Source organism: Pseudomonas sp. IT-P176 (assembly GCF_949767245.1).
GTDB lineage: Bacteria > Pseudomonadota > Gammaproteobacteria > Pseudomonadales > Pseudomonadaceae > Aquipseudomonas.
On record NZ_CATKPN010000123.1, the window covers coordinates 53,962 to 168,415 of the forward strand.

Here is a 114,454-nt window from a genome sequence, read left to right on the forward strand (position 1 = left end):
CCCGACTATCCACCATTCGACCTGACAATCCGGGGCCAGGACTATGAAGGATTCACCGCAGATTACGCGGGTATCATCGGCAACACCCTGGGCCTGCCTATCCAGATCCGGCGCTACCCTTCCCGAGAAGCCGCCATCCAGGCACTGGAAAACGGCGATGTAGACCTGCTGGGCACGGCCAACGGCTATGAAGCCAGGAAATCGAACATCGCGCTGTCGATCCCCTACGCCATAGACCAACCGGTCCTGGTCACCCGGGAGACCGAAACCCGCTCGCTGACCGAGGGCCTGGCCGGCATGCGCTTGAGCATGGTCTACCACTACCTGCCTCTGGAAGAGGTAACGGCCCTGTACCCCAACGCCATCATTACACCCTACCCGTCCTTTCAGAATGCGATCAATGCCGTGGCCTTCGATCAGGCTGACGTGTTTCTGGGCGATACAATTTCCACTCACTTCACGATCAACAAGGGCTATCTGAAAAACGTCAGGATGGCCAACTTCGGTAAACACGAGGCCTATGGTTTCAGCTTTGCCGTCAAGCAGGACAACCAGGAGTTGTTGAACCTCATCAACACGGTCCTGGCAAGGGTGCCGGCCCGTGAGCGAGAAGACATCGCCAAACGCTGGAGCGCCGGCAGTGACATCCTGCTGACTGACCGCAAACTGCAGTTGAGCAATCGTGAAGAACGCTGGCTGGCGCAACATCCAGTGGTGCGAGTGGCCGTCAACGATGGTTTTGCACCGCTGACCTTCTTTGATTCCGATGGCAACCTGCGGGGGATCACCGCCGACCTGCTGGAGCTCATCAGGTTGCGCACCGGATTGCGTTTCGAGCTTCATCGCAGCCCAAGCGAACGCGCCATGCTCAACCTGATTGAGGAGGACCGCGTCGACCTGATTGCCGCCATTGCCCCCAGTGTCGAGCGCGAGACACGCCTGAGCTTCACCCGCCCCTACCTGGAAAGCTCCTATGTACTGCTGAGCAGCAAGAGCCCCGGCAGCCCGACGGATCTCGAGCAACTGCGTGGCAAGAGCCTGGCAATCACCGAAAACAATCCATTGCGTGATTACCTGCAACGCAAACACCCGGGTATCCACCTGGTGCAAACGCAGGACGCCTTCAGCGCCGTGGAGTTGCTTGCCAAGGGCCAGGTCCAGGGCGCGGTTGAATCCCTGATCATCGCCAACTACTTCATCGCCGCGCAGTTGTTCGAGGACCAACTACAGATCAGCGCAACGGTCGGCACACAGCAAGCCGCAGTTTCCCTGGCCACCGCCCGTGGTGCGATTGAGTTGAGTACTATCCTCGACAAGGCCCTGCTGAGTATCGCCCCGGACGAACTGGGGATCATCAACAGCCGCTGGCGTGGCTACATGGGTCCGGCCAGTGGCACCTGGCGCAACTACCAGCGCCAGCTATACCAACTGGTGATCGGCAGCAGCCTGGTACTGCTCATGCTCCTGGCCTGGAACGCCCACATGCGTCGCCAGATCAAACAGCGGCAAAAGGTTGAGCGCGCCCTCAATGACCAGCTCGAGTTCATGCACACGCTGGTCAATGGCACGCCCCACCCCATCTACGTGCGCGACCGCCAGGGGGTGCTGAAAAGTTGCAATGACAGCTATCTGGAAACCTTCTGCGCCAAACGCGAGGAGGTGATCGGCAAAACCGTCATGCAAGGCTCCATGAGCAACGCCTTTGAAGCCGGGGAATACCAGGCGGACTATCAGCGAGTGATGGCCGAGGGCGTGCCGATGCTGCTCGATCGCACCCTGCACATCGGCAGCACAAAACTGACGATCTATCACTGGATCCTGCCCTATCGGGATTCCACGGGAGAGGTCCAGGGAATTATCGGCGGCTGGATCGACATCAGCGACAGACGCCAGCTGTTTGATGATCTCAGGTCCGCCAAAGAGCGCGCCGATGAAGCAAACCGCGCCAAGAGCACCTTCCTGGCCACCATGAGCCATGAAATCCGTACGCCGATGAACGCCGTGATCGGTATGCTCGAACTGACCCTCGAACGCGATGAACATAGCCTGCAGGATCGTCCCGCCATTGAAGTGGCCTATAACTCGGCCAAGGACCTGCTGGAGCTCATCGGTGACATTCTCGACATTGCCCGAATCGAATCCGGCCGCCTGAGCCTGGCGCCCGAACGGGTCAATCTCGGCGTCACCCTGGAAGCGGTGATACGGGTCTTTGACGGACTCGCGCGGCAGAAGAAACTGACGCTGAGCCTCGACTTTCCCGACGCAGCAGCGCAGCCGGATGTGCTGACCGACCCTCTGCGCCTGAAACAGATTCTGTCCAACCTGATCAGCAATGCCATCAAGTTTACTGAGCAGGGAAAAGTCACCATCAAGGTCCGGTTGTTGACGGTCGAGGGCGCCGACCAGCAGCAGATGGTCATGCACATCATCGATACGGGGGTCGGCATCAGTGCAGACGACCAACGCCAGTTGTTCGAGCCCTTCGCCCAGGCGCAGAACACCGGCCAAATGGCCAGGAGCGGAGCCGGCCTGGGTCTGGTGATCTGCCGCAGCCTGTGCGAAATGATGGGCGGCGACCTGCAACTGAGCAGCCAACCGGGAGTCGGCACCGAGGTCCGGGTTGACCTGCCCATGACGCCGTTGCCAGGCACCACCGTGCAGGAGCCACTGCCGGCGCTGGTCGCACCTGGCCAGACCTGCTTGAACGTGCTGGTGGTCGACGATCATCCGGCAAATCGGCTGCTGATGAGCCAGCAACTGGGGTTCCTGGGGCATCGTTGGGTCACGGCGAACGACGGTGCGCAAGGATTGGCGGCCTGGCAAGAGGGTCATTTCGACCTGGTGATCGCCGACTGCAACATGCCGGTGATGAATGGCTACGAACTGGCGCGGGCCATCCGCAGGATCGAACACGATGAACAACGCCCACCGTGTACGGTGCTCGGCTTTACTGCCAACGCCCAGCCAGAGGAAAAACCTCGATGTCGCCAGGCGGGAATGAACGATTGCCTGTTCAAGCCCATCAGCCTGGCGACACTCAGCCAATGCCTGGAGACCCTGCGTCCTCTCACCGAGGAACCGGCCTTCAGCCTGCAGAGCCTGCAAGCACTGACCGGTGGCGACCCCTTACTGGTGCAGCGCCTGCTCACCGAGTTGCTCAACAGCAACCGCCTCGATCACCAAGAACTGCTCGACTTGTCGCCGGCCAGCGGGCGCGAGGGATTCATCGATATCGCCCACAAAATCAAAGGCGCGGCCCGCATCGTCCAGGCCACCAGACTGATGGACAGCTGTGAGGCACTTGAGCGGATGTGCCACGAAGCGTTCACCGAGGCCAGGCTGGCGACCTGCACCGAGGCGATACAGCAGGCCATGCTGGAACTGGAGCAGGCACTGCAACGAGAGATTGCTCAATCTTCGACCTGACATCTCCCGGGCCACAGTTTGAACCCTGCTGGCCCTGGCGCTCGGACAGCCTCAAGGATTCACAGCAGACCGTTGTGCCATTAACTATGCTTGTTGGCTGAGCCGTGCGTATCGACTATGGAGAGCCTGCAATGCCCAGCCCACCGCGCCCGGACAAACGCCGATTGCCGCTGCACGTGCATATCAGCGTGATGTTCACCCTGTTGCTGCTGTTCACGGGCGTTGTGCTGGGTATTTTCAATTATCGACAAACCACCGAGATCATCCTCTCCAGCAGTGAGAAGCTGTTCGAACGCATAGACCAGGACGTGCGCAGGGACCTGCAATCCACCTACCAGCCCATTCGACGATTGCTCAGCCTGTTGGCAGAAAGCGCCGCGATCCAGGGAACGGACCTGGCGCACCGGCTGCCCCTGCTCAAACCCTTCAGCCAATCCCTGAGGGACAATAACGAGCTGGCATCGCTGTACGTCGGTTATGCCGATGGCGATTTTTTCATGGTCCGCCCATTACGCAGCGATGCCCTGAAAAAAACCCTGCAGGCGCCTGATGCAGCCGCCTTTCAGGTCTGGAGCATCGATCGTGACATCCTCACCGGGCAAACCCGCTCACAATCACTGTTCTATGACGCGACACTGAACCAGATCGGGCGCCTGGATAATCCGCAGGAGGCCTATGACCCTCGCACCCGGGCCTGGTTCGACCGGGCCAACAGCAGCGAAGAACAGATCACCACTGAACCCTACATCTTCTTTTCGACCCACAACATCGGCACGACGCTCGCCCGCCACAGCGGCCCCAATGCCGTGGTGGGCGCCGACCTGACCCTGGCCCAGCTGTCCGCCACCCTGGCCAAGCACCAGGTAACACCCGGCACCGAAGTCGTGCTGTTCGATGGCGACGGCAATGCCGTCGCCTACCCCGACAGCCGCAAGCTGATCATCGATGATCAAAAGGCCCACCTGGCCAAGGTCAAGGACTTGAGCCCGGCCCTGGCAGCCCTGTTTATGCACCCGGCCAGTGGCAATCGCCTGGAGGTCGGCAACCGCCAATGGATCTTTGCTCGCAGCAGCATCCAGGAAGGTGGCCCGCGGGGACTGAACCTGGCAGTGATGGTTCCCGAAGAGGAGTTGCTGGTCGATGCCTATCGAATGCGCTGGCAGGGCGCCCTACTGACCCTGGCCATCTTGTTACTGTGTGTGCCACTGGGCTGGCTGACCTCCCGTATCCTGGTCAAGCCATTACGGGCTCTGGTGCAGGAAGCCGACGCGATTCGCAGTTTTGATTTCAACTACCCGGTTGCACGCCGCTCGCCGGTGCTGGAAGTCGACCAACTCAGCGTCTCCATGGCGCGCATGAAAGCGACCCTGGCCAGCTTCTTTGAAATCACCGACAGCCTATCGGCGGAAACCCGCTTCGAGCCGCTGCTGCTTCGAGTCCTGGCGGAAACCGTGAAGATAGGCCAGGCCCAGGCGGGACTGATATACCTGCGGGAAAATGAAGGCAACCGCCTCCAGCCCCATGGCTTGTTCATCGAGGGTGAATCACGCGACCTTTCGGCATTCAACGTCAAGAGTCATGATCCTGACGACACGCAGGCCCCTGCCTGGCTGCACCCACTGGCGAGCCAGAACGCCCTGGTGACGACTCTGGGATTCGAGCAGGCAGGCGATCTGCAAAGTGTAATGCTGGCGCTGCAGTGCCCCAGCGTGCACCTGATCGGCATTCGCCTGCACAATCGCCATAACGAAACCGTCGGCGTGCTGATCCTGTTGCTGGCCGACAGCGGTGCGCAAGCGGACCTCGAAAAGCTGCGCCCTGACCGGATCGCCTTTATCCAGGCGGTCTCCGGCGCTGCGGCCGTGAGCATCGAAAGCCAGCGCCTGCAGCACAAGCAAAAACAGCTGCTGGACGCCTTCATTCAGTTGTTGGCAGGAGCGATCGATGCCAAGAGCCCCTATACCGGCGGCCACTGCCAACGGGTACCCGCCCTGACCCTGATGCTCGCCCAGGCCGCCGCCGCCAGCCGGGCCCCGGAATTCGAACGCTACAACCCCACCGACGATGAATGGGAAGCGCTGCACATTGCCGCCTGGTTGCACGACTGTGGAAAAGTCACCACACCTGAATACGTGGTCGACAAAGCCACCAAGCTTGAGACCCTCACCGACCGCCTGCATGAAATCCGCACCCGCTTCGAAGTACTCAAGCGCGATGCCTGGATCGACTACTGGCAAGGGCTCGCCCAAGGTGGCGACGGGCAGACACTGGCTGTAACGCGCGACGCCAGCCTCGCCGCCCTCGACGACGACTTTGCCTTTGTCGCCCGCAGTAACCTGGGGGGCGAGGCCATGGTCGAAGGCGACCTGCAACGGCTGCACAACATTGCCCAACGCACCTGGACCCGCACGCTGGATGACCGGCTGGGGCTGTCCTGGGAGGAGAACCGCCGCCAGGCTCGCACCCCGACTCCCGTGCTGCCGGTCAGCGAGCCGCTGCTGGCGGATAAGCCCGAACACCTGTTCGAACGCAACAGTGCCGAGCTAATGCCCGCGGACAATCCCTGGGGCTTCAAACTCGACGTTCCGCCGCACAAATACAACCGTGGCGAGCTGTACAACCTGAGCATCACCCGCGGCACGCTGACCTGCGAGGAGCGCTACATCATCAACCATCACATGGTGCAGACGATCCTGATGCTCAGCCACCTGCCCTTCCCCGGGCACTTAAGCAACGTCATGGAAATTGCCGCCGGGCATCACGAAAAAATGGACGGCACCGGCTATCCGAGACGACTCACACGGGAACAGATGAGCCTGCCGGCGCGGATGATGGCGATTGCCGATATTTTCGAAGCGCTGACTGCCGCAGACCGCCCCTACAAGAAGGCCAAGACCCTCAGTGAGGCTCTCGGCATCATGGCGTTCATGTGCCGTGATGCCCATATCGACCCGCAGCTGTTTGCCCTGTTTATCGAGGAACAGATCTATCAGCAGTACGCCGACAGATACCTCGACCCGGTACAAATCGATGCCGTGGACCGACAAAGCCTGCTCGCCAAAGCAGGCCTGGTTAGCTGATCAGCAGTCGGTCAGGCGCAGGAAGATCGCGGCCAGTTGCTCGATACCGGCCTGGTCAGCGACGCTGAAGCGCGCCAGTGACGGGCTATCCAGGTCCAGCACGCCGATCAGTCGACCGTCCTTGACCAGTGGCACCACCAACTCACTGTTCGAAGCGCTGTCACAGGCAATATGCCCGGCGAACGCATGCACATCCTCCACGCGCTGGGTGGTCAGCGTGGCCGCTGCAGCGCCACAAACACCGCGACCAAAGGGGATCCGCACGCAGGCTATCTGGCCCTGGAACGGCCCGAGCACCAACTCTTCATTGCGATTCAGGTAGAAGCCGGCCCAGTTCAGGTCATCGAGTTGATTGAACAGGAACGCCGAGAACTGCGCGGCATTGGCAATAAAATCTCGCTCATCGGCCAGCAACGACTCCAGCTGTGCGCACAGCAGGCCATAACCCTCCAGGCCTGCGCCGCTGTTTTGCAAATCAATCATGCCTGCTGCTCCAACAGTTTGAGCCCGACCCAATAGCGGGCGAACTGATAGGCGCATCGCCCGTTGCGGTTACCACGGCCAGTAGCCCAGCGCACCGCGAGGATTTCCAGCTCTTCATCCCGTTGCCAGGCCAGGCCGGCCTTGGTGGCCAACTCGCCGACCCAGTGTTCGACCACGTTGAGGAAGTGCTCCTGGGTAAACGGGTAGAACGACAGCCACAGGCCAAAACGATCCGACAGCGCGATCTTGTCCTCCACCGCCTCACTGGGGTGCAGCTCACCGTCGACCCTTTTCCAGTTCTCGTTATCGCTCTCCTTTTCCGGCACCAGGTGACGCCGGTTGGAGGTGGCATACAACAGGACATTGTCCGGGGCCTGCTCCAGCGAGCCGTCGAGCACACTCTTGAGTACTCGGTAATCGCCCTCGCCCGCCTCGAAGGACAGGTCGTCACAAAACAGCACGAAGCGTTGCGGCAGCTTGGCAACCTGCTCGACCACCCGCGGCAGGTCCGCCAGGTGATCTCGCTCGATCTCGATCAAGCGCAGCCCGCCCTTGGCATGCTCGGCCAACAGCGCGCGCACCAGCGAAGACTTGCCCGTCCCTCGCGAGCCCCAGAGCAGGGCATGGTTGGCAGGCATGCCATCGAGGAACTGGCGCGTATTGCGGCCCAACTGTTCCAATTGCTTGTCGACCCCGATCAGGTCGCTCAGGCGCATATCCAGGCTGACCTCAAGTGGCAGCAGAAAACCGCTGCGTCCCTCACGCTGCCAGCGGGCAGCCAGGCATTGTGTCCAGTCGATGGCACTGCGTGGCGCTGGCAGCAGCGGCTCGATACGAGCCAGAACCGCATCAGCGCGTTCAAGAAAGGCATTCAATCGAGAGTCCACGTCTTCTCCTCAAGGCAGTTCACAGTAATGATGGGCAGACCAACCCGTTCCTGGCGCCAGACACCGTCCCGGGTCGCGAGCCAGAGCGCTGCACGCGTCGGCAAAACCCGGTAACGATCAGCTATGCTTGGCCCAGAAGGGAAACGAAAGTGGCTGCGCACCCAATGGATATCAAGTTCACCAACCGCCTGTCCTACAAGCAAGCCAAGCTCACCGTGCTGGTCGGTTTTGTCCTGGGTATGCTGCTGAGTCTGCTGCAGATAGGCATCGATTATGCCAGCGAAGATGCTTCCATCAACCGGGAAATATTGTCGCTGCTGGAAATCAGCCACAGTCCCGCCTCCCGGATCGCCTACAACATCGACGCCGAACTGGCCCAGGAGTTGACGCTTGGCCTGTTGCGCTCACCTGCGGTGATAGGCGCGCAACTGACCGACAATAACAATACCGTGCTGGCCAATGTCAAACGCGCCCCTTCGGCCAGTACCTACCGAGTGATCAGCGACTTCCTGTTTGGTGCCGATCGCCAGTTCAAGGAGCGGTTGTTCCTCGAACACCTGCCCGATGAATCCCTCGGCACACTGGCACTGGAAGTCGATACCTACGCCTTCGGCAGCCGTTTCTTGCGTCGGGCCGAAGTCACCCTGCTCAACGGTTTCGCCCGCAGCCTGATCCTCAGCGGCATTCTCCTGGCATTATTTTATGTGATGCTGACCAAGCCGCTGGTACGGGTCATTCGCGAGCTGAGCGAGCGTGACCCGCGCATCGCCGAGCAACCACCGTTGGAATGCCCGGTGCACCATCAGAACGATGAAATCGGGGTGCTGGTCAGGGTGGCCAACCAGCAGTTCGAAAGCATGACCACGGAAATCCAGCAGCGGCGCGCCGCCGAAAATCGCCTGACTGACTACCTCGGGCAGCTGGAGTCCATCGTTTCGTCGCGCACCGCCGAGCTGAAAGCGATCAATCGGCGCCTGACGGCCTCCAACGAGGAACTGCAGATCGCGCGCCAGACAGCCTTGGACATGGCGCAGGCGCGCTCGGTGTTCCTGGCCAACATGAGCCATGAAATCCGCACGCCCCTCAACGGCCTGCTGGGCATGATCGCCTTGTCCCTCGACAGCCCGTTGAATGCCGAGCAGCGCCAGCAACTGGCGATTGCCCACGACTCCGGCAAAGTGCTGGTAGAACTGCTCAACGATATTCTCGACCTGTCGAAATTCGATGCCGGCCAACTGGAACTCGAACACATTCCCTTCGACCTCGGCTCATTGATCGAAGACACTGCCAACCTGCTCTCGCAGAACGCTGCACCCAGCGTCGAGCTGACCTGCCTGATCGATCCGCAGTTTCCCGCCCAGGTGATTGGCGACCCGACACGGGTTCGGCAAATCGTCAGTAACCTGCTATCCAACGCCCTCAAATTCACTCGTTTCGGCCGGGTCGATGTGCGCCTCTGTACACGGGAGGATGGCGTCAGGATCGAAGTCTGCGACACCGGTATCGGCATCGCCCAGGATGCCCAGGTCAAGATCTTCCAACCCTTTACCCAGGCTGGCGCCGGCATTACCCGTCAGTTCGGCGGCACCGGGCTGGGGCTGGCCCTGACCTTCAACCTGTGCAACGCCATGCAGGGCCGACTGAGCATCAGTTCGGAGTCGGGTTTTGGCAGCCAGTTCTGCGCCGACCTGCCACTGCCAGCGCACACTCGCGCCACACCGCCGGCTCGCCTGCACGGCAAGGTCGTGGCCATCACGTCGGCCAGCAGTGGCCTGGCCGAGCTGTTGCGCAGCCTGTTGCCCGGATGGGGCCTGGATTACCAACAGCGCAGCCTCGATGACTCACTGCACGACCTGGACCCCGATGTACTGATTACTGACTGCCCACCCTGCCTGTTCGAATTGCGCTCGAGGTTCGCCGCACCGATCTTGCTGGTGACCGCCTACGGCAACTTCATGCCCAGCGAAGAAAGCGCCGCCCTTGCTCCTCTGCAGCAACAGGCCCGTCCACTGGCGCGCAATGCGCTGTACCAGACCTTGCGTCGCGCCTTGAACATGGAAAACGTTGGGGATAGCCCAACGCCCGATCACTCGCCGTCACCTCCACGCCGGGGGCGAATCCTGTTGGTGGAAGACAACCCGGTCAATCAGCTGGTGGCCAAAGGCATGCTGAGCAAACTGGGCAGCGACGTGATTGTGGTGTCCCACGGCGCCGAGGCGCTCGACCAACTGGAACTCGGCCACTTTGACCTGGTGCTGATGGACTGCAACATGCCGGTCATGGACGGTTATGAAGCCAGCCGGCACATCCGGCGCAGCGGTCGTTGGCCGGACCTGCCGATCGTCGCCTTGACCGCCAATGCCATGCCCGAGGAACGGGAGCGCTGTCGCGCGGCCGGGATGAACGATTACCTGGCCAAGCCCTTTCGCCGCGAAGAACTGGCCGCGCTGCTGGACCTGTGGATACCGCTCAGGAAAGCCCCTTGATCTGCTCCAGCAACTGATCGAGGCCCGCGCGCAATTGCGTCAGTTGCTGCAGGTCGAAGCCGCTGTCGCACAATAATCTGGACTTCAGCGGCCCCACCTGTTCACGCAGGGCAACACCGGCTGGCGACAAGCTCAGGTGCACTTCGCGCTCGTCCCGGGCCGAGCGCTGGCGCTGGACGAACTGCATCTGCTGCAGGCGCTTGAGCAAGGGCGTCAGGGTTCCGGAATCCAGCGCCAGGCGTTCGCCCAAGGCCTTGACCGTGGGTTGCTCGGGCGGCTGCTGCTGCCACTCCCATAACACCAGCATCACCAGGTACTGCGGATAGGTCAGGCCCAGGGGCTCGAGCAAGGGCTTGTAGCCCCGGATCACCGCCCTGGAGGCCGCGTACAGCTTGAAACAGAGCTGGTCATCCAGTGCCAGAGAATCAACGGACAGATCATTCATTTGAGCAGTGCTTCAATCTCGCGCGTCAGGTCTTGCGGCTTGGTCGCGGGGGCAAAACGCTTGACCAGCTTGCCGTCCTGACCGATCAGGAATTTGGTGAAGTTCCATTTGATGCCCTGGGACCCCAACACGCCGGGGGCGCGCTTCTTCAACTGGACAAACAGCGGATGGGCGTCGCTGCCATTGACGTCGATCTTTTTGAACAGCGGAAAGCTGACACCGAAATTCAATTCGCAGAACTCAGAGATTGCCCCCTCGTTGCCCGGCTCCTGCTTGCCGAACTGATTGCAGGGAAAACCGAGCACCACCAAGCCTTGATCCTTGTAGGTCTGCCACAACGCTTCCAGTCCCTTGTACTGCGGGGTAAAGCCACATTTGCTGGCTGTGTTGACCACCAGCACCGCCTTGCCGGCGTAATCGGCAAGGGTCTTTTGTTCCCCTTTGATCGTGGTACACGGGATGTCGAGCAGGTTGTCGGTCATGGGACGGGCTCCGAATAATAGGTAGATACAATAAACATAGCGAGCAATTGAATTGTGCGCAACTTAATTGGCCGAAAAACCGACCGGGAGCACCGGCTGGCTAACGGGATTGGCTGCCTGCACCAGACCTTCGCCAGCCAGCCAGCACCTGCCTCAGTCGCGCGGCACCAGGTCCAGGCACACGGAGTTGATGCAGTAACGCAGGCCGGTAGGCGGCGGACCATCCGGGAACACATGCCCCAGGTGCGCCTCACATTTGGCGCAGACCACTTCGGTGCGGATCATGCCGTGGCTGACATCGCGGATCTCAACCATGGCGCTCGCGCCGATCGGCTCGTAGAAACTTGGCCAGCCGCAGCCGGAATCGAACTTTGCCCGGGAGTCGAACAGCGGCTCGTTGCAGCAGATGCAATGATAGACACCCGCGGTCTTCGTCGCGTTGTACTTGCCCGAGAACGGTCGCTCGGTGCCCTTGAGACGGCACACGTTGTACTGCTCTGGATCGAGCATGGCCCGCCATTCTTCCAGGGTTTTCTGGATCTTTTCCATTGTCCTACCTCAGCAACTGAAAAAGCCCGATCTGTACCTTTTCCACGGATCGGGCGGCACGTATGATTGCGCCTCGTCAAACGCCAGTCTGGCAGCCGCGTTACACGCATTCAAACGGATTTTGGTGCACCGCTCCGAGGCGCCGGGCTCGTGTGAGAACGCAGGATTCCCAGTACGGTAGTTCATACAACGTCTGGATCGTTCATTTTCGGGAACACATCGCCATGCAGGTCAGCAAATCGAACAAGCTCGCCAACGTCTGTTATGACATTCGCGGCCCGGTGCTCAAGCACGCCAAACGCCTGGAAGAGGAAGGCCATCGCATCCTCAAGCTGAACATCGGCAACCCGGCGCCCTTTGGTTTCGAAGCGCCTGATGAAATCCTCCAGGACGTCATCCGCAACCTGCCGACCGCCCAGGGCTACAGCGACTCCAAAGGCCTGTTCAGCGCACGCAAGGCCGTCATGCAGTACTACCAGCAGAAGCAGGTCGAAGGTGTCGGTATCGAGGACATCTACCTGGGCAACGGCGTTTCCGAGCTGATCGTGATGTCGATGCAGGCCTTGCTCAACAACGGCGACGAAGTGCTGGTGCCGGCGCCCGATTACCCGCTGTGGACGGCTGCGGTAAGCCTGGCCGGCGGCAACCCGGTGCATTACCTGTGCGACGAACAAGCCGACTGGTTCCCTGACCTGGCAGACATCAAGGCCAAGATCACCCCCAACACCAAAGCCCTGGTGATCATCAACCCGAACAACCCGACCGGCGCGGTGTACTCGCGCGAAGTCCTGCTGGGCATGCTCGAACTGGCGCGCCAGCACAACCTGGTGGTGTTCTCCGACGAGATCTACGACAAGATCCTCTACGACGATGCTGTGCATATCTGCACCGCCTCACTGGCCCCGGACCTGCTGTGCCTGACCTTCAACGGTCTGTCCAAGTCCTACCGGGTGGCGGGTTTCCGTTCCGGCTGGATCGCCATCTCCGGGCCCAAGCAACACGCCCAGAGCTACATCGAAGGCATCGACATGCTGGCCAACATGCGCCTGTGTGCCAACGTGCCGAGCCAGCATGCTATCCAGACGGCACTGGGTGGCTACCAGAGCATCAACGACCTGGTGCTGCCACAGGGCCGGTTGCTGGAACAACGCAACCGCACCTGGGAACTGCTCAATGACATTCCCGGAGTCAGTTGCGTGAAGCCGATGGGCGCGCTGTACGCCTTCCCGCGGATCGATCCGAAAATCTGCCCGATCCACAATGACGAAAAATTCGTGCTCGACCTGTTGCTCTCGGAAAAACTGCTGGTGGTGCAAGGCACGGCATTCAACTGGCCGTGGCCCGACCATTTCCGTGTCGTGACCCTGCCCCGCCTCGACGACCTGGACATGGCCATCGGCCGGATCGGTAACTTCCTGAAATCCTATCGCCAGTAAATGACCTGTCGCCGAGGCGGGTAGCAACCCGTCCTCGGTGATTGATTCAGCAACATATCCCCCCGCCTTTCGACTACTCTCTGCCCCTTGTGTGCTGGCGCTCGCTCGCTTGTGGCTGCAAGCCAACAATCACGGGCATTGCGCAGGAAAAAACTGGCCCAATATTGCTTGAAGCAATACCAGAAATGTCCTGCAACCTAGTGGAATCTGGCTGTAGGACACAGTTTGAAATAGTCACCCGGTTGAATAGCCCGGTGCAGCACCTTATATACCCCGCAGTAAGCTACATCTTTAGCATGAGGAGATTTCTACAACCATGATGCGCATCCTGCTGTTTTTGGCCACTAACCTGGCGGTCGTGCTGATTGCCAGCATCACCCTGAGCCTTTTCGGCTTCAACGGGTTCATGGCGGCCAACGGGGTTGATCTCAACCTCAATCAGCTGCTGATTTTCTGTGCGGTCTTTGGTTTCGCCGGTTCCCTGTTCTCGCTGTTCATCTCCAAGTGGATGGCGAAGATGAGCACCAGCACCCAAATCATCAGCCAGCCGCGCACTCGCCATGAACAATGGTTGCTGCAAACCGTTGAGCAACTGTCCCGCGAAGCCGGGATCAAGATGCCCGAAGTCGGTATTTTCCCGGCTTACGAGGCCAACGCGTTTGCCACCGGTTGGAACAAGAACGATGCACTGGTCGCAGTCAGCCAGGGCTTGCTCGAACGTTTCTCGCCGGACGAAGTAAAAGCGGTCCTGGCCCACGAGATCGGCCACGTGGCCAACGGTGACATGGTCACTCTGGCGCTGGTCCAGGGCGTGGTGAACACCTTCGTGATGTTCTTTGCGCGGATCATCGGCAACTTTGTCGACAAGGTGATCTTCAAGAACGAAGAAGGCCAAGGCATCGCCTACTACATCGCGACCATCTTCGCTGAATTGGTCCTGGGCTTCCTGGCCAGCTCGATCGTCATGTGGTTCTCGCGCAAACGTGAGTTCCGTGCGGACGAAGCCGGTGCCCGCCTGGCCGGTACCAGTGCCATGATCGGCGCCCTGCAGCGCCTGCGCTCGGAGCAAGGCCTGCCGGTGCACATGCCGGACACCCTGAATGCCTTCGGCATCAACGGTGGCCTCAAGCAAGGGTTCGCTCGCATGTTCATGAGCCACCCGCCGCTGGAAGAGCGTATCGACGCACTGCGTCGTCGCGGTTGATCCGTCTGGCGTAACAACAAAAAAGGCCCGCAGCGATGCGGGCCTTTTTTGTTTGTCTTGAGTGGGGAGTTGCTGCCTACGCGCGATGAGACAGGCATAGGCAACTGCGGACTAACGGGGGGAAATCCGGTACACCCGCTCCACAAGCCGTGTCACCCCGGCCCGCAGGAACTTCCAGCTCTCACCCAGCACATCCTGCTCCTGCAGCATGTGCAGGCGCCAGAAGCATCCCCAAGACCGCCGCACCTCATCATCCTCCACAGCAAACGGTGGTCCTGGCAACTGCGCCTGATCGTAATCCAGAGTAATCAGCAACCCCCGCAACTCGGCCGGCAAGATCTGCTGCAGATGCGCGCCATAACGCTCGCGCATTGGTGGCGGCAAGGCGATCAGTGCCGCGCGATCGTACAGCGCAGCACAATCAGCCACATCGCGTGCCGTCAGCGAAAAAAAATCACCGCACCACAGCTCAATGGCCCCGGCACGATAGACCTTGAACGCGCCCGCATCACTTACCTCTGGCGCTAACTGCTGCTCGCTGAAAAAGTCTTCGACAGCCGTTTGCGAAAGTTCGATCCCGAGCACCTGGTGCCCCTGCCCCGCCAGCCACAGCAGGTCCAGGCTCTTGCCACACAACGGGACTAGCACACGTGCCCGCGCAGGGATCGCCAGCTCCGGCCAGTGCCGCTGCAAATACGGATTGACTTGCGGCAGGTGAAAACCGATCTGGTTCGAAGCCCACTTCTTGTGCCAAAACTCCGGCTGCATAAATCACCCTGAAAATTCGATCAATAAGCTCTAAAACTTATATTAGATTTAGATCAATGATCTGACTGAAGATGCAGTCATCTTACCGCTCAGGACCTCCTCCATGTTCCCCAGCCTGTTTATCTCCCACGGCTCACCGATGCTGGCACTGGAACCAGGCGCCAGCGGGCCGGCACTGGCGCGCCTGGCCAGCGAGCTGCCAACCCCCAAGGCCATCGTGATTGTCTCCGCGCACTGGGAAAGTCGGGACCTGCGGGTCAGTAGCGGCACCCAGCCAGAAACCTGGCACGACTTTGGTGGCTTTCCTGCCGCCCTCTTCGCCGTGCAATACCCCGCACCCGGCCAGCCAGAGTTGGCGGCACAGGTCGCCGAACTGCTCAAGACTGACGGCCTGCCGGCACAACTGGACGGGCAACGCCCGTTCGATCATGGGGTCTGGGTGCCGTTGTCGCTGATGTATCCGCAGGCCGACATCCCCGTGGTGCAGGTGTCACTGCCAAGCCACGCCGGCCCGGCACTGCAGACCCGGATCGGCCATGCGCTGGCCAGCCTGCGCCAACAAGGCGTGCTGTTGATCGGCTCCGGCAGCATCACCCACAACCTGCGAGAGTTGGACTGGCATGCCGGCCCGGAGAGCATCGAACCCTGGGCCCGCGAGTTCCGTGACTGGATGATCGACAAGCTGGCGGCCGACGATGAAGCGGCGCTGCATGATTACCGCCAACAGGCGCCCAACGCGGTGCGCAGTCACCCGAGTGACGAGCACTTGTTGCCGCTGTATTTTGCCCGCGGTGCCGGCGGCGAGTTCAGCGTGGCGCACACAGGTTTTACCCTGGGCGCGCTGGGCATGGACATCTATCGTTTTGGCTGACCACTGAACCTGGAAAGCAAACAGCAGGCAAAAAAAATCCCCGAACCAGTCGGGGATTTTTTATCGTAGATCAATCAGCCCAAGGGCGGATCAATCTTCGCGGTAGCGACGCAGTTTCAGCTGCTTACCGGCAACACGAGTATCCTTCAGCTTGGTCAGCAGTTTCTCCAGACCATCTTCCGGCAGCTCTACCAGCGAGAAGCTGTCACGCACCTGGATGCGACCGATTGCTTCGCGAGCCAGGCCACCCTCGTTAAGGATGGCGCCCAACAGGTTCTTGGCAGCGATACCGTCACGCGCACCCAGCGCGGTACGGCAACGAGCACGACCTTCGGCCAGCGGGATCGGTGCACGACGCTCACGATCACCACGGTCCGGACGATCACCAGTACGCTCTGGACGGTCGCCACGTGGTGCATTGTTCGGCACCAGTGGACGCTCCTTCTCGATCGCGGCCAGGGTCAGCGCTTGACCGTTGGTGGCCTTGCGCAGCAGGGCTGCGGCCAGGGCACGTGGGCTGCAACCGATATCGGCGGTCAGGCGATCAAGCAGATCACCGTGGGTCGATTCGGCATCGGCAACCAGCGGCGCCAGGCTGTTGGTCAGTTTCTTGATGCGCGCATCGAGAACTGCCTGGGCGTCCGGCAGGCGAACTTCAGCAACTTTCTGCCCGGTTACACGCTCGATCACTTGCAGCATGCGGCGCTCACGAGGAGTCACCAGCAGCAGTGCACGACCTTCGCGACCCGCACGGCCGGTACGGCCGATACGGTGAACGTAGGATTCCGGATCGTACGGCATGTCAACGTTGAACACGTGAGTGATGCGCGGAACGTCCAGGCCACGAGCAGCAACGTCGGTCGCCACAACGATGTCCAGACGGCCATCCTTGAGGGAGTCGATCACGCGCTCACGTTGGTTCTGGGCAATGTCGCCGTTCAGCGCAGCGGCTTTGTAGCCTTTGGCTTCCAGGGCGCTGGCCAGGTCCAGGGTCGCTTGCTTGGTGCGCACGAACATGATCAGGGCGTCGAAATCTTCCACTTCCAGCAGGCTCAATACAGCCGAGGTCTTCTGGTCAGCGTGAACCAACAGGTGAGCCTGTTCGATCGCGGTAACGGTCTGGGTCTTGGTCTGGATCTTCACGTGTTGCGGATCGCGCAGGTGGCGTTCGGCAATGGCACGGATCGACTGCGGCAAGGTAGCCGAGAACAATACGGTCTGACGGGTAGCTGGCAATGCCTTGAAGATAACTTCCAGGTCATCCATGAAGCCCAGCTTGAGCATTTCGTCAGCTTCGTCGAGAACCAGGTGGTTCACGGTCGACAGGACTTTCTCGTCGCGACGCAGGTGGTCGCACAGACGGCCCGGGGTGGCGACAACAATCTGTGCGCCATTACGGATTGCTTTCAATTGTGGGCCCATCGGCGCGCCGCCGTAGACAGCCACAACAGTTACGCCTGGCATTTGCTTGGCGTAGGTTTCAAAAGCAGTTGCAACTTGCAGCGCCAACTCTCGGGTTGGCGCCAGGATCAGGGCTTGCGGCTCGCGCTTGGCAGGATCGATGCAGTGCAGGATAGGCAGGGCGAACGCGGCGGTTTTACCGGTACCGGTTTGCGCCTGGCCAATCATGTCTTGGCCGGCCATGATGATCGGGATCGATTGCTGCTGAATAGCCGAAGGCTCTTCGTAGCCGGTCGCGATGACGGCTGCCAGAATATTCGGATTAAGATTAAAAGCGGCGAAGCCGCCGGTTTCCTGGGTCATGGGTCTGCCTCTAAGTGCATCCGCAAAGACCCATGCTCCAAAGCTGCGCGTGCCGTGTTGAGACTCAAGAGTCGCCCTGGCAGCTTTGTCGGCGGGGATTTGCGAAAACGAATGAATGAAAAGAATCGTCAAGGAAGAGTCCGCAGTGCGGACGTGCAGCCGAAGCTGACTTCGGGGAATTGCTCTACCTAAACGCGGCCCGGCTAAAGGCCGGCGCGCACTATACCGGAATTAGCTGAAAAAGGGAGCTTTTTTTATCGAAAAAAGCCTGTGAACGCAGGACTGTCACAGCTTTTGCGGATATTCGCGCGACAGTCTATTTTTCAAAGGCCCGGCCCTGCTGGTCATGGCGCTTAAACGGTTCATCTTGCGGGCCGGGACCTTTGGTCCGATGCCTCCTTTCCCTCCGAGGATTTACTCCATGAATCAACCGGATAAGAGTCGTGTCAGCCGAGAACGACAGGGGCATGTGCTGTTGATCGGGCTGGATCGGGTCGCCAAGCGCAACGCATTCGACCTCGATCTGCTGAACGCCTTGAGCCTGGCCTATGGCGAGTTCGAGGCCGACTCAGAGGCCCGGGTTGCCGTGGTGTTTGCCCATGGCGAGCACTTTACCGCCGGCCTCGATCTGGTGAGTGCCAGCGGCGCACTGGCCAAGGGTTGGCAGGTTCCGACTGGCGGCTGCGATCCGTGGGGAGTATTCGTCGGACCCAGGGTCAGCAAGCCGGTGATTGTAGCCGCCCACGGGTATTGCCTGACCATCGGTATCGAGTTGATGCTGGCGGCGGACATCAACCTGTGCGCCAGCAACACCCGCTTTGCACAGATGGAGGTCCAGCGCGGGATCTTTCCCTTCGGCGGCGCCACCTTGCGCCTGCCTCGACTGTCGGGCTGGGGCAATGCCATGCGCTGGTTGTTGACCGGTGACGAGTTCGACGCCCACGAAGCGTTGCGCCTGGGACTGGTGCAGGAGGTCATGGCCAGCGAGGACCTGTTGCCACGCGCCATTGAACTGGCTGAACGCATCGCCCGGCAGGCACCGCTGGGGGTTCAGGCGACATTACAGTCGGCGCGCCAGGCCCACCTCGAGGGTGAAGCCGCCGCGGCAGCGAGTTTGCCGGCGTTGGCCAAGGAGCTGTTGAACAGCGAGGACGCCAAGGAAGGCGTGAGGTCGCTGATCGAGAAACGCCCGGCCATATTCAAAGGATGTTAACCCCCTGGCGCTCCATCAGGTGGCTGGGCGAATGGCCTTGATCAGGTTCTGCAACGAGTAACCCAGGCGCGGGGCCAGGGCTTCGGCGCGGGCGCTCAACCCGTGCATGTCCAGCTCCTGGTCGAGCTCTGCCGGCACGATCAGGATCACATTGCCCTCCTTCACCGGCAGCTCCCAGTAGTGGCGGTGATAAAGCCCGCGCAGCAGCGCCGCCCCCAATGGCTTGCCATCATCGGTCGCCCATTGGTTGATCACCAGCCAACCGCCCGGATTCAGGCGTTTCTGGCAGTTCTCCAGGAAATTCCACGCCAGATGCCCGACACCTGGTCCGACATCGGTGTAGAGGTCGACGAAGATCAAATCCGCAGGCTCGGCGGTTTCCAGCAGATCGAGCGCATCGCCGATACGGATGTACAGACGCGGGTCATCGTCCAGGCCCAGGTACTCGATGGCCAGGCGCGGTACGTCCGGGCGCAGTTCAATGGCTTCTACGTCTTCCAGCGGCAGGAACTTCAGGCAGGCCTGGGTCAAGGTACCGGCACCCAGCCCAAGGAACAGCGCGCTGTCCGGCTGCTCGTGGCACAGCGCGCCAATCAGCATGGCGCGAGTGTAGTCATACTCCAGCCAGCTCGGGTCGGCGGTGAACACGCAGCTCTGCTCGATGGCGTCGCCAAATTCGAGGAAGCGGTAATCCGCCACTTCCAGCACCCGGATCATGCCGAACTCATCGTGCACTTCGGCGAGCAGATGCTCGACGCGCTCCTCAGTCATTTCGTCTCCTGGTCGTTGCCCGGCCAGTCCCCGGACAACGTTATCATTCGTTCCGCGTTAGGCGGCAAAGGCGCGATTGTCGGCCAAGCATCGCCAGCAGGTCACGTACTAATTGCTGATAACATGAGGTCCCGTGCGTAAACACTAGAGACCGTGATGAGCCAACCCTGGAGCCCTGACAGCTGGCGCGCCTTGCCGATCCAGCAACAACCCCACTACCCGGACGCGGCGCACCTGCATGCCGTCGAGCAAAGCCTGGCCAGTTATCCGCCCCTGGTGTTTGCCGGTGAGGCCCGGGAGTTGCGCCGTCAGTTTGCCGAGGTCACCGAAGGGCGTGCGTTTCTGCTGCAAGGCGGCGATTGCGCGGAGAGCTTTGCCGAGTTTTCGGCGGCGAAGATTCGCGACACCTTCAAAGTGCTGCTGCAAATGGCCATCGTCATGACCTTTGCCGCCGGCTGCCCAGTGGTCAAGGTCGGCCGGATGGCAGGGCAGTTCGCCAAGCCGCGCTCGGCCAACGACGAAACCATCGATGGCGTGACCCTGCCGGCCTATCGGGGTGACATCGTCAACGGCATCGGCTTCGACGAAAAAAGCCGGGTGCCGGACCCGGACCGCCTGCTGCAGTCCTACCATCAGTCCACAGCCACCCTGAACCTGTTGCGCGCCTTCGCCCAGGGCGGTTTTGCCGACCTGCACCAAGTGCACAAGTGGAACCTGGACTTCATCGCCAACTCGGCGCTGGCGGAAAAGTACAGCCACCTGGCCAACCGTATCGATGAAACCCTGGCCTTCATGCGCGCCTGCGGTATGGACTCGTCACCGCAATTGCGCGAGACCAGCTTCTTCACCGCCCACGAAGCCCTGCTGCTCAATTACGAAGAAGCTTTCGTGCGGCGCGACAGCCTGACCAACGACTATTACGACTGCTCCGCCCACATGTTGTGGATCGGCGACCGCACTCGCCAGCTCGACGGCGCTCACGTCGAGTTCCTGCGCGGGGTCAACAACCCGATCGGGGTCAAGGTCGGCCCGACCATGAACACCGATGAGCTGATTCGTCTGATCGACGTGCTCAACCCGAACAACGACCCAGGCCGCCTGAACCTGATTGCCCGCATGGGCGCGAACAAGGTCGGCGATCACCTGCCGCAGCTGATTCGTGCCGTGGAACGTGAAGGCAAAAAGGTGCTCTGGAGCAGCGACCCGATGCACGGCAATACCATCAAGGCCAGCAGCGGCTACAAGACCCGGGATTTCGCGCAGATCCTCGGTGAGGTGAAGCAGTTCTTCCAGGTTCACCAGGCCGAAGGCACTTACGCTGGCGGTATTCACATCGAGATGACCGGTCAGAACGTCACCGAGTGCATTGGCGGCGCACGTCCGATCACCGAGGACGGCTTGTCGGACCGCTACCATACCCACTGCGATCCACGGATGAATGCCGATCAGTCGCTGGAGCTGGCGTTCCTGATCGCTGAAACCCTGAAGCAGGTTCGCCGCTAAGGCGGGCTACCCCCCGGCCAACGCCACCCGCAACCGCGCCGCACTGGCGCGGGGGCAATTGAGTTGAATCTGCGCCAGGCCCAACCAGTTGGCCATCTTGCGCAAATTGTCCGCCAACGCCTGCATGCCCGCCTCATCGAGACCCGGTTGCTCTTCGTGCACCGCGTGCACCGCCAGCCGCCCCAACGCCCGCTCAGCCCGCAGATCGACCCGCGCAGCGATCCGCTCGTGGTGCAGAAACGGCAACACGTAATAGCCATACACCCGCTTGGCGGGTGGCGTATAGATTTCCAGGCGGTATCGGAAGTCGAACAGGCGCTCGGTCCGGCCGCGTTCCCAGATCAACGAATCAAAGGGCGAGAGCAAGGCACTGGCACTGACCCGGCGTGGGACTTTCGGCTCGGGCAAACAGTACGCCCGTTGCTTCCAGCCCTGCACTTCGCAGGCCTGCAACGCGCCATCCTCCACCAGTTCCGCCAACGCGCTGCGACACTGCGCCAGCTCCAGGCGAAAATAGTCGCGCAAGTCCGTCTCAGTCGCCACACCCAGTGCAGCGGCGGCGTGCAGGAGCAGTCCTCGTTGCGCATCTGCCTCGCTTGGCAGAGCAACACTGAGCACGGACGCGGGAATCACCCGTTCCGGCAGATCGTAGAGCCGCTCAAAACCGCGCCGCCCCGCCACCGTGACCTCTCCGGCAGCGAACAACCACTCCAACGCGTGTTTTTCCGCACTCCAGTCCCACCAGGGCCCTGCTCGCTCCTGGCGTGTCGACAAACTCCCAGCCCCCAACGCACCGAGCTCCTCGACCGAGGCCAGGACCCGGCGGATGGTGTCCTGCTGTTCCCGCCCGAAACGCGCCAATTGCTGATAGATGCCCTCGCCTTGCGCGGCCCGTTGCATCCGCCAGCGCAGCAACGGATACATCGACAACGGCAACAATGAGGCCTCATGCCCCCAGTATTCGAACAAGGTGCGCCGCCGCCCTTGAGCCCAGGCGGCCTGATCAAGTAGCCCGGAGGAGTAGTCTCCAAGGCGCGAGAACAAGGGCAGATAATGCGAGCGCACCAGCGCGTTGACCGAATCGATCTGCAGCACACCCAGACGCTCGATCAACCGATTGAGCTGGCTCGACTTGACCGGTGCTGGCGACTGACGCCCAGAGAAACCTTGGGCCGTCAGTGCCAGGCGCCTGGCTTGCTTGAGGGAAAAACACAGGGAGCCGGTCATGCAACCATCCTTGGTGAAGGTTTCCGCCACCTTAATACCAGGCTCACCAAACGCCAATGGCAGGCTCAACGCTTCAGCGGATCATCCCAGAACGGGCGCGATGACTCCCTGACCACATCCGCCCGACTCAGGCCGATGTCCCGCAACCGGTCATCGCTCATCCGTGCCAGCTCGGCACGGTCCCTACTCAACTGGCGCCAACGCCCCAACTGAGCGAGCGCCCGGTACAGATGCTGGACCGACCTGTCCAGCGTTGCTTCCATGGCGCCGCGCCCTACCCTCACTACCGTGTGCCGTCGTTCCATGACAGTGCTCCCAAAAAGTGAGGTCGAAGTCTGCTACCGGTTCGGTAAACCAACCAGTGAATGTCGGTGACCACCTGTTTCCAGCTCGATACAGCCCCATGGCCCGGGCGTTTGCACCGGACCACGGGGGAGTGACAGAAGATTTCAATCGACCTGGCCGCTTACTTGCCCTTGCCCATGGGGTCTTCCCAGAAATGCCGCTGCGTTTCCTGCTGGATGTCGGCCCGACTCAGACCAATGTCTTTCAGCGCGTCATCGCTGAGGCTGGCCAGCACTGAGCGCTCACGATGCAACTGAAACCAGCGCACGAGTTTTTCCAGTAGATGATGGGAGAAGCCATGGAGTGAGAAATGGTTTAACTGCACATAACCTTTTTGACCTTTCATCGTCTTGCCCTCCGTTGTGGATGGCTCAAGTCTCGCGCCAGGACTAAGATCAATCCAACGAATGTTTCTTATGCAACACATCTCGGAGATTGATGAGTTGAGCGCCTACCCCAGCATTGATACCGAAGTCCTGCGCACGTTCGTCGCCATTGCCGACCAGGGCGGTTTCACCCGCGCTGGCGAGTTGGTCAACCGCACGCAATCGGCGGTTAGCATGCAGATGAAGCGTCTAGAAGAGGACGTGCTGCAACGCCAACTGTTCCAGCGCGACGGCCGCCAGGTGAAGCTGACTGCCGAGGGTCAGGTGTTGCTGGGTTACGCCCGGCGGATCCTCAAGCTGCACAGTGAAGTGTTCAACACCCTGCGAGAACCGCACATGGTCGGCATGGTCAAGATCGGCACGCCCGACGACTATGTCATGCGCTTCCTGCCGGGCATCCTGTCGCGCTTCGCCCAGGCCTATCCGTTGATCCAGATCGAAGTGCATTGCGACTCCTCCGAGCAGTTGCTGCAACGCCAGGACCTGGACCTGTCGATCGTCACCCGCGAACCTGGCAACGAGATCGGCCAACTGCTGCGCAAGGAACGTTTTGTCTGGGCCCAGGCGCTGTGCTTCAACCCCAACGAGCAAGTGCCGCTGCCGCTGGCAATGTTCAACAGTGACTGTTTTTGCCGGCGCTGGGCCTGTAACGCGCTGGACGCCAGCGAACGCGAGTACCGCATCGCCTATAACAGCTCAAGTCTGTCGGCGATCATGGCGGTGGTCAGTGCCGGGCTGGCCGTAACCGCCCAACTGGAAAGCCTGATCACCCAGGACATGCGCATCCTCGGCGAGGCGGAAGGTCTGCCGCAGTTGCCCGAGGCCAGCATCATGCTGCTGCGCAACCTGCATAACCCCTCGCCCATCACCGAGTGTCTGGCCGAGCACATTGTCGAAGGCTTCAAACTTTAAAGGCGAGCATCACCGCACACAGCACCAGGAAGGCGCAGAACAACCCGCGCAGCAAGCGCTCCGGCATGGCGTGGGCGATCTTCACTCCCCAACTGATGCTCAACAGCCCGCCCGCCGCCATGGGCAGCGCAATGCTCCAGTTCACCTGCTGATGCAGCGCATAGGTAACCAGGGTCACGCCGGTGCTGGGCAAGGCCAGCGCCAGCGACAGGCCCTGGGCCACCACTTGAGTGGTGCCGAACAGACTGGTGAGCACCGGCGTCGCCACCACGGCCCCGCCCACACCGAACAACCCGCCCATGGCCCCCGAGGCTGCTCCCAGGACGCCTAGCCAGGGCCATGGATAGCGCATCTGCACGCTGGGCTTGGCGGTTGCCATGAACATACGCAGCAGGTTGTAGCTCGACAGCGCCACCAGAAAGCCCACAAAACCGATGCGCATGACCTGGGCATCAATCCCCACCGCCCAGATCGAGCCAAGCCAGGCGAAACAGAACCCCATCGACGCAAGCGGCAGGGCGTGCCGCAATTCGATGCGATTGCGCTGGTGGTAACGCCACAGCGCCAGCATCACATTGGGCACCACCATCACCAGCGCCGTGCCCTGGGCAATCTGCTGATCCAGGCCGAACAATACGCCCAGCACCGGGATCGCGATCAATCCGCCGCCGATTCCGAACAATCCACCGACAGTCCCCAGGGCAGCGCCCAGTACCAGATACATCGCCAACTCAATCACAATTCATTTCTCCGCACACCAGGCTGTGCATCCTACGCAGTAGCTTCTAGCGGGGAAACGCACAGCAACGCACAATGGCTGTGCCAAATCCGCATAGGCTGATCCTGATGAATCCCAACGCGCTCACCGACCAACTGGGGTTATTCCTCGACGTAGTGGAAACCGGCAGTTTTTCCGCGGCCGCCCGCCGCCATCCACTGACCCCCTCGGCCGTCGCCAGGCGTATCGACAGCCTGGAGCATGCCTTGGGCAGCCAGCTGTTCGTGCGCACCACCCATGCCGTTCGCGCCACGCCCGCGGGGTTGGCGTTTGCCGAACGAGCCCGACGGATAGTCAGTGAATTACGCCTGGCCCGGGCCGAAGCCGCTTCCCTGAGCAACGCGCCGGAGGGCCTGATTCGGGTCGATGCGCCTGCGGCCTTCGGTCGACGCCATCTGGCACCGGTGATTGCCGACTTTCTACAGGTCTATCCGGGGCTCGACGTGCAATTGCATTTGATCGACAGCTTCGTCGACATGCAGGGCTTGAACCTGGGCAAGGTCGACCTGGTGCTGCGCGCCGGGCAAATGGCCGACACCCGCATGGTGGCCACACCCCTGGCGAGCATGGTGCGCATTGCCTGCGCCAGCCCCGCGTACCTCAAGCGGCGCGGCGTACCCCAGCGGCCCGAGGAGTTGAGCACTCATGACGGCCTCGATTGGGATGGCCTGGCGCCGCCCTTCGCCTGGCGCTTCGAGCACAACGGCCAACAGCACTTGCATCGCCCGCAACGCATCCGCCTGAGCGCCAACAATGCCGAAGCGCTGCTCTACGGCGCCCTCGCCGGCCTGGGTATCGCGCACCTGCCGACCTGGTTGTGCAGCGAATACCTGCTGCGCGGCGAGTTGCTACCGTTGTTTTGCGACGCGGGCTTGCCCAAGCCGGAGAACACCGGCATCTATGCCCTGCGCCTGGAGCAGCAGGCCAGTTCCCGCACACGGCTGTTGCTGGAATACCTCAAGAGCCGCTTCAGCCCAATCCCGCCATGGGACCTGGCCCTGCAGCGCGACTTCAGCCGGCTCTAACGGAGAATTATCTGGCGCATCAAGCACTCGCCCGCCGCGCATCTGGTTTGCCCTTACGCCAATGCCACCCGTGGCAATGCCGATGTACGCTTGCACGTCACCGTCTGAGTGCCCGGCACTTTCCAGGCGCGCAAAAAAAACCCGACACAAGGTCGGGTTTTTTGCCTACAAGGACTGCGCTTATTTAGCACGGCCTTTGTAAGAACCGCCTTCGCGGGTATCGATCTCGATCATGTCGCCGATTTCGATGAAGTCAGCAACCGACAGCTCGGTACCGTTCTTCAGTTTGGCAGGCTTCATCACCTTGCCGGAAGTGTCACCGCGAGCGGAACCTTCGGTGTAGTCAACCTGACGCACGATAGTGGTCGGCAGCTCTACGGATACCAGACGGTCTTCGAAGAACACGGCTTCGCAGACGTCGGTCATGCCTTCTTCAACGAATGGCAGAACGCTTTCGATGTCTTCGGCGTTCAGCTCGTACATGGTGTAGTCAGTGGTGTCCATGAACGTGTAGGTGTCGCCGCTGATGAAGGACAGGGTCGCTTCTTTGCGGTCGAGGATCACGTCGTCCAGTTTGTCGTCGGCGCTGTAAACGATCTCGGTCTTGTAACCGGTCAGCAGGTTTTTCAGCTTGGTCTTCATGATCGCGCTGTTACGACCGGACTTGGTGAATTCAGCTTTCTGAACCAGCCAAGGGTCGTTTTCGAGACGGATCACCGTACCGGGTTTCAGTTCTTTACCAGTTTTCATTGCGAATATCCGAATTTGGATGGGATTTACAAAAATCTAGGCCGCGTATCATATCCAATTTAGGTAAAACTGCACCAGCGCTGAGGCAAGATCGGCCTGCAACGACTGTTCCAGACACCATGAGCGGGCGTGATTTTGCAGCTCCGGCCAGTGCGCCTCGGCGCTGATCCAGGCCGGGGCCATGCCCTCGCCGTTATTCCAGGCCCGCCACAACCCCTCTAGCGCCGCGCGTGCAGCCGGCGACAGGGCTTTGGTGTAGAGGCTCAAAAAGGCTTCGAGCTTATCCAGGTGGGCCTCTTCCTCCTGCTGGTAGATATGCCACAGCATCGGACGAGCGGCCCATTGCGCACGGACGAACGAGTCCTCGCCACGCACCGCGTTGAAATCGCAGCACCACAGCAGCAGGTCGTACTGGTCCTGGCGCACAAACGGCAACACCTGCACGGTCAGGGCTCCCCGTTGCTGCACGGCGCCGACTGCCAGTCCCGGTTGCCCCAGCCAGCGTGCCACATCCCCGAGGACTCGCCCCTGCGGCACCAGCAGATGGGTGGCCTGTGCAGCGTTCGCCATCACGTCCAGCCAATCGGCCAGCCCGGCATTCTCGTAGGCAAACAGGGATATCAGGCGCGCTCCCGCGGCGCGCTCTACCCCCAGGCCTTGCAGGAACTCACGCTGCGCAACCGGGTTGGCTTGAAACTGCTCGCGCCGTGCCAGCAACTCGCGTTCGCGCAGCAGACCGCCCGTGCCCGGCTGGAACCCGGGGAAAAAAAAGTATTTCTGCACATGCTGGAACTTCACCGAGGGCAGGCCGTGGCAGCCAACGATCCAGTCTTCGGCACTCAAATAGTCGAGGTTCAGCCACAGCGGAGTGTGCTCGCGGGCTGCCATCGCCTCCATGTAGGCATGCGGCAACTGACAGGCGAAGGCCGCAACCACCACATCGGCAGCGTCCGTCGCTTGCCAGTCCGCCGACCAGTGACGCACGTCCACGCCCTGCTGCCATTGCTGGCGCGCATTGACATCAAGCTCCGGACACAGGCGCTCGAATGCCCGCAGGTCGTCGACCCACAAGCGCACCGCGCAGGGATGCTCAGCCACCAGTTGGCGGGCCAGGCGCCAGGTCACGCCGATGTCGCCGTAGTTGTCGACGACCGTACAGAAAATATCCCAGTCGACTTTCATGCCGGGCTCCGTGGGGCAAAGACTTTGATTGTCCGCATAAATCGTTGCGCGCAGAAGGGCCGACGGCGATTAATCTTCATGCGACAATCCACGCTTGCCCATTTCCCCCGCCAGGAGGCAACGATGCCGTACCGTCCATCCGCTCGCCGCACAGTGTCGATCACTCTCAACCCGCTGCAATTGATCGGCTGCATCGCCCTGGGCCTGTGGCTGGGGTTCGTCGCCATTGCCCTGACCGCCTGGCTGCTGTCCAGGCTTTTGCCTGCTACACAGTTGGCGCCGCTGGCGGACGTGGTGCGCCCGGCCACCCAAGCCGCGCCGGTGGCGGCACAACCAGCAGCGGACAACCAGATGTTTGAGCAGTACAAGTCCATCCTCAACCAACAGGCGCGGCAGGAAGTCCTGGAGCAAGCGCGCAATGACCCGCGCAATCAGACCAACCCCACCTGCCAGTTCTGGTTGCAACAAGACCGCACTATCCCCAGCGACAAAAGCCGCAGCAACGTGCTGCAGTTCTGCAATTGATCATGAATAAACAGAACGTACACCAGTTGCTTCTGGAAAAGCTGGCGGTCGATTTCGACGTCGCCCAGCGAGCGGCGCAAACCGCCTACGAAACCGCAACCCACGAAGAAAACATCGCCGAGAACAAGTACGACACCCTGGGGCTCGAAGCCTCTTACCTGGCGGCCGGCCAGGCCAAGCGCGTCGAGGAAATTCGCCAGGCGCTGACGCGGTGCCAGAACATGCCCGTGGCTGCGTATGACGCGCAGCGGGGCATCCAGATCGGCAGCCTGCTGGGCCTGGAAGACGACCAGGGGCGCCAGCAATGGCTGTTCCTGGCGCCGGATGCGGCGGGATTGAAGGTCTATCTGGTGGGACAGTTGATTACCGTCATCACCCCGCGCTCGCCACTGGGCAACAGCCTCTTGGGCAAATTGGAGGGCGATGAGGTGGAGATCGTGGTGGCGGGCACTCGGCAACAGTTCACTGTCACCGAGGTCGTCTGAGGGACTCAGTGAACCGGTAGTTCAACGCCGTCGAACAGTTCTTCGAGTTCCTGCTTGTTGTGGCACTGGATGGCCTTGGCCATGACTTCGCGGGTCAGGTGTGGAGCGAACTTCTCGATGAAGTCGCACATGAAGCCACGCAGGAAAGTACCGCGACGGAAACCGATCTTGGTCACGCTGGACTCGAACAGCTCGCTGGCATCGAGTACTACCAGGTCATTATCGAGCTTGGTATCGACCGCCATCTTGGCTACGATCCCGACGCCCAGGCCGAGGCGCACATAGGTCTTGATCACGTCGGCGTCAGCGGCGGTGAACACCACTTTCGGCGTCAAGCCGCGGTGGCTGAAGGCTTCGTCGAGCTTCGAACGGCCGGTAAAACCGAAGACGTAGGTCACGATCGGGTATTCGGCCAGGGCTTCGAGGGTCAGCTTCGGCAGCTTGGTCAGCGGGTGACCCTGGGGTACTACCACACAACGGTTCCAGCGGTAGCACGGCATCATTACCAGGTCGCCGAACAACTCCAGGGCCTCGGTGGCAATCGCGAAATCCACGGTACCATCGGCGGCCATTTCGGCGATCTGCATCGGCGACCCCTGATGCATGTGCAGGGCAACGTCGGGGTATTGCTTGATAAAATTGCTGATCACCGGCGGCAATGCATAACGTGCCTGGGTGTGTGTGGTGGCAATCGACAGGGTGCCTTTCTTCTCGTTGGAGAACTCCTGGGCGATCTGCTTGATGCTCTCGACCTTGCGCAGGATTTCGCCGGCGGTGGTGATGATGCGCTCACCGGCCGGAGTGACGCGGGTCAGGTGTTTGCCGCTGCGTGCAAAAACCTCGACGCCCAACTCGTCCTCCAGCAGGCGGATCTGCTTGCTGATGCCCGGCTGCGAGGTGTACAGGCTTTGGGCAGTAGCCGAAACGTTGAGGTCGTGGTGCGCCACTTCCCAGATGTAGCGCAATTGTTGAAGCTTCATATGAATCCCTCAAAGCAGATAGACGCCACGGGCATCAGCGACGGTATATAACTATATTAATGGTTTGAAGAATAAATCTAGAACTTTTTCATCAAAAGGCCAGCATTCTCGCCTCAAATATCCCCGTGCCGCCGGCGCTGTGACAGGGGCACCAGGTAAACCGGCACTTGCGACAACTGCAACACCCGTGCGGCTGTGCGCCCCAAAGGGGTTTCCCCACCGCTGCCATGGCTGTGACTCCCTAGGATCAACAAATCCACCGAGAGTTTCTGAGCCTGTTCGAGAATCACCTGCGACGGATCGCCCTGGAACACCCTGACCGACTGAATCAGCTCCAGGTCCTGCTGCCCCTCCCCCAACTCCTCGCGAAAACTGTCGAGCACCCGCTGTTCGATATTGGCCATTACCGTACTCAGGCCCTGGCTGTGAAACTCGTTCAGCGCCTGTTCGTCGAGGTAGCTCTGCAACACCGATTCAGCGAACAACCCCATCGGTTCAACCGCGTGCACTACATACAACTCGGCCTTGAACGTTCGGGCCAATGCCAGTGCGTGTTGCATCACAAAAGGAGCGTAAAGGCCGAGGTCAGTGGCATACAGCATCGAACGAATCATGTGACCTCCTCGAGTGCCTGAATGGCGGAGATTGCTTCAGCTTAGCAGTGCTGCGCGCAGTTCGACGTGCTGTGCATGGCGCTGAACGGGCGACCTAAACCTTCAGTTCGTTGCTGATGCCGTGGGGCACATGCCCGGTGGCCACGACCTCGCGAGCCAGTTCGCAGTGGCCGGCCTGGTCGTCGAAAAACACATCGGCGGCAAACGCCTCAAGAAATGCCGACTTGGTCAGCCCCCCGAGAAACAGTGATTCGTCGAGGCGGATATCCCACTCGCGCAGCGTGCGAATCACCCGCTCATGGGCCGGCGCCGAACGTGCCGTGACCAAGGCGGTGCGGATCGGGCATTGGTCTTCAGGGAACTCGCGCTGCAAGGCATTGAGTGCGGCCAGGAAGCCCTTGAACGGACCGCCGCGCAGCGGCTCACGCGCGGCCTGCCGCTCACTGGTCTGGAACGCTTCAAGACCGCCGGCCTGATAGACCCGCTCCGACTCATCGGAAAACAGCACCGCATCGCCATCGAAGGCGATGCGCAACTCTTCGCTGGCTGCACGGCTGGCACCTCCCGACAGAATGGTCGCGGCGGCAAAGCCGGCGTCCAGTGCGCTGCGCACATCTTCAGCGTGAGTGGAGAGAAACAGGTCGCAGCCAAATGCCTTGAGGTACGGATAGGGACTGCGGCCACCGACAAACGCCGCCCGGGAAATTGCCAGGCCGTAATGGTGGATCGAGTTGAACACCCGTAACCCGGTGTCAGCGCTGTTGCGCGATACCAGCACCACTTCGACCCGAGCCTTGCCCAGGTGCGCATTGAGGTTCAACAGTTTCTGCACCAGGGGGAAGGCATCGCCCGGCTCGAGGATCTCGTCTTCATGTTCGATCTGGTACTGCCGGTACGCCTCGACGCCACTGGCCAGGTACACCTTATGGCTGTCGCTGAGGTCGAACAGCGCTCGCGAGGAAATCGCCAGGACCAGTTTGTCGTCGATGCCTTTTGCCATGTGTCCCCCCGGACTGAAACTTCAGCGATTACGCCCATCAATAAAACACAGGGCCTGATACAGGGCTTCGATCTTCGGCATCGGGCAACCCGCTGCCCGGGCCGAAGCCAAGGGCTGGGCGTAGATCGCAGCCAACTCCAGCGGCCGCTGCTGCAGGAAGTCGTGATACATGCTCGGCCAGTAATCGGGCATTTTTTCGGTGACCTTGAACAGATGCTCGGCATAACCCGCTGGCATGCTGTGCCCACAGGCTTGTGCGCCCTGCACCACTTCCGCCATCAGCGCCTGGATCAGTTCGCGACTGTATTGATCGGCCATCAAGGGGCTGGTACTCGCCCCGAGCAGCACCGACAAACCGTTGTAAGGAACATTCCAGACCAGTTTTTGCCAACGCGCCTGCTGAAGATTGGCCATGGCCTGGGAATCGAGACCAGCGGTACGAAACAGCCCAGCGCCTTGCTCGACGATCTGCTGGCGTGCCGCCGCATCGGCCATCACCGGGCCACTGTGATAACCCACATGCACGGCGCCCAGCGCCTGGTGTTCGATGATGCCTGGGCCTGCGCGGTGCACACAGATGAAACACAGGCCACCGAGCAGGTGCAGCGAGTCGGGCAACAGCTCGCGCAAGCTGTCCTCGACATCCAGGCCGTTCTGCAGCAGCAGGACCTTGGCGCCCGCCGCCGCAGCCTGGAGGATCGCCGGCGCCAGCTCGCTGTTGCTGGTGGTCTTGGCACCCACCAGCAGCCAATCGCAAGGGGGCATGTCTTCAGCGGTGTTGTAGGCCTGGACCGGGTTCAAGGTCAGGGCGCCGAACGGCGCGCTGTGCACTTGCAGGCCACGCTCGGCCACCGCGCAAAATTCGCTGCGCAATAGAAAATGCACGTCAAATCCGGCCCGCGCCAACATCACGCCGTAAAATCCACCAATCGCCCCGGTGCCGATAATGCCGATTCTCGGCGATTGTCCTGCTGTTGCTGTCATGGCAATTCCTCTGGTTCCCGACTCAGCGCCAGCCCCACCGCCGCGTTCAGTTCAGTGCGGGTGAGGCGCGCCTGGACTGCGCCAAAAAACTCACCGTCGCGCACCACAAACAGCGCCGGCAAATGAAAGACCTGATAACGCGCCACGGCTCCGCCGTTGTTGCCGGCGTCGATCCAGCACAGCCGATCGACCGCGAGGCCGAGGGCGGGTAACTGGACTCGCGCCCAACGGCAACTGGAGCAGCCGACACTGGTGAAAATCACCAGCGAGACACCACTCATCGCCAACAGCCGTTGGTCGGCGTCGAAATCGGTCAGCTCGCATTCGACCACTATACTGGGGGAAACACTGTCGAATGACCGACACTTGGAGTCCGCGTTCATGGGGCGTTTTATTCCTCATCCTGACGATGTGCCCGTCGAGTTAACGTTGCGCAAGCACCAGTGTATTTCTCGGCAAGAGCTGCACACTATCAGTCTCGGCGGCGTGGCTTGCAATTACCACCGCGCCTGGCGCAAGGGTACGGCACTGGAAGTACGCATGCCGACCCTCAGCGAACATGTCTGCTACCTGGGCTACGTGGCCTGGTGCCTTCGGCGCAAGCGTGGTTACCTGGTGGGCATCGCCTTCATCGACGAACAGACCCTGTTCAAGGCGCGAATGGGCGAGCAGGTCTGCCAGATCGAACGTTATTGCCGCCAGCAAGACCAGCAGCGCGAACCACAAGGCGTCCAGGCACTGGCCCTGCAATGGGTCGATCAACATGCCGGCGAGTACTCCCACGAAACCGTTCGCCAGGCTTTTGCCACGCCAGCGCTGGATTAAACCCGCGTCTGCCCATTGTCGAGCCACCGCCTAACGCGCTAAGGTTCGGCTCCCCGCTGCGCTTAAATCATGCTGTGCTCCGCCGCGCGGGGATCGCTGGCGGCCGGCACCCGTGACCTGACGAGTAACACGATGGCTGATTTACCGATCAATGACCTAAACGTCGCCTCCAACGAGACGCTGATCACTCCTGACCAGCTCAAGCGTGATATCCCCCTGAGCGCCGCTGCCCTGCAGACCGTGACCAAGGGCCGCGAAGTGATTCGCAATATCCTGGATGGCACCGACCACCGCCTGTTCGTCGTAATCGGGCCCTGCTCGATCCACGACCTCAAGGCCGCACACGAATACGCCGAGCGCCTCAAGGTCCTCGCCGCAGAAGTGTCCGACACCCTGTATCTGGTCATGCGGGTCTATTTCGAGAAGCCACGTACCACCGTCGGCTGGAAAGGCCTGATCAACGATCCGTACCTGGACGACTCCTTCAAGATCCAGGATGGCCTGCACATTGGTCGCCAGTTGCTGCTGGACCTGGCCGAGATGGGCCTGCCGACCGCGACCGAAGCACTTGACCCGATCTCCCCGCAGTACCTGCAGGACCTGATCAGTTGGTCGGCAATCGGCGCGCGCACCACCGAATCCCAGACCCACCGGGAAATGGCCTCCGGCCTGTCCTCGGCGGTTGGCTTCAAGAATGGCACCGACGGCGGCCTGACCGTTGCCATCAACGCCCTGCAGTCGGTTTCCAGCCCACACCGTTTCCTGGGGATCAACCAGGAAGGTGGCGTATCGATCGTCACCACCAAGGGCAATGCCTACGGTCACGTGGTCCTGCGCGGTGGCAACGGCAAGCCGAACTACGATTCGGTCAGTGTGGCGTTGTGCGAGCAGGCGCTGAACAAGGCCAAAATCAAGCCAAACATCATGGTCGACTGCAGCCACGCCAACTCCAACAAGGATCCGGCCCTGCAACCGCTGGTGATGGAGAACGTCGCCAACCAGATTCTGGAAGGCAACCAGTCGATCATCGGCCTGATGGTCGAAAGCCATTTGAACTGGGGTTGCCAGGCGATTCCCAAAGACCTGGCCGACCTGCAATACGGAGTGTCGATCACCGACGCCTGCATCGACTGGTCTGCGACCGAAACCACCTTGCGCAGCATGCATGCCAAGCTCAAGGATGTGCTGCCTAAACGCGAGCGCACCTGACCCACATTCAGCGCACACAAAAACGCCGGGCTTAGCCCGGCGTTTTTATTGGTAACCCTGATCAGAGCTTGGCGGCATGCCGCTGATGACGTTCCATGTAGCGCTCCACGTAGGAGCACGAGGGGATGACGGTGTAACCCATCTGCTCCGCGTACTCGAGCGCCTGCTCGGTCAACGCGGCGGCAATACCACGGCCACGCAGCGCGTTGGGTACGAACGTGCGATAGATATCCAGGGTCTGCTTACCCAGGTCCATATAGGTCAGGTAGGCACGATGACCGTCCACATTGGTCTCGAATTGATGACCAGCCTGGTCATGGTGGATGGACAACGCCTCGCTCATCACTACTCCTCGCGGGTCTTTGACTGACCCCTACCTTACCGATGTTTTTCCGGCGAAGGAACCTCTACGCCACCCCGTGCCTGTCGGACACCGAGAAAAACCCGTCCTGATCCCACGCAACCTGGCACGTATCAAATAGTAGGCACCAAAGGCACAAATGCTCAAGGCGCGCTCGTCTCGATGTCGCGGGCGTGGGTTCGGCACGGGTCACGTCGAGGCGGTTCGACCGACGCTCTGGAGCGGCCGATCACCTGAACATTGCCGGATATTGAGACTTAAGACGTGCGCCAGTAGTTAAAGTCACTGCCTACATGCAAAAGTGACGTGAAACGACGCACAATTCCTCAACATAAGTGTAGACGAATCTATATAAAGGGACTTTAGGCGATACTGCGAAACAGCCATCAGGGTGCCACTGGCTTTCAAGCAGCGCGCTCAGGACGGGCTTCGCGGTTGCATACTTTTTATACAGTGCGATTAAAAGTTGCTCGAAAAAGAATCAGCGCCTACAATTTTTTTTGCTTCTTGCTCTACGTCAGTTTACTTACTAAAAGTAATGGGTAGTATGTACGCCGGCTGTTTCCTCACTCTGGGGTGACAGCTAATTAATAGAAAGTCCTTGAAGGGGAACACGATGAACAACGTTCTGAAATTCTCTGCTCTGGCTCTGGCCGCAGTTCTGGCTACCGGTTGCAGCAGCGTATCGAAAGAAACCGAAGCACGTCTGACTGCTACTGAAGACGCAGCAGCTCGCTCCCAAGCTCGTGCAGACGAAGCTTACCGTAAAGCTGATGAAGCTCTGGCTGCTGCTCAAAAAGCACAACAGACTGCTGACGAAGCTAACGAGCGTGCTCTGCGCATGCTGGAAAAAGCTAGCCGCAAGTAATAGTCCTTCGGGATTGTTATCAAGCCGACCCATTTTTTGGGTCGGCTTTTTTATTGCCCGCAGTTTCTGCCGGCCATAAAAAACCCGCCGGGGCTGACGTCCCGGCGGGTCTTGTGGAGCGCTTACTGCAGTTCTAGCGGCGTGCTCGACACCAGCGGGGTACCCGTGCCCGGCACGGCGATTTCCACCGGCAGGCCATCTTCGGCCGCGACCACGTCACGCACCACGTCCCAGTTCATGCGCATGTTGCTGGTGATGTCCTCACGCTTGAGCATGGCGTTGATCACTGCGGTGTGCTTGTCGACCACCGACGGGTTGCCCTTGTCATCGATTGGCGTATGCGCCTCCAGATAGACCTTGCCCCCGCTCATGCCGAACTTGTACGGGTCGTTGAGGATGCGCACCGAGGTACCCACCGGCACCATGCTGGCCATTTCCAGCACGTTGTTGTTGAACATGCGGAAGCAGCCGTGGCTGGTGCGCATGCCGATGCCGAACTTCTTGTTCGAACCATGGATCAGGTAACCCGGCGTGCCCAGGGTGAACTTGAAAGGTCCCAGCGGGTTGTCCGGACCGGCCGGCACGACATTCGGCAACGGGTCGCCATCGGCGGCGTGCTCAGCCTTGATCGACGCGGGAGGGGTCCAGGTCGGGTTGGGGGTCTTGGCGACGATGCTGGTGTGGGCAATCGGCGAACCCCAGCCTTCCCGACCGATCCCCAGGGGGAAGGTGTAGACCACGTTGCGGCCTTTAGGGAAGTAGTACAGGCGGTACTCGGCCAGGTTGATCACGATGCCTTCACGCGGGCCCGGGGGCAGGATGAATCGCGTTGGCAGGATGATCTCGGTGCCCGCGCCCGGCAGCCAGGGATCGACACCCGGGTTGGCCGCGACCATTTCCGAATAACCCAGGTCATAGGTGGTGCCCAGGTCGGCGAAGGTATCTTCGTACTTGGCCTTGATCACTTGCACCTGGCCGACGATATCTTCGCCCGGCGGCGGCAAGGGCAGCTCCAACGCTGCAACGGGACCGGCCACGCACAGGGCGGCAAGAGACAGGCAGCGGGCGACGGCAGGAAAGCGCGACAACATCCGGAAAATCCTTTGCATGATCGACAGAGGGGGTAAAACCGCGATTGTACACCGCAGTCTGCGGATTCGGGGAACCGGGCGACGGTCGCCGCGCCGCAGGTTACAACTCGAAACGCAACTCCGGCCAGATCGGCGAAGTACCGCGCTTCTGCGACTCCAGGATTGCTCGGCACAACGAGCACAGACGCTGGTCCTGGAATACCCGGCGATCGACGCTGGACCAGCGCGGTTGCGCCGGCAGCAACGTACCGCACAGGGTACGGTCGGCCGAGCCGCCCAACTCCAGTTGACGCGTCACCAGATGCACCCGGACTTCCTGGCAGGCGAACAGATCCAACTGCTCGTCAGGCTCGATCAGTTGGTAGGCAAACAGGGACCAGGCAGGACGCGGCATCGGGGGCTCCAGATCAGGGGGGCGCCACATTAGCCGAAAGCCTGCCGCTAGAAAAGCATCAAAGCAGGGGTTTTAGCGTTGGCCAGACATTTTCCAGCAACTTGCCCTGTGCCGCGCCGGCCGGGTGAATGCCATCGGCCTGCATCAGCTCGGGCTTGCCGCCAATTCCCTCGAGAAAAAACGGCACCAGCGCGACCTTTTTTTCCGTCGCCAGATTGCTGTAGACCTGGGCAAAGGCCTGGGTATAGCGCACCCCATAATTAGGCGGCAACTGCATGCCCAGCAACAGCACCTTGGCGCCACTGCCCCGGGACTGGTCGATCATCGAGGCAAGATTTTGTTGCAATTGCGTGGGCAGCTGTCCGCGCAGGCCGTCATTGCCCCCCAGCTCCAGCACCACCAGCGCCGGCTTATGGGCTGCAAGCAGCGCTGGCAGCCGCGCCTGGCCACCTGCACTGGTGTCGCCACTGATGGACGCGTTGACCACCGTAGCGGTGAAACCTTCGTCCTTGAGCCGCTGCTCCAGCAGCGATACCCACCCCTGCCGGGTATCCAGGCCGAAAGCCGCGCTGATACTATCGCCAACGATCAGGACAGTACCCGCCGCTGCGTTCTGGGCCATGCACATCAAGGCCAGGCCAGCACTCAAAAACCACACACGCATCGGACTCTCCATGGGCGCAAACATTCTCACTGCGCGGAACCTTAGCAAAGTGGTTCCCAGCGCGGAAGGTGAACTGACCATCCTGCACCAACTCAGCCTGGAACTGAACAAGGGCGACAGCCTGGCCATCGTCGGCAGTTCCGGTTCCGGCAAGTCCACCCTGCTCGGCCTGCTCGCCGGCCTCGACCTGCCCAGCAGCGGCGAAGTCACCCTGGCCGGCCAGGCCTTGAGCCAACTGGATGAAGACCAGCGTGCACGCGTCCGCGCCGAGCATGTGGGGTTCGTGTTCCAGTCGTTCCAATTGCTGGACAGCCTCAACGCCCTGGAAAACGTGATGCTGCCGCTGGAACTCGATGGTCGCAAGGATGCCCGCGAACGCGCCACCGAACTGCTGCGCCGAGTCGGCCTGGGCAAGCGCCTGAGTCATTCGCCGCGCCAGCTTTCCGGTGGCGAGCAGCAGCGCGTGGCGATCGCCCGGGCATTTGCCGCCGAACCCGATGTGCTGTTTGCCGATGAACCCACCGGCAACCTCGATACTCATACCGGCGAGCACATCAGCGACCTGCTGTTCGAACTGAACAAGGAAAGCGGCACCACCCTGGTGCTGGTCACCCACGATGAGCGCCTGGCCCATCGCTGTCACCGCCTGATCCGCCTTGAAGCCGGCCTGTTGGTCGCCCCCCTGGAGCCTTGATGGCACGTTTGCCGCTGTTGCGCCTGTTCAGCCTGGCCATTCGTCAATTGCTGCGCGATGCCCGCGCCGGCGAACTGCGGGTGCTGTTCTTCGCCTTGCTGGTGGCCGTGGCCGCCAGCACCGCCATCGGCTATTTCGGCGCGCGCCTGAATGGCGCAATGCTGTTGCGCGCCACCGAATTCCTCGGTGCCGACCTGCTGCTCGAAGGCAGCTCGCCCGCCCGTCCCGAGCAGATCCAGAGCGGCAAGGACCTGGGCCTGCAACACGCCCAGGTGGTGGAGTTTTCCAGTGTCATCGCCACCGACCAGGGCATCCAGCTGTCGAGCATCAAGGCCGCCGACGGGGTCTACCCGCTGCGCGGCCAGCTGAAAAGCGCGCCCGCGCCGTTTGCCCCGGAAGAAGCCGGCGGCAGCCCGCAACCGGGTGAAGCCTGGGTCGAGGCACGGCTGCTGACCGCGCTGGACCTGAAGATCGGCGACAACATCGACGTCGGCATGAAGACCCTGCGCCTGAGCCGCGTCCTGACCTATGAGCCGGACCGCGCCGGCAACTTCTACAGCCTCACGCCGCGGGTGATGATCAACCTCGCCGACCTGACGGCCACCGGCGTGGTGCAGCCCGGCAGCCGGGTCAGCTACCGCGAACTCTGGCGCGGCGACGCCACCGCCCTGGCCACCTACCGCGAGCAACTCCAGCCCGGCCTGGCGGCGAACCAGCGCCTGCAGGATGCCCGCGACGGCAATCGACAGATCGGTGGCGCGCTGGGCAAGGCCGAACGCTACCTGAACATGGCGAGCCTGGTGGCGGTGCTGCTGTCCGGGGTCGCGGTGGCGCTGTCGGCAACCCGCTTTGCCACCCGCCGTTTCGACGCCAGTGCCTTGTTGCGCTGCCTGGGGTTGTCCCGTCGGGAAACCCTGGTGCTGTTCAGCCTGCAACTGACTGTGCTGGGGTTGCTCGCCAGCGCCAGCGGCGCCCTCATCGGCTGGTTCGCCCAACTGGGGTTGTTCGCCCTGCTCGGCGACTTGCTGCCCACCGACGTACCGCCCGGCGGCCTGCTACCGGCCATTGCCGGGATCGGCACCGGGCTGGTAGCGCTGGCCGGCTTTGCCCTGCCACCGCTCGCCGCCCTCGGCCGAGTGCCACCCCTGCGGGTGTTGCGACGCGACATGCTGCCCATCCCGTCAAGCACCTGGTTGGTCTATGGCGCCGCCCTGGGCGCGCTTGGCCTGATCATGTGGCGCCTGAGCCTGGACCTGGTGCTGACCTTCGCCCTGCTCGGTGGTGGCGTACTGGCCGCGCTGGTGCTCGGCGGCTTGTTGCTGCTGGTGCTCAAGAGCCTGCGCCGCCTGCTGGCCCGGGCATCCCTGCCCTGGCGCCTGGGCCTGGGGCAATTGCTGCGTCATCCACTGGCGGCAGCCGGGCAGTCCCTGGCTTTTGGCCTGATCCTGTTGTCGATGGCGTTGATCGCCCTGCTGCGTGGCGAGTTGCTCGACACCTGGCAGAACCAGCTACCCAAAAATGCGCCAAACTATTTCGCCCTGAACATCCTGCCGGCCGACAAACAGGCATTTACCGATCGCCTGATCGAACTCTCCGCCCAATCCGCGCCGCTGTACCCGGTGGTGCCAGGACGCCTGATAAGCATCAATGGTGAGCCGGTGCAGGCGATTGTCAGCAAGGACTCCCAGGGTGATCGGGCGATCCAGCGCGACCTCAGCCTGACCTGGGCGGCGCAACTACCGGCGGGCAACAGCATTACCGCCGGCAATTGGTGGTCAGCCCAGCCGTCCGACGACATCCCCGGGGTCTCGGTCGAGGGTAAGGTTGCCGAGAGCCTGAAGCTCAAGCTCGGTGACCACATGGTGTTCACCGTTGGCGGGGTCAACCGCGAAGCCCGGGTCACCAGCCTGCGCGACATCAACTGGGACAACTTCCAGCCAAACTTCTTCATGATCTTCCAGCCCGGCACCCTGCAGGATCTGCCCGCGACCTACCTGACCAGTTTCTACCTGGCCGCCGGTCACGACCAACAGATCATCGACCTGTCGCGCGCCTTTCCGGCGGTGACCATCTTGCAAGTCGAGGCCCTGTTGGCACAGCTACGCAGCATCCTGGGCCAGGTCACCCTGGCGGTCGAGTACGTGCTGTTGTTCGTCCTGGCGGCGGGTATGGCCGTGCTGTTTTCCGGATTGCAGGCGACCCTCGATGAACGCATTCGCCAAGGCGCCTTGCTGCGTGCGCTGGGGGCCGAACGGCAACTGCTGGTCAAGGCCCGGCGGATCGAGTTCGGCTTGCTGGGTGCGGTCAGCGGCCTGCTGGCGGCCATTGGTTGCGAACTGGTGAGCCTGGTGTTGTACCGCTACGCCTTCGACCTGGCTTGGCATCCCCACCCGTGGCTGCTGTTGCTGCCGGTGATCGGTGCATTGCTGGTGGGCGGTGCCGGGGTCTTTGGTACGCGCCGGGCATTGAACGCCAGCCCACTGACAGTCCTGCGCGAGGGTTGATAGACTCGATGCTTTCCCAGCACAAGACATTGTCATGAGCCGCTATCGCCCTCCCCGTCCTGCCGGCACCGCCCTCATCACTCCCGAGGGCGAAGCGCGGATGCGTGCCGAGTTCCACGAACTCTGGCACGTGCGCCGCCCCCAGGTGACCCAGTCCGTCAGCGAAGCCGCCGCCCAGGGCGACCGCTCGGAAAACGCCGAGTACACCTATGGCAAAAAAATGCTGCGCGAGATCGACAGCCGGGTAAGGTTTCTCACCAAGCGCCTGGAGGCGCTCAAGGTGGTCAGCGAAAAGCCCAGCGACCCGAACAAGGTCTACTTCGGCGCCTGGGTGACCATCGAGGATGAACAGGGCAAAACGTCGCGCTACCGCATCGTCGGCCCGGATGAACTGGACCTCAAGCAAGGCCTGATCAGCATCGACTCACCGCTGGCGCGGGCCTTGATCGGTAAAGCGCTGGATGCCGAGGTACGGGTACAAACCCCGGACGGCGAGCAGTTCGTGTACATCACGGCCATCGACTACCCCTGAAGGCTAGCGTCGGGCGATCAGCCCCTGGCGGGCGACACGGGTCAGTTGCCTGATCATTTCACCCGCTTCTTCGGCGCTGGGGGACTGGATAACGGCCAGATCAAAGCTGTCACTGGCAAAACGCGCCAACGACTCACCGTCTTCGACAAACTGGATCAGGAACGCTGCCGGGCCACCGTTGCGACGCGGCCAGCCATCCAGATAACGCAGCAGCGTCGGCTGGTGATTACCGCCCAGGAGGATTTTCGGGTTGCGTTGGGTCAGGTGAGCCGTGATCGGCGCGGGGCGTACAGAGGGGTGCAGTGCATTCATCTTGTCGTGTCTCAGCCTCAAAAATCTGCATGGCAGGTGAGAGGCAACACCGAACCAGCGCTTTAGCGGTACTTCAAAGCCTGGTCCAGGCTTCTATCGGCAACTGAATGAGTCACCTGGCGCCCCGCAAGTAGCTGTTTAAATCGGCGCATGGCAGCATCCTAGAGAAGCTGACGGGACAGTGTCAAGAATCCGCAGCAACAAAAAGGCCCGCGTATGCGGGCCTTAGTCGTGAGCCAGAGCACTCAACCGGCGATGGCGCGATCCACCGACAGCTTGCCGGCACCTTCGAACAAGACCGCGATGCTACCGCCGAGCAATGCCAGGGCAAATTCGTAGCCGTTGTTGGCCATGAACAGGCCGTTGCTGATGTGCACCGAAAAAATCGCTACCAGCGAGAGGAAGGTCAGGCCCAGGGCGGCCGGACGCACCAGCAAGCCGATGATCAGCGCCAGGCCGCCGAAGAACTCGGTACCGCCAGCCAGGATCGCCATCAACTGCCCCGGTGCCAGGCCCAGGCTTTCCATGTACTGCGCGGTCCCCGCAAGGCCATAGCCGCCAAACATGCCGAACAGTTTCTGCGCACCGTGGGCGGCGAAGATCACGCCGACGCAGATCCGCAAGACCGTCAGGCCGTAGCCGGCGCGGGTGAAAAGTACCTTGTTGATGAGTGTGCTCATGCTCTGTCATCCATAGTGAGTGTGTGTTGGTTGGCCGCTATATTAATCGGCAAACCTCATGTTAAAAGCGCAAAAAACGCGGTTTAACAATCAGTTTAGTCGATCATTTGCGACTGACAACTTTTTGCCCCGGGGCCTCCAGCGCCTCCCGCTCCCGGTCATAGGCCAAGTAGTACTTGTTCACACTGTTAACATAGCTGACAGGACCCATCCCTACCTGCTCCATGGCAATGCGCTCGACCTGGAAGAACCACTGGTTAGGGTTCAGCCCACGGCGCCGCGCCTCGGCACGCATGCCCTGGACCCGCTCCGGGCCGATGTTGTAGGCGGCGAGAATGAACGCCATGCGCTCGCGCTCATTGAGCTTGGGGCTGGCGAAAAACTTGCGCCGGATCAGCGCCAGGTATCGCGCACCGGCCTGCACATTGCTGTCCAGGGACTGAATGTTATTGACCCCGACCCGCTGCGCCGCCGAGGGCGTGATCTGCATCAATCCGGTCGGCCCGCTGCCGCTTCGAGCGCTAGGCTCCAGCGACGACTCCTTGAACGCCAGGGCCGCCAGGTTCAGCCAGTCCAGGCCTTGTTCGCTGGCATGTTTCTGCAGCACGGTGCGCACTTTCTCCAGACGTTGCCGGTCGTTGCGGGCCAGCGGGTTGCGTACCTGGTACAGGCGCCGATAAATCCGCAGGAACGCCACATCCTGGTCGGAGGGGGCTTTGTAGGTGGTGAGAAAACGGTCAATGCTGGCCCGCAGCATCGAGGCATCACGATGCACGAACCAGAACTCTTCGCCCGGCTCGCTGATCAGCACCTGCCGGTCGAAACGCAATTTGGGCAGGATCTTGCCCCAGCGCTCGGCAATGGGTTGCTCGACAATGGTCAGGTGAAAAATCCCGCCCTGGACCATTTCCAGCACATCCTCCACGGCGAGGCTGGGGTCTACCCATTCGATCTTCACCGGCGGCAACTTGTGCAGCGCGAGTTTCTGGTTGATCTGGTTGATCGCCTCCCCGGCGGCACTGCCGGTGGGCAGCGCCAGGGTTTTGCCCGACAGCTGTTCAAGCCGGGTGTAGCGCCGCTCACCCTTGATCCCTACCAGCAATAACGGCACGTTGCTGACAATCGGCTCGCTGGCGCTGACCGCCCGCACTGCCTGGGCGTCAAGCAGCTCGCCTGGGGCCACCAGGTCGCCTTCGCCGCGTTGCAGCGCACCGAGTAATTGGTCCTTGGCCTTGGGAATGATCTTCAGGGAAATTTCCTGGCCATCGCGGGCATGGCCATTGAGGTATTGCTCGAAAGCACGCAGGCGATGGTATTCCATGCCGATGTTCTGGCCCTGGACTTGCGCGGAGCTGTTGCGGCTCTGATTGACCAGGACCCGCAGCACCCGACTGCTGCGGATTTGCGCCAGGTCGCGGACCTTGCCCGTCTGCACGGCCTCCACGGGCCCGGCCAAGCGCGCCAGTGCCGGCAAAGGCACGAGCAACGACAGGCACAGCAGGAATAAAACCGGGAGTCGCGTCATCCGTTCTCCGGAAAGAATACTGTCCCGCCGCACAACAAGAGGCGCAGCAGGTCGACAGAAACAGAGCGCCTGGAGCGCTGGCAACGAGCGAAAGAGCGGGCTGCGAGCCTGATAAAATCAGTCGAAGTGCTCCTTCGGCATCAAAAGACAGCGTTAACTCATTGTAGTTCTTGGCTTTTCTTATAAATCTTGAGCTCTGGTATGCTTTCCGGCCGCATCCCCAGGGTAGCACCATGCAACTCATCGATATCGGCGTCAACCTGACCAACCCCAGTTTCGCCGACAAACACCAGGCGGTGCTGGACCGCGCCTATGCCGCAGGAGTCTGCCAACTGGTGCTGACCGGCACTAGCGTGGAGGGCAGCGAACAGGCCCTGGAACTGTGCCAGCAACTGGATGAAAGCGGCGAGCGCCTGTTCTGTACCGCCGGTATTCACCCACACTCGGCCAGCGACTGGAATGCCGACAGCGCGCGGCGCCTGCACAGTTTGCTGAAAGAGCCGAACGTGCGGGCAGTCGGCGAATGCGGGCTGGATTTCAATCGCGACTTCTCACCGCGCCCACAGCAGGAAAAGGTCCTGGAAGAACACCTGGCCCTGGCGGTCGAGTTGCAGTTGCCAGTGTTCCTCCATGAGCGGGACGCCAGCCAGCGCCTGCTGGAGATCCTGCGCGACTTCCGCGACCAGTTGCCGGCCGCCGTGGTGCACTGCTTCACCGGGGAAAAAAAGGCGCTGTTCAGTTACCTCGACCTGGACTTGCACATTGGCATTACCGGCTGGATCTGTGACGAGCGCCGCGGTACCCATCTGCACCCGCTGGTGCGCGAGATTGCCCGCGGCCGCCTGATGCTCGAGAGCGATGCGCCCTATCTGCTGCCTCGCAGCCTGCGGCCAAAACCGAAAAACGGGCGCAACGAACCGGCCTACTTGCCCGAAGTACTACGCGAAGTGGCCCTGCATCGGGGCGAGAGCCTGGAAGACCTGGCGGCCCACAGCACTGCCTGTGCCCGGGCGTTTTTCGGCTTGCCGAGCGTCGCATTTACCGCCAATCCGTAGGAGCAAGGCCGGCCAGCGATAGCATCTGAAGAGCCCTGCCCCACTACGACTTGACCCACATCAACACCGGACCTCCTCGATAGCGGCACAATGATGGCACCTTGCCAATGCTGTTTCCGCTATCAGAGAAGACCTCCATGGGTGCCTGGCTTAGCAATATCTCGCTGAAATACAAGTTCTGGGCGGTCAATGCCGTCGCCTTCGTGACCACCCTGCTGCTGGTGCTGTATGCCGTGCAACTGGAACAACAGGCGCGCAGCGAGGCTGCCCGGCAGGCGGCTGGCGCTCAAGCGCAATTGCTCCGAGCCTGGCCCGCTGCCCAGCCGTTGCCCGCCAACGACGTGCTGCTGAGCTTCAGGCCAGGGCAAACGCCCACGCTCGACGAGCGGCCGTTACCGCAATTGAACAACGCCAACGGCTGGGTCTCGATCAATGCCATGCCGTTGTTCGGCAACCACCTGCTGATCGGTGCCGAGGTCCTGTCCCGGGCCGATGGCGAACGCACTGCCGTCCTGGCCTATGGCCCGAGCCTGACCCAGGTATTTGCCGAGCGCTTCGTCAACTACGCAGCGGCGGTGTTGATCCTGATGCTGGCGATGCTCGGCGCCTCGCAATTGTTGATCCGCTTTCTGCTCAGCCAGCTCAACACCCTCAAGGATGTGATGCTGCATGTCGAGAAAACCGGTGACCTATCGGCCCGTGTGCCGCTGTCCTGCGCCGATGAAGTGGGCCAGATGGCCAGTGCGTTCAATGCCATGCAGGCCGGCTACCAACGCGTGGTCAATACCGTGGCCCATACCGCGCAGCAACTGGATGTCGGTGCGGCGCGCCTGGCCAACAGCATGAGCGACGTGCGCCAGGGCATGCTCGGCCAGCAAAGTGAAACCGATCAGGCGGCCACCGCGATCAATCAGATGTCCGCCACGGTCTACCACATCGCCCAGCATGCCGGCGCAACGCGGGACCTGTCGCAAACCGCCGACGACCTGGCAGGCAGCGGCCAGGAGGTGGTCAGTCGCGTGCAACACTCCATCGCCGGGCTGTCCACCGGTGTGCAGCAGACCGCCGGGATGATCCAGCGCCTGGCCGAAGACAGCCAGAAGATCAACGGCGTGGTCGGGGTGATCCACAGCATCGCCGAGCAAACCAACCTGCTCGCCCTCAATGCCGCCATCGAAGCGGCCCGCGCCGGTGAGATGGGCCGAGGGTTTGCCGTGGTCGCCGACGAAGTGCGCAACCTGGCCAAGCGGGTCCAGGCCTCGACCGATGAAATCACGCGCATGGTCTCGGCCCTGCAAGCGGGCACTCGCGATGCCGTGGACTTCATGCAGGAGAGCTCCTTCAAGGCCGACGACTGCGTGCAGCAGGCGCAGGAGGCGGGCAGTGCCCTGGCCAAAATCACCAGCGCCGTGGCGCAGATGCGTGAAAGCAACACGCAGATAGCCGTCGCCGCCCAGCAGCAAAGCCAGGTGGCAGAAGAGATGAATCGAGCGGTGGTGAGCATCCGCGACGTCACCGAGAACACTGTGGCACAGACCCTGGACTCGGCCACCACCAGCGATGAGCTGGCAAAACTGGCCGGCGAACTGAACCAGGCCATCGGCCAACTCAAGCTTTAGGCACTATCACGCAGCGGCTATCACCTCGATAGCCAACCTTGATTCGCCGCATGCCAGGACCCGACCTATTCTTCAATCATGTGTTGTACACGGATCGAGGAGTACCTTCATGGGCAAACGTCACCCCAACCTTCCCGCCTGGCAATGGCGGGCGTACCCGAATAATCACCAGCACCCGACCAACCTGGTGCTGCACCTGATTGCCGTGCCGCTGTTCATCCTGGGCTTTTTGCTGATTGTCTCCGGAGTGTTCAGCCTGAGCCTGGCCAATATCGCCATTGGCATCATCGGCTTGCTGGCCGCGTTGGGCTTGCAGCGCCACGGTCACAGCCTGGAAGCCCAAGCGGCCGAACCCTTTACTGATCGCAAGGATGCCGTCTCGCGGCTGCTGGTCGAGCAGTTCCTGACCTTCCCACGTTATGTCTTGAGCGGCGGCTGGTGGCGCGCCTGGCGCGAACGTCACCGCCACTGAGGTCAGGCGAAGATCGTCACCGTCTGGCGGCTCAGGGCAATCAATTGGCCTTCGGGGCTCCACAAGGCGGCAGCGGCATGGCCGTAGCCGTCACGGGCGTGTTCGATCTGCACATGGTACTTGCACCAGTCCAGGGTGCTCAGGGCCAGCAATGGTTGGACGAACTCGATGGTCCAGGTCAGGGTACTGCCGGCCGCCGGCTTGTTCAGGTGCGGCAGCAAGGCCGGGGGCCAGGCATCCACCAGCGCCAGGATGTGCGCTTCGCTCACCGTCTCGGCATTGGCTTCGTCGCGCAAACGCACCCAGCCGCCCATGTCACGTGACTTGTTACCGGTGAAGGGCAAGCCGCCGATGCTCCAACGCATCGCCAGGTGACGCATGAACTCTGGCGTCACGCCCTTGATATAAGGCAGCTCCTGGCACTCGTCCCAATGTTTCATCGTTGGCGCTGGCGCGGCCAGCACCTCGACCTCGGAAGCCCGCGAGGCGCCGAAGCTGCCCTGGACCAGTGTCACCACCTGACCGTTCTGCACCGCTCGACCGAGTACCTGGCTGACCGCCTTGCCTTCGCGCAGCACCTCGACCTCGAAACGGATCGGCACACCGGGCTCGGCCGGGCCGACAAAGGTGATCGCCAGCGAGCGCACCGGGCGCTCTGCCGGGACCCTGGCGCGCATGGCTTCGTACTGCAAGGCGGCGACCAGCCCACCAAAACTGGCGCGACCCTGCGCCCATTGCGCCGGAATGACCAGCTCATCAGGGGAACGGCGCACGGCGTCGAGTAATTCGCTAAAGCGCATGGCAACCTCAAGACAGGGAAAAGGACAGCAGGATCTTAACCAGCCCAAGCGCTCTATACAGCACCTATTCCGGCCAAAGTGCCGGACAGATAGGCCGCCCATCAACGGCCGCAGGACGTTCATTCGAGTTGACAATACCGCAGGGGGGCGCGGCGCAACCCAACGCAGCCTGCGCCAGCGGCTACAAAAACACCGGCGCTGGATTCAGGACTTGAAGCAGGCGGCGCTGAGTTTGTCGAGCACTTGATCGGCACGCGCCTCAGCCTTGCTCATGGTCTGTTGCCAGACCGCTACGCAGGGCAACAGATCGGATTCGTGCTCGGCCCTGGCCAGCCATTGCCAGCAATCGTGCCAGTCGCCCAGCGCAGCCTGCGCTGCCTTGAGCCGTGGCATGGCGGCCTTGGGTAAACGATCCAGTTCCGGGTAGGCTTCGATGGCGTAGCGCACGCGCTTGATCAACAAGCGCAGGCGGTGACGGTCATGGGCCGGATCGTGCAGGGTCGTGTCCAGGCTATGCCACTGCTTGGCCAGGCGCTTCTCGATGCGTGCACGCAGGCGCTTGAGCAGCCCTTGGCGCTGGGAGGCGCGCAAGAACCGTGGAAAGGCATCGAGGACCATCAATAACTGCGCCAACTGGGGACTGTCGGCCACCGCCGGGTAGGCTTGGGCCATCTGCCGCATGCGTCGCTCGGCCGCAGTGGCTTGCCCGTGGTCGAGTAGATAGGCCGCCAACACTTCGCGGTCACGCAACGGAGTGGTCAAGGTGCCTACGCCCGCCGCAGACGCTTCCAGTTGCTCGACGCCGGGTAAGCCACGCAAGGGCCGCAACAGGCTGCGTAACCGGCGCACGGTCGTGCGCAAGTCATGCAATGCCTCCGGGTCGGTGTTGGCACTCAAGCGTGCCTGGCAAGCCAGCAAACGCACATGCAGGCCCAATACTTGAGCCACCAAACGATCCACCAACGCAGACATCCCGTTCTCCCCAGTCAACCCAGTCATCCTCACCAGTCTACGCTAGGCGCAATAGCGGCTGCCGGTATTGCGCCAGGTCATGGATGGCTTATCGACCGGCGCGGGATTCACGGATATAGAAGCGCGCCTTCTCGGCCTTGTTGGCGCAGCCTTCGAAGGCTTCGAACTGTTGCTGGGTCTTGGCCCCAGTCAACAGCGACAGGGCCTTGGAGTAACTCACGGTGCCGGCAAATCCTTCGGCCTTGGCCAGGTCCAGTTCTTTCCATGCGGAATCCAGTTGGCTAGCGCAGCTATCGCGGTACGCCGTCTTGCCCGCGCAACCGGCCAGGACCAACGCAATCAATGGCAGACAGATCCATGCTTTCATCAATGACACCTCAAGGTAGAAATACAATCGTGCAGGGTAAGACGGTCAACGCGGGTAAAAGTGCCTTGGCCCATCGCTGGAAACTATAGCGTCGGCGAGAATACCCATGCGCCGTCATCCAGTGTCGAAAAAACGACTGCTTGTGTCTGTGTGATTGAAGCACGCCCCTGAAAGGGTGCATTGTTAAAACCTGTTTGGCGAAGGATCAAGTACATGAAGAAGCGTGTCGCGCTGGTGCTCGGCTCCGGTGGCGCCCGGGGCTATGCCCATATCGGGGTCATCGAGGAAATTGAACGACGAGGCTACGACATCTCCTGCATCGCCGGTTGCTCCATGGGAGCAGTGGTGGGTGGTATCTACGCCGCGGGCAAACTCAACGAATACCGTGACTGGATCGAAAGCCTGGATTACCTCGATGTGTTGCGCCTGGTAGACGTGAGTTTTCGCCTGGGGGCCATACGCGGCGAAAAAGTCTTCGGGCAGATCCGCAAGATCGTCGGTGAGATCAATATCGAAGAGCTGCGCATTCCCTACACGGCCGTGGCTACCGACCTGACCAACCAGCAGGAAATCTGGTTTCAGGAAGGTTGTCTGCACCAGGCCATGCGTGCCTCGGCGGCCATTCCGAGCCTGTTCACCCCGGTGATGCAGGGCAATCGCATGCTGGTGGACGGTGGCTTGCTCAACCCGCTGCCGATCGTCCCCGTGGTCTCCAGCCACTGCGACCTGATCATCGCGGTCAACCTCAACTCCACCAACCAGAAGCACTATCAGTTGCCGGTGATCCAACGCCCCGCCGCGTTCAAAAGCCGCTTCGACAGCCTGATCAACTCCCTCGGCTCGCACCTGCCGTTCCGCCGCAAGCAGGCAGAACAATTGCTCCTGCTGGAGCAGGAAGCGTTGCGCAGCGAAGCCGCCGAGATCAACCCCTGGCTCGAAGGTGCCGAACCCGAAGCGCAGCAGCCCGCAGCCGCCCCCGAAACCGAAGGGGCACCCAAGTCGGCAACCGGCTCGTTCATCATCGACAACGTCGGCCCTGCCTCCCTGCTCGACCTGATCAACCAGAGTTTCGAGGTCATGCAAACCTCCCTGGCGCAGTACAAGATTGCCGGTTATCCACCGGACATCCTGATCAACGTGCCAAAGCGCGTCTGCCGCTTCTTCGAGTTCTACAAGGCCCCGGAACTGATCGCCCTGGGCCGCGAGATTGCCCGCGACACCCTGGACCGCTACGAGAGTGAGCGCGATTGAGTATCCGCTGACCGGACACGGTTCAAGCGTCGCTCAACAACCGATACCCCACACCCGCCTCGGTCAGGATGAACCGTGGTCGGGTCGGGTCGTCCGCCAGTTTCTGGCGCAAGTGCCCCACCACGATCCGCAGGTAGTGACTGTCCTCGACATGGGTCGGGCCCCAGATGTCCTTGAGCAGTTGCTGCTGGGTGATGACCCGCCCGGCGTGGCGTGCCAGTTGCGCCAGCACCGCGTACTCCTTGCGGGTCAGCGCCACTTCGGCACCGTCGAGCAGGACCCGGCGGTACGCCAGGTCCACCGTCAGCGGGCCAATGCTCAGCGCTGCTTCCGGCGCCTGGCCGGCGGGCGCCTGGCGCAACAGGGCTCGGATACGGGCGAGGAATTCCTGGATACCGAACGGCTTGGTCACGTAATCATTGGCGCCACCGTCCAGGGCCTCGACTTTCTGCCCCTCGCTGGCGCGCACCGACAACACCAGCACCGGCACCTTCGACCACTCGCGAAATTCGCGCAGGACCTGCTGGCCATCCATGTCCGGCAGACCGAGGTCGAGCACCAGCAAGTCCGGTTTGTTCAGCGCAGCCTGGGCCAGGCCTTCGGTGCCCGTGCCGGCTTCGAGCACTTTGTAGCCCTGGGAGACCAGGCTGATGCGCAGGAACTTGCGGATCTGCGGCTCATCGTCGATGACCAGGATGGTCGTGGTCTGGCTCATGGTTTCCATTCAACATAAAGAACTGGCGACAGAGTAGCGCAGCCCGCCTCAGGCTTCACTTTCCAACCCCGGTTGTGCCTGCAACGGCAGGTGCAGGGTGATGCAGGTGCCACGGCCGTCGAGACCATCAGCGACGCTGATGCGCCCGCCGTGGGCACCAACCATGCCCTGACAGATCGCCAGGCCCAGTCCCGTGCCCTGCCCGCCCCGATCCCCACGGGCAGCGGTATAGAACATGTCGAAGATCTTCGCCCGCTCCTCTTCGGGGATACCCGGGCCCTCGTCACTCACCGAGAAATACAGCTCGCTGTCCGTCGCCCCCGCACTCAGTTGCAGGTGGCCTTGGGCCGGGGAAAATCGTGCGGCGTTTTCCAGCACATTGACCAGCGCCTGCTCGATCAGCGCCGCGTGCACGAACAGCAGTGGCAGCTCGGCCGGCACCTCGACGCTGACCTGCAACGGCGCCAGCACCGCGCGCAAGCGATTGAGCGCGCTGCCAACGATATCGGCGGGCGACACCCAGTCGCGCGCGAGCTTCAGCGCGCCATGGCCAAGCCGGGTCATGTCCAGTAGATTCTGGATGTAGCGGTCCAACCGCTCGGCTTCATCACGCGTGCCTTCCAGCAGTTCGCGACGATCCTCCAACGGGATCGCCTCGCCCAGCGCCAGCAAGCTGTCGATGCTGCCGCGCATGGACGTCAGTGGCGTGCGCAGGTCGTGGGACACCGACGCCAGCAAGGCGCTGCGCAGTTGTTCGGTTTCACCGTGCAGGCGCGCCGCCTCCAGGTCTTCGGCCAATTGGGCGCGGGCCAGGGCTTGGGCCAGGGGCTGGCTCAGCGCCATCAGCAAGCGCCGCCGTTGCCCACTGAGTGGCTCGCCTTCGCGCGGGCACACGCCGAGCAGGCCCAGCGGACCGTCGTCGACCGACAACGGCCACCACCACCAACGACCGAACGGCAGGGTTCCGGTGCCCTTCCCCGCCGGCTGGTCATGCTGCCAGGCCCACTCGGCAGCCGCACGCTCGGCTTCAGAAAACTGCAACGGCCCGCCGGTTTCCACCTTCCAGCCACCCTGGCCGTCACGATTGAGCAGGCACAACTGCAGATCATTCCAACCCACCAGGTGTTGCGCCGCCGCACTGACCACGGCCTGACGGTCGGTGGCGGCCGTAAGCTTGCGCGACAGGTCGAGGAGCTCGCTCGTCTCTTCCTGGGTATCACGCAGGGCCTGCAATTGCCGACGCTGACGCGCGGCGAGGTTGCCGGTGAGCGCCGCCATGAGCAGGAAAAACAGCAAGGTCAGCACGTCCTCTTCGCGCTGAATGGCAAACGAGAAGTTGGGCGGGATAAACAGGAAATCGTAGGTCAGGAACGACAGCGCGGCGCACACCAGCGCCGGCCCCAGGCTACTGCGCACTGCCACCAGCAGCACCGCGGCGAGAAATACCAAGGAGATGTTCGGCAGTGGCAGCAGGCTCGATACTGCCCACGCCAGGCCGCTGGCCAACAGCGTGGCCAGCGGTGCCAGGGCGTAGTCGAACCAGACCAGAGCCTGGGGCGAACGCTGGCGCGGCAGGTGCTGTTGCTCATCGCTGTCCAGCACGTTGATTTCCAGGCCTCGGGCATTACGCAACAGGCGCGAAGCCAGGCCACCGCCGAACAGCCGCCGGCGCCAACGCGCACGGGACTGGCCGACCAGCACCAGGCTGGCGCGCCGCTCGGCTGCGTGCTGGATCAAGGTCTTGGCCACCTCGCCGGCACGCAGCAACACCACTTCGCCGCCCAAGCGCTCGGCCAGTTGCTGGGCGCTTTGCAGGCGCAAGCGCGACTGCTCATCGCCGACGCTGCCGTTGTCCACATGCACCAGGCTCCAGGGCAGATGCCGGCGCTGGGCAACTCGACTGGCGTGGCGCACCAGGCGTTCGGCCTGGGCATCGCCGTCGACCCCCACCAACAAGCGTCCCCGCACGGCCGGTGCGGCCTGGCCCAACTGCCGGTAGCCACGGCTGAGGTCGTCGTCGACCTGGGCCGCGGCGGTTTGCATCGCCAACTCGCGCAATGCGGTGAGGTTGGTCTGGGTGAAGAACGCATCGATCGCCGCCCGCGCCTGCTCGGGCACATAGACCTTGCCGTCACGCAGGCGCTCAAGCAGCTCACGGGGCGGCAAGTCGATCAGCAACAGCTCGTAGGCTTCCTGCAGCACCCAGTCGGGCAGGGTCTCGCGCACCTGTACGCCGGTGATACCGCGCACCTGGTCATTGAGGCTTTCCAGGTGCTGGACGTTGACCGTGGTGTAGACATCGATACCGGCCGCCAGCAGCTCCTGGATGTCCTGCCAGCGTTTGGCGTGTCGACTGCCGGGGGCATTGCTGTGGGCCAGTTCGTCCACCAGCACCAGTTTTGGCCGGGCCTTGAGCAGGCCGTCGAGGTCCATTTCCTCGAGCATCACCCCACGGTATTCCGAGCGCAGCAACGGCTGTTGCACCAACCCACCGAGCAAGGCCTCGGTCTCCGCGCGGCCGTGGGTTTCCACCACCCCGGCCATGACCTTCACCCCCTGGCGCAACTGGCTGTGAGCGGCCTGCAGCATGGCGTAGGTCTTGCCGACGCCGGGCGCCGCGCCGAGAAAGACCTTGAGCCGGCCACGGCCATCGTGGGGCAGATCGGCTAGCAGTGCATCGGCGCGGCCGGAGTCGCTCATGGGAGGCTCTTCATTCAGGTGGTTGGGTGGTGTCGCTCGGGTCCGCCAGCGCCTACAACGGCAACTGTTCCAGCGCCCGGTTCAATTGCAGCACATTGACCACCGGCGGACCTACCAGCGGCTGTTCGATATGCGCGTTGAGCAATTGGCGCAACGTCGCCACCGGCACATTTCGCGCCGCAGCAACCCGCGCCAGTTGATAGGCAATCGCGGCCGGAGGCAAGTGCGGATCGAGGCCGCTGCCGGAAGTGGTCAACAGCGCCAATGGCACCGGGCCTTGGCCTGGGACCAACAGTTTGTTGGCCTCATCGATGACCCGCGTGGCCAGCGCCGGATTGCTCGGCGCCAGGTTGCTGGCGCTGCTGGAAACGGTGGCAAAGGCCCCCGCCGAAGGCCGTGGATGGAACCAGGCATCACCGACGAAATCCTGGGCAATCAACGACGAGCCGCGCACCTTGCCATCGGCATCACGCACCAGGCTGCCATTGGCCTGGGCCGGGAAGGCGACCTGGGCCACGCCGGTCACGAGCAGTGGATAAGCGACGCCGGTAATCAGGGTCATCAGAACTAGCAGGCTCAAGGCCGGGCGAATCATTGTGGACATGTCACACCCCTCAATTCAGTTAAAACGCCACGCCCCAGGCGTGGCGCAGCTCCGTTACACCAGATGCAAGGCAGTCAGCAGCAGGTCGATCAACTTGATGCCCGCAAACGGCACCACCAGCCCGCCCACGCCGTAGATCAGCAGGTTGCGGCGCAGCAGGTGGGCGGCGCTCGCGGCCTGTACCCGCACGCCACGCAACGCCAACGGAATCAGCGCGACGATGATCAGGGCGTTGAACACAATGGCCGAGAGGATCGCGCTCTGCGGGCTGCTCAGGTGCATGATGTTGAGCACCCCAAGCTGTGGATAAATCGCCGCGAACAGTGCCGGCAGGATGGCGAAATACTTGGCCACGTCGTTGGCGATGGAAAAAGTGGTCAGCGCCCCACGTGTCACCAGCAACTCCTTGCCGATCTGCACCACATCCAGCAGCTTGGTCGGGTCGCTGTCGAGGTCGACCATGTTCGCCGCTTCACGTGCGGCCTGGGTGCCGTCGTTCATGGCCATGCCGACGTCCGCCTGGGCCAGCGCCGGGGCGTCGTTGGCGCCGTCACCACACATGGCCACCAGGCGGCCGTCGTTCTGCTCCTGACGGATGCGCGCCAGCTTTTTCTCGGGCGTAGCTTCGGCCAGCACATCATCGACGCCTGCCTCCGCAGCAATCGCCGCCGCGGTCAGCGGGTTATCGCCGGTCACCATGACAGTGCGGATCCCCAGCTTGCGCAGCTCGGCAAAACGCTCGCGGATCCCCGGCTTGACCACGTCCTTGAGGTGGATCGCGCCCAGCAACCGACCCTCGGCGCACACCAGCAACGGCGTGCCGCCGCTCTGGGCGATCTTGTCGATTTCCCGCGCCATCGGCGGCAGCAGGTCGGCACGGCTCTGACCGACAAAGGCCAGCAGTGAATCAACCGCGCCCTTGCGATAGACGCGTCCTTGATAATCGACCCCGGACAACCGGGTTTCGGCGCTGAATGGCACGCCGGTCACTGCTTCGGCGGCGGGTTCAGGCTGTGGATAAAGTCCGCGCAGGTACTCGACGATCGATTTGCCTTCGGCCGTGTCGTCCGCCAACGAGGCGAACAACGCGCCTTCGGCCAGTTCCTTGGCGCTGATCCCGGGTGCCGCATAGATGGCCGCGCAACGCCGGTTGCCGAAGGTGATGGTGCCGGTCTTGTCCAGCAACAGCACGTGCACGTCACCCGCCGCTTCCACGGCACGGCCGGACTTGGCGATCACGTTGAGCCGCACCAGGCGGTCCATCCCGGCAATCCCGATGGCCGACAGCAAGCCACCGATGGTGGTGGGAATCAGCGTCACCAGCAGCGCCACCAGGAACACCAGCGGCAGGTTGCCATTGGCGAAGTGGGCGAAGGGCTGCAAGGTCACGACCACCACCAGGAAAATCATGGTCAGGCCGATCAGCAGGATATCCAGCGCCACTTCGTTCGGGGTTTTCTGGCGCTTGGCACCTTCGACCAGGGCGATCATCCGGTCCAGGGTCGACTCACCCGGGTTGGCGGTGATGCGCACCAGCAGCCAGTCTGACACCAGCCGGGTGTTGCCGGTGACCGCCGAGCGATCCCCCCCGGATTCACGGATCACCGGGGCGGACTCGCCGGTAATCGCCGCCTCGTTGACCGCGGCGATGCCTTCGATCACCTCACCGTCCCCCGGGATCATTTCCCCGGCTTCGACACGCACCACATCGCCTTTGCGCAGGCTGGCGGCGGGCACTACCTGAAAGCTGCCATCGGCCTTCTTGCGACGCGCGCTCAGGCCTTCACTGCCGGCCTTGAGGCTGTCGGCGCGGGCCTTGCCCCGACCTTCGGCCAGGGCTTCGGCAAAGTTGGCGAACAGCACGGTGAACCACAGCCACAGGGCAATTTGCGCGGCGACAAAGGTCGGCACCGCGGTGTCCGGGATGAAGCACAAGACGGTGGTGAGGATCGCCGTGAGTTCGACCACCAGCATCACCGGCGAGCGCTTGAGCTGGCGCGGGTCGAGCTTGACGAAGGCTTGCACCAGCGCCGGCCGCCACAGGGCCGAGATCGCGGTTTTCGGTTGCTCCGGGGCCTTGGCGGCCACGGGTTTGGTTGCGGGCATATTCATCATCCAGCTCCTATAAAGTGGCTCAGAAGCCCAGGCTCAAGTGTTCAGCAATAGGGCCCAGCGCCAGGCTCGGCAGGAACGTCAGGCCACCCACCAGCAATATGGTTACGGTCAACAGGGTGACGAACAGCGGACCATGGGTCGGGAAGCTGTTCTGGCCGACAGGCGCACTTTTCTTCATCGCCAGGCTGCCAGCCAGAGCCAGTACCGGAAGGATGTAACCGAAGCGACCGATCAACATGCCCAGGCCCAGCATCAGGTTATGGAATGGCGTGTTGGCGCCCAGACCTGCAAAGGCCGAACCGTTGTTGGCGCTGGCCGAGGTGTAGGCGTAGAGCAACTGGCTGAAACCGTGGGGGCCGGGATTGCTGATGGTGGCCGCAGGGCCTGACAGACTCGTCGCAAGAGCACCGAGCACCAGTACGCCAACCGGCATTACCAGCAAGGTCACCACCAGCAACTGGACTTCCTTGGCTTGCAGCTTTTTGCCCAGGTACTCCGGGGTGCGCCCGATCATCAGCCCGGCGAGGAACACCGCGATCAGCACGTTGAGCAACATGCCGTAGAGGCCGGCACCGACGCCGCCGAAGATCACCTCGCCGACCATCATGTTGATCATTGCAATCATGCCGCTCAATGGGTTGAGGCTGTCGTGCATACCGTTGACCGACCCGTTGGAGGCTGCGGTGGTGGTCACTGACCACAGTACGGTCGCGGTGGTGCCAAAGCGTGCTTCTTTACCTTCCAGCGGCGCGGTTTGTTCTACGGCGGCGTTGTTCAGGGTTGGGTTCGGTTGGTTCTCAGCCCACAGCGACACCGCACCACCGATCAGGAACAGCGCGAGCATGCAGGCGATGATCGCCCGGCTCTGACGCAGGTCCTTGACGTAATGGCCGAAGGTGAACACCAGGGCCACCGGGATCAGAATGATGGAGCTGACTTCAAACAGGTTGCTCCAGGCCGTCGGGTTCTCGAACGGATGCGCCGAGTTGACGCCGAAGAAGCCACCGCCGTTGGTGCCCAATTGCTTGATCGCGATCTGGCTGGCGGCCGGCCCCAGTGGGATGACCTGGTCTACCCCTTGCAGGGTCAGCGCGTTCACATACTGCGCGAAGCTTTGCGGCACGCCCTGCCAGACCAGAAACAGCGCCAGCAGCAAGCACAGCGGCAGCAAGCCGTAGAGCGTGGCGCGGGTCATGTCGACCCAGAAGTTGCCCAGGGTTTGCGCCGATTTGCGGCTGATACCACGGCACAGCGCAACCAGCACAGCCAGGCCGGTGGCGGCGCTGACAAAGTTCTGCACGGTCAGGCCGATCATCTGGCTCAGGTAACTGAGGGTCGCTTCACCACTGTAGGACTGCCAGTTGGTGTTGGTCATGAAGCTAACGGCGGTATTGAATGCCTGGGTCCATTCCTGCCCCGGCAGATTCTGCGGATTGAGCGGCAGGTAGTTCTGCAACAGCAGGATCGCGAACAACAGCAAAAAGCCCGCGAGGTTGAACGCCAGCAAGGCCAGGGTGTACTTCTGCCAGCTCTGCTCGCTGTGCGGATCAACCCCGGCTACGCGATAACAGCCCCGCTCCACTGGCCCGAGGATCGGCGACAACCAGGTACGCCGACCTTCCATGACCTTGTAGTAGAAGCGTCCCAGGAACGGTGCGGGAATCAGCACCAGGGCGAAAAAGGCCAGGATCAGCCAATAGTCATAACTGTGCATAGCCGCTCCTAGCTCCGGTCCGCGCGCAACAACGCGACCAATAGATAAATGAACAGTCCCACCGCCAGCAGCAGGGACACCCCGTCCAGAATGTTCATTGAATTTCTCCGAGTTACGGCGTGTTGCCGCGTGTGCAGTGATTGTCGGCAAGGAGGGCGTAAAGGAACGAGATCAGGGGGGTTGGCGGGACGTAAAAAAACCGTAAAGAGTGCGCTTGAGCCGGGGTCTGGCCGCAATTGGTGGGCCCTCAGGCTTCCTTATCGCGAGTCAAGCGAGGGACCTTGCGCATTTGCCCTCGCACATGACCGCGACTTCGGGCAAGAATGTCGACCATCGCCGTTTATTGCTGGAGAACATGATGAATGTAGTCAACACCGATCTGCCGGGTGTTCTGATTATCGAACCGAAGGTCTTCGGTGACGAACGTGGGTTCTTTTACGAGAGCTTCAACGCGAAGGCTTTTGCCCAGGCGACAGGCCTGGACACCCAGTTCGTTCAAGACAACCACTCACGCTCGCAAAAAGGCGTGTTGCGCGGCCTGCATTACCAACTGGAAAACACCCAGGGCAAGCTGGTGCGTGTAACGGCGGGTGAGGTACTGGACGTTGCCGTGGATATTCGCCGCAGCTCGCCACACTTCGGCAAATGGGTCGCGGTACGCTTGTCCGCCGAGAACCATCGCCAACTGTGGGTGCCGGAAGGTTTCGCCCACGGTTTTGTGGTGCTGAGTGAGTTCGCCGAGTTTCTCTACAAGACCACCGACTACTACACCCCTGCGGCCGAGCGCAGTATTCGTTGGGACGACCCGGACCTGGCGATCGACTGGCAACTACATGAAGCGCCGCAACTCTCCGCCAAGGATCAGGCAGGTGCTTGGTTCAAGGACGCCCAGGTATTCGATTGAAACCCGCTCGCTGCGCTGAACCGATGTTGGTCAGGTGATCCTGGCGCAACAGGCCTAGAATGGAACCACGGAGAATCGTTGTGACTCAAAGTGGATATGCACGACATTGTCGCGAAACCGTTCGCCTCGATGCCTGCCCTTAAGGAGAGCCCTATGCCCTGGTATGCCTGGTTGATTCTGGTGGTTGCGATCGGATCGATCGTCGGTGGTCTGATGATGTTGCGCGACACCGCGAACAAGGTCGAGTTGACCGATGAGCAACGTAAACGCGTGGCTGAACGTAACGCGGAAATGGACGCCAAGGACGCTCAGGATCGTTGACCCTGGCGCCGGCCGGGATGTTGCCATTGTGCATCCCGGCCAGCCCCGCCCTACTCCTGCCAGTCGGCCTTGGCGATCTGCAGCCCGTGCAAGCCTTTGTACGCCGCCCGTTCAGGCTGACTCCAGCCTTGCAGCAAGTCATCGTCCAGCCGGTAGATTTCCACCCCCAGTGGCCGGCAAACACTCAACGGGTCCTGGGCATCCGGCCCCCACATCGCCAGCGACAAATCCCCGCCCGGGCACGTCGACAACGCGCACAACAGATCGATCTCGGCAAAAAATTCCAGGTAGTCGCCTTTGCGAGCCGGACAGGCTTTCATGAAATACAGGTCATCGTGGTTCAGGCCTGTGCACTGGAAGATGTTCAGCACGTCATGCACGTCGAACTCGGTCAAACCATGGGGCAGCACCGCACGGGTCAGGTTGGAATGACAGTGATGGTGAAAGTCTTCGCCGGTGAGCATTTTGTTCACGTAGGGATCGCAGCGCGTGCCCAGCAAGTCATGCAGGCGGCCGCCGTGTTCGTCGATCCCATAGTCGGCAAGGCTATCGTCGGTGATGGTCACCAGAGGCCTGAGAAACGGCAGGTTTGACCAGAGCCGGTCATGGGTGCTGACATGGGCGCCCTGCAACTGCCGAGTCCGGGCCGCCCATAAGCGCTCGCGCGGATCGTTGGCATTCCACACGTTAAAATCCCCCACCTGCGGTCCCACCGGCGTGGTTACCCGAAACACATGACCGGCGGGAACATGCCAGGCGCGACCGGTACGAATAGGCACCTCGAACTGCTCGATTAGCGTGCGGCCATCCGGGGTGTCGCGAATTCGCTGATAAAACGCGGTATCGACCTGCAATGCCGAACCCTTACTGACCTGGTAGGCCGCGGGATAGTCTTTGTACATGGCGTGATTCCTCGATCAGTGGCGCTAGCCAGGGTTGAATATCTCGAGCAGTTGCTGCTCGGAGTCGTCCAGGTAAGAGTTCAGGGCTTCGATGGCGGCCGGACGGTCGTTCTCGATCAGGTGCTGGTAAATCAGTCGATCACGCGTCAGCCACGGTGCCTGGAACCTGGATTCATCAGGCGCCGCGCTGAACACCAGGCGCAATTGCGCGACGACGTTGGTGAAGAACTCGTCGAGCAACGGGCTGCCCAGCAACCCGACAATCAGTTGGTGAAAATGCAGGCTGTGGGTACCGACGGCTCGCCAGTCCTCCCGATCACGGGCCAACTGCGCGGCCTCGATGGCCTCGTGCATGGAGTTCGATTGCTGCTCGCGCAGCGGACGGCTGGCGGCGATCCCCTGCAACTCAAGGGTACGTCGCACCTGGAACAGGTCGCGCACCTGATCGGCGCCGGGCTGGCGGACCATCACCCCTTTGTGCCGTACGTAGCGCGTCAGGCCTTCCTGCCCCAGGCGGTGCAGGGCTTCGCGAATAGTGTTGCGCGAGGCGTTGTAAGCCAGCACCAGGTCCGCCTCGATCAACGCCTTGCCCGGCAGCAAGCGCCCGCCAATGATATCGGCGCGCAGCTCCAATGTGATGTGGTCAGCCAGGGACAGTCCATCACTCATACTCATCACCTGCGGATTGTTGAACAATCTTCTGGGAATGAGTAATCACTATTCGTGCCAGCTACTTATCGTCAGTAAGGCGAATCTGGACGCATCTGCATGCTTTTTCGAAATAGAAGTACAGTCACCATTCCATTTAGCTTGGTTAATATGGCGCATTGCCGTGGAGATTAACGATGCGCTACTCGCAGGACCATAAAGCCCAGACTCATCAGCGCATCATCAAGGAAGCAGCTGCACGCTTTCGCCGCGACGGAATCGCTGCCACTGGCCTGCAACCCCTGATGAAGGCCCTGGGCCTGACCCATGGCGGTTTCTACTCACACTTCAAATCCAAGGACGAACTGGTTGAAAAGGCCCTGCAAGCCGCGGGGGAAGAAGTCAGTGAGCGTTGTGCAGCGCTGTTTGCGCAAGAGCGCCCCCTCCAGGCCTTTATCGACACCTACTTGTCCGAATGGCACAAGACCTCTCCCCATGAGGGCTGCCCACTGCCCACCATGTCGTCTGAACTGGGATTGCGCGGTCAAGCCAGCCCCACCAGCGATATCGTGCTCAATGCACGCCTGCAGCAGGTTGAGCACGCCCTGGGCAGCGAGGATGCGGCCGACCAGAGCCTGATCGTCATGTCGACCCTGGTCGGGGCACTCCTGCTGTCGCGCAGCGTCGAAAGCCCGGAGTTGGCCCAGCGAATTCTCGATGTCACGCGCGAGCATCTGAACAAGCTGGCGGAGTAAACCTGCCCTACTTGTAACGTGCGGCGGCGACGTTTCTCGACAGGTTCGGCGCCAATGCGTGACGCGCGGTAACAAACCCATCCCAGTCTGCGGCATCAGGTAGCGAAGGAATGCAGATCAATTCCCCTTGGTCGAAACCCGACAAGGCAGCGTCAACCATCTCCCCTGCTTCCATGACCATCTCTGCCGGAATGGCACTACCGTCGATTCCGGAGCGTTCCCAGATTTCGGTACGCGTCACCCCGGGCAACACGGCCTGGACCTGCACCCCGCTACCACTGAGCTCGGCGTTGAGCGATTGGCTCAGGCTCAGCACGTAGGCCTTGCTTGCACTGTAGGTAGCGTTGAAGCGCTCGGGGATCAGCGCGACCACCGATGCCAGGTTGATAATCGCCCCGCGACCCGCCGCCGAGAAGCTCGCGGCGGCCGCCGAGGCTAAACGCGTCACGGCCACTACATTGAGTTGAATCATGCGCTCCAGTTGATCCAGGTCGGCACCCGCCAAAGGTCCCTCCGCCGCCACCCCGGCGTTGTTCAGGAGCAGGCTGATGCTGGGATCGGAGCGCAGGCGCTGCTCGACAGCGACCAGGTCTGCCTTGAGTGTCAGATCGGCCTTAAGCACTTCAACGTCAATGCCATGCTCAGCCCGTAATCGGGTTGCCGCGCTTTGCAAGCGTGCTTCATCACGAGCCACCAGCAATAAGTCGAACCCCCTCGCCGCCAAACGCTCGGCATAGATCGCACCAATACCGGAAGACGCCCCCGTGACGAGCGCCTTGCCTTTGGACTGAACAGAACTCATGGCTGTACTCCTGGTAGATCCCGCAGGAAATTGGTCGCCAGACTCACGACTGCTGAGAGCGGCGGCAGATCAATTATAGTCATAATCCAATCACAATATTACCATCGTAATTTTTTGTTTCCGACCAAGGGTAAACTCAATCCTTTACCTGCCAGTATTCAATTACGCAGACAAAAAAGGCCGGTCAATGACCGGCCCCAACACGGGCACTCGGGTATCAGTTCACTTCCAGCCGGTCGCGATTCTTGTCCAGGAGCATCTTGCCGATGCCCTTGACCTCCAACAATTCATCCACCGAGGTGAACGAACCATTGCTGTCACGGTACGCAACAATAGCTTTGGCTTTGGCCTCGCCGATTCCGGAGAGGTCGCGCTGCAAAGTAGCCACATCGGCTTTGTTCAGATCGACCTTGGCCGCCATCTCAGAAGACGCCACTGGCATCGTTGCAGGCGCTGGAACCGTTTCGGCTTTAGTGGAGGGAGCAGCTATTGCTGCAACTGAGACACTGGTCAACAGGGCGAAAACCAGAGAGTGGAAGTAGCCTGTACGCATAAGTGACGCTCCATGACTTCGTTGAGAGAGAAGCAGCTTTTCCAAAGCTGCTTCCCAAACCTAGGTCATGGTGGGCGTCTGTCAAAAATGTGTGCGTTGCAGAGTATGTAGCATCAGGGCTCAAGGCGGCGTTGCTGGTAGATCCAATCGACGATTTCCCCGTCCGGGGTATAGCCGCTGACGGTTTCGCGCAGCAACTGGCGAACTCGGGCGTAATCATCCTGTTCAACGGCCCGCAACAGTTTAGCCAGGCGCACCTTCAGATCATCCCAAGGCAGGTGATCCTCGTTTGCACTCATGATCATCGGGTGCTGAGTGGCCGCCACGTTGTCACCTATCAGCAACTCTTCGTAAAGCTTTTCACCCGGACGCAGGCCCGTGAACTCAATGGCAATGTCACCCTGCGGGTTCCTCTCCGAACGAATGCTCAAACCAGACAGATGGATCATCTTCTCTGCCAGTTCGACGATCTTCACCGGTTCACCCATATCGAGTACAAACACATCCCCGCCTTGCCCCATGGACCCCGCCTGGATGACCAGTTGCGCCGCCTCGGGAATGGTCATGAAGTAACGCGTGATCTTGGGGTGCGTCACTGTCAGCGGACCACCCGACTTGATCTGGCTGTGGAACAGCGGGATCACAGAACCGGATGACCCCAGCACGTTGCCGAAACGAACCATCGTGAACCGGGTTTTATTGACCCGCGATACATTGCCTTTGTCGCCAAACAGCACCGGAGCGATTTCACGACTCAGGGCCTGCAGTGTCAGTTCGGCCAAGCGCTTGGTACTGCCCATCACATTGGTCGGGCGAACAGCCTTGTCAGTGGAGATCAGCACAAAACTGGCAACCCCCGCTTGCAAGGCCGCCTGAGCGGTATTCAGCGTACCAATCACGTTGTTGAGCACGCCTTCGGCAATATTGTGCTCGACCATCGGCACGTGTTTGTATGCAGCTGCGTGGTAAACGGTATCCACCCGCCAGGTCTTCATCACATCCAACAACTTGTCCTGATGGCGGATCGATCCCAGAATCGGCAGCAAACGCACGGACAAGGACTCACAACTTGCTCGCTGCTCGAGCTCGGACAAAATGCTGTAGAGATTGAACTCACTGTGTTCGAACAACAGCAGCGTGGTGGGCGCGAGGGAAAAAATCTGTCGGCACAGTTCGGCGCCAATGGAACCTCCTGCACCGGTCACCATCACCGTCTTGCCCTTGATACAACGTTCCAGCAAATCGGATTGTGCCGGCACCGAATCCCGGCCAAGCAAGTCGGCGATATCTACTTCCTGAATATCTTCGACTTTGACCCGGCCACTGGCCAGGTCAGTGAAATTCGGCACACTGCGGATATGTAATGGAAATCCCTCAAGGACATTGAGAATTTCCCTACGCCGCGCACGGGTCGAAGACGGCAGCGCCAACAGAATTTCCTGCGCCCCCGTTACGTCGATCATTTGCTGAATGCGCTTGGGATTGTAGACCAGTAGTCCGGAAATAGACCGGTCGGCAATACTCGGGTCGTCGTCAATGAAGGCCACCGGACGCATCACGCGCCCCATGCGAAGCGCTGCGACGAGCTGATTCCCCGCGACACCCGCGCCATAGATAGCCACTTTGGTCAAACCATCATCGCGATTGGTGAACGGCACGTGTTGAGCCGCCGTGAACCAATCGCCCATGAAGTAGTGGCGCATGCAGAGGCGAAGACCGCCAATGATCACCAGGCTCAACCACCAGTAGTTGAAAATGATGGAACGCGGCACCACAGCCTGATGATTGCTGTACCAATAGACAACAACCGCCAGGATCAACGAAGACAGACTGACGGCCTTGATGATAGCGATGAGAGCGTCATTGCCAAAATAGCGCATGACCGCGCGGTACATGCCGAAACGGATGAAGAGCGGAATGGCAACAATTGGAGCGCAGACAAAAAGCCAGAAGTGGACCTTGATCGGATTGAGCACATCATCGATACCAAGACGCACTATAAATGCCATCCATAGCGCCCCCCAGACCAGCAACATGTCAGTAATGACCTGAATGAGTCTTTTTTTACGTCTGGGTAGTCCAAGTAAAAACGTTCTAACTTTATCCATAAGCCCCTCAAACACTGCAACTATCTCCCTCGTTTTGCCCCAATTCCTGAAGCCTTAGACATAAACTCAGGAGGATCGATGAGTCCTTAAGGTGGACGTTCCAGTTCGCCTGCGCGAAACCACCATGCCAACACTAGCAATGGACTATAGGCCAGCAGCACGCCAATCGCACCGTCCAGGCTATAAAGAGTAACGCAAAGGGCTATCGGCAGCAGCCAACACAGATTGATCAGTCCGACTGCGAGCGTCACTGGAAGGTGCTTGCCAAATCGACGCGAGGCAAACTGATAGGCGTGGCTGCGATGGGCTTCATAAATCCTGTCCCCGCGTATCAGTCGACGTAGCAGGGTAAACGTCGCATCAACGATAAACACCCCCATCAGGATGAGCCATCCCCAAAGCAGTTGCGCTGAAATCCAGCCAGCCTGAAGGGACATCACCCCGAGCATTATGCCAAGAAAACCACTACCGGCATCGCCCATGAATATCTTGGCGGGGGGGAAATTCCAGCAGAGAAAACCAGCGACGCAAGCGCCCAGCAACAAGGGAGCCCAGATCGAGCCGCTTTGCCCTGACATCCCGTATAGAAGGCAGGCTCCAAAGCAGGCACAAACGGCTTCTACGCCAGCGATACCATCAATTCCATCCATGAAGTTGTAGAGATTGAGCATCCAGACCAAGTAAATCACGGCCAGCGCAGAGCCTGCCCAACCCAGGTCAAGCTCAACTCCCAACACGCTAATGGCAGGCAAGCCCCCCAACCAGAATATGGCCCAGGCAGCGGCAATGAAATGCCCGAGCAAACGCCATCTCGCGGCTATGTGCCCATGATCATCCATGAACCCAATGATCGCGATAAGCGCCCCCGCCCCGGCACACGCGGCAAAAACAGCTGGAGAAACCAGCCCGAAAAACAACAATGCACCCAGCGCCAGGAGAAAGGTCAACACGATAGCCACGCCGCCGCCGCGTGGGGTTGGCAGTACGTGTGAACTACGTGCGTTCGGGACGTCCATCAGGCTACGGGCGACAGCGTAGCGACGCATTGCGCCCGTCAGTAAAAAGGCCACACTTACGGCCACGAGAACAAACCAAGCGTAACTCACGAGCTTCTAGACTCTGAAAAATGCCGCGCAGTCTTGCGCAGAGACTGCTCCAAGGTCATGGGCGGTGACCAGCCCAGGAGTTGCTGGTTTTTACTGATATCCACTTGCAGAGAATCGAAAAGGCGTTGGACAAGTGCTTGCTTGCCTAACGACAGCGCCAGGCTCCTCATTATCCAGACAGGGAAAGGAATGAGACGGGCGGGCCGACACAAGGCGTGACTAGTCTTGCGTAGCAAATCGGTGGTGGATACATCCTGACCATCACTGACCAGAAACGTCTGGTTTGCGGCAAGTGGGTGATTGAGGCACACAATGATCAGATCAATCAGGTTATCCAGCGCTACCAGACTGCGACGATTGTGGATTGCACCCAGTGGCAGCGGCACGCCCTTGGAAAGCCATTTCATCATGCTAAGAAAGTTAGCCTTTACGCCCGGACCATAAATCAACACGGGGCGAATGATGACAACCTCCATGGATGTACTGGACGCCAACTCCCGCAACCCCTGCTCCGCTTCCATCTTGCTTATCCCATAAGGATCGATTGGAGCAGGCACATCATCTGCGCAATACGCGGTGCCGGGCTCAGTGCGCTCACCGTTGACCTTGATCGAGCTGATGAAGATGAAACGCTTGACGCCCGCAGCAGCGGCTTGCCTGGCGAGGTTCAGCGTGCCGTCGACATTGACTTTGCGAAACTCGGTCAACGGATCAGCGCTGGCCTCTTTCATGACATGTACTCGGGCTGCTGCATGGACCACTTTGTCGACACCGCAAAGGGCCTGCTTCCAATCGGTATCCGCGTCCAGGTCCTGGATTTGTAGAACCCGCGCAGAGGGGGGAAACCCCGCTTGGGTATTTCTGATAGGTAGAACGAGCGCACAGCCGTCCATTGCAGCCAAGTGTTTTACCAAGGCGGCCCCAAGAAAACCGCTCCCTCCTGTAACAAGAATCGTCTCAGCGTTCATTTCAATGACCCTGGCAAAAAACAAGACTGCACACGATGCAGGCTGATAAAACTGCGCTTTACACTTCGCAAGCGCTGACCCATGGCGGGCATCGCCAAAAAATCAGACTAGGCGGGATCGAAGATTTTCGCAGACGAAAAACGAGCATTCCAGGAGTTTACCTGCCGAAACTGCCCTATCTGGTCCAAGGTAAATCTGAACGCGAGAGCCGCCTCAACCGTCCCGATCAAGCTAGACGGGGTGTCAGCCGAGTGCACGGTAAATACGCCGGGCTGCTGGGCATGCACGCGCATTTCGCCAAAATCAGAGGTAATGACCGGTAAACCGAGTGCGCAATACTCGTAATATTTGATGGGATCAACCGACTCGGTCAACTCTGTGATCTTGAACGGAATCAAACCGACGTCGAACGCCTGCATAGCCGCAATGGCCTGCGCATGTGAACACTGCGGCAGAACTTCGACATTGGCGGGCAACTTGAACGGCGCTGGCGTGTAGACGGGGCCGATCAAACGGACGGTGACGTCAGTGCATCCCGCCAAACGCTCGATCATCTCCCAATCAAACCATTTCCCGATGGTCCCCACGTACCCCAGAATCCTGGGACCCGAATGCAGCGCCTGATGCTCGATAGGTGGCAGCACTTCAACCGCGCATGCATTCTCGCATAGGCGAACATCAGCTCCCGGGCGCATCTGCTGTGCTCTGTGCATAAGCAGGGTGGACGACACCAGTACATGGTCTACCGCGCTGACTACCGCGCGTTCTTTGCGTTGCATCGAACGCTTGGAAAGTCCACTGTAGAACGCCGGAAAATCATCCATCGAATCGTAAATACTCTTGGCAAAACGACCGCCACTCAAGAGTTGCAACGCAAAGGCCGATGGTTTGCCAATAACCAGACTGGTGGGCCCGGCACTCGCAAAGGCATTTATCTCCTGTACTAGCGCACGTCGCAGATAGCGGTTGACGACGTCCAAACCAGCAATCGGTTCGATGGGCAACGCTTTGACCGTCAAGCATTTCAACCAGGGCTCCGACCTGCTCTGAGGGTTACTGGGGCTCGGTCGAGCAGCAAAGTCTCCCAGGCCGGGTAGCCGGGTCGGGTAAGGATCAACCCAGAGCACCTGTCCCCCGTAGAGGGCGTGAAACCACTCGACGAATTTATGTGGGCGCTGGGAAAAGCTGTCCCATGGCACCGGGGATAGGTAAACTATGCGATTCAACAAAAGTACTCCCGCAAAACCCCGATAATTCGAGCGGATGCTTTGCCATCTCCGTACGGAGAAATCCCGATAGCCATCTTCTTGTACTCATCTGGATCATTGAGGAGCTTTTGGGCTTCACGAACAATCACCCCAACATCCGTACCCACCAGCCGAGAACATCCAGCGGCTATCGCCTCGGGACGCTCCGAGCTTTCACGCATTACCAATACAGGCTTTCCAAGTGCTGGCGCCTCCTCCTGAACACCACCTGAGTCGCTGATAATAAAGCTGGCTAGCTTCATCGCCATCACGAACTCTTTGTAGCCCAGTGGATTGACCAGATGGAGATTAGCAACATCGCCCAACAGGTCGTAAGCAACGGTGCGAATACTCGGGTTGGGGTGAACAGGAAACAGCACTTCAACATCTGGGTTATTAACCGCGATCATTTTGATAGCGGTACAAATATCAACGAACGGCTGCCCAAAGTTCTCTCTTCGATGCGCGGTTACCAAAATCATCCGTTTGGTGCGGTCCAACGGCACGGAAAGGGGCATTTCTCTTGCCGCCGTGTAGTGCAACGCATCGATAACGGTATTACCCGTGATGAACACCTTGTCGCCAGGTGTGCGCTCCGCCAATAGATTCTCGGCAGCACTCGACGTCGGTGCAAAGTGCCAATGCGCCAACACGCCGGTCACCACCCGATTGGCCTCTTCAGGAAATGGGCTATTGATATCGCCCGTCCGGAGTCCAGCCTCAACATGCCCAAACGGAATACCCGCATAAAAACATGCCAAAGACGCCGCTAATACGGTAGTCGTATCGCCTTGGGCCAGTACCGCATCAGGTTTTTCCGCCAACAGTACCTTGTCAAGTTCGAGGAGCAACTTTCCCGTCAATGTGATCAATGACTGGTTGGGCTGCATGATATCCAAGTCGATATCAGGAGCGATCGAAAAATCCAACAATATCTGATCAAGCAAATCGCGATGCTGAGCCGTAGCCAGAATCCTGACCTCCGCCCACTCTTGCTCTTTCAGGCCAAGAATAAGAGGGGCCATCTTTATGGCTTCAGGTCGTGTGCCTATAACGCACAGGATTTTTTTCCGAGGGTGGCTCAACATAGAAACGGTCGCATAGTATTAATCTTAAAGCCTTGCAAGAGGCCATCTTCAAAGTTGTTAAGCGAAGATGACCCCACAGTTCATGAAAAGTATTTCATCCCCGATTCTGCCTACTCAGGCAGAGTAGTCGACAAAGAACTCGGGGTGATGCTTCCACTTCTCCTTGAAATAAGTTGAATTTCTCAGGAACAGGGTTTTGTACTTATCACTGCCGCTATCGGCACCCGTAGTCTGATGGGGCTGGTGACGAATTCCGGACAAATCGCGGAATGAAACCTCCATTCCCAGCGCCCGGATCTGGAAGCACAGATCCGTATCCTCGAAGCAGGTTGGGTCGTAATACGTATCAAAACCTTCAATTGCCTCGAATACCGAACGACGCATAAAGAAGCCGCTGGTTCCCAGGAATCCGATATCAGAGCGATAACCCTCGCGTATCGCGACAGGGTTCATTGCACGGTTCGGGCAGTAATCCGCAATCATTCCACCCAGGTCAGTACGGGTTGCATCAAACCAACCCGCATTCCAACCGATGACCCCGACACTGGCGCGGCTTTCAAGAATTGACAAGGCCTCGGCAAAACCCGATGACCCAGTGAACCATTGATCGCTGTCGAAAAAGGTGATGTATTTTCCGCTGGCATGGGTGACGCCCAAGTTACGGCCGGAGGAACAGCCGTTCTCGGGGTTTCTTACCAACTTGACGTCTGGGAACTGTTGTTCAACGATTTCTGCACCACCATCAGAGCTGGCGTTATCGACAACAATGACTTCCTTGACATAGGCGCCACAGTGTTTTTTCAGGGTTTCAAGGCAACGCGCAATGATGCCCGCGTTGTTATGGATAAGAATTACCACACTGAGATCGTTACGCGGTGCCGCCGGCACCAAGGATTCCAGGCGGGCGAGCCAGGAGTTTTCCGACACAAACAAATCGTTCTTCAGGACGACCGGGAAGCGACTATTGACGTCCCCCACGACCTCAGCATTTGGCAGGTGCAGGAAGTTATTCAACTGAGGAATATCGATAGCCTGGGAACTAATCACCGGCTTATTCAGAAAAGCGCCTGCATAGATACCTTGAGGCAGGCCCGCATTAGCGGGCGTCGCCTTCAAGAACGGCGAAAGCAGGAAATCGCTATGGGCAATGAACGCATTAGCATTACTCAGGCACTCCTGGGCAAGCGTCACTACGTTATTGGGGAGCCCCTCGGAGCGATTGAACACCCCCAACAGATAGAACGTCACCAGCGGGTTCATGCCAGCGATGCGCTCAACGTACGGCCAGTCAACACTGGCCTCTTCCCCTGGCGCAAAGATAACAGCCTTGGTACCACTGACCCCGTGGTACTGCGACGGGACCTGATAGTTCTGGTAGATATCAAAGTAGGTATGGCTAGCGGCTGCAGGGACACACACCACAGGTGTGTTGTTGAACGCTGCCAGATAACTGGTTGCCTGTGTGCAACTTACGCAGAAGGCGCTGACCTTGCTGGCCAACTCCTTGAACAACGGTGTGCTGACGACCCGCGGATCGGCCAGGCTCGCAGAAGTCTCCAGATAAGACTTCAGTCCGCGACTTTGAGCATACTGAAGGTACGGCAGTACTACCGGATCCAGCATAAAGTTCACGAGTACCGAACGCTCGGAAAGCAGCGAAAACAGCTCGGTGACCGACAGATCACTCAAGGACAGTTGCAGTAGGCCCGCAGGCCCCTGTGGCATCGAGCCACTCAGCGCACTCGTGTGATCCTTGGTGAGGTAAACCACCCGATGTCCGGCAGACAGGGCCGCCCGCGCCAACTGTGCCGCACGGTGATGCCCCCCCAAAGAGTCAAAGGTTCGCGAGGCGAAAATGACGACTTCTTCTTCACGAAGCTTTGCGGCGGCTTCAAACAGCGCACGATCGAGATCCGCTTGGCTCATGGACTCCGAAAACTCGATGGTCGGCAATGGCATCTGTTGCGCCAACGCCAGTTGCTGACGTCTTTTCAGCGCCGAAAGCAATGCGCGAGGGCCACCGTTTTGCAACAAGTAAGCCGCGCGCTGAAGTTTGCGAGTTATATTCTGCATGCTGCCTGACATGATCATTCCTGTGGTTTTCTTTGCGCTTTCGACTGTCTGTAGCTGCGTCGTCCGGGCATCCAACTCCTGTTGCAGGCTAACGGCGGTAGCCTTCAACAGGAGAAATTGCTGTTTAATTTGATGCAGTTCATGATCGAGATCATAGAACTCTTGAGTTTGCAGCGGCGACGCAGCAAGCTCAGCATTGTGTTGCAGAAGCTCTAGATGCAGCCTTTCCAGCTCCGCCTGCTGCTGCTTGCTCAGCAGGACTTCTCTTGCCAACTCTGCATTTTGCTGCTGTAGCGCCTGAAAGTGCAGCTCCTTTTCGCTGAGCTGACCGTCTTTCTCATGGATTTGCAGGTCGCGGTACTTCAACAGCTCATGCGCGCGGGTGCTGGCCTGCTGGATAACCTGCTTCTGCCAGATAAGATCCTGTAGCCAGACAGACATCCAATCCAGATTCTGGCTTGACCATCGGCTACGCCTCTCGCCATCACCGCGAACCTGCTCCAACGCACCGACTAGCATATCCCTATGGGTTAATGCCGAAATTTGCAGTTCTTGCAAAACCTGCGGATCAATTCGCCAGCCCGCTTCAAGGTTTGCAAGCTTGGCAATAATGAGTTCATAGGCGCTCAGAGGACACTTCAGGTCAAGTCTCAGATTCTCTGGGACCTGCGCCATGTTATGCGCCTGAGTCATCTTGTCATCGTACTCAAGGAAACCACAGGGCTTACCCAGGGCGAGCGACAAAATGCTGCCATGCAGGCGCATCGACAACACCGCATCACACGCATTGATGGCATCTACCGCATCTGCAACAGCAACGTGATCGACAATCTCGCTGTCGATACGCGCATCCAGGCCGCTCGACAGTTGCTCAAGGAAAGGTCTGTCAGAACCTGCACGACGTTCATCCAAAGCGTTCTGGAAAGCAAACCAGACACATCCCCAGCCAGCGGGTAGATGGCTATTAAGCGCCGACACCAGCTTCTCTTCCCAGTCCCGCCCTGCGTGCCACTCACGAATGATCAGCGCAATTTTTTTCTTGTCATCGGGTGCGCGAATGGCGTGTTCCTGGCCGGTACGCACAACCTGCCCTGCTGCAAACCAGCCTGGATCCGCTGCCACCAGAAGTTCACGAGTAACGCCAATCTTGCGCAGAAGTGCTGCGCTTGGTTCATCTCTAACTGATACAAAATCCGCAAGAGTGAATACATCTCTGACGATTTCCTGAGCATCATGACTGGCGAGAGGTCCTACGCCATGAGCAAGGATCAGGGTCTTTACCCCAAACTGTCGAGCCAGATAAAACGGACGTGCGTACTGGGCAATATCGAGAGCGGTTGCATCATATAACGCACTGATGTGAAACGGATGGTGGTCCTGGAAGATCCCCCCGCCGCCCATCACGAACAAGTCGCAGTCGGCCAGTGCCGAGGCAATCTCACCCAGATTGTGGAAATCAACCGCGGCGGTTCCGTAGACTTTGGCCGTATGCTCGGGGTTGAGACTGATGATAGTCAGCTCACCGCCAGCGTCTGCGACCCATTTTGCGACGGCTCCCAGGAGCAACTCATCGCCGACATTGCTGGCCCCGTACCATCCGCTGACTACGACCTTCGGTTTGTCAGTCATAACTTATCCTCGACGACTAGACTGATGACAGCGAAACGGTCGGGCATGGGGCCAACCAGCCAGAACCGCTCCGTTCCTGAGGCAAGACATCAATATGCCCGGCATAAGGAAGCCGGGAATGTCGGCGATACTCACCCGTTTCGGTACTTCCCGCTCCAATCGCCAAAACATAACGATTGCCCGAAAAAGTCGCTTTGCAAACCCAGGTAAGTTGATGATGCCCTACCGCAAGCCGACCTAATGGAACCTCCATACTCTGGGTAGTCGCACTCCAGAGCACAATATCGTCGACGCTTTTTATCTGCATGCCAAAACAGGGTAATTCAACGGCAACGCCGACCCGAAGGTTCACCCGAACCAAAAAGGTATCACCATAGGAAAAAGTACTGCGCTGCAGTCCTGCAGAATCGAGTACATCCACCCCGACGATGGCAATTTTTTCCTCTGATCCACCTGGAGTCTCTACAAAGGCCGTGGACTCAAGGTCCTGGAGCGCCAAGGCTTCGTCCTGGGTTCTCTCGGCAAGCGCAATACCACCTTCCTCTTCCACCAAGTCATTGGCGTAATGCTTGACCACATCACGACACACACCATCCTCGACCAAAACTCCGCGCTTGAGGTAAATCGCCCGATCACAGTATTCAATCAGGGTATTGGTTGAGTGAGTGACCAACAGGATGGTTGTACCTTTCTTCTGCAGTTCGCGAATTCGCGTCAAACACTTGGTCTGAAATGCAGTGTCCCCCACCGCCAACGCTTCGTCGACGACCAGAATATCCGGAGACGTATGGATGGCCGTGGCAAATGCCAAGCGCACGAACATACCCGAAGAGTATGTTTTTACTGGCTGCTCAATGAACTCTCCGATATCTGCAAAAGCCGCAATATCAGCGAAGCGTTTGCGCATTTCCTCTTGGGAGATACCGGCAATGCTTCCAGAAAGAAAAACATTGTCGCGCCCGGAAAATTCAGGATTGAAGCCAGCACCCAGCTCAAGCAAAGCCGCGATTCGCCCGTGGATGTCTACTCGTCCTCCAGTAGGCGTCAACGTCCCGCAAATCATTTGCAATAAAGTGGATTTACCGCAGCCGTTGCGGCCGATAATTCCAACTGTTTCACCTCGGCGCAGCTGAAAGGAAACGTCATGCAATGCCCAGAACTCATGCATAAAACTACTGGGCCGAAGCCCGACAGCACGTTGCAGTCTAGGCACAACAAACTGCATGAAACGGTGCGCCGGTTTATCGTAAATATGAAAGCACTTCGACAACCCGGCCACGTCGATGAGGATATCTTCAGAGGACATCACTAAATCCCTTCCGTGTCTTGTTAAAGAACCACAAGCCCGTGCCGCAGGTTAAAATGCCAACCAAGCTGAGGATAAGCAGAGTCTGTAGATCGGGCTGACCACCGTAAATCAGGACTTGCCTGGACTGCTCAATTACTAGGGTCAATGGATTAGCCATCATATAAGGACGAAACCGCTCAGGTATCGACTCGATTGAGTAGAACACCGGCGATAGAAACATCATGACCGCAGTAATCATCCCGACGAGCTGTGCGATGTCTCTGAAAAATACGCCCAAGGCCGATACAAACCAGGACAATCCCACCAAAAACAAAACAAATGGAATCAGAATCAGCGGTAGATATATCAACGTCCACTGCAAGCCACCCGTCAGAAACAGTTGCAATCCCATCAGCACAACCAGACCGGTAAACAAGTGGAAGAGTGCTGCCCCTATTATTGTCCAAGGCAGTATTTCCAGAGGGAAAATGACTTTTTTTACATAGTTGCTGTTTGCCACAATCAACGTCGCTGATTTACCTAGGCACTCGGCGAACAGCCCATGCATCAGCATGCCGACGAAAAGTAGGATGGTGTAGTCCTGGCTCTCAGTGGCCACACCTCCCCATCGCGCCTTGAAGACGGTACCGAAGACAAAACTGTATACCATCAACATCGCAAGCGGATTGATGAACGACCAGATTATCCCTAGGAATGAACCGCTGTAACGAAGGCTGATTTCGCGCCGAACAAGCTGCCAGATAAGCTCGCGGCTCTTGATGAAGCTCCGAGCACCGAATGCAAGAGTTCTAATCATGAGGGGGTTTCATCTCAATTCAGGCGCTGGCTCAAACCGACGCCAGCAGCTTATGATAAATCCGATCTTTTTCATCAATGCAGTTCTGCAAGTTGTACTTCTCATTAAGAAGCTGCTTGCAAGCGTTTGATAATTGAGCGCGTCGCAGCGGGTCGGCGGCTAGCTGAAGAATCGCATCAGCGAACGCCTGAGCGTCGTCGCGAACCACAATATCGAGCCCATCAGTAGCCCCCAACCCTTCGCAGCCTTTACTGGTACTTAGGACTGGAATGCCGTTACTCATTGCTTCAAGAATTTTCACCCGCACTCCACCACCCGACAACAGGGGGACAAATAGCAGGTGCGAACTAGCGAGAATATCTTCCAGAGAGTCCACGAAACCATGGACAAATATGTTCTGACCGTCGTCGACCGCCTTCAATTCGTCCGGAGGGCCGGCGCCGAGAAAGTGCAGACGAATATTCAAAGCCGCTAGCTTATCGACGATCAACGGCAGAATACTTCTGACAAACCAAAGTACCCCTTCAGCATTCGGGTGCCACCAGAAACCGCCCATCCAAAGCAGGTTTACGCAATCATCAGGTTTATCTGAATAGTTGACGCCCTTCACGGGCAGGCAAAGAGGAATATAGCTTTTACTCACCTCAGCACTGACCCGTTCCATGTCGCTCATGGAAATGAACGTCATTGCATCAAACTTCCATTTGTTCTGCGCTTCGACCTGATGGGCATTACGTCGACTAGCCCTGGCCACGCCTTCAATTGCAGCTTTTTTCCAGCCCGTCAAATGCTGCGGGATCCAAAATGGAAAAATATCGGATTCAATATTGTGACTGACCAATAACGCAGGAACGTGCGGGATAAACTTCTTGAAAAAGGCCAAGTGACTGGAATGAATTTCCATCGCCTGGATGTTGTATTGCTTGACGATTCTGCGCGCGTTTTTCACAGCACTGTGGCTGTAATAACTGGCGTCCATAAAAGGCAAACCGTGATACAGGTGTTCCAGGCTGTGAGCAATCCGGCCAACGGTTCCCTTCTGTGAAGGCATCAGCGCCCGCGGCTCTACATGCACACTAAGGAAGTAACGATCGTAAAGGCTCTGATGTCGCTTGATGTGCGCAATCTCGTCCGGACCACCGATGGTATACAAATGCAAATCATACTTATCGGCGAGCGGTAGCAGCGTATTGCAGATGTAGATAGGCGCGCCAGAATTAGCTGGCAGAGGTGGAGAAAGCGTGAAAACAAGCAGGCTTTTCTTAACTGGATTTAGCATGGGACTCATCGAAGATATCTGTGTCGAAGAAAGGGGAGAAGTTGGTCACATAGGTCAGATCGCGGTTGCGCTGACCAATCACTCGGGCTGGTACTCCCCCCACCACCGCATAGTCAGGCACCGAACGGGTTACCACAGCACCGGCAGCGACAACGGCGCCTTCACCTACAACGACTCCAGGTAAAATCATAGCCCTTGCACCGATCCAGGCATGGTCTTGAATAACAACTGGTGCGCCAATCGCGGAAAAATTCGGGTCATTATGATCATGATGCAGGCTCAAGAGACACGCCTGGAACGACACATTCACATTGTTACCAATGTGCACCCCGGCCCTGCCATCCAGATATATATCGCGATTGATTACACAATTATCCCCAATGACGACCTGGCAGCGACTATGGTAACCAGTAAGAAAAATCCTCATGCTTAGATGGGTGTCATTCCCAATCGACACCCCCATAATCCGCCGATAATAGGCTTTACGCACTGACTCGATCGGCACCTTCGCGATAATATTATTTGCAATATAATATTTTGCCGCTGCCAGCATAAAGTAGATACTGGATTTCAGTAGCGCCTGCTTGAGCCTGACCTTCAAATTACCTGCCATATTCTGTCCCGAAGTGAGGCGCAGTCAGCGCCTTGTGTATTCAACCTCTTCTATCAGATCCTTTGAAGCCACGATTCACCCAACCCTGGGATGACAGCTACCCGCCTGAAATGGGCGCGCAGTGTAATCCAATATCAGCACAGGTGGTATTGGCTTCCCTCCAGCGCCGGCATTGGCTTCACAACCGGTTTACTAGAACGGCCGCAATCAAAACCACGTTTTCGGCAGCAGATTGGCGGTAGATCCCCGAGCGCTTAAAGCAAATGATTCTCATTGGTAGCGATGATCTTCGAGCCTTTCGAAACATATCCAGCCGCTTGAGGTGCTCCACCGTCAAATCTTGTCGAAAATACTCAAGGGCCACTAAATTATCCGTAGTCCAAGCGCGAAAGGTTCCATCAAACATCTTTTTAAGTCGCGATAAACGCTCACTTAAACGCCGATTGGAACCCATCAGATTATTAGCATGCTGCCTATAATCAACTTGTGGAGTCGGATCATAAAGAACTCTGCCACCACTACCGCTGACTAGCAAATATGCCCACCAGTCATGCGAAACGATCGACAATTCCTCGGGTGTTCGACTCACCAGTTGTCTGGCTGGCGAGTTGAGTACCATGGTGTTACCTCCCGCAATACTTTGAACCAAAGCACTCTCAAAGCAGGGTCGACCAGGAAACAACGCCGAATACCCCATCTCGACACCGCTCTCATCAACTAGGCGAGTGCGCGAACAGTAGAGTGCCGGTACCGGCCCTTCCTCGTCCAAACAACGTACTGCAGTGGAAATTTTTTCTTTGGCCCAGATATCGTCCTGGTCACAAAAAGCAAAATAACTTGCCTGTATTTCTTCACGCCGAACCAGCGACATGAAATTTGCCGCGAAACCCCGTCCTGGGCCACGATGGATACTCAAGCGATCAGTACCCAATCGCTCACGGTAGGACTCGAGAATCTCTAAAGTGTCATCGGTGGATCCATCGTCTGAAGCATGAATTTCCCAGTTTTGATACTCCTGAGCGACCAGTGACTCCAATTGGGCCGCCAGGTACTTTCCGCCGTTATAAGTTGACAACAAAATAGCAACACGACCAACAGCCCGGCTATCGTAACCACTATCAGCAATAGATAAAAAATCAGGCATTGGATAGACAACCAAAAGCTATATTAAGATTGCAGAGCTGGACTAGACATTACTCAAACCCAACTCGCAATTAACGCTATTAAACTAAATATCGAACTCAAGACTTGGCAGTGACCACTGCATCTACCCGTCCATAATTATCTTCAAAGCGGACAATATCGTCCTCACCTAGATAATCTCCGCTCTGCACCTCAATCATTACCAGGTCGATTACCCCTGGATTCTGCAAGCGATGCTTATGGCCCGCACGAATAAATGTTGACTCGTTGGTATTAAGCATCAACTCCTGTTGATCGTTGACAACCACAGCCATGCCACTCACCACAATCCAATGCTCACTACGGTGGTGGTGCATCTGCAGGGAAAGTGAAGCCTTCGGCTTGACCACGATACGCTTGATTTTGAAGCGCTCACCGCTCTCCAGCGTTGTATAAGTACCCCACGGACGATGCACCGTTCGATGCAGTAAGTGCGCAGTATGGCTACTGGCCTTGAGCTGGCCAACAATGTGCTTCACATCCTGCGCATGGTCTTTATGCGCAATCATCACGGCATCTGGCGTGTCAATTACCAGCAGGTCCTCAACCCCAACCAAAGCAGTGAGTCGACCCTCACTGTTTACATAGTTGTTGCGCGAACCATGAGATAACACCTCACCTTCGAAACGGTTACCATCGGCATCAGGGCTGGTCAGCTCAGCCACTGCGTTCCACGAGCCGATATCACTCCAACCGATATCACAGGGAATGGTCGCGACCTTGATAGAGCGCTCCATCAACGCGTAATCAATGGAGATATCGGGAACCTGGGCAAACGCATTAGCGTCAAGGGTCAGGCAGCGGTACTTGTCAGACGAAGTGATTCGCGACTTTTCAATGGTCTTGACCACCGCTTCAACTACGTCCGGAGCATGCTTGCGCAGCTCCTCAAGGACGGTGCCGACCCGGAAGCAGAACATCCCGGAGTTCCAATAGTAATTGCCGGCACTTACATAACCTTGAGCGGTTTCAAGATCTGGTTTTTCGACGAAACGCGCAACTTTCAAGCCGCCGTTCAGCGGAGCATTCTTCTGCGCCTCGATATAACCAAACCCTGTTTCAGGGTAGGTAGGTTGAATCCCAAAAGTCACCAGCCAGCCTTCGGAAGCTAGCGCTACGGCATCGGATACCGCGGCGGCAAAGGCCTTTTCATCCTTGATCAGGTGGTCGGCAGCCAGCACCAACATATGGACATCAGGACCATGCGTGACTTCCAGTTGCAGAGCAGCCGCGGCAACAGCGGCAGCCGTATTACGCCCGAAAGGCTCAAGAATGAAGCCTTGTGAGTGCTTGGCGGCATCAACAGCGCCGTACTCGTCTTCAGTCTTGAACAGCAGCTCACGGTTCGTCACCGTCAGGACTTCTACAACGCCCTCCAACCGCGAAGCGCGCAGGAAGGTTTTCTGGATCAGATTCTGGCCACCCGGCAGATCCATGAACGGCTTGGGGTGCGCCTCTCGAGAAACAGGCCACAACCGGCTGCCCACACCGCCAGACAAAATTACTGGAATCAGTTCCATACTCAACCTCCTTAATCCTCGCTCACTGAAAGGTTAACCACAGAAAACGGCGCTCGTTTACATTCCGATCACCTTGCACCTCTTTCAGATGCAAATCGCTGTGAACGCCTACGAAACCATCAAGCCACTTGCTTGTGCTAGGGCCGCCCTGCTATTTATTTATGTTCGACCTGAGCTATCGACGCTCGCTCGGCCTGAAATGCATATTTGCCCATTCTACAGCTAACCAAGACTTTACGAACCACTCACAATCCGCTAAACCTCAGCCATTCAGTCATGCATCCAACAACCTCTGCAGATACTGACCATACCCGGTTTTTTTCAATCGCTCAGCCTGGACTCCGAGCTCAGCTGGCGTGATCCAGCCAAAATTGTAAGCAATCTCCTCCAGGCAAGCGACCTTCAACCCCTGGCGCTGCTCAATGGTATGAACAAAGTGACTGGCCTCCAGCAGCGACTCGTGGGTGCCGGTGTCCAGCCAGGCAAAGCCGCGACCGAGCATTTCGACATTGAGGGTCTGCTGTTCGAGGTAAGCGCGGTTGACGTCGGTAATTTCCAACTCGCCACGCGAGGATGGCTTGATGCTCTTCGCGATCTCGACCACCTGATTATCGTAGAAGTACAAACCCGTTACTGCGTAGCTGGATTTTGGCTGGAGCGGTTTTTCCTCGATGCTCAACGCACGACCGGTTGCATCGAACTCGACCACACCAAAACGCTCAGGATCACTGACGTGATAACCGAAAACCGTCGCTCCCTGGGCCTGGGTATTGGCAGAGCGAAGCTTCTCCGAGAAGTGCTGGCCATAAAAGATATTGTCGCCCAGGATCAGGCAGCACGGGGCATTGCCGATGAACTCTTCACCAATGATAAAGGCCTGTGCCAGTCCATCGGGGCTTGCCTGCTCGGCATAACTGAGCTGGATACCATACTGACTGCCATCACCGAGTAACTTGCGAAAACACGGCAGGTCTTCAGGGGTGGAGATGACCAGGATTTCCCGTATACCTGCAAGCATCAACACCGATAGCGGGTAGAAGATCATCGGCTTGTCATAGATCGGCAGCATCTGCTTGGACACGCCGAGCGTCAACGGGTGAAGTCGAGTGCCTGAGCCGCCTGCGAGGATGATGCCTTTACGATTTGTCGTGGTCATTTATTCAGGACTTCCCTAAGCATTCGGGTTACACCAGTTTGCCAATCCGGTAAGCACAGAGAAAAACTGTCGCGCAGCTTTTGCGTATTCAGACGCGAATTCAGCGGGCGGCGTGCAGGTGTTGGATAGGCCGTGGTATCGATCGGATTGACTGCCGTCACTGCCAGTTGTTCACCCTGGCTGCGGGCGAAATCGATCACATGACTAGCATAGCCGTGCCAGGACACTTCACCACCAGCAGCCAAGTGATATAGGCCCGCGAGCGCAGGGTTGTGCATGACTTTCTGAACAGCCAGCGCGGTGATGTCTGCGATAAGCTCTGCCCCCGTAGGAGCCCCAATCTGATCAGCGATGATGCTCAAGGTCTCGCGCTCCTTGGCCAGTCGCAGCATCGTCTTGGCGAAGTTATTGCCGCGAGCCCCATAGACCCAACTGGTGCGAAAGATCAGGTACTTGCATCCGGACTCAATAATCGCCTGCTCACCGAGCAATTTACTGGCGCCGTAGTGATTGACGGGGGCGACCGCATCCACCTCCGTCCATGGAGCCAGGCCCTGCCCACTGAAGACGTAGTCGGTCGAGTAGTGAATAAGCCAGGCATCGAGAGCTTTGGCTTCCACCGCCATGACCTGGCTCGCCTGACCATTCACACGGTCAGCCAGTTCGGTTTCGGATTCGGCCTTATCAACAGCTGTATAAGCAGCAGCGTTGACAATGACGTTGGGCTTGACCCGGCGGATTGTCGCGCGCAAGGCCTCGAGGTCGGACAGGTCGCCGCTCAAGCCATCGGAGGCATGACGATCCAGCGCAATCAACTCGCCAAGGGGTGCAAGAGAGCGCTGCAGTTCCCAGCCTACCTGGCCATTTTTCCCCAGCAGGAGGATTTTCATGCCTTGCTCGACCGATCCGCGTAGTTCTGGTCGATCCACTGCTGGTAGCTTCCGCTCTTCACGTGATCCACCCACTCAGTGTGGGTTAGATACCATTCGACGGTCTTGCGGATGCCGGTTTCAAAAGACTCTTGCGGCGTCCAACCAAGCTCACGCTGGATTTTGCTGGCATCGATCGCGTAGCGCTGATCGTGGCCCGGGCGATCCTGAACGTAAGTGATCAGGCTGGCGTGCGGGCAATGAGGAGAGTCCTGACGCAGCTCATCGAGTAGTGCGCACAGGGCGTGTACGACCTCGATGTTTTGCTTTTCGTTATGGCCGCCGATGTTGTACGTCTCGCCAATGACACCTTCGGTCACGACTTTATACAGCGCCCGCGCATGGTCCTCGACATAGAGCCAGTCACGCACCTGGTTACCTTTGCCATACACCGGCAATGCCTTGCCTTCCAGCGCATTGAGAATGATCAGCGGAATCAGTTTCTCGGGAAAGTGGCACGGCCCGTAGTTGTTCGAGCAGTTGGTGACCAGGGTAGGCAGGCCATAGGTACGCGCCCAGGCACGAACCAGATGATCAGAGCTGGCCTTGCTGGCCGAGTACGGCGAGCTTGGCTGATAGGGCGTGGTTTCGGTGAAGAGGTCTTGCGGGCCTTCGAGGTCACCATAAACTTCGTCAGTCGAAATATGGTGAAATCGGAAACTCGCCTTGCGACCATCGTCCAGCGCTGCCCAGTAGTGACGCGCGGCTTCAAGCAGCGTGTAGGTGCCAATGATGTTGGTCTGGATAAATTCGGATGGGCCGCTGATCGAACGATCGACGTGGGATTCCGCGGCCAGGTGCATGATGGCATCTGGTTGCTGTTCACGCAGGACACGATCGATCTGCTCGCGATCACAAATATCGACGTGCTCGAATAGATAACGGGCGTTTTGGCTGACTTCAGCCAAAGACTCAAGGTTGCCCGCATACGTGAGCTTATCGACATTAACGACCGCGTCATTCGTGTTGGAAATGATATGGCGAATGACCGCCGAACCGATAAATCCTGCACCGCCGGTTACTAGAATTTTCACGCGAAAGCATACCCTTGAGTTGCAGACAGCGTCGCTACCGGACGGCCGTCTAATCCATGAATGCATCAGTCGTTTTTTGTCAGGTTCAGTCCGACCGATGTGAGGCCCAATCATTTGCGGACGATTGCTGCAATTTACCGCTCAATCACGACTCACTAATGGATATGGGCACCCTGCAGCCAAAGCCAGGGGCATGCCAAAGGTGCTCCGCTAGGACAGCACCCGCTTTCGCGCCCCCCTGGAAGTCCGACCCAGGAACCACCCCAATACAGGCCCTATCACCATCCCCACCAGGAGCGTCAGTACCACAACCACCGACAGTGGGATTTGCGGCCCCGCCCAGCCAAGAAACAGCAAAGATACCGACTGCTGATTTTCCAGCACAAACAGCAGTATCGCTAGCGCCAGCAACAGGACAAAAACGCCAAGCAGTACACGCTTCACGCTACGCATAAGTGATTCCTTGAGTTGCGCAGTCTGTCAAAGCCCCTCCTCCTCTTCTTCATTCACCCGATCCCGAAGCTCTTTGCCCGGTTTGAAATGGGGAACAAATTTTCCATCCAGGCTAACCGATTGCCCGGTCTTCGGGTTGCGTCCTACACGAGGTGCGCGGTAGTGCAGGGAGAAACTGCCAAAACCACGGATCTCGATGCGATCACCGGTGGCCAGGCATTGGGACATTTGTTCAAGCATAGTCTTGATGGCCAGCTCTACATCCTTGGATGAAAGCAGCCCTTGATGGGTGACAATTCGTTCGATCAACTCCGACTTCGTCATATTTTTCCCTTCTTTTTCAAGCAGCTAGATCAGCGCTTCAAAGGTTTTAGCATGCCAGAAGGAATTTGAACAGCCCAAGCATTGACTTATCTGCACGACCACGACCTCACCGATCAATCGAGTTTTTTCAGACATCAAACCCAGACTCACCATACAAATTCACCACACGATTACCTACAAATGACCAGCATAGTGCGCGTAAGGTAACCCGCCGGATTCCAACCAAACGGATAGTCCTGATCCTCCTCCTTGATATCACTGGACCTGGCAACGACCTTATACCCCTGCGCCTTGCATTCCTTGTCTGCGCGCTTGTAGCACCTCTCCCAACCCGACCCAAGCCCCGAACAATCGATCTCGATCCCGCTCACCCCGCGCACCGCATGGGACTTCACGTTAGTGGTACAGCCTGCCAGAACCAGCACAGCAAGCACGACGAAGAACCTGTTCATTCGCTTCCTTAGACTGGACGATTTGCCCGACCGCTGTTTGCTTCAGGCTAAGCCTAGCCCAAATAGTGAAATGCTCTGCACAAAGAACCAGACAGCACTGCCCGGGGTTTGTTTCACCGATAACCGACACACCCATCAATCGTCGCAAACTCAAATTCCAGGCACAAAAAAGGGCGACCGAAGTCGCCCTTTTTATGGTCTGACAGAACTTAGTTCTGTTTTTCCATCTGTGCACGCAACAGGTCGCCCAGAGTGGTAGGACCAGCAGCAATGTCAGAGGTAGCTGGCTTGTCGCGCAGGCTCTGGATTGCTTCTTTCTCTTCAGCATCGTCTTTCGACTTGATGGAGAGCTGGATTACGCGGCTCTTGCGGTCAACGCTGATGATCTTGGCTTCTACTTCTTCGCCTTCTTTCAGAACGTTACGCGCGTCTTCAACGCGGTCACGGCTGATTTCGGAGGCTTTCAGAGTCGCTTCGATGTCGTCAGCCAAAGTGATGATGGCGCCTTTAGCGTCAACTTCTTTCACGATGCCTTTAACGATTGCGCCTTTGTCGTTCTCTTGAACGTACTCGGAGAACGGATCGCTTTCCAGTTGCTTGATACCCAGGGAGATACGCTCGCGCTCTGGGTCAACCGACAGGATAACGGTGTCCAGCTCGTCGCCTTTCTTGAAGCGACGAACAGCTTCTTCGCCCACTTCGTTCCAGGAGATGTCGGACAGGTGAACCAGGCCGTCGATGCCGCCGTCCAGACCAATGAAGATACCGAAATCGGTGATCGACTTGATGGTGCCGGAGATTTTATCGCCCTTGTTGAACTGGCCAGAGAAATCTTCCCATGGGTTAGATTTGCACTGCTTGATGCCCAGGGAAATACGACGACGCTCTTCGTCGATGTCCAGAACCATAACTTCCACTTCGTCGCCGACTTGTACGACTTTCGAAGGGTGGATGTTCTTGTTGGTCCAGTCCATTTCGGAAACGTGTACCAGACCTTCAACGCCTTCTTCCAGCTCAGCGAAGCAGCCGTAGTCGGTCAGGTTGGTTACACGCGCGGTAACGCGAGTGCTTTCTGGGTAACGGGCTTTGATAGCAACCCATGGATCTTCGCCCAGTTGCTTGAGGCCCAGGGAAACACGATTGCGCTCGCGATCGTACTTCAGAACCTTGACATCGATCTCGTCGCCAACGTTGACGATTTCCGATGGATGCTTGATACGCTTCCAAGCCATGTCGGTAATGTGCAGCAGGCCATCGACGCCACCCAGATCGACGAATGCGCCGTAATCGGTGAGGTTCTTGACGATACCTTTGACTTGTTGGCCTTCCTGCAGGGATTCCAGCAGAGCTTCACGCTCAGCGGAGTTCTCGGCTTCGAGGACGCTACGACGGGAAACGACAACGTTGTTGCGTTTCTGGTCAAGCTTGATGACCTTGAATTCCAGCTCTTTGCCTTCCAGGTGCGTGGTGTCGCGCACAGGACGGACGTCAACCAGAGAACCTGGCAGGAACGCACGGATGCCGTTAACGTCGACAGTGAAGCCGCCTTTAACCTTACCGTTGATAACGCCCTTGACCACTTCTTCGGCTGCGAAGGCTGCTTCCAGAACAATCCAGCATTCAGCGCGCTTGGCTTTTTCACGGGACAGCTTGGTTTCGCCAAAGCCGTCTTCAACCGAGTCCAGAGCAACGTGAACTTCGTCACCGACGTTGATGTTCAGTTCGCCAGCGTCGTTGTAGAACTGCTCAAGCGGGATGAGTGCTTCAGACTTCAGGCCAGCGTGAACGGTTACCCAGCGAGCTTGGTAATCGATATCAACGATAACACCGGTGATGATGGAGCCTGCCTGAAGGTTCAGGGTTTTTAGGCTTTCTTCAAAGAGTTCCGCAAAGCTTTCGCTCATTTTAATTCCTGTTGATAAGGGCGAAGAATACGCCCATCTCCACACCCCAGACGGTGTGGGTTAGTTTCAATTAAAAGAAGCACCGCAGGACTATGACTGGTCCCCTACGGCCTTCTTGGTCACCCGGCGATATCGCGGAGGGCGATTTCGCTCATGATGCGTTCCAGCACCTGATCGATGGACAACTCCGTGGAATCCAGCTGAATCGCGTCGACCGCCGGCTTGAGCGGGGCTACCGCTCGCTGGGTGTCGCGCTCATCGCGCACACGGATCTCATCTAGCAGACTCGACAGACTAACATCCTCGCCCTTGCCCTTCAACTGCAAATATCGGCGGCGCGCTCGTTCCTCGGCGCTGGCGGTCAGAAAAATCTTCAAGGGTGCATCGGGAAAGACCACCGTACCCATGTCACGACCGTCAGCCACCAGCCCCGGGGCTTCCTGGAAAGCCCGCTGGCGCTGCAGCAGCGCCTCACGCACAGCCGGCAGCGCAGCTACCTGGGAGGCGCCGGCACCGGCAACTTCGGTGCGGATCGCATCGCTGACCTCATCCCCTTCAAGGATGATGCGCTGCAACTGACCGTCGGTCGCCGCGATGAACTGCACATCCAGATGAGCGGCAAGTTTCTTCAGCAATTCCTCGTTGGTCAGGTCGACCCCGTGGTTGCGCGCAGCGAACGCCAGCAAACGGTACAACGCACCGGAATCCAGCAGATTCCAGTTCAGGCGCCTGGCGAGCATGCCGGCAATAGTGCCTTTACCCGAACCGCTTGGCCCGTCGATGGTGATAACTGGAGCAATGTTGTTCACGACTGAGCCTCTTGGGCAACGCGGATACCGACCTGCGCGCACAACGCGAGGAAATTCGGGAAGGAGGTGGCGACGTTGGCGCAATCATGGATGCGGATCGGCGCATTGGCGCGCAACGACGCCACACTGAACGCCATCGCAATCCGGTGATCGCCATGACCATGGACTTCGCCACCACCGATCTGGCCGCCGTCAATGATAATCCCATCCGGCGTCGGCTCGCACTTGACGCCCAGCGCCAGCAGACCGTCGGCCATGACCTGGATCCGGTCAGATTCCTTGACCCGCAGCTCTTCGGCACCGCGCAGGATGGTCCGGCCTTGCGCACAAGCTGCCGCCACGAACAGTACCGGGAACTCGTCGATGGCCAGCGGCACCAGCTCCTCGGGAATCTCGATGCCCTTGAGTTGAGCCGCGCGCACGCGCAGGTCAGCCACCGGCTCGCCGCCCACTTCGCGCTGGTTTTCCAGGGTAATGTCGGCACCCATGAGACGCAGGATATCGATCACCCCGGTGCGGGTCGGGTTGATGCCGACGTGCTCCAACACCAGTTCGGAACCTTCGGCAATCGAAGCGGCGACCAGGAAGAACGCCGACGAAGAGATATCGCCCGGCACTTCGATGTGAGTGGCAGTCAGCTTGTGGCCGGACTCGACCGAAGCGGTTGCGCCCTCGACAGTTACCGGATAGCCGAAGCCGCGCAGCATGCGCTCGGTATGGTCACGCGTTGGCGCAGGCTCGGTGACCGTGGTCTGGCCTTCGGCGTACAGACCAGCCAACAGCAGGCAGGACTTAACCTGGGCGCTGGCCATCGGCATGGTGTAGGTCAGGCCCTTGAGGGCATGACCACCACGAATGATCATCGGCGGACGGCCTTCAGCGGCGGTTTCGATCACCGCACCCATTTCCCGCAGCGGATTGGCCACGCGATTCATCGGGCGCTTGGACAACGAGGCGTCGCCCGTCAGGGTGCTATCGAAGCTCTGCGCAGCCAGAAGGCCAGACAGCAGGCGCATCGAAGTGCCGGAGTTGCCCAGGTAGATCGGGCCAGGCGCCGGTTTCAAGCCATGCAGGCCCACACCGTGAATGGTCACACGACCATGGTGCGGCCCTTCGATGACCACCCCCATGTCGCGGAAGGCCTGCAGGGTCGCCAGGGCATCTTCGCCCTCGAGGAAGCCTTCGACTTCGGTGACACCCTCAGCCAGCGAGCCGAGCATGATCGAACGGTGGGAAATCGATTTATCGCCCGGTACACGAATCCGCCCAGTCAGGCGGCCACCAGGTTGTGCCAGGAAAATCAGGTCGTTGGAGTTCATAGCGTCCACATAGGCCCGGCGGGCCAGGATTTTACTGAAATGCTCGCGGGCAACCCGGGCGCGAGTGAATACGCCCAACAATTGGTGCCCGTCCCCTGCATCGACCGCGTCGCGCAAGGCGTCGAGGTCGCTGCGAAATGTATCGAGTGTGCGCAGCACCGCTTCCCGGTTAGCGAGAAAGATGTCGTGCCACATCACCGGGTCGCTACCGGCGATTCTTGTGAAATCGCGGAAGCCGCCCGCAGCGTAACGGAAGATCTCAAGATTTTCATTGCGCTTGGCCAAAGAGTCGACCAGACCGAACGCCAACAGGTGCGGCAGATGGCTGGTTGCGGCCAGCACCTCGTCGTGGCGCTCAACCTGCATGTGCTCGACATCGGCACCCAATTCGCGCCACAACGCATCAACCACCGCCAGCGCAGCCGGATCGGTTTGCTCAAGCGGCGTAAGGATCACCTTGTGCCGGCGGAACAGCTGGGCATTGGAGGCCTCAACCCCGCTCTGCTCGGAACCGGCAATCGGGTGCCCCGGCACGAAGCGTGGCGGCATGCCGCCGAACGCCTGGGTTGCCGCACGCACCACATTGCCCTTGGCACTGCCGACATCCGTCAGGATCGCTGCGCCCAGGTCCATGCCCGCGAGCAACGCCAGGAGCTTCTCCATGGCCAGGATCGGCACCGCCAACTGAATGACGTCGGCACCGACACAGGCGGCCGCCAGGTCATCTTCACAGCGGTCGACCACGCCCAGCTCTACGGCAAGCTTGCGCGATTGCGGATCGAGATCGACCCCCACCACCTCACGGCAAATGCCGCTTTCGCGCAAGCCCTTGGCAAACGAACCGCCGATCAGCCCCAGGCCGACCACCACCAGGCGGCCGATCAGCGGCGCAGCAGGTTGCACGGCACTGACATCAACCACGAGCCAGAACCTTGCTCAGCGCCTCGAGGAAACGGCTGTTTTCCGCCGGCAGGCCGACGGTGATGCGCAGGTGGTTCGGCATGCCGTAGTTGGCCACCGGACGCACAATCACACCTTCACGCAGCAAGCCCTGGAAGATCGGCGCAGCACTGCACCCCAGATCAACACAGATGAAGTTGCCCCGGGACGGGATCCAGCCCAGCCCCAGCTCACGGAACCCGGCTTCCAACTGCTGCATGCCAGCCTCATTCAGGCGTCGGCTTTCAGCCAGGTATTCATCGTCTTGCAACGCGGCACAGGCGGCTGCCAGTGCCAGGCTGTTGACGTTGAAGGGCTGGCGCACGCGATTCAGCACGTCAGCCACCACCGCCGTCGACAAACCATAACCGACGCGCAACGCCGCTAAGCCATAGGCCTTGGAGAAGGTGCGCGATACCAGCAAGTTCGGATACGCAGCAAGAAAATCCAGGCCATCGGGCAGCTCACTGCCCTCGGCGTACTCGATGTACGCCTCGTCCAGCACCACCAGCACCGAGGCAGGCACATCCTGCAGGAACTCATCCAGTGCCTCGGCACTGAACCAGGTTCCGGTCGGGTTGTTCGGATTGGCAATGAACACTACTCGGGTGTTGGCGTCGATCGCTGCCAACATGGTCGGCAGGTCGTGCCCCCAGTCCTTGGCCGGGATTACCCGCGCATCAGCACCAACGGCCTGGGTGACGATCGGATAGACCGCAAAGGCGTGCTCACTGAACACTGCGTTCAAGCCGGGTGCCAGATAGGCACGCGCCACCAGCTCAAGAATATCGTTGGAGCCGTTGCCCAACGTCACCTGGCTCAGCTCGACACGGCACTGTTCTGCCAGCAGGGTCTTGAGCGCAAAGCCATTGCCATCCGGATACCGGGTCAGCTCGGCCAGCTCTTCACGAATCGCCGCCAAGGCCTTGGGACTGGCACCCAGCGGGTTTTCGTTGCTGGCCAGTTTGACGATGCTGGCCGGATCGATATCCAGCTCGCGAGCCAGTTCGTCCACGGGCTTGCCCGGAACGTAAGGCGAAAGTTGTTGCACGCCCGGCTGTGCCAGAGCGAGGAAGTCGCCACTCATTGTTAACGCCCTTAGAGAACTGCTTTGGGGTAGGAACCCAACACTTTAAGTGCCACTGCTTCCTGACTGATTTTCTCCAGCACACCCTTGACCAGCGGATCGCGGTGGTGGCCGACGAAGTCGATGAAAAACACGTAGGTCCACTTGCCACTGCGCGACGGACGAGTCTCGATGCGAGTCAGGTCGATGCCGTTGTCGTGGAAAGGCACGAGCAGTTCGTGCAGCGCACCCGGCTTGTTGCTCATCGAGACGATGATCGAGGTCTTGTCGTCGCCAGTCGGCGGCACTTCCTGGCTACCGATCATCAGGAAGCGCGTGGAGTTGTCCGGACGATCTTCGATCTTCTCGGCCAGGCGAGTCAGGCCGTACAGGCCAGCCGCCATGTCGCCAGCGATTGCCGCCGAATTCCACTCACCCTTGACCCGCTTGGCTGCCTCGGCGTTGCTGGAGACCGCCACGCGCTCGACATTCGGGTAATGCGCATCCAGCCACTTGCGGCACTGGGCCAGGGACTGGGCGTGGGAGTAGATGCGGCTGATGCTGTCAGTCTTGGTGTTTTCACCCACCAGCAAGTGGTGGTGAATCCGCAGCTCGACTTCGCCACAGATGACCATGTCGTGCTCAAGGAAGCTGTCGAGGGTGTGGTTGACGGCGCCTTCCGTGGAGTTTTCCACAGGCACCACGCCAAAATTCACCGCGCCGGCAGCCACTTCACGGAACACTTCATCGATCGCCGCCATCGGCTTGCTGATCACCGCGTGACCAAAGTGCTTCATGGCGGCTGCCTGGGTGAAGGTGCCTTCAGGCCCCAGGTAAGCCACTTTCAGCGGCTGCTCGAGCGCCAGGCACGAGGACATGATTTCGCGGAACAACCGCGCCATCTCTTCGTTGCCCAGCGGCCCCTGGTTTCGCTCCATCACGCGCTTGAGCACCTGAGCTTCACGCTCAGGACGATAGAACACCGGCACTTCGCCTTCGGCCAGCGAGGCCATCTTTACTCGCGCGACTTCCTGGGCGCAGCGGGCACGCTCACTGATCAGCTCCAGGACCTTTTCGTCCAGCGAATCAATGCGCAGGCGCAGTGCCTTGAGTTCTTGCTCAGACATTAGCCGTGTTCCTTCTCGAACTCTGCCATGTACGAAACCAGTGCGTTGACCGCAACGATGTCGACGGCGTTATAGATGGAGGCGCGCATACCGCCTACCGAACGGTGACCCTTGAGGTTCAGCAGGCCCCGCTCCTCGGCACCGGCCAAAAATGGCTTGTCCAGGCGATCGTCGGCCAGGCGGAACGGCACGTTCATCCACGAGCGATCAGTCTTGTTGATCGGGTTGCTGTACAGGCCGCTGGCATCAATGAAGTCATACAGAGTGCGCTGCTTGGCCTCGTTGAGCTTACCGATAGCTTCCACGCCACCTTGATCCTTCAGCCACTCGAACACCAGGCCGGACAAGTACCAGGCCAGGGTTGGCGGGGTGTTGTACATCGAGCCGTTGTCGGCCGCGACCTTGTAGTCGAGCATGGTCGGGCACAACGAGCGGGCACGACCCAGCAGGTCTTCGCGCACGATGTTGACCACGATACCGCTCGGGCCGATGTTTTTCTGGGCGCCGGCGTAGATCATGCCAAAACGCGAAACATCGATCGGGCGCGACAAAATGTCCGAAGACATGTCGGCGACCAGCGGCACATCACCAGTTTCCGGCACCCAGCCAAACTCCAGGCCGCCGATGGTTTCGTTCGGCGCGTAGTGCACGTAGGCGGCGTCTTGCGACAACTGCCACTCGTTCTGTCCGGGAATTGCAAAATAGTCGTAGGGCTTGGCGGTCGCGGCAACGTTGACGTGGCCGTAACGGGAAGCTTCTTCGATGGCTTTCTGCGACCAGATACCGGTGTCGATATAGTCGGCGGTGCCGTTTTCCGGCAACAGGTTCAGCGGAATCTGGGCAAATTGCTGGCTCGCGCCACCTTGCAGAAACAGTACTTTGTAGTTCGAAGGGATATTCAGCAGATCACGCAGATCCTGCTCGGCCTTGGTGGCAATGGACACGAACTCATCACTGCGATGGCTCATTTCCATGACGGAGAGGCCCTTGCCGTGCCAATCCAGGAGTTCACCCTGGGCACGTTGCAGGACAGCTTCGGGAAGTGCCGCCGGACCGGCACAGAAGTTATAGGCTCTCTTGCTCACATCCAATCTCGCTCTGATTTGGTGGTATCACACAATTAATCACAACATCTATCGACACCGATCCTGGTTGGAGCAAATTATTGTGGGAGCTGGCTTGCCTGCGATTGCATCACCGCGGTACTGAAGACGCATCGCGGCGTCTGCATCGCGGGCAAGCCCGGCTCCCACAAAAAACCTGTCACACAAGATCTTCGCAGTTGTCGATATTTTCATACCGGACAAACAACAAGGGGGCGAATTTTCATCCGCCCCCTGTTTGTCCGCTTACTCTTGCGGTTCTTCGTCAGCGGCGGCATCGAGTTGCTGATCGTCAACCACGTCGTCGATCACGACCTCGCCGTCGAATACCCCACCCTCTTCACCTTCCAGCTCGTCACCTTCGACTTCCGACGGCTCCTGGACCCGCTCCAGGCCTACCAGCGTTTCGTCGCTGGCCAGCTTGATCAGGGTCACGCCCTGGGTGTTACGACCCAGGCTCGAGACTTCGTCGACACGGGTACGCACCAGAGTGCCCTGGTCGGAAATCAGCATGATCTCCTCACCGTCGAGCACCTGAACGGCACCTACCAGACGGCCGTTGCGGTCGTTGCTGACCATGGCGATCACGCCCTGGCCGCCACGCTTGTACTCCGGGAACTCGCCGATGGCGGTACGCTTGCCATAACCACGCGCCGAAGCGGTGAGGATCTGGCTGCCTTCTTCCGGGATCAGCATGGAAATCAGCTTCTGCCCTTCCGGCAGGCGCATGCCGCGCACACCACGTGCAGTACGGCCCATGGCACGTACATCGGATTCCTTGAAGCGAGTGACCTTGCCGCCGTCGGAGAACAGCATGACTTCACGCTCGCCATCGGTGATGGCTGCGCTGATCAATACGTCGCCTTCGTCCAGCTCCAGCGCGATCAGGCCGACGCTGCGTTGACGACTGAAGGATTCCAGCGGGGTCTTCTTCACGGTGCCTTTGGCGGTCGCCATGAAGATGAAGTGACCTTCGGTGTATTCCTCGACCGGCAGCATGGTCGTGATGTACTCATCACTGTCCAGCGGCAGCAGGTTGACCAGCGGACGCCCACGGGCAGCGCGGGAAGCTTCCGGAATCTCGTAGGTTTTCAGCCAGTACACCTTGCCCTTGCTGGAGAATAGCAGCAGCGTGGTGTGGCTGTTGGCAACCAGCAGGTGAGCGATGTAGTCCTCATCCTTGACGCCAGTCGCCGACTTGCCTTTACCGCCACGACGCTGAGCCTGGTACGCAGCCAATGGCTGGGTCTTGGCGTAGCCACCGTGGGAAATGGTCACGACGCGCTCTTCTTCCGGGATCATGTCACCCAGGGTCAAGTCGAGACGGGCATCGAGGATTTCGGTGCGGCGCACATCGCCGTACTCGGCGCGGATCACTTCCAGCTCTTCGCGGATCACTTCCATCAGGCGCGTGGCGCTGTTGAGGATGCGGATCAGCTCGCCGATCTGGTTGAGGATCTCTTGATACTCGGCCAGCAGCTTTTCGTGCTCCAGGCCAGTCAGGCGGTGCAGACGCAGCTCCAGAATGGCTTGCGCCTGTTCCGGCGACAGGAAGTACTTGCCTTCGCGCAGGCCGTACTGCGGATCCAGGGTCTCTGGACGGCAAGAGTCGGCACCGGCGCGCTCGACCATCGCCACCACGGCGGAGGATTCCCAGGCAGTGCTGATCAGCGCTTCCTTGGCTTCCGACGGCGTTGGCGAGGCCTTGATCAGGGCGATGACCGGGTCGATGTTCGACAGGGCAACGGCCTGGCCTTCCAGGATGTGGCCACGCTCGCGAGCTTTACGCAGCTCGAACACGGTACGACGGGTCACGACTTCGCGACGGTGACGCACGAAGGCTTCCAGCAGATCCTTGAGATTGAGGATCCGCGGACGGCCATCGATCAGCGCAACGATGTTGATACCGAACACTGCTTGCAGCTGGGTCTGGGCGTAGAGGTTGTTGAGAATCACCTCTGGCACTTCGCCGCGACGCAATTCGATCACGACGCGCATACCATCCTTGTCGGACTCGTCGCGCAGCTCGGTGATGCCTTCCAGTTTCTTCTCTTTGACCAGCTCGGCGATCTTCTCGATCAGACGCGCCTTGTTCAACTGGTAAGGCAGTTCGGTGATGACGATCTGCTGGCGACCACCGACCTTGTCGATGTCTTCGATCGTCGAGCGGGCACGCATGTAAATGCGTCCGCGACCGGTACGGTAGGCTTCGATGATGCCGGCGCGACCGTTGATGATCGCCGCGGTCGGGAAGTCCGGACCCGGGATGTATTGCATCAACTCGTCGACAGTCAGCTCGGGATTGTCGATGAGCGCCAGGCAACCGTCGATGACTTCACCGAGGTTGTGCGGCGGAATGTTGGTCGCCATGCCCACGGCGATACCGCTGGAGCCGTTGACCAGCAGGTTGGGAATACGGGTCGGCATGACCGCCGGGATCATTTCGGTGCCGTCGTAGTTCGGCACCCAGTCCACGGTCTCCTTGTGCAGGTCAGCCAGCAGCTCGTGCGCCAGCTTGGTCATGCGCACTTCGGTGTATCGCATCGCAGCGGCGTTGTCGCCGTCGACCGAACCGAAGTTGCCCTGGCCGTCGACCAGCAGGTAACGCAGCGAGAATGGCTGCGCCATCCGAACGATGGTGTCGTACACCGCGGTATCACCGTGGGGGTGATACTTACCGATCACGTCACCGACAACACGGGCAGATTTCTTGTACGGCTTGTTGAAGTCGTTACCCAGCTCGCTCATAGCGAACAGCACACGCCGATGCACGGGCTTCAAGCCATCGCGCGCATCAGGCAGTGCCCGCCCGACAATTACGCTCATTGCGTAGTCGAGGTAGGACTGCTTCAGCTCGTCTTCGATATTGACCGGGAGGATTTCTTTGGCCAGTTCGCCCATGAGAAGCCTGATTCCTTTTTCTGGTGAAACTTCGTCACATCCAGATGGGACGAACGAAGCTCGCCGCTGCAGGCTGAGTGCCATGCACCGACTTACGACAAATCAACGAGTTATGCCATGGATCTGCGCAGTAAAGGTTACCCCGCGGGGCGACCTTGGAAACCGCCGGATGTTATCACAAGAGCCGCCACGCACCTATCCCCCTGATGCGCATGGAGCATAGTTAGTTGACCGATGACAGGCTTGAGGGGGACGAGAGAAGCTTAGAGGCTGATTCGAGACTAGATTGTGGTTAATTTATTGACTTGACCTGCCCCTTCGCTGGCAAGCCAGCTCCTGCAGAGCCTGTGGTGGGCGCAAAACCTGTGGGAATGAACCTGCTCGCGACGACAATCGCTCAGGCACCTGAGCTGATCAATGCAGGCGCTTGCGGCACATCAATTGCGCCATCTTTGCGGTATCCGGCCGCTCGACCAGGCCTTTTTCGGTGATGATGGCATCGATCAAGTCCGCCGGCGTGACGTCGAACACCGGATTGAAAGCCTCGACCCCCTCACCGATCCGCTTGCCGCCCACTTCGAGCAACTCACCGGCGTCGCGCTCTTCAAGGGCGATGTCCTCGCCGCTGGCCAGGTCCATGTCGATGGTCGAGCTCGACGCCACCACCATGAAGCGCACGCCGTGGTGCATGGCGTTGACTGCCAACTGGTAGGTGCCGATCTGGCTAGCCACATCGCCATTGGCGGCGATCCGATCAGCGCCGACGACCACCCAGGTAATGCCCTTGGTCTTCATGATATGGGCGGCAGCCGCATCGGCGTTGACCGTCACCGGAATGCCTTCGTTGGCCAGCTCCCAAGTGGTAAGGCGCGAGCCTTGCAGCCAGGGCCGAGTTTCGTCGACATAGACCCGCTCGACCATGCCTTCCAGGAACGCCCCGCGAATCACCCCCAGCGCCGTACCGAAGCCGCCCGTGGCCAGCGCACCGGCATTGCCATGGGTGAGGATGGTCTGCGCGTTGCCTTGGTGCTTGCGAATCAGGTCGACGCCCAACTGGGCGATGGTCAGGTTGGCCTCACGATCACTTTCTTGGATCGCCAGGGCTTCGGTTTCGAGCGCGACCAAGGGCTGGGCGTGAGCCTTGAGCCGCGCCAGGCGTTCGCGCATGCGCCCCAGGGCCCAGGACAGGTTAGCCGCAGTTGGACGGGACTCGGCCAGCAGGGCAAAATCCTCTTCCAGCGCCGCCTGCCAGTCGCCACCTGCGGCGATTCGGGCACGCGCGGCCAGCACCATGCCATAGGCGGCGCTAATGCCGATTGCCGGGGCGCCACGGACCACCATCGTACGAATGGCCTCCGCCACCTGCGCCGCGCTGGTATGAGCGATCCAGCGCTCCTCGAACGGCAGCAGGCGCTGATCCAGCAGGTACAGGGTGCCGTCTCGCCAATCGATGGCCTTCACCTTCTCAGCAGCCAACAGTCGATCGCGCATCCCTCACCCCGTACTCATGAACAAAAGCCGTCGATTATAGCGATCCCCCCGCGAAGACGCTCGGGTATACTTCGCCATCCTTTACAAAAGCACTGGACCGAATCCTCGATGCCGACCCCCGTTGCCGCTCTCGACCTCCTCTTGCTGCCGACCTGGCTGGTGCCTGTCGAGCCGGCGGGCGTGGTGCTCAAGGAGCATGGCCTGGGGATCCGCGACGGGCGAATTGCCTTCATCGGTCCGCGCAGCGCTGCACTCAAACTCGCGGCCCATGAGGTCCGGGAGTTGCCAGGCATGCTGCTCAGCCCCGGGCTGATCAACGCCCATGGGCATGCGGCAATGACCCTGTTCCGCGGCCTGGCCGACGACTTGCCACTGATGACCTGGCTCGAACAGCACATCTGGCCAGCCGAGGCCAAGTGGGTTGATGAAGCCTTTGTACGCGACGGCACCGACCTGGCCATCGCCGAACAGATCAAAGGTGGCATCACCTGCTTCTCGGACATGTACTTCTTCCCCAAAGTTGCCAGTGAGCGTGTCCATAACAGCGGCATAAGGGCACAGATCGCGATTCCGATCCTCGACTTCCCGATTCCCGGCGCCAGCAGTGCCGATGAGGCGATCCGCCAGGGCATCGAACTGTTCGGCGACCTCAAGCACCATCCACGCCTCAAAATCGCCTTCGGTCCCCATGCACCCTACACCGTTGGCGATGAAAACCTGGAGAAAGTCCGGGTGATCGCCGAGGAGCTGGACGCCGCCATTCACATGCACGTCCACGAAACCGCGATCGAGGTGCACCAGGCGCTGGAAAAGCACGGCGAGCGGCCATTGGCCCGCCTGGCACGCCTGGGCCTGCTGGGGCCACGCTTCCAGGCAGTGCACATGACCCAGATCAGCGAAGACGACCTGGCATTGCTGGTAGAAAGCAACAGCAGCGTGATTCATTGCCCGGAATCGAACCTTAAACTGGCCAGCGGCTTCTGCCCGGTGGAGCGCTTGTGGCAAGCCGGGGTCAATGTGGCGATCGGCACCGATGGCGCCGCCAGCAACAACGACCTGGACCTGCTGGGCGAAACCCGTACCGCCGCGCTGCTGGCCAAAGCCGTTGCCGGATCCGCCAGCGCCCTGGACGCCCATCGCGCCCTGCGCATGGCAACCCTCAACGGCGCCCGTGCCCTGGGCCTGGAACAGCAGACTGGCTCGCTGGAAGTCGGCAAGCTTGCCGACCTCGCGGCCTTCGACCTGTCCGGCCTGGCCCAGCAACCGGTCTACGACCCAGTCTCGCAACTGATCTATGCCACCGGCCGGGACTGCGTGAAACACCTTTGGGTCGGCGGCAAGCAATTGCTCGACGACCGGCGCCTGACGCGCCTCGATGAACAACAGCTGTGCGCCACGGCCAACGCCTGGGGTCAACGCATCAGCGGCCACACCGAATAGAACGACCCCTTGAGCTGAACCTCAAGGCTGACAGCAGAATATTTCAGATTCAGAGGATTACCCATGAGCAACGTCGACCACGCTGAAATCGCCAAATTCGAGGCCCTGGCCCATCGCTGGTGGGATCGCGAAAGCGAGTTCAAGCCCCTCCACGACATCAACCCACTGCGCGTCAACTGGATTGACGAACGCGTCAAACTGGCGGGCAAGAAGGTCCTGGACGTCGGCTGTGGCGGCGGCATCCTCAGCGAATCCATGGCACAGCGCGGCGCCACAGTGATGGGCATCGACATGGGTGAAGCGCCCCTGGCAGTTGCCCAGCTGCATCAGCTGGAGTCGGGCGTGAGCGTGGAATACCGGCAGATCACCGCCGAAGCCCTGGCCGAAGAAATGCCCGAGCAGTTCGACGTGGTCACCTGCCTGGAAATGCTCGAGCACGTGCCCGACCCCTCGTCGGTGATCCGCGCCTGCTTCCGTATGGTCAAGCCCGGCGGCCAGGTGTTCTTCTCCACCATCAACCGCAACCCGAAGGCCTACCTGTTCGCCATCGTCGGCGCGGAATACATCATGAAGCTGCTGCCACGCGGCACCCACGACTTCAAGAAATTCATCCGCCCTTCCGAACTGGGCGCCTGGAGCCGTGCGGCCGGCCTGACCGTCAAGGACATCATCGGCCTGACCTACAACCCGCTGACCAAGCACTACAAGCTGGCCAGCGACGTTGACGTCAACTACATGATCCAGACCCTGCGCGAGGAGTAAGCCCATGGCAATCAGAGCAGTTCTCTTCGACATGGACGGCACCCTGCTCGACACCGCGCCGGACTTCATCGCCATCTGCCAGGACATGCTGGCCGAGCGCGGGCTGCCAGCGATCCCGGACAAACGCATCCGCGACGAGATTTCCGGTGGGGCCAAGGCCATGGTCGCCGCGACCTTCATGCTGGACCCGCAGGCGCCAGGCTTCGAGGAACTACGCCTGGAGTTCCTCGAGCGCTACCTCAAGGGCTGCGCGGTCCACAGCAAACTGTTCGACGGTATGGCTGAACTGCTGGCCGACATCGAGAAGGCCAATCTGATCTGGGGCGTAGTGACCAACAAGCCGCTGCGTTTTGCCGAGCCGATCATGCAACAACTGGGGCTGGCCGAGCGCTCGGCCCTACTGATCTGCCCGGATCACGTAAAGAACAGCAAGCCAGACCCGGAACCGCTGATCCTCGCGTGCAAGATGCTCGACCTCGACCCGGCCAGCGTCCTGTTCGTCGGCGACGACCTGCGCGACATCGAGTCCGGACGCGATGCCGGCACCCGCACCGCTGCGGTCACCTACGGCTACATTCACCCAGACGACAACCCGCGGCACTGGGGTGCGGACGTGGTGGTGGATCATCCGCTGGAGTTGCGCAAGGTGCTCGATAGCGCGTTGTGCAGCTGCTAAGCAGTCACGCACAACATCTGCTGGCGGTAGCCGCACCGGCGCCCCCGCAGGGATTGCGCCTGACCTGAAGAATTTTTGTAGAGGTTTTTTATGTTTGATTACTCCGCTCGTCCTGAATTGCTCAAGGACCGGGTCATCCTGGTCACCGGTGCCGGCCGCGGGATCGGTGCAGCCGCCGCGAAAACCTACGCAGCTCACGGCGCCACCGTGCTGTTGCTGGGCAAGACCGAAGCCAACCTGACCCAGGTTTACGACGAAATCGAAGCCGCGGGCCACCCTCAACCGGCGGTGATCCCGTTCAACCTGGAAACCGCTCTGCCGCACCAGTACGACGAGTTGGCGGCAATGATCGAGACTGAGTTCGGCCACCTTGACGGCCTGCTGCACAACGCCTCGATCATTGGTCCACGCACGCCGATCGAGCAACTGTCCGGCGAAAACTTCATGCGCGTGATGCAAGTCAACGTCAACGCCATGTTCATGCTCACCAGCACCCTGCTGCCCCTGCTCAAGCTGTCCAAGGACGCCTCGGTGATCTTCACGTCCAGCAGCGTGGGTCGCAAGGGCCGTGCCTACTGGGGTGCTTATGGCGTATCGAAGTTCGCCACCGAGGGCTTGATGCAGACCCTGGCCGATGAAGTCGACACCGTCGCACCGATCCGCTCCAACAGCATCAACCCGGGCGCCACCCGCACCAGCATGCGTGCCCAGGCCTACCCCGGGGAAAACCCGAACAACAACCCGACCCCGGAAGAGATCATGCCGGTCTACCTGTACCTCATGGGGCCGGATAGCAGCGGCATCAACGGCCAGGCGTTCGACGCCCAGTAAGCTCGCCCCCAGCATGCCGCGACGGCTTCCCGCCGCGGCATGAGCCAGGCGGTGCCACTATTCTGCTATGCTTAGTCAAACAACCGTCATATTGCTCGCAGGCATACCCCGCTGGGTGCCCCAAGCATCTGATTGCAATCGGCTTTTCCAGAAAATGAACCGATGGCACGCATTTCGCTCTAAATCTGCACCAAACACGCTGTAACCCAGCTTGTCAGACAGCATTCCTGCTTGGGGGCGCACGCCATATGAAATCTCCAACCCAGACCCACGCAATTGATTTTGATAGCGCCAAATTGCAACGCCTGGGTTTTGGCCAGATCCCGCCCCTTGTGGAACGCCCTGCGAGCCTGAGCCAGTTGCGCCAGCAAATGGGCCTGCAATTGCAAACCAGCCTGGAACCGCAACGCATCCTCGGCCTGTTTTTTCGCGAAGTTCAGCGCCTGGTTCCGCTGGACGCCCTGCACTATCGGCACGAGTCCAGCGAATTGCGCCTGGAGCTCGGCCAGCGCGGCCATCACTCGGTGAGCTACAGCCTCAGCCATCAGGGTGAACACCTGGGTGAACTGGTGTTCCGGCGCAATCAACGCTTCAGCGAGCAGGAGCAGGCCAACCTCGAAGCCCTGCTGGTGCCCTTGTTGTTCCCCATGCGCAACGCCCTGCTGTATCGAGCGGCGACTCAAAGTGCACTGCGTGACCCCCTGACCGGTACCGGTAACCGTATCGCCATGGATCAGACCCTGGAACGGGAAATCCACATGGCCCGACGTCACCAGCAGCCTTTGTCCCTGCTGATGCTGGATATCGACCACTTCAAGCGCGTCAATGACAGCCACGGCCACGCTGCTGGCGACCAGGTGCTCAAGGCCGTCGCCACGTCGATCAAGAACCAACTGCGCAACGTCGACATGGTGTTTCGTTTCGGTGGCGAGGAGTTTTTGATCCTGCTGTCCAATACCAGCCGCGAAGCTGCGGCCATGGTCGGCGAACGCCTGCGATACAGCGCACAGGTGGAGGATTATCGGGTTGAGGGCAAGCTGATCGAGCTGACCGTCAGCCTCGGCTGCTCGACCCTGCTCCCCGCAGAATCGGCCGAAAGCCTGCTGCGCCGCGCTGACAGTGCGCTGTACGTGGCCAAGCGCGAGGGGCGTAATCGCCTGGCGATGGCGGGATAATCCCCCGACACCCTGCTTGAGAATGTCGGGGGTCGCTGCGCAACCCAACGCAGGCTGCGCCAGCTGCTACAGGGGCCGCGCTGTCAGCCTTCTGCCATCGCCATTCGCCCACGGACTACGCTGGGCTTGTGGACGTACTCCAGTTGCAGGCAGCGCTCCAGGAACAGGTACATATAGTCGTAGCTTTTGCACACGGCTAGGCGCAGCTCTTCCTGCAGCGCCTTGCTGGGGTTTTGGCCGGCGAGCGTGCAGATGATCTCCAGCGCCTCCCAAGGATGAGCATCATCGTACTGCGCGTGCATTTTCAGCCATTTCATGGCGCGTTTGCGTTCCTCATCGGCAAATGACGCCGCATAGATCCCGTTGGAACAGACCAGCGCCGCCCACTCCCCCGTCGCTCCCTCGATCGCATAGTTGGTGGCGGCGATGGCCACGATCAACGAGTCGGACGAACTGGTATGCCAGCACCAATGACTCAGCGCATGCAGCTCGGGCGCCACTTGTTGCGCCTGCAAATCTTCCAGACTCACGCCATGGGCACGACTCCAGTGCAGCCAATAGTCGGCATGATTGAGTTCTACACGGATATTGCGCATCAACCAGCGGCGTGCCATGTCTTCGCCCGGGTGCCGGGCAAAGCGGGTCTTGGTCAGGTTCTGCGCCATATACAGCGCAAATTGTTCCACCACCGGCCAGCCACCAATCAAGTATTGGCGCATGGTCCTGGCGCTGAGTTGGTTGTCGCGCATACGCAGGTAAAGTTCATGTTCGACAACCCGACGCTTGCTCTCGCTGCACGCCTGAATCAATTGCTGAGCCCAGGCAGGATAACTAGCAGCTTCCATAAGCGGGCCGGTTCTGTTGAATGTATCGATCACTGTCGCACTCCTTTTGATTGTGATGGTTAGGGATCGACAGACAACTTCAACGGAACGTACCGGGCGCCTTGAACAACAATGGCCGAGGTCGACTCGGCCGACAGAGCAGGCTGTCAGTGGTAAACAACTGCGGACGTTCAATGTTGTAACCCTGCGCATAATCCACGCCGATTTCCAGCAAGGCCTGCTCGATCTGCGGGGTTTCAACAAATTCGGCAATCGTGCGCTTACCCATGACATGACCAATGTGGTTGATCACTTCGACCATTGCGCGGTTAATCGGGTCGTCCAGCATATCCCTGACGAAACTTCCGTCGATCTTTAGAAAGTCTACAGGTAAGTGTTTCAGATACGCGAACGATGACATTCCGGCACAAAAATCATCTAGAGAAAAGTAGCAACCCAAGCCTTTGAGTTCATTAATAAATTTAATTGCACTGGATAAATTTGAAATTGCACTGGTTTCAGTAATTTCAAAACAAATCATTTCAGGCGGAATACCGTGAATAACAAACTGCTGACGCAAGAAGATTAAAAATTCATCATCACCAATAGTAATGCCTGACAGATTAATCGCACACATCGCCATCGGCCCTTCATGTTGTCGGGCCATACACTGGGCAATTATCTTGAATACATTCTCGACCACCCAGCGATCCAGGGAAGTCATCAAGCCATAACGTTCGGCGGCGGGAATAAAAGAACTGGGCAATATCATTCGCCCGGCTTCGTCATGCAGTCGTAGAAGAATTTCGACATGCCCACCGCCTGTATCGACGTGCCCCAAGGTGGCGATTTCCTGGGAGTACAAACAGAAGCGATTTTCTTCAAGGGCCATGTGCAAGCGCTGCACCCAAGCCATTTCGCCAAAGCGCAGCGACAACTCGGAGTCGTCGACATGGTACAGCTGCACGCGGTTACGGCCCTTCTCCTTGGCCATGTAGCACGCCATGTCCGCGGCCCGCAGCAAGGCTTCCAGGGTCGCCGGATTCTGCGCGACGTGCACCAGGCCGATACTGACAGTGGTCACGAATGGCCGGCCTTTCCAGACAAAATGCAGGTTTTGCACGGTCTGGCGCAGGGTCTCGGCGATTTTCTCCGAGGACTCCGGCGAGCAGTTCTCCAGGAGAATGCCGAACTCGTCCCCCCCCAGCCGAGCCAGGGTGTCACCCTCGCGCAAGCCCGACTGCAGCAAGGCACAGATGTGTCGCAGCAACTCATCGCCGGCAGCATGCCCACAGGTGTCATTGACCAGCTTGAATTGATCGAGGTCGAGGAACATCAGTGCATGTCGCCCAGGTTGGCGTGTCAGGTTATGCAGCGCCTGCTCCAGGCGAAATTCGAATTCGCGACGGTTGGCCAGGCCGGTCAAGGCGTCGTGGGTCGCCTGCCAGGAAAGGTTGGCGATGTATTGCCGCTCCTGGGTCATGTCATGCAACACCAGCACCGTGCCACTGACCTTGCCCGCCGTGTGAATCGGCGACCCGACCAGGGTCACCGACACCGTACTGCCGTCCAGACGCTGGATCAGCTTGGCGTGTTCGCTGCTGCCACTGAGCTGACCGCTGAGAATGTGCTCGATCAGGGTGAAGCCGTCGGCCTGGGCGTTCTCATCCAGCAGATTGAACAACTCCGCCAGCGGCAGGCCGACAGCCTGTCCAGCCTTCCAGTGGGTCAGTGCTTCGGCCGCCGGGTTCATGTAAGCAATGGCGCCCTCGACATCGGTGGTGATCACGGCGTCGCCAATCGACTGCAAGGTAATTTGCGCGCGCTCTTTTTCCAGCTGCAAGGCATCGGCAAAAGCGTGGCGCTGCGCGAGCAATTTGTGGGTCCGCAGCAAGGCCAGGACAATCAGACCGAGCGCGGTTGCCAGGTTGGTGTACAGCAACCAGCGCAAAATCACCCGCGAGCCCTCGCCCAGCGCATCGCTGAAGGCCTTGGCGGCGGGGGTTACACCTTCATTGATGGCAAATATCCGCGCTTTCCACCGCGCCATGTCCGCTTCGGTGGCCTGGTTGCGGCTGATGCGCTCGTGCATGTCCCGGGCAACAGTGTCCAGCTGGACCAGATACGCATCACCCTCAATCCAACGATCGATAGCGATTTGCAGATAGCTGAAATGGCGAAAATTCAAGTACAGCCAGATCAGGCTCGGTACGTCGTCCGGGTGATTACCCCCCTTGAGAATGCCTAGTCGGGCCGCCTCCAGGTCCGGCGGCTCGCGGTCCAGTGCAACCCGCAGTTCATGGCCACCTTCCGGCACCGTCATGGCCTGCTGGTATTTTCGAAAGATAGATTCGTCGCGGTTGTCAGCATAGAGATTGAGGTAGTAGATCGCGTCTTTCTGGCTCTTGGACCACAGGCTCTCGCCGGCCACATAGCCGCGAACCGCCGACAGCGTATAGAGGCTGACACCACCGAGCAGGGCCTGAAATAGGACGACGGCAATAAACGGCCAGACGATGCCCAGCAGCCGAGGTGTCCCGAGCGTCCTTTTTTGCTTCATGAGGTCCCTTGCGTTAACGCTGCTTGATCGACGTGCAGCCGAAATCGTTACAGCTAGCCTAGGAGGCGATCTCACTCCCGGCAAGCCGCGACATTTTTAATGCTCATACGTGATGAAGCAGTTTGCTGTTGACGGCAACCCCAATGCATTGGAAGTGGCCTGGAAGTAAGTGCCGGCCGCCTTCAGTGCTGTTGCAAATGACCGTACAGCTTGGCGTACAAACCACCCTCCGCGATCAGTTGCTGATGGTCGCCATCCTCGGCAACTTGCCCGCTATCGAACACCAACACCCGGTCGGCCTGCTTCACCGCCGAGAGGCGGTGAGCAATGATCAAGGTGGTCCGCCCACTGAGAAACCGCGCCAGCGCCAGGTGCAGGTTGTACTCGGTGGCGGCATCAAGCGCCGAGGTGGCTTCGTCGAGAATCACCACCTTGGGTTCGGCGAGCACCATCCGGGCAATCGCCAGGCGTTGGCGCTGACCACCGGACAAACGCACACCGGAACGCCCGACAATACTGTCCAGCCCCTGGGGCAAGCCCTTGACCGTGGCGTCGAGTTGGGCAATCTGCAGGGCCTGCCAGCAGGCTTCGTCACTGCGCTCACGGCCCATGGTCAGGTTGGCCCGAATACTGTCGTTGAACAGCGCCGGGTGCTGCAGCACCACCGCGACATGCTCGCGGATGGTTTCCAGGCCAATGTCGTACTGGGTGACACCGCCAAAACGGATTTCGCCGCCCTGGGGGGTATAAAGCCCCAGGAGCAATTGCACCAAGGTGCTTTTACCGCCACCACTGGCCCCGACGATGGCGACTTTTTCTCCGGGCGCAATGGACAGGTTCATCTGGTCCAGCACCGGCTCGTCGCCATAGCTGAAACTCAGGCCTTGCACTTCGATACCGACTGTCTCGCGCCCCTTGAACGGATCGATCCCTCCCGGGTACTGCGGCTCGTCAGCGCGCGACAACAGCTCATTGATCCGCGTCAAGGCACCGCCGGCTGCGTAATAGGCGTATTGCAGATTCAGCAGTTGTTCGACCGGACCGATCATGAACCACAGGTAGCTGAACACCGCCAGCATCTGCCCGATGGACAGATCGGAGAACAACACGGTGAGCATCGCTGCGGCACGAAAGATGTCGATGCCGAACTGGAACAGCAAGCCACTGGCGCGGCTCGACGCATCGGTTTTCCACTGCGAGTTGACCGCATAGTTGCGCACGTCCCGGGCGCGGGCGCCAAGACGACCGAGGAAAAAGCCCTGGCGGTTACCGGCACGGATTTCCTGAATCGCGTCCAGGGTCTCGGTCAGCGCCTGGGTGAACCGCGAGGTGCTGTCGTTCTCCAGCTTCTTCAGGTGCTTGACCCGCTTGCCCAACTGCACCGTGGCGTAGATCACCAGTGGGTTGAACAGCAGAATCAGCAGTGCCAGCTGCCAGTGCATCCAGACCAGGATCGCCGCCGTGCCCACCAGCGTGAGCATGGCCACGAGGAACCGACTGAGAGTCTCGCCGACAAACTTGTCGACCGTGTCCAGGTCGGTGACCAGGTGGGTGGTGACCGTGCCGCTGCCCAGGCTTTCGTACTCCCCCAGGGAAATGCACTTGAGGCGCTCGATCAGCCGCAGGCGAATGCGATACACAATGTCTTTGGCCAAACCGGCAAACAGCCGAGCCTGCACCACGTTGAACAACAATGCCGCACACCGCAGGGTCAGGGTGATCAGCAGCATCAGGCCGATATAACCGGCGGCGCTTTGCCAGGCCTGGGGCAGCGCGCGGTTCATCACCTTCAGCGCCGCATCGCCATTACCCAGCAACACCTCATCCACCAGCAACGGCAGCAGCAAGGGAATCGGCACGCTGCACAAGGTCGCCAGGACGGCGACACCGTTGGCGATCCACAAGGCTTTTTTATGCCGCAGTGCCAGGCGACGGATGTGTGCCCAACTCAGCCGATCGACTCGCTCCGGTGGCTGTCCAGCGTCAGGCTGGTCATACACAGGCGGCACGCTCCAGCCAGCGGCCGAGCAACGGGGACAGCTCGCTAAGTGGTTGGTAGCCATTGGTCAACAAGGCCAGTTGACCGTTACGCTCGGCCAACAAGGTCGGGAAGCCGGCAATCCCCAGGTCCTGGACCCAGGTGAAATCCGCCGCCGTGGCGGCGTGCTGGTCGGCACGGTCGAAGGCTGCGGCGAATTCGATTCGCGGCAAGCCCGCTTGCTCGGCCAACTCCACCAGCACGCTGGCATGGGTCACATCGCGCCCCTGTGCATAAAAAGCCTGCTGGATCAGCTTGAGCAACTGCCAGGCGCAATCCGGTGCCAGGCTGCGGGCCGTGACCAGCGCGCGGCAGGCGGGCTCAGTGTCGTAGACAAAACCTTCGGGCAGCGCACCGTCGAGCTTGAATGGTTGGCCGGTGGCGTCGTTGACGGCCTGCCAGTGTTCAAGAATATAGCGTCGGGTAGTCGGCTCCAGCGCCGCGCCACTGCCCGTGCGCAAACCGCCGACCACCAGGTGCACGTCCACGCCGGCGGCCTGCGCCTGCAAGGCCAATGCCTCGGCCACCGGAGCGAACCCCCAGCACCAGGAACACATCGGGTCCATTACATAGAGCAGGCGCGCGGTCATGGTTCAGGCCTCGGTGCTGGATTGCTTGTAGTTGTAACCAATCGGGTGCGGCTGGTTGCGCGCCTTGGCCAATTCGATCTGCTTTTGCCGGTCGATTGCACTGCGACGGGTTTTCTCGCTCAGCTTATCCCAGCAATGAGGGCAACTGATGCCAGCCACATAGTGCTCGGATGCGCGGTCTTCTACGCTGACGGGTGTACGACAGGCATGACATTGATCGTAGTCGCCTTCGCTCAAGTCGTGGCGAACGGTGACCCGGTTATCGAATACAAAACAGTCGCCCTGCCATTTGGTTTCTTCCTGCGGCACCTCTTCGAGGTACTTGAGGATTCCGCCCTTGAGGTGGAAGACCTCATCGAAGCCCTGGCTGAGCATATAGCTCGAAGCCTTCTCGCAGCGAATGCCGCCGGTGCAGAACATCGCGACCTTCTTGTGCTTGGCCGGATCGAAGTTGGCTTTGATGTAGTCGGGAAATTCGCGAAAACTGGTGGTCTTCGGGTCGATCGCCCCTTCAAAGGTGCCAATCGAGACCTCGTAGTCATTACGGGTATCGATCAACAGCACTTGCGGGTCGCTGATCAAGGCGTTCCAGTCCTGCGGCTCGACATAGGTGCCGACTTTCTTGTTCGGGTCGACGCCTTCGACGCCCAGGGTCACGATTTCTTTCTTGAGCTTGACCTTGGTGCGATAGAACGGCTGATCGTCGCAGTACGATTCCTTGTGGTCGATATCGTCCATGCGCGGGTCGTTCTTGAGCCAGGCCATCAGGCCGTCGATGCCTTCGCGGCTACCGGAAACCGTGCCGTTGATGCCTTCCTCGGCAATCAGCAGGGTGCCTTTGATGCCGTTGTCGACCATCGCCTGCAGCAGGGGCTCGCGCAGTGCAACGTAATCTTCCAGGGTGACGAACTTATACAGTGCCGCCACGACAATCTGTTGTGTCATGGGTATTTCTCCAGGTGGCTACCCTCGTAAAGGGTGAACCGGATGCGAAAAAAAACGCGCCGGCATAAGCGGCGCGCTGCGTAGTCTAACAAAAATCAGCTGGCCTGTAGGCGATCAGTGCTTGCTGCCGCCGGCACAAGTCGGCGAGGCAGGCGCGGCGCCCGTCTTGGCCCACTCCTCGGGGGTATAGGTGTGCAGCGCCAACGCGTGAAACTCACCCATCAGGTCGCCCAGCGTGGCGTAGACCTTCTGGTGGCGTTTGACGCTGTTGAGCCCGGCGAACTGTTCGCTGACCACTACCGCCTTGAAGTGGGTCTGCAGCCCGCGACTGTGCATGTGGCTTTCGTCCAGCACATCCAGGTGCACGGGTAACAACGCGCTCAGCGTCGTCTCAATACGTTGTTGCATGGTCATCAGGGGCTCCGGTCAGGGCTTTTTCTTGGCGGCTGCCGCGGCTTTTGGATCAAGTTCGTTGGTCATGTCGGCCAGCAGTTTGTTGACCACCGGTACCGCGCTTTCCAGTTTGGCCTGGGTCATCTGCGCCGATTGCTGAGTCAGCTGAGGCATTTTTTCCAGGACTTTTTTGCCCAGAGGCGACTTGTAGAACGCGACCAGGTCCTTGAGTTCTGATTCGCTGAAGTTGCTGGTGTACAGCTTGACCATGTCCGGCTTGAGCTTGTTCCAGCCAATGGCCTGGTCCAGCGCGGCGTTAGCCTTGGCCTGGTAGGTTTCCAGCAGGGCTTTTTTCGACTCCGGGGCCTTGGTCTGGGCAAAGCGCTGGGCAAACATCTGCTGCACCTGCATGTACACCGGGGTACCCAGCTTGTCGGCATGCGCCAGGGTCAGGAAAGCCTCGGCGCTGGCATTGTGGCTGGCGGTATCGGCGAAGGCCTGGCCGCTGGCGCAGACCAGGGCAACCGCGGTACAGATGGCACGAAGACGGGTCATCGAGTTTCCTTTTCTAGCTGGCGAGGTAAAACCCCAAGGGGAGCCATTCTGCGCCTAAAAAACGCGTGCGCTCAACCCCTCCCCCTTGCCGGGCCTGATTTGCAGCAACCGAACGGTAGAAAAATCGACTGATGGAACCCCCAGCGACATTCAGCACCTAAACTTCGCTATCAACCCTGAAGGAATGTGACCCATGAGCCGTATTGAAACCGACAGCCTTGGCCAGGTTGAAGTCCCGGATGACGCCTACTGGGGCGCGCAGACCCAACGCTCGCTGATCAATTTCGCGATTGGTAGCGAACGCATGCCACTGGCGGTGCTGCACGCCCTGGCGCTGATCAAGAAAGCGGCGGCCCGGGTCAATGATCGTAATGGTGACCTGCCGGCCGATATTGCCCGGCTGATCGAACAGGCTGCCGACGAAGTGCTCGACGGCGAGCACGATGAGCAGTTCCCCCTGGTGGTCTGGCAAACCGGCAGCGGCACCCAGAGCAACATGAACGTCAACGAGGTGATTGCCGGGCGCGCCAACGAACTGGCCGGCAACCCGCGTGGCGGCAAGGCGCCGGTGCACCCGAACGACCACGTCAATCGCTCGCAGAGCTCCAACGACTGTTTCCCCACGGCCATGCACATCGCCACGGTGCAGGCCGTGCAACAGCAACTGCTGCCGTCGATCAACGAACTGTCCGGCGGTCTCGCCGAGCTGGCGGCGCGCCACATGAAGCTGGTGAAGACCGGGCGCACCCATCTGATGGACGCCACGCCGATCAGCTTCGGCCAGGAGATGTCCGCCTTCATTGCCCAGCTCGACTACGCCGAGCGAGCCATCCGCAGCGCCTTGCCGGCCGTCTGCGAACTGGCCCAGGGCGGGACCGCCGTCGGTACCGGGCTCAACTCGCCCCATGGCTTTGGCGAAGCGATTGCCGCGGAGCTCGCCGCCCTCTCCGGCCTGCCGTTTGTCACCGCACCGAACAAGTTCGCCGCGCTGGCCGGTCATGAGCCGCTGACCACCCTGTCCGGCGCCCTGAAAACCCTCGCCGTGACCCTGATGAAACTCGCCAACGACTTGCGCCTGCTCGGCTCCGGGCCGCGCGCCGGTTTCGCCGAGGTCAGGCTGCCGGCCAACGAACCAGGCAGTTCGATCATGCCCGGCAAGGTCAACCCGACCCAGTGCGAAGCCCTGTCGATGCTGGCCTGCCAGGTGCTAGGGAACGACGTGGCGATCGGCTTCGCCGCAAGCCAAGGTCACCTGCAGTTGAACGTGTTCAAGCCCGTGATCATCCACAACCTGTTGCAATCGATCCGCTTGCTCGCCGACGGCTGCAGCAACTTCCAGTTGCACTGCATCGCCGGCCTGGAACCGGATGCCGGGCAAATGGCCGCTCACTTGGAACGAGGCTTGATGCTGGTGACCGCGCTGAACCCGCACATCGGTTATGACAAGTCGGCGGAAATCGCCAAGAAAGCCTACAGCGAGGGGTTAACCCTGCGTGAGGCGGCGTTGCAGTTGGGCTACCTGACAGACGAGCAGTTCGATGCCTGGGTGCGCCCGGAAAACATGCTGGAGGCAGGCAAGCAGGGCTGAAGCAGCCAGTTGGCACGCTTGCGCAGGTTATACACAATCCCTGTGTGAGCGAGCCTGCTCGCGATGCTCTAAAGTACGCCGCAATTTTTCAACTGATCCGCGTCACCGCCGCCCGCATCCGCCGTGCCCTGAGCCCGGCAATCAGCGACGGCCCCAATGCCACCAGCGCCGACCCCAGCACCACCAGCAACGCGCCGCCATACGCCAGGCCATTGATCTGCTCGGCCTGTACATACTCCGGCCATAACCAGGCCGCCAACGCCACTGCCGCAAAAGTCACCAACGGGGTGATCGCCAGCGTTGCACTGACCCGTGAGGCTTCCCAATGGGCCAGCGCCTCGGCAAACGCGCCATAGGCAACCAGGGTATTGAGGCAGCACGCCAGTAGCAGCCAGCCTTGCAGCGGGCTCAACTGCAGCGCCTCCAGTGGATGCACCCACGGCGTGAGCAACAGGGCGCAAAACAGGTAGATCACCATCATCACCTGTAGCGAATTCCACACTGTCAGCAATTGTTTTTGCCCCAGCGCATAGAAGGTCCACACGGTGGAGGCCAACAAAATCAGGAGCACCCCGGCGGTGTAGTCACTCAAGGACGTCAGCAACTCGCTCAGGCGTTGATTGAAAAACAGCCCAAAGCCGAGCATCAGCACCAGCAGGCCAATCCCCTGCCCCAGGCTGAAACGCTCCTTGAATATCAACACACTGCCGATCAGCAACAGGATCGGGCCCACCTGCACCACCAGTTGCGCAGTGCCGGGACTCAATAGATTCAGGCCCATGAGGTACAGCACGTAGTTCCCCACCAGCCCGAGCACCGCCATCAGCACCAGCCAGCCGCCTTTGGGGCCCAGGGACTTGCGGCTTGGCAGGCGCCGGGTGGCGGCCAGGTAGGCAAACAGGCACCCACCGGAAACCAGCAGGCGAAACCAGGTCACCGTGACCGGGTCCATCACCAGCAGCACCTGCTTGAGCTTGATCGGCAGGATGCCCCATAAAAAAGCGGTCAGCAGGGCCAGGAACAGACCATAGACCCAGCGACCGGACGAAATGTGCATGCAAACCCCAGAGCAAGACGGCGAGAAAAGCCCATTCTAGGCTTCCACGCCGGCATCACACAGGGACAGTTGCGCACTAGCCGCTAATAAGACTGTATGGGTCGCTCGGTTCAACGCACCGCTTCGAACAACCCGCTGGCGCCCATGCCACCGCCCACGCACATGGTCACGATGCCGTAGCGCAGGTTGCGGCGCTGCAGTTCGCGCACCAGGTGCCCGACCTGGCGTGAGCCGGTCATGCCGAACGGATGGCCGATGGAGATCGAGCCGCCGTTGACGTTGTACTTTTCGTTGTCGATTTCCAGGCGGTTACGGCTGTACAGGCATTGGGAGGCAAAGGCTTCGTTGAGTTCCCACAGATCTATATCAGCGACTTGCAGACCTTTGGCCTTGAGCAGCTTGGGCACCGAGAACACCGGACCGATGCCCATTTCATCCGGCTCACAACCGGCCACCGTAAAACCACGGAAGAACGCCTTGGGCTTAAGGCCCAGTTGCAGGGCTTTTTCCAGGCTCATCACCAGGGTCATTGAAGCACCGTCGGACAGTTGCGACGAGTTACCGGCCGTCACCGAGCCGTCCTCGGCGAACACTGGTTTCAATCCGGCCAGGCTTTCGTAAGTGGTGTCGGGACGGTTGCAGTCATCACGATCGACAATGCCCTCGAGGATCTGCACCTCGCCGCTGTGCTTGTCCTCGACCTTGTACTTCACCGTCATTGGCACGATTTCATCGTCGAACAATCCGCCGGCCTGCGCCTGGGCAGTGCGCAACTGGCTTTGCAGGGCGTAGCGGTCCTGCTCTTCGCGGCTGACCTGATAACGACGGGCAACGATTTCCGCGGTCTGGCCCATGGGGAAGTAGATACCCGGCACCTGCTCCTTGAGCAACGGGTTGATCAGGTTGTCGGTGTTGACGCTTTTCATGGTCAGGCTGATGGACTCGACGCCACCGGCGACAATGATGTCGCTGCAACCCGAAGCGATCTGGTTCGCCGCAATGGCAATCGCCTGCAGGCCCGAGGAGCAGAAGCGGTTGAGGGTCATGCCGCTGGTGCCAGTGCCCAGGCGCGAGAGCACGGCCACGTTACGCCCGATATTGAAGCCCTGGGCACCTTCGTTGGAACCGGCGCCGACGATGCAATCCTCGACGCTGGCCGGGTCGATAGCATTTCGTTGCAGCAGTGCGTTGACGCAATGGGCCGCCATGTCATCCGGGCGAGTCTGGTTGAACTTGCCACGGAAAGACTTGGCCAGGCCGGTTCGCACGCTATCGACGATCACTACTTCACGCATGGCATACCTCATTGTTGTTGTCGTTCAGGGGAGTGAATCGAGAATAGATCCACCACCCCGCCGACCGCGACAATCATTCATCCCGCGTATGCAAACCCATGGTGCTCGCTCGAGATGAGGCCGGCACAGCCAACATGAATGGAGCCTGACACACCGCTATCGCGGGCAAGCCCGCTACCACAGGTTTCATGCTTGCTTGCAAAATTTGCATGCACCCACAATTACCGTGGGAGCGGGCTTGCCCGCGATGAGGCCGGCACAGCCAACATGAATGGAGCCTGACACGACGCTTACGACTTGCCAGAGACCTA

At 59.7% G+C, this 114,454-nt stretch carries 105 protein-coding genes and 1 pseudogene (1 of these 106 cut by a window edge); 32 read left to right on the top strand and 74 right to left on the bottom strand.

Going from position 1 to position 114,454, the window contains the following annotated elements:
* Positions 1-3,426: the 3' portion of a transporter substrate-binding domain-containing protein gene (locus tag ACM6IP_RS26385; protein ID WP_414862634.1), read on the top strand. 201 nt of this gene lie to the left of the window's left edge; only the last 3,426 of its 3,627 coding nucleotides appear in the window; its start codon lies off the left edge, out of view; its stop codon occupies positions 3,424-3,426.
* A 131-nt stretch (positions 3,427-3,557) separates the two neighbouring features.
* Positions 3,558-6,506 carry an HD domain-containing phosphohydrolase gene (locus ACM6IP_RS26390; protein ID WP_414862635.1) on the top strand — a complete coding sequence of 983 codons (2,949 nt, stop codon included), beginning with the start codon at positions 3,558-3,560 and terminating at the stop codon, positions 6,504-6,506.
* Here ACM6IP_RS26390 and ACM6IP_RS26395 read toward each other — a convergent pair whose 3' ends face one another.
* Together ACM6IP_RS26395 and ACM6IP_RS26400 are read right to left on the bottom strand one after the other, a co-directional pair.
* Positions 6,507-6,989 carry a GAF domain-containing protein gene (locus ACM6IP_RS26395; protein ID WP_095168141.1) on the bottom strand — a complete coding sequence of 161 codons (483 nt, stop codon included), beginning with the start codon at positions 6,987-6,989 and terminating at the stop codon, positions 6,507-6,509.
* Positions 6,986-7,876, bottom strand: coding sequence for an ATP-binding protein (locus tag ACM6IP_RS26400; protein WP_095168139.1), 891 nt, complete (start codon positions 7,874-7,876; stop codon positions 6,986-6,988). The genes ACM6IP_RS26395 and ACM6IP_RS26400 overlap by 4 nt, the downstream gene beginning before the upstream one ends.
* A 164-nt stretch (positions 7,877-8,040) precedes the next feature.
* Here ACM6IP_RS26400 and ACM6IP_RS26405 point away from each other — a divergent pair, with 164 nt between their 5' ends.
* Positions 8,041-10,362 (top strand): response regulator, encoded by a 2,322-nt coding sequence (locus ACM6IP_RS26405; RefSeq protein ID WP_414862676.1) that lies wholly within the window; start codon positions 8,041-8,043, stop codon positions 10,360-10,362.
* Here ACM6IP_RS26405 and ACM6IP_RS26410 read toward each other — a convergent pair.
* The 3 genes from ACM6IP_RS26410 to msrB all read right to left on the bottom strand — a co-directional run bounded on the left by ACM6IP_RS26410 (position 10,346) and on the right by msrB (position 11,838).
* Positions 10,346-10,807: a MarR family winged helix-turn-helix transcriptional regulator gene (locus ACM6IP_RS26410; protein ID WP_095168135.1), complete on the bottom strand. Its 462-nt coding sequence runs from the start codon at positions 10,805-10,807 to the stop codon at positions 10,346-10,348. The genes ACM6IP_RS26405 and ACM6IP_RS26410 overlap by 17 nt on opposite strands.
* Positions 10,804-11,289 (bottom strand): glutathione peroxidase, encoded by a 486-nt coding sequence (locus ACM6IP_RS26415; RefSeq protein ID WP_095168133.1) that lies wholly within the window; start codon positions 11,287-11,289, stop codon positions 10,804-10,806. The genes ACM6IP_RS26410 and ACM6IP_RS26415 overlap by 4 nt, the downstream gene beginning before the upstream one ends.
* 153 nt (positions 11,290-11,442) lie before the next feature.
* On the bottom strand, positions 11,443-11,838 hold the full coding sequence (gene msrB / locus ACM6IP_RS26420; protein ID WP_159997279.1) for a peptide-methionine (R)-S-oxide reductase MsrB: 396 nt from the start codon (positions 11,836-11,838) through the stop codon (positions 11,443-11,445).
* Positions 11,839-12,062: 224 nt separating this feature from the next.
* On the opposite strand from msrB, the gene ACM6IP_RS26425 reads away from it, so the two are divergent.
* On the top strand, positions 12,063-13,274 hold the full coding sequence (locus ACM6IP_RS26425) for a pyridoxal phosphate-dependent aminotransferase (protein WP_095168129.1): 1,212 nt from the start codon (positions 12,063-12,065) through the stop codon (positions 13,272-13,274).
* Between the two features lie 316 nt (positions 13,275-13,590).
* Positions 13,591-14,478: a protease HtpX gene (gene htpX, locus ACM6IP_RS26430; protein ID WP_095168127.1), complete on the top strand. Its 888-nt coding sequence runs from the start codon at positions 13,591-13,593 to the stop codon at positions 14,476-14,478.
* A gap of 111 nt (positions 14,479-14,589) precedes the next feature.
* On the opposite strand, the gene ACM6IP_RS26435 is transcribed toward htpX, so the two are convergent.
* Positions 14,590-15,246: a thiopurine S-methyltransferase gene (locus ACM6IP_RS26435; protein ID WP_414862636.1), complete on the bottom strand. Its 657-nt coding sequence runs from the start codon at positions 15,244-15,246 to the stop codon at positions 14,590-14,592.
* 103 nt (positions 15,247-15,349) lie between these two features.
* On the opposite strand from ACM6IP_RS26435, the gene ACM6IP_RS26440 reads away from it, so the two are divergent.
* Positions 15,350-16,117, top strand: coding sequence for a DODA-type extradiol aromatic ring-opening family dioxygenase (locus tag ACM6IP_RS26440; RefSeq protein WP_159997283.1), 768 nt, complete (start codon positions 15,350-15,352; stop codon positions 16,115-16,117).
* 90 nt (positions 16,118-16,207) lie between these two features.
* Here the strand turns inward: ACM6IP_RS26440 and ACM6IP_RS26445 are convergent, their stop codons facing one another.
* A complete protein-coding gene (locus tag ACM6IP_RS26445; RefSeq protein WP_095168122.1) occupies positions 16,208-17,881 on the bottom strand; it encodes a DEAD/DEAH box helicase in 1,674 nt (557 codons plus the stop codon).
* Positions 17,882-18,302: 421 nt separating this feature from the next.
* Here ACM6IP_RS26445 and ACM6IP_RS26450 point away from each other — a divergent pair, with 421 nt between their 5' ends.
* Positions 18,303-19,094 (top strand): crotonase/enoyl-CoA hydratase family protein, encoded by a 792-nt coding sequence (locus tag ACM6IP_RS26450; protein ID WP_095168121.1) that lies wholly within the window; start codon positions 18,303-18,305, stop codon positions 19,092-19,094.
* Positions 19,095-19,109: 15 nt separating this feature from the next.
* Here the strand turns inward: ACM6IP_RS26450 and ACM6IP_RS26455 are convergent, their stop codons facing one another.
* The gene (locus tag ACM6IP_RS26455; protein WP_159997285.1) at positions 19,110-19,865 is read right to left on the bottom strand and encodes a spermidine synthase; all 756 of its coding nucleotides are present in this window, start codon (positions 19,863-19,865) and stop codon (positions 19,110-19,112) included.
* Positions 19,866-20,021: 156 nt separating this feature from the next.
* Here ACM6IP_RS26455 and ACM6IP_RS26460 point away from each other — a divergent pair, with 156 nt between their 5' ends.
* Positions 20,022-21,368 carry a class II 3-deoxy-7-phosphoheptulonate synthase gene (locus ACM6IP_RS26460; protein WP_414862637.1) on the top strand — a complete coding sequence of 449 codons (1,347 nt, stop codon included), beginning with the start codon at positions 20,022-20,024 and terminating at the stop codon, positions 21,366-21,368.
* Positions 21,369-21,374: 6 nt separating this feature from the next.
* Here ACM6IP_RS26460 and ACM6IP_RS26465 read toward each other — a convergent pair whose 3' ends face one another.
* From ACM6IP_RS26465 to ACM6IP_RS26475, 3 genes are all read right to left on the bottom strand, one after another.
* Positions 21,375-22,595: a winged helix-turn-helix domain-containing protein gene (locus ACM6IP_RS26465; protein WP_414862638.1), complete on the bottom strand. Its 1,221-nt coding sequence runs from the start codon at positions 22,593-22,595 to the stop codon at positions 21,375-21,377.
* A 65-nt stretch (positions 22,596-22,660) separates the two neighbouring features.
* A complete protein-coding gene (locus ACM6IP_RS26470) occupies positions 22,661-22,858 on the bottom strand; it encodes a DUF1127 domain-containing protein (protein ID WP_414862639.1) in 198 nt (65 codons plus the stop codon).
* A gap of 203 nt (positions 22,859-23,061) precedes the next feature.
* The gene (locus tag ACM6IP_RS26475) at positions 23,062-23,286 is read right to left on the bottom strand and encodes a DUF1127 domain-containing protein (protein WP_414862640.1); all 225 of its coding nucleotides are present in this window, start codon (positions 23,284-23,286) and stop codon (positions 23,062-23,064) included.
* Positions 23,287-23,383: 97 nt separating this feature from the next.
* On the opposite strand from ACM6IP_RS26475, the gene ACM6IP_RS26480 reads away from it, so the two are divergent.
* Positions 23,384-24,238: a LysR family transcriptional regulator gene (locus tag ACM6IP_RS26480; RefSeq protein WP_162530234.1), complete on the top strand. Its 855-nt coding sequence runs from the start codon at positions 23,384-23,386 to the stop codon at positions 24,236-24,238.
* Here ACM6IP_RS26480 and ACM6IP_RS26485 read toward each other — a convergent pair.
* Complete coding sequence (locus ACM6IP_RS26485) at positions 24,228-24,977, bottom strand: sulfite exporter TauE/SafE family protein (protein WP_414862641.1); 750 nt, start codon at positions 24,975-24,977, stop codon at positions 24,228-24,230. The genes ACM6IP_RS26480 and ACM6IP_RS26485 overlap by 11 nt on opposite strands.
* Before the next feature lie 107 nt (positions 24,978-25,084).
* Between ACM6IP_RS26485 and ACM6IP_RS26490 the strand changes: the two genes are divergently transcribed.
* The gene (locus ACM6IP_RS26490) at positions 25,085-26,041 is read left to right on the top strand and encodes a LysR family transcriptional regulator (protein ID WP_095168111.1); all 957 of its coding nucleotides are present in this window, start codon (positions 25,085-25,087) and stop codon (positions 26,039-26,041) included.
* A gap of 33 nt (positions 26,042-26,074) precedes the next feature.
* Positions 26,075-26,149, top strand: a pseudogene (locus ACM6IP_RS26495) (organic hydroperoxide resistance protein); the annotation flags it as partial.
* 72 nt (positions 26,150-26,221) lie between these two features.
* Here ACM6IP_RS26495 and ACM6IP_RS26500 read toward each other — a convergent pair.
* Positions 26,222-26,791, bottom strand: coding sequence for an elongation factor P (locus ACM6IP_RS26500; RefSeq protein ID WP_002554550.1), 570 nt, complete (start codon positions 26,789-26,791; stop codon positions 26,222-26,224).
* A gap of 48 nt (positions 26,792-26,839) precedes the next feature.
* The gene (gene earP / locus ACM6IP_RS26505; RefSeq protein ID WP_414862642.1) at positions 26,840-27,973 is read right to left on the bottom strand and encodes an elongation factor P maturation arginine rhamnosyltransferase EarP; all 1,134 of its coding nucleotides are present in this window, start codon (positions 27,971-27,973) and stop codon (positions 26,840-26,842) included.
* Between the two features lie 123 nt (positions 27,974-28,096).
* Here earP and ACM6IP_RS26510 point away from each other — a divergent pair, with 123 nt between their 5' ends.
* Both ACM6IP_RS26510 and ACM6IP_RS26515 read left to right on the top strand, forming a co-directional pair.
* Positions 28,097-28,498, top strand: a complete 402-nt coding sequence (locus ACM6IP_RS26510; protein ID WP_095168107.1) for a hypothetical protein — start codon at positions 28,097-28,099, stop codon at positions 28,496-28,498.
* Positions 28,499-28,500: 2 nt separating this feature from the next.
* Positions 28,501-28,983 (top strand): GreA/GreB family elongation factor, encoded by a 483-nt coding sequence (locus ACM6IP_RS26515; RefSeq protein ID WP_095168105.1) that lies wholly within the window; start codon positions 28,501-28,503, stop codon positions 28,981-28,983.
* Between the two features lie 5 nt (positions 28,984-28,988).
* Here the strand turns inward: ACM6IP_RS26515 and cysB are convergent, their stop codons facing one another.
* From cysB to ACM6IP_RS26540, 5 genes are all read right to left on the bottom strand, one after another.
* Positions 28,989-29,963: an HTH-type transcriptional regulator CysB gene (gene cysB, locus ACM6IP_RS26520; RefSeq protein WP_003183769.1), complete on the bottom strand. Its 975-nt coding sequence runs from the start codon at positions 29,961-29,963 to the stop codon at positions 28,989-28,991.
* 113 nt (positions 29,964-30,076) lie between these two features.
* Entirely contained in the window at positions 30,077-30,577 is a 501-nt protein-coding gene (locus tag ACM6IP_RS26525) for a universal stress protein (RefSeq protein ID WP_095168103.1), read from the bottom strand.
* Positions 30,578-30,671: 94 nt separating this feature from the next.
* Positions 30,672-31,577: a 5'-nucleotidase gene (locus tag ACM6IP_RS26530; RefSeq protein ID WP_414862643.1), complete on the bottom strand. Its 906-nt coding sequence runs from the start codon at positions 31,575-31,577 to the stop codon at positions 30,672-30,674.
* A gap of 21 nt (positions 31,578-31,598) precedes the next feature.
* Positions 31,599-32,561 carry a putative 2-dehydropantoate 2-reductase gene (locus ACM6IP_RS26535; protein WP_414862644.1) on the bottom strand — a complete coding sequence of 321 codons (963 nt, stop codon included), beginning with the start codon at positions 32,559-32,561 and terminating at the stop codon, positions 31,599-31,601.
* Positions 32,558-32,944 (bottom strand): thioredoxin, encoded by a 387-nt coding sequence (locus tag ACM6IP_RS26540; RefSeq protein ID WP_095168100.1) that lies wholly within the window; start codon positions 32,942-32,944, stop codon positions 32,558-32,560. The genes ACM6IP_RS26535 and ACM6IP_RS26540 overlap by 4 nt, the downstream gene beginning before the upstream one ends.
* Here ACM6IP_RS26540 and ACM6IP_RS26545 point away from each other — a divergent pair.
* Together ACM6IP_RS26545 and ACM6IP_RS26550 are read left to right on the top strand one after the other, a co-directional pair.
* Positions 32,943-33,386, top strand: a complete 444-nt coding sequence (locus tag ACM6IP_RS26545) for a PilZ domain-containing protein (protein ID WP_095168099.1) — start codon at positions 32,943-32,945, stop codon at positions 33,384-33,386. The genes ACM6IP_RS26540 and ACM6IP_RS26545 overlap by 2 nt on opposite strands.
* Positions 33,387-33,518: 132 nt before the next feature.
* A complete protein-coding gene (locus tag ACM6IP_RS26550; protein WP_159997303.1) occupies positions 33,519-34,595 on the top strand; it encodes a 3-deoxy-7-phosphoheptulonate synthase in 1,077 nt (358 codons plus the stop codon).
* 61 nt (positions 34,596-34,656) lie between these two features.
* Here ACM6IP_RS26550 and ACM6IP_RS26555 read toward each other — a convergent pair whose 3' ends face one another.
* Entirely contained in the window at positions 34,657-34,938 is a 282-nt protein-coding gene (locus ACM6IP_RS26555; RefSeq protein WP_093422070.1) for a GNAT family N-acetyltransferase, read from the bottom strand.
* A gap of 634 nt (positions 34,939-35,572) precedes the next feature.
* Between ACM6IP_RS26555 and oprI the strand changes: the two genes are divergently transcribed.
* Positions 35,573-35,824 (top strand): outer membrane lipoprotei OprI, encoded by a 252-nt coding sequence (gene oprI / locus ACM6IP_RS26560; protein ID WP_003172710.1) that lies wholly within the window; start codon positions 35,573-35,575, stop codon positions 35,822-35,824.
* Positions 35,825-35,946: 122 nt separating this feature from the next.
* Here oprI and ACM6IP_RS26565 read toward each other — a convergent pair whose 3' ends face one another.
* From ACM6IP_RS26565 to ACM6IP_RS26575, 3 genes are all read right to left on the bottom strand, one after another.
* The gene (locus ACM6IP_RS26565) at positions 35,947-36,915 is read right to left on the bottom strand and encodes a L,D-transpeptidase family protein (RefSeq protein ID WP_095168097.1); all 969 of its coding nucleotides are present in this window, start codon (positions 36,913-36,915) and stop codon (positions 35,947-35,949) included.
* Between the two features lie 100 nt (positions 36,916-37,015).
* Complete coding sequence (locus ACM6IP_RS26570) at positions 37,016-37,309, bottom strand: hypothetical protein (RefSeq protein ID WP_027620143.1); 294 nt, start codon at positions 37,307-37,309, stop codon at positions 37,016-37,018.
* Between the two features lie 58 nt (positions 37,310-37,367).
* On the bottom strand, positions 37,368-37,973 hold the full coding sequence (locus tag ACM6IP_RS26575; protein WP_095168096.1) for an arylesterase: 606 nt from the start codon (positions 37,971-37,973) through the stop codon (positions 37,368-37,370).
* 10 nt (positions 37,974-37,983) lie between these two features.
* Between ACM6IP_RS26575 and ACM6IP_RS26580 the strand changes: the two genes are divergently transcribed.
* Genes ACM6IP_RS26580 through greB form a run of 3 tightly spaced genes read left to right on the top strand, consistent with a single transcriptional unit; the run spans position 37,984 to position 41,703 of the window.
* Positions 37,984-38,667 (top strand): ABC transporter ATP-binding protein, encoded by a 684-nt coding sequence (locus ACM6IP_RS26580; RefSeq protein WP_095168095.1) that lies wholly within the window; start codon positions 37,984-37,986, stop codon positions 38,665-38,667.
* Entirely contained in the window at positions 38,667-41,171 is a 2,505-nt protein-coding gene (locus ACM6IP_RS26585; protein WP_414862645.1) for an ABC transporter permease, read from the top strand. Before ACM6IP_RS26580 ends, ACM6IP_RS26585 begins: the two co-directional genes overlap by 1 nt.
* Before the next feature lie 34 nt (positions 41,172-41,205).
* A complete protein-coding gene (gene greB / locus ACM6IP_RS26590; protein WP_095168093.1) occupies positions 41,206-41,703 on the top strand; it encodes a transcription elongation factor GreB in 498 nt (165 codons plus the stop codon).
* Positions 41,704-41,706: 3 nt separating this feature from the next.
* On the opposite strand, the gene ACM6IP_RS26595 is transcribed toward greB, so the two are convergent.
* The 3 genes from ACM6IP_RS26595 to ACM6IP_RS26605 form a co-directional block, all read right to left on the bottom strand.
* Positions 41,707-42,015: a hypothetical protein gene (locus tag ACM6IP_RS26595; protein WP_095168092.1), complete on the bottom strand. Its 309-nt coding sequence runs from the start codon at positions 42,013-42,015 to the stop codon at positions 41,707-41,709.
* Positions 42,016-42,260: 245 nt separating this feature from the next.
* The gene (locus ACM6IP_RS26600; RefSeq protein WP_095168090.1) at positions 42,261-42,695 is read right to left on the bottom strand and encodes a DoxX family protein; all 435 of its coding nucleotides are present in this window, start codon (positions 42,693-42,695) and stop codon (positions 42,261-42,263) included.
* Positions 42,696-42,798: 103 nt separating this feature from the next.
* The gene (locus ACM6IP_RS26605) at positions 42,799-44,220 is read right to left on the bottom strand and encodes a transglycosylase SLT domain-containing protein (protein ID WP_095168088.1); all 1,422 of its coding nucleotides are present in this window, start codon (positions 44,218-44,220) and stop codon (positions 42,799-42,801) included.
* 233 nt (positions 44,221-44,453) lie between these two features.
* Here ACM6IP_RS26605 and ACM6IP_RS26610 point away from each other — a divergent pair, with 233 nt between their 5' ends.
* The 3 genes from ACM6IP_RS26610 to ACM6IP_RS26620 all read left to right on the top strand — a co-directional run bounded on the left by ACM6IP_RS26610 (position 44,454) and on the right by ACM6IP_RS26620 (position 47,366).
* Positions 44,454-45,275: a TatD family hydrolase gene (locus ACM6IP_RS26610; protein WP_320332789.1), complete on the top strand. Its 822-nt coding sequence runs from the start codon at positions 44,454-44,456 to the stop codon at positions 45,273-45,275.
* A 137-nt stretch (positions 45,276-45,412) separates the two neighbouring features.
* Entirely contained in the window at positions 45,413-46,894 is a 1,482-nt protein-coding gene (locus tag ACM6IP_RS26615; protein WP_401128580.1) for a methyl-accepting chemotaxis protein, read from the top strand.
* A gap of 109 nt (positions 46,895-47,003) precedes the next feature.
* Complete coding sequence (locus ACM6IP_RS26620) at positions 47,004-47,366, top strand: terminase (protein ID WP_414862646.1); 363 nt, start codon at positions 47,004-47,006, stop codon at positions 47,364-47,366.
* A gap of 2 nt (positions 47,367-47,368) precedes the next feature.
* Here ACM6IP_RS26620 and ACM6IP_RS26625 read toward each other — a convergent pair whose 3' ends face one another.
* From ACM6IP_RS26625 to ACM6IP_RS26635, 3 genes are all read right to left on the bottom strand, one after another.
* Positions 47,369-48,166, bottom strand: a complete 798-nt coding sequence (locus tag ACM6IP_RS26625; protein WP_095168081.1) for an acyl-CoA thioesterase — start codon at positions 48,164-48,166, stop codon at positions 47,369-47,371.
* 204 nt (positions 48,167-48,370) lie between these two features.
* A complete protein-coding gene (locus ACM6IP_RS26630) occupies positions 48,371-49,138 on the bottom strand; it encodes a CHAD domain-containing protein (RefSeq protein ID WP_159997318.1) in 768 nt (255 codons plus the stop codon).
* Between the two features lie 88 nt (positions 49,139-49,226).
* Complete coding sequence (locus ACM6IP_RS26635; RefSeq protein WP_095168077.1) at positions 49,227-49,505, bottom strand: hypothetical protein; 279 nt, start codon at positions 49,503-49,505, stop codon at positions 49,227-49,229.
* Positions 49,506-49,718: 213 nt separating this feature from the next.
* On the opposite strand from ACM6IP_RS26635, the gene ACM6IP_RS26640 reads away from it, so the two are divergent.
* A complete protein-coding gene (locus ACM6IP_RS26640) occupies positions 49,719-50,756 on the top strand; it encodes a patatin-like phospholipase family protein (RefSeq protein ID WP_095168076.1) in 1,038 nt (345 codons plus the stop codon).
* A gap of 22 nt (positions 50,757-50,778) precedes the next feature.
* Here the strand turns inward: ACM6IP_RS26640 and ACM6IP_RS26645 are convergent, their stop codons facing one another.
* From ACM6IP_RS26645 to kdpF, 6 genes are read right to left on the bottom strand one after another with little or no spacing between them, the layout of a single operon-like run.
* Positions 50,779-51,471: a response regulator gene (locus ACM6IP_RS26645; protein ID WP_095168074.1), complete on the bottom strand. Its 693-nt coding sequence runs from the start codon at positions 51,469-51,471 to the stop codon at positions 50,779-50,781.
* 48 nt (positions 51,472-51,519) lie between these two features.
* Positions 51,520-54,171: an ATP-binding protein gene (locus tag ACM6IP_RS26650; protein ID WP_414862647.1), complete on the bottom strand. Its 2,652-nt coding sequence runs from the start codon at positions 54,169-54,171 to the stop codon at positions 51,520-51,522.
* A 52-nt stretch (positions 54,172-54,223) separates the two neighbouring features.
* The gene (gene kdpC / locus ACM6IP_RS26655) at positions 54,224-54,775 is read right to left on the bottom strand and encodes a potassium-transporting ATPase subunit KdpC (protein WP_095168070.1); all 552 of its coding nucleotides are present in this window, start codon (positions 54,773-54,775) and stop codon (positions 54,224-54,226) included.
* Between the two features lie 54 nt (positions 54,776-54,829).
* Entirely contained in the window at positions 54,830-56,887 is a 2,058-nt protein-coding gene (gene kdpB / locus ACM6IP_RS26660) for a potassium-transporting ATPase subunit KdpB (RefSeq protein WP_320332792.1), read from the bottom strand.
* A gap of 22 nt (positions 56,888-56,909) precedes the next feature.
* On the bottom strand, positions 56,910-58,604 hold the full coding sequence (gene kdpA / locus ACM6IP_RS26665; protein WP_414862648.1) for a potassium-transporting ATPase subunit KdpA: 1,695 nt from the start codon (positions 58,602-58,604) through the stop codon (positions 56,910-56,912).
* Between the two features lie 8 nt (positions 58,605-58,612).
* The gene (gene kdpF, locus ACM6IP_RS26670) at positions 58,613-58,702 is read right to left on the bottom strand and encodes a K(+)-transporting ATPase subunit F (RefSeq protein WP_095168066.1); all 90 of its coding nucleotides are present in this window, start codon (positions 58,700-58,702) and stop codon (positions 58,613-58,615) included.
* A gap of 260 nt (positions 58,703-58,962) precedes the next feature.
* On the opposite strand from kdpF, the gene rfbC reads away from it, so the two are divergent.
* Both rfbC and ACM6IP_RS26680 read left to right on the top strand, forming a co-directional pair.
* Positions 58,963-59,508, top strand: coding sequence for a dTDP-4-dehydrorhamnose 3,5-epimerase (gene rfbC / locus ACM6IP_RS26675; protein WP_159997324.1), 546 nt, complete (start codon positions 58,963-58,965; stop codon positions 59,506-59,508).
* A gap of 153 nt (positions 59,509-59,661) precedes the next feature.
* A complete protein-coding gene (locus ACM6IP_RS26680; protein WP_071554261.1) occupies positions 59,662-59,829 on the top strand; it encodes a DUF2897 family protein in 168 nt (55 codons plus the stop codon).
* Positions 59,830-59,879: 50 nt separating this feature from the next.
* Here ACM6IP_RS26680 and ACM6IP_RS26685 read toward each other — a convergent pair whose 3' ends face one another.
* The gene (locus ACM6IP_RS26685) at positions 59,880-60,731 is read right to left on the bottom strand and encodes an urea carboxylase-associated family protein (RefSeq protein WP_095168062.1); all 852 of its coding nucleotides are present in this window, start codon (positions 60,729-60,731) and stop codon (positions 59,880-59,882) included.
* Positions 60,732-60,755: 24 nt separating this feature from the next.
* On the bottom strand, positions 60,756-61,400 hold the full coding sequence (locus ACM6IP_RS26690) for a GntR family transcriptional regulator (RefSeq protein ID WP_414862649.1): 645 nt from the start codon (positions 61,398-61,400) through the stop codon (positions 60,756-60,758).
* 176 nt (positions 61,401-61,576) lie between these two features.
* On the opposite strand from ACM6IP_RS26690, the gene ACM6IP_RS26695 reads away from it, so the two are divergent.
* Positions 61,577-62,134 (top strand): TetR/AcrR family transcriptional regulator, encoded by a 558-nt coding sequence (locus tag ACM6IP_RS26695; protein WP_414862650.1) that lies wholly within the window; start codon positions 61,577-61,579, stop codon positions 62,132-62,134.
* 7 nt (positions 62,135-62,141) lie between these two features.
* On the opposite strand, the gene ACM6IP_RS26700 is transcribed toward ACM6IP_RS26695, so the two are convergent.
* From ACM6IP_RS26700 to mtnA, 28 genes are all read right to left on the bottom strand, one after another.
* On the bottom strand, positions 62,142-62,936 hold the full coding sequence (locus tag ACM6IP_RS26700) for an SDR family NAD(P)-dependent oxidoreductase (protein WP_414862651.1): 795 nt from the start codon (positions 62,934-62,936) through the stop codon (positions 62,142-62,144).
* Positions 62,937-63,153: 217 nt separating this feature from the next.
* Positions 63,154-63,489 carry a ComEA family DNA-binding protein gene (locus ACM6IP_RS26705; RefSeq protein WP_414862652.1) on the bottom strand — a complete coding sequence of 112 codons (336 nt, stop codon included), beginning with the start codon at positions 63,487-63,489 and terminating at the stop codon, positions 63,154-63,156.
* A 113-nt stretch (positions 63,490-63,602) separates the two neighbouring features.
* A complete protein-coding gene (locus tag ACM6IP_RS26710; RefSeq protein WP_095168054.1) occupies positions 63,603-65,597 on the bottom strand; it encodes a polysaccharide biosynthesis protein in 1,995 nt (664 codons plus the stop codon).
* Between the two features lie 86 nt (positions 65,598-65,683).
* Positions 65,684-66,703, bottom strand: a complete 1,020-nt coding sequence (locus ACM6IP_RS26715) for an MraY family glycosyltransferase (protein WP_095168052.1) — start codon at positions 66,701-66,703, stop codon at positions 65,684-65,686.
* The gene (locus ACM6IP_RS26720; protein ID WP_095168050.1) at positions 66,700-67,671 is read right to left on the bottom strand and encodes a UDP-glucose 4-epimerase family protein; all 972 of its coding nucleotides are present in this window, start codon (positions 67,669-67,671) and stop codon (positions 66,700-66,702) included. The genes ACM6IP_RS26715 and ACM6IP_RS26720 overlap by 4 nt, the downstream gene beginning before the upstream one ends.
* A 107-nt stretch (positions 67,672-67,778) precedes the next feature.
* A complete protein-coding gene (locus ACM6IP_RS26725; protein WP_256585453.1) occupies positions 67,779-68,690 on the bottom strand; it encodes a glycosyltransferase in 912 nt (303 codons plus the stop codon).
* Between the two features lie 203 nt (positions 68,691-68,893).
* On the bottom strand, positions 68,894-70,006 hold the full coding sequence (gene wecB / locus ACM6IP_RS26730) for a non-hydrolyzing UDP-N-acetylglucosamine 2-epimerase (protein ID WP_414862653.1): 1,113 nt from the start codon (positions 70,004-70,006) through the stop codon (positions 68,894-68,896).
* Between the two features lie 114 nt (positions 70,007-70,120).
* Positions 70,121-73,708, bottom strand: a complete 3,588-nt coding sequence (locus ACM6IP_RS26735) for a polysaccharide pyruvyl transferase family protein (protein WP_414862654.1) — start codon at positions 73,706-73,708, stop codon at positions 70,121-70,123.
* Between the two features lie 16 nt (positions 73,709-73,724).
* Complete coding sequence (locus ACM6IP_RS26740) at positions 73,725-75,014, bottom strand: ABC transporter ATP-binding protein (RefSeq protein ID WP_095168042.1); 1,290 nt, start codon at positions 75,012-75,014, stop codon at positions 73,725-73,727.
* Positions 75,004-75,813 (bottom strand): ABC transporter permease, encoded by an 810-nt coding sequence (locus tag ACM6IP_RS26745; RefSeq protein WP_095168040.1) that lies wholly within the window; start codon positions 75,811-75,813, stop codon positions 75,004-75,006. The genes ACM6IP_RS26740 and ACM6IP_RS26745 overlap by 11 nt, the downstream gene beginning before the upstream one ends.
* A gap of 31 nt (positions 75,814-75,844) precedes the next feature.
* Positions 75,845-77,101, bottom strand: coding sequence for a glycosyltransferase (locus ACM6IP_RS26750; protein ID WP_414862655.1), 1,257 nt, complete (start codon positions 77,099-77,101; stop codon positions 75,845-75,847).
* Positions 77,076-77,705, bottom strand: a complete 630-nt coding sequence (locus ACM6IP_RS26755; RefSeq protein WP_095168037.1) for an acyltransferase — start codon at positions 77,703-77,705, stop codon at positions 77,076-77,078. Before ACM6IP_RS26755 ends, ACM6IP_RS26750 begins: the two co-directional genes overlap by 26 nt.
* Positions 77,706-77,883: 178 nt before the next feature.
* Positions 77,884-78,849 carry a glycosyltransferase family 2 protein gene (locus tag ACM6IP_RS26760; RefSeq protein WP_401128541.1) on the bottom strand — a complete coding sequence of 322 codons (966 nt, stop codon included), beginning with the start codon at positions 78,847-78,849 and terminating at the stop codon, positions 77,884-77,886.
* 97 nt (positions 78,850-78,946) lie between these two features.
* Positions 78,947-80,407, bottom strand: coding sequence for a mannose-1-phosphate guanylyltransferase/mannose-6-phosphate isomerase (locus ACM6IP_RS26765; RefSeq protein ID WP_401128538.1), 1,461 nt, complete (start codon positions 80,405-80,407; stop codon positions 78,947-78,949).
* A 274-nt stretch (positions 80,408-80,681) separates the two neighbouring features.
* The gene (gene rfbA / locus ACM6IP_RS26770; protein ID WP_095168034.1) at positions 80,682-81,563 is read right to left on the bottom strand and encodes a glucose-1-phosphate thymidylyltransferase RfbA; all 882 of its coding nucleotides are present in this window, start codon (positions 81,561-81,563) and stop codon (positions 80,682-80,684) included.
* Positions 81,560-82,453, bottom strand: coding sequence for a dTDP-4-dehydrorhamnose reductase (rfbD, locus tag ACM6IP_RS26775; RefSeq protein ID WP_414862656.1), 894 nt, complete (start codon positions 82,451-82,453; stop codon positions 81,560-81,562). The genes rfbA and rfbD overlap by 4 nt, the downstream gene beginning before the upstream one ends.
* Positions 82,450-83,526 (bottom strand): dTDP-glucose 4,6-dehydratase, encoded by a 1,077-nt coding sequence (gene rfbB / locus ACM6IP_RS26780; RefSeq protein WP_095168030.1) that lies wholly within the window; start codon positions 83,524-83,526, stop codon positions 82,450-82,452. The genes rfbD and rfbB overlap by 4 nt, the downstream gene beginning before the upstream one ends.
* 210 nt (positions 83,527-83,736) lie before the next feature.
* Positions 83,737-83,979, bottom strand: coding sequence for a lipopolysaccharide assembly protein LapA domain-containing protein (locus ACM6IP_RS26785; RefSeq protein WP_159997354.1), 243 nt, complete (start codon positions 83,977-83,979; stop codon positions 83,737-83,739).
* 27 nt (positions 83,980-84,006) lie between these two features.
* Positions 84,007-84,303, bottom strand: a complete 297-nt coding sequence (gene ihfB / locus ACM6IP_RS26790; protein ID WP_007899751.1) for an integration host factor subunit beta — start codon at positions 84,301-84,303, stop codon at positions 84,007-84,009.
* A 170-nt stretch (positions 84,304-84,473) separates the two neighbouring features.
* Entirely contained in the window at positions 84,474-84,755 is a 282-nt protein-coding gene (locus ACM6IP_RS26795) for a hypothetical protein (RefSeq protein ID WP_414862657.1), read from the bottom strand.
* A gap of 209 nt (positions 84,756-84,964) precedes the next feature.
* Complete coding sequence (gene rpsA / locus ACM6IP_RS26800) at positions 84,965-86,659, bottom strand: 30S ribosomal protein S1 (RefSeq protein WP_014337228.1); 1,695 nt, start codon at positions 86,657-86,659, stop codon at positions 84,965-84,967.
* 119 nt (positions 86,660-86,778) lie between these two features.
* The gene (gene cmk, locus ACM6IP_RS26805) at positions 86,779-87,468 is read right to left on the bottom strand and encodes a (d)CMP kinase (RefSeq protein WP_095168025.1); all 690 of its coding nucleotides are present in this window, start codon (positions 87,466-87,468) and stop codon (positions 86,779-86,781) included.
* Entirely contained in the window at positions 87,465-89,672 is a 2,208-nt protein-coding gene (locus tag ACM6IP_RS26810; RefSeq protein ID WP_159998896.1) for a bifunctional prephenate dehydrogenase/3-phosphoshikimate 1-carboxyvinyltransferase, read from the bottom strand. Before ACM6IP_RS26810 ends, cmk begins: the two co-directional genes overlap by 4 nt.
* A gap of 28 nt (positions 89,673-89,700) precedes the next feature.
* Complete coding sequence (gene hisC, locus ACM6IP_RS26815) at positions 89,701-90,813, bottom strand: histidinol-phosphate transaminase (RefSeq protein ID WP_401130124.1); 1,113 nt, start codon at positions 90,811-90,813, stop codon at positions 89,701-89,703.
* Positions 90,814-90,824: 11 nt separating this feature from the next.
* Positions 90,825-91,919: a prephenate dehydratase gene (pheA, locus tag ACM6IP_RS26820; RefSeq protein WP_017129662.1), complete on the bottom strand. Its 1,095-nt coding sequence runs from the start codon at positions 91,917-91,919 to the stop codon at positions 90,825-90,827.
* Positions 91,919-93,004, bottom strand: a complete 1,086-nt coding sequence (gene serC / locus ACM6IP_RS26825) for a 3-phosphoserine/phosphohydroxythreonine transaminase (protein ID WP_095168258.1) — start codon at positions 93,002-93,004, stop codon at positions 91,919-91,921. Before serC ends, pheA begins: the two co-directional genes overlap by 1 nt.
* A 264-nt stretch (positions 93,005-93,268) precedes the next feature.
* Positions 93,269-95,923 carry a DNA gyrase subunit A gene (gyrA, locus tag ACM6IP_RS26830; RefSeq protein ID WP_159997362.1) on the bottom strand — a complete coding sequence of 885 codons (2,655 nt, stop codon included), beginning with the start codon at positions 95,921-95,923 and terminating at the stop codon, positions 93,269-93,271.
* Positions 95,924-96,337: 414 nt separating this feature from the next.
* Complete coding sequence (gene mtnA / locus ACM6IP_RS26835) at positions 96,338-97,414, bottom strand: S-methyl-5-thioribose-1-phosphate isomerase (protein ID WP_414862658.1); 1,077 nt, start codon at positions 97,412-97,414, stop codon at positions 96,338-96,340.
* Between the two features lie 108 nt (positions 97,415-97,522).
* Here mtnA and ACM6IP_RS26840 point away from each other — a divergent pair, with 108 nt between their 5' ends.
* From ACM6IP_RS26840 to ACM6IP_RS26860, 5 genes are all read left to right on the top strand, one after another.
* The gene (locus tag ACM6IP_RS26840) at positions 97,523-98,854 is read left to right on the top strand and encodes a TRZ/ATZ family hydrolase (RefSeq protein ID WP_414862659.1); all 1,332 of its coding nucleotides are present in this window, start codon (positions 97,523-97,525) and stop codon (positions 98,852-98,854) included.
* A 63-nt stretch (positions 98,855-98,917) separates the two neighbouring features.
* Positions 98,918-99,616 carry a bifunctional 2-polyprenyl-6-hydroxyphenol methylase/3-demethylubiquinol 3-O-methyltransferase UbiG gene (ubiG, locus tag ACM6IP_RS26845; RefSeq protein ID WP_095168018.1) on the top strand — a complete coding sequence of 233 codons (699 nt, stop codon included), beginning with the start codon at positions 98,918-98,920 and terminating at the stop codon, positions 99,614-99,616.
* A gap of 4 nt (positions 99,617-99,620) precedes the next feature.
* The gene (mupP, locus tag ACM6IP_RS26850) at positions 99,621-100,292 is read left to right on the top strand and encodes an N-acetylmuramic acid 6-phosphate phosphatase MupP (protein WP_095168017.1); all 672 of its coding nucleotides are present in this window, start codon (positions 99,621-99,623) and stop codon (positions 100,290-100,292) included.
* 90 nt (positions 100,293-100,382) lie between these two features.
* A complete protein-coding gene (locus ACM6IP_RS26855) occupies positions 100,383-101,123 on the top strand; it encodes a YciK family oxidoreductase (protein WP_095168015.1) in 741 nt (246 codons plus the stop codon).
* A gap of 248 nt (positions 101,124-101,371) precedes the next feature.
* Entirely contained in the window at positions 101,372-102,298 is a 927-nt protein-coding gene (locus ACM6IP_RS26860; RefSeq protein WP_095168013.1) for a GGDEF domain-containing protein, read from the top strand.
* Positions 102,299-102,381: 83 nt separating this feature from the next.
* Here the strand turns inward: ACM6IP_RS26860 and ACM6IP_RS26865 are convergent, their stop codons facing one another.
* The 7 genes from ACM6IP_RS26865 to ACM6IP_RS26895 all read right to left on the bottom strand — a co-directional run bounded on the left by ACM6IP_RS26865 (position 102,382) and on the right by ACM6IP_RS26895 (position 110,203).
* Complete coding sequence (locus ACM6IP_RS26865) at positions 102,382-103,143, bottom strand: TenA family transcriptional regulator (RefSeq protein WP_371917586.1); 762 nt, start codon at positions 103,141-103,143, stop codon at positions 102,382-102,384.
* Positions 103,144-103,222: 79 nt separating this feature from the next.
* A complete protein-coding gene (locus ACM6IP_RS26870; RefSeq protein ID WP_095168010.1) occupies positions 103,223-105,682 on the bottom strand; it encodes an EAL domain-containing protein in 2,460 nt (819 codons plus the stop codon).
* Between the two features lie 182 nt (positions 105,683-105,864).
* Positions 105,865-107,682 carry an ABC transporter ATP-binding protein gene (locus tag ACM6IP_RS26875; protein WP_414862660.1) on the bottom strand — a complete coding sequence of 606 codons (1,818 nt, stop codon included), beginning with the start codon at positions 107,680-107,682 and terminating at the stop codon, positions 105,865-105,867.
* The gene (locus tag ACM6IP_RS26880) at positions 107,675-108,277 is read right to left on the bottom strand and encodes a DsbA family protein (protein WP_174244628.1); all 603 of its coding nucleotides are present in this window, start codon (positions 108,275-108,277) and stop codon (positions 107,675-107,677) included. The genes ACM6IP_RS26875 and ACM6IP_RS26880 overlap by 8 nt, the downstream gene beginning before the upstream one ends.
* Positions 108,278-108,313: 36 nt before the next feature.
* The gene (locus ACM6IP_RS26885; RefSeq protein WP_095168005.1) at positions 108,314-109,255 is read right to left on the bottom strand and encodes a rhodanese-related sulfurtransferase; all 942 of its coding nucleotides are present in this window, start codon (positions 109,253-109,255) and stop codon (positions 108,314-108,316) included.
* Positions 109,256-109,369: 114 nt separating this feature from the next.
* Entirely contained in the window at positions 109,370-109,669 is a 300-nt protein-coding gene (locus tag ACM6IP_RS26890) for a BolA family protein (protein ID WP_414862661.1), read from the bottom strand.
* A 12-nt stretch (positions 109,670-109,681) separates the two neighbouring features.
* The gene (locus ACM6IP_RS26895; protein ID WP_159997372.1) at positions 109,682-110,203 is read right to left on the bottom strand and encodes a DUF2059 domain-containing protein; all 522 of its coding nucleotides are present in this window, start codon (positions 110,201-110,203) and stop codon (positions 109,682-109,684) included.
* Between the two features lie 193 nt (positions 110,204-110,396).
* Between ACM6IP_RS26895 and ACM6IP_RS26900 the strand changes: the two genes are divergently transcribed.
* Entirely contained in the window at positions 110,397-111,791 is a 1,395-nt protein-coding gene (locus ACM6IP_RS26900) for a class II fumarate hydratase (protein WP_414862662.1), read from the top strand.
* Between the two features lie 88 nt (positions 111,792-111,879).
* Here ACM6IP_RS26900 and ACM6IP_RS26905 read toward each other — a convergent pair whose 3' ends face one another.
* Together ACM6IP_RS26905 and ACM6IP_RS26910 are read right to left on the bottom strand one after the other, a co-directional pair.
* Positions 111,880-112,848, bottom strand: coding sequence for a DMT family transporter (locus ACM6IP_RS26905; RefSeq protein ID WP_414862663.1), 969 nt, complete (start codon positions 112,846-112,848; stop codon positions 111,880-111,882).
* A gap of 110 nt (positions 112,849-112,958) precedes the next feature.
* Entirely contained in the window at positions 112,959-114,143 is a 1,185-nt protein-coding gene (locus ACM6IP_RS26910) for a thiolase family protein (protein WP_095167997.1), read from the bottom strand.
* Positions 114,144-114,454: the final 311 nt, after the last annotated feature.

Bases quoted from the DNA above. Each gene is read 5' to 3' on its own strand.
- ACM6IP_RS26390 (WP_414862635.1), top strand. From the start codon at position 3,558: ATGCCCAGCCCACCGCGCCCGGACAAACGCCGATTGCCGCTGCACGTG.
- ACM6IP_RS26395 (WP_095168141.1), bottom strand. From the start codon at position 6,989: ATGATTGATTTGCAAAACAGCGGCGCAGGCCTGGAGGGTTATGGCCTG.
- ACM6IP_RS26405 (WP_414862676.1), top strand. From the start codon at position 8,041: ATGGATATCAAGTTCACCAACCGCCTGTCCTACAAGCAAGCCAAGCTC.
- ACM6IP_RS26410 (WP_095168135.1), bottom strand. From the start codon at position 10,807: ATGAATGATCTGTCCGTTGATTCTCTGGCACTGGATGACCAGCTCTGT.
- ACM6IP_RS26415 (WP_095168133.1), bottom strand. From the start codon at position 11,289: ATGACCGACAACCTGCTCGACATCCCGTGTACCACGATCAAAGGGGAA.
- msrB (WP_159997279.1), bottom strand. From the start codon at position 11,838: ATGGAAAAGATCCAGAAAACCCTGGAAGAATGGCGGGCCATGCTCGAT.
- ACM6IP_RS26425 (WP_095168129.1), top strand. From the start codon at position 12,063: ATGCAGGTCAGCAAATCGAACAAGCTCGCCAACGTCTGTTATGACATT.
- htpX (WP_095168127.1), top strand. From the start codon at position 13,591: ATGATGCGCATCCTGCTGTTTTTGGCCACTAACCTGGCGGTCGTGCTG.
- ACM6IP_RS26435 (WP_414862636.1), bottom strand. From the start codon at position 15,246: ATGCAGCCGGAGTTTTGGCACAAGAAGTGGGCTTCGAACCAGATCGGT.
- ACM6IP_RS26440 (WP_159997283.1), top strand. From the start codon at position 15,350: ATGTTCCCCAGCCTGTTTATCTCCCACGGCTCACCGATGCTGGCACTG.
- ACM6IP_RS26445 (WP_095168122.1), bottom strand. From the start codon at position 17,881: ATGACCCAGGAAACCGGCGGCTTCGCCGCTTTTAATCTTAATCCGAAT.
- ACM6IP_RS26450 (WP_095168121.1), top strand. From the start codon at position 18,303: ATGAATCAACCGGATAAGAGTCGTGTCAGCCGAGAACGACAGGGGCAT.
- ACM6IP_RS26455 (WP_159997285.1), bottom strand. From the start codon at position 19,865: ATGACTGAGGAGCGCGTCGAGCATCTGCTCGCCGAAGTGCACGATGAG.
- ACM6IP_RS26460 (WP_414862637.1), top strand. From the start codon at position 20,022: ATGAGCCAACCCTGGAGCCCTGACAGCTGGCGCGCCTTGCCGATCCAG.
- ACM6IP_RS26465 (WP_414862638.1), bottom strand. From the start codon at position 22,595: ATGACCGGCTCCCTGTGTTTTTCCCTCAAGCAAGCCAGGCGCCTGGCA.
- ACM6IP_RS26470 (WP_414862639.1), bottom strand. From the start codon at position 22,858: ATGGAAGCAACGCTGGACAGGTCGGTCCAGCATCTGTACCGGGCGCTC.
- ACM6IP_RS26475 (WP_414862640.1), bottom strand. From the start codon at position 23,286: ATGAAAGGTCAAAAAGGTTATGTGCAGTTAAACCATTTCTCACTCCAT.
- ACM6IP_RS26490 (WP_095168111.1), top strand. From the start codon at position 25,085: ATGAATCCCAACGCGCTCACCGACCAACTGGGGTTATTCCTCGACGTA.
- ACM6IP_RS26500 (WP_002554550.1), bottom strand. From the start codon at position 26,791: ATGAAAACTGGTAAAGAACTGAAACCCGGTACGGTGATCCGTCTCGAA.
- earP (WP_414862642.1), bottom strand. From the start codon at position 27,973: ATGAAAGTCGACTGGGATATTTTCTGTACGGTCGTCGACAACTACGGC.
- ACM6IP_RS26510 (WP_095168107.1), top strand. From the start codon at position 28,097: ATGCCGTACCGTCCATCCGCTCGCCGCACAGTGTCGATCACTCTCAAC.
- ACM6IP_RS26515 (WP_095168105.1), top strand. From the start codon at position 28,501: ATGAATAAACAGAACGTACACCAGTTGCTTCTGGAAAAGCTGGCGGTC.
- cysB (WP_003183769.1), bottom strand. From the start codon at position 29,963: ATGAAGCTTCAACAATTGCGCTACATCTGGGAAGTGGCGCACCACGAC.
- ACM6IP_RS26525 (WP_095168103.1), bottom strand. From the start codon at position 30,577: ATGATTCGTTCGATGCTGTATGCCACTGACCTCGGCCTTTACGCTCCT.
- ACM6IP_RS26530 (WP_414862643.1), bottom strand. From the start codon at position 31,577: ATGGCAAAAGGCATCGACGACAAACTGGTCCTGGCGATTTCCTCGCGA.
- ACM6IP_RS26535 (WP_414862644.1), bottom strand. From the start codon at position 32,561: ATGACAGCAACAGCAGGACAATCGCCGAGAATCGGCATTATCGGCACC.
- ACM6IP_RS26545 (WP_095168099.1), top strand. From the start codon at position 32,943: ATGGGGCGTTTTATTCCTCATCCTGACGATGTGCCCGTCGAGTTAACG.
- ACM6IP_RS26540 (WP_095168100.1), bottom strand. From the start codon at position 32,944: ATGAACGCGGACTCCAAGTGTCGGTCATTCGACAGTGTTTCCCCCAGT.
- ACM6IP_RS26550 (WP_159997303.1), top strand. From the start codon at position 33,519: ATGGCTGATTTACCGATCAATGACCTAAACGTCGCCTCCAACGAGACG.
- ACM6IP_RS26555 (WP_093422070.1), bottom strand. From the start codon at position 34,938: ATGAGCGAGGCGTTGTCCATCCACCATGACCAGGCTGGTCATCAATTC.
- oprI (WP_003172710.1), top strand. From the start codon at position 35,573: ATGAACAACGTTCTGAAATTCTCTGCTCTGGCTCTGGCCGCAGTTCTG.
- ACM6IP_RS26565 (WP_095168097.1), bottom strand. From the start codon at position 36,915: ATGTTGTCGCGCTTTCCTGCCGTCGCCCGCTGCCTGTCTCTTGCCGCC.
- ACM6IP_RS26570 (WP_027620143.1), bottom strand. From the start codon at position 37,309: ATGCCGCGTCCTGCCTGGTCCCTGTTTGCCTACCAACTGATCGAGCCT.
- ACM6IP_RS26575 (WP_095168096.1), bottom strand. From the start codon at position 37,973: ATGCGTGTGTGGTTTTTGAGTGCTGGCCTGGCCTTGATGTGCATGGCC.
- ACM6IP_RS26580 (WP_095168095.1), top strand. From the start codon at position 37,984: ATGGGCGCAAACATTCTCACTGCGCGGAACCTTAGCAAAGTGGTTCCC.
- ACM6IP_RS26585 (WP_414862645.1), top strand. From the start codon at position 38,667: ATGGCACGTTTGCCGCTGTTGCGCCTGTTCAGCCTGGCCATTCGTCAA.
- greB (WP_095168093.1), top strand. From the start codon at position 41,206: ATGAGCCGCTATCGCCCTCCCCGTCCTGCCGGCACCGCCCTCATCACT.
- ACM6IP_RS26595 (WP_095168092.1), bottom strand. From the start codon at position 42,015: ATGAATGCACTGCACCCCTCTGTACGCCCCGCGCCGATCACGGCTCAC.
- ACM6IP_RS26600 (WP_095168090.1), bottom strand. From the start codon at position 42,695: ATGAGCACACTCATCAACAAGGTACTTTTCACCCGCGCCGGCTACGGC.
- ACM6IP_RS26605 (WP_095168088.1), bottom strand. From the start codon at position 44,220: ATGACGCGACTCCCGGTTTTATTCCTGCTGTGCCTGTCGTTGCTCGTG.
- ACM6IP_RS26610 (WP_320332789.1), top strand. From the start codon at position 44,454: ATGCAACTCATCGATATCGGCGTCAACCTGACCAACCCCAGTTTCGCC.
- ACM6IP_RS26615 (WP_401128580.1), top strand. From the start codon at position 45,413: ATGGGTGCCTGGCTTAGCAATATCTCGCTGAAATACAAGTTCTGGGCG.
- ACM6IP_RS26620 (WP_414862646.1), top strand. From the start codon at position 47,004: ATGGGCAAACGTCACCCCAACCTTCCCGCCTGGCAATGGCGGGCGTAC.
- ACM6IP_RS26625 (WP_095168081.1), bottom strand. From the start codon at position 48,166: ATGCGCTTTAGCGAATTACTCGACGCCGTGCGCCGTTCCCCTGATGAG.
- ACM6IP_RS26630 (WP_159997318.1), bottom strand. From the start codon at position 49,138: ATGTCTGCGTTGGTGGATCGTTTGGTGGCTCAAGTATTGGGCCTGCAT.
- ACM6IP_RS26635 (WP_095168077.1), bottom strand. From the start codon at position 49,505: ATGAAAGCATGGATCTGTCTGCCATTGATTGCGTTGGTCCTGGCCGGT.
- ACM6IP_RS26640 (WP_095168076.1), top strand. From the start codon at position 49,719: ATGAAGAAGCGTGTCGCGCTGGTGCTCGGCTCCGGTGGCGCCCGGGGC.
- ACM6IP_RS26645 (WP_095168074.1), bottom strand. From the start codon at position 51,471: ATGAGCCAGACCACGACCATCCTGGTCATCGACGATGAGCCGCAGATC.
- ACM6IP_RS26650 (WP_414862647.1), bottom strand. From the start codon at position 54,171: ATGAGCGACTCCGGCCGCGCCGATGCACTGCTAGCCGATCTGCCCCAC.
- kdpC (WP_095168070.1), bottom strand. From the start codon at position 54,775: ATGTCCACAATGATTCGCCCGGCCTTGAGCCTGCTAGTTCTGATGACC.
- kdpB (WP_320332792.1), bottom strand. From the start codon at position 56,887: ATGAATATGCCCGCAACCAAACCCGTGGCCGCCAAGGCCCCGGAGCAA.
- kdpA (WP_414862648.1), bottom strand. From the start codon at position 58,604: ATGCACAGTTATGACTATTGGCTGATCCTGGCCTTTTTCGCCCTGGTG.
- kdpF (WP_095168066.1), bottom strand. From the start codon at position 58,702: ATGAACATTCTGGACGGGGTGTCCCTGCTGCTGGCGGTGGGACTGTTC.
- rfbC (WP_159997324.1), top strand. From the start codon at position 58,963: ATGAATGTAGTCAACACCGATCTGCCGGGTGTTCTGATTATCGAACCG.
- ACM6IP_RS26680 (WP_071554261.1), top strand. From the start codon at position 59,662: ATGCCCTGGTATGCCTGGTTGATTCTGGTGGTTGCGATCGGATCGATC.
- ACM6IP_RS26685 (WP_095168062.1), bottom strand. From the start codon at position 60,731: ATGTACAAAGACTATCCCGCGGCCTACCAGGTCAGTAAGGGTTCGGCA.
- ACM6IP_RS26690 (WP_414862649.1), bottom strand. From the start codon at position 61,400: ATGAGTGATGGACTGTCCCTGGCTGACCACATCACATTGGAGCTGCGC.
- ACM6IP_RS26695 (WP_414862650.1), top strand. From the start codon at position 61,577: ATGCGCTACTCGCAGGACCATAAAGCCCAGACTCATCAGCGCATCATC.
- ACM6IP_RS26700 (WP_414862651.1), bottom strand. From the start codon at position 62,936: ATGAGTTCTGTTCAGTCCAAAGGCAAGGCGCTCGTCACGGGGGCGTCT.
- ACM6IP_RS26705 (WP_414862652.1), bottom strand. From the start codon at position 63,489: ATGCGTACAGGCTACTTCCACTCTCTGGTTTTCGCCCTGTTGACCAGT.
- ACM6IP_RS26710 (WP_095168054.1), bottom strand. From the start codon at position 65,597: ATGGATAAAGTTAGAACGTTTTTACTTGGACTACCCAGACGTAAAAAA.
- ACM6IP_RS26720 (WP_095168050.1), bottom strand. From the start codon at position 67,671: ATGAACGCTGAGACGATTCTTGTTACAGGAGGGAGCGGTTTTCTTGGG.
- wecB (WP_414862653.1), bottom strand. From the start codon at position 70,006: ATGTTGAGCCACCCTCGGAAAAAAATCCTGTGCGTTATAGGCACACGA.
- ACM6IP_RS26735 (WP_414862654.1), bottom strand. From the start codon at position 73,708: ATGACTGACAAACCGAAGGTCGTAGTCAGCGGATGGTACGGGGCCAGC.
- ACM6IP_RS26740 (WP_095168042.1), bottom strand. From the start codon at position 75,014: ATGTCCTCTGAAGATATCCTCATCGACGTGGCCGGGTTGTCGAAGTGC.
- ACM6IP_RS26745 (WP_095168040.1), bottom strand. From the start codon at position 75,813: ATGATTAGAACTCTTGCATTCGGTGCTCGGAGCTTCATCAAGAGCCGC.
- ACM6IP_RS26750 (WP_414862655.1), bottom strand. From the start codon at position 77,101: ATGAGTCCCATGCTAAATCCAGTTAAGAAAAGCCTGCTTGTTTTCACG.
- ACM6IP_RS26755 (WP_095168037.1), bottom strand. From the start codon at position 77,705: ATGGCAGGTAATTTGAAGGTCAGGCTCAAGCAGGCGCTACTGAAATCC.
- ACM6IP_RS26760 (WP_401128541.1), bottom strand. From the start codon at position 78,849: ATGCCTGATTTTTTATCTATTGCTGATAGTGGTTACGATAGCCGGGCT.
- ACM6IP_RS26765 (WP_401128538.1), bottom strand. From the start codon at position 80,407: ATGGAACTGATTCCAGTAATTTTGTCTGGCGGTGTGGGCAGCCGGTTG.
- rfbA (WP_095168034.1), bottom strand. From the start codon at position 81,563: ATGACCACGACAAATCGTAAAGGCATCATCCTCGCAGGCGGCTCAGGC.
- rfbD (WP_414862656.1), bottom strand. From the start codon at position 82,453: ATGAAAATCCTCCTGCTGGGGAAAAATGGCCAGGTAGGCTGGGAACTG.
- ACM6IP_RS26785 (WP_159997354.1), bottom strand. From the start codon at position 83,979: ATGCGTAGCGTGAAGCGTGTACTGCTTGGCGTTTTTGTCCTGTTGCTG.
- ihfB (WP_007899751.1), bottom strand. From the start codon at position 84,303: ATGACGAAGTCGGAGTTGATCGAACGAATTGTCACCCATCAAGGGCTG.
- ACM6IP_RS26795 (WP_414862657.1), bottom strand. From the start codon at position 84,755: ATGAACAGGTTCTTCGTCGTGCTTGCTGTGCTGGTTCTGGCAGGCTGT.
- rpsA (WP_014337228.1), bottom strand. From the start codon at position 86,659: ATGAGCGAAAGCTTTGCGGAACTCTTTGAAGAAAGCCTAAAAACCCTG.
- hisC (WP_401130124.1), bottom strand. From the start codon at position 90,813: ATGAGTGGCGACTTCCTCGCTCTGGCACAGCCGGGCGTGCAACAACTT.
- pheA (WP_017129662.1), bottom strand. From the start codon at position 91,919: ATGTCTGAGCAAGAACTCAAGGCACTGCGCCTGCGCATTGATTCGCTG.
- gyrA (WP_159997362.1), bottom strand. From the start codon at position 95,923: ATGGGCGAACTGGCCAAAGAAATCCTCCCGGTCAATATCGAAGACGAG.
- mtnA (WP_414862658.1), bottom strand. From the start codon at position 97,414: ATGCGCGATCGACTGTTGGCTGCTGAGAAGGTGAAGGCCATCGATTGG.
- ACM6IP_RS26840 (WP_414862659.1), top strand. From the start codon at position 97,523: ATGCCGACCCCCGTTGCCGCTCTCGACCTCCTCTTGCTGCCGACCTGG.
- ubiG (WP_095168018.1), top strand. From the start codon at position 98,918: ATGAGCAACGTCGACCACGCTGAAATCGCCAAATTCGAGGCCCTGGCC.
- mupP (WP_095168017.1), top strand. From the start codon at position 99,621: ATGGCAATCAGAGCAGTTCTCTTCGACATGGACGGCACCCTGCTCGAC.
- ACM6IP_RS26855 (WP_095168015.1), top strand. From the start codon at position 100,383: ATGTTTGATTACTCCGCTCGTCCTGAATTGCTCAAGGACCGGGTCATC.
- ACM6IP_RS26860 (WP_095168013.1), top strand. From the start codon at position 101,372: ATGAAATCTCCAACCCAGACCCACGCAATTGATTTTGATAGCGCCAAA.
- ACM6IP_RS26865 (WP_371917586.1), bottom strand. From the start codon at position 103,143: ATGGAAGCTGCTAGTTATCCTGCCTGGGCTCAGCAATTGATTCAGGCG.
- ACM6IP_RS26870 (WP_095168010.1), bottom strand. From the start codon at position 105,682: ATGAAGCAAAAAAGGACGCTCGGGACACCTCGGCTGCTGGGCATCGTC.
- ACM6IP_RS26880 (WP_174244628.1), bottom strand. From the start codon at position 108,277: ATGTGTTCCTGGTGCTGGGGGTTCGCTCCGGTGGCCGAGGCATTGGCC.
- ACM6IP_RS26885 (WP_095168005.1), bottom strand. From the start codon at position 109,255: ATGACACAACAGATTGTCGTGGCGGCACTGTATAAGTTCGTCACCCTG.
- ACM6IP_RS26890 (WP_414862661.1), bottom strand. From the start codon at position 109,669: ATGACCATGCAACAACGTATTGAGACGACGCTGAGCGCGTTGTTACCC.
- ACM6IP_RS26895 (WP_159997372.1), bottom strand. From the start codon at position 110,203: ATGACCCGTCTTCGTGCCATCTGTACCGCGGTTGCCCTGGTCTGCGCC.
- ACM6IP_RS26900 (WP_414862662.1), top strand. From the start codon at position 110,397: ATGAGCCGTATTGAAACCGACAGCCTTGGCCAGGTTGAAGTCCCGGAT.
- ACM6IP_RS26905 (WP_414862663.1), bottom strand. From the start codon at position 112,848: ATGCACATTTCGTCCGGTCGCTGGGTCTATGGTCTGTTCCTGGCCCTG.
- ACM6IP_RS26910 (WP_095167997.1), bottom strand. From the start codon at position 114,143: ATGCGTGAAGTAGTGATCGTCGATAGCGTGCGAACCGGCCTGGCCAAG.